Annotated in this window: 98 protein-coding genes, 1 tRNA gene, 1 other RNA gene, 1 pseudogene and 1 riboswitch (1 of these 102 cut by a window edge); of the genes and pseudogenes, 63 read left to right on the plus strand and 38 right to left on the minus strand. The window is 45.3% G+C overall.

All coding sequences use genetic code 11. The annotated features are described in order from the left end of the window. Window positions 1-20 precede the first annotated feature (20 nt). The 5 genes and pseudogenes from HMPREF0663_RS00785 to HMPREF0663_RS00805 all read left to right on the plus strand — a co-directional run bounded on the left by HMPREF0663_RS00785 (window position 21) and on the right by HMPREF0663_RS00805 (window position 6,310). Window positions 21-677, plus strand: a complete 657-nt coding sequence (locus HMPREF0663_RS00785; protein ID WP_004368122.1) for a hypothetical protein — start codon at window positions 21-23, stop codon at window positions 675-677. Beyond that, a complete protein-coding gene (locus HMPREF0663_RS00790) occupies window positions 664-1,323 on the plus strand; it encodes a glycosyltransferase family protein (protein WP_004368123.1) in 660 nt (219 codons plus the stop codon). Before HMPREF0663_RS00785 ends, HMPREF0663_RS00790 begins: the two co-directional genes overlap by 14 nt. A gap of 1 nt (window position 1,324) precedes the next feature. Further along, window positions 1,325-3,528, plus strand: a pseudogene (locus HMPREF0663_RS00795) (peptidase domain-containing ABC transporter). Window positions 3,529-3,533: 5 nt separating this feature from the next. Next, window positions 3,534-4,847 carry an HlyD family secretion protein gene (locus HMPREF0663_RS00800; protein WP_004368124.1) on the plus strand — a complete coding sequence of 438 codons (1,314 nt, stop codon included), beginning with the start codon at window positions 3,534-3,536 and terminating at the stop codon, window positions 4,845-4,847. Continuing rightward, window positions 4,844-6,310, plus strand: coding sequence for a TolC family protein (locus HMPREF0663_RS00805; protein ID WP_004368073.1), 1,467 nt, complete (start codon window positions 4,844-4,846; stop codon window positions 6,308-6,310). Before HMPREF0663_RS00800 ends, HMPREF0663_RS00805 begins: the two co-directional genes overlap by 4 nt. A gap of 169 nt (window positions 6,311-6,479) precedes the next feature. Here the strand turns inward: HMPREF0663_RS00805 and HMPREF0663_RS00810 are convergent, their stop codons facing one another. The 8 genes from HMPREF0663_RS00810 to HMPREF0663_RS00845 form a co-directional block, all read right to left on the minus strand. After that, on the minus strand, window positions 6,480-7,703 hold the full coding sequence (locus HMPREF0663_RS00810) for a site-specific integrase (RefSeq protein WP_004368125.1): 1,224 nt from the start codon (window positions 7,701-7,703) through the stop codon (window positions 6,480-6,482). Between the two features lie 343 nt (window positions 7,704-8,046). Beyond that, window positions 8,047-8,447, minus strand: a transfer-messenger RNA (tmRNA) gene (gene ssrA, locus HMPREF0663_RS11595). Window positions 8,448-8,835: 388 nt separating this feature from the next. Beyond that, window positions 8,836-8,909, minus strand: a tRNA-His gene (locus HMPREF0663_RS00820). Window positions 8,910-9,002: 93 nt separating this feature from the next. Continuing rightward, window positions 9,003-9,419, minus strand: a complete 417-nt coding sequence (gene secG / locus HMPREF0663_RS00825) for a preprotein translocase subunit SecG (protein WP_004368126.1) — start codon at window positions 9,417-9,419, stop codon at window positions 9,003-9,005. Window positions 9,420-9,427: 8 nt separating this feature from the next. Next, on the minus strand, window positions 9,428-10,168 hold the full coding sequence (locus HMPREF0663_RS00830) for a DUF8458 domain-containing protein (RefSeq protein WP_004368127.1): 741 nt from the start codon (window positions 10,166-10,168) through the stop codon (window positions 9,428-9,430). Between the two features lie 20 nt (window positions 10,169-10,188). Next, window positions 10,189-10,728 (minus strand): LptE family protein, encoded by a 540-nt coding sequence (locus HMPREF0663_RS00835; protein ID WP_050786857.1) that lies wholly within the window; start codon window positions 10,726-10,728, stop codon window positions 10,189-10,191. Window positions 10,729-10,738: 10 nt separating this feature from the next. Continuing rightward, window positions 10,739-11,980: a sigma-54 interaction domain-containing protein gene (locus tag HMPREF0663_RS00840; RefSeq protein WP_004368129.1), complete on the minus strand. Its 1,242-nt coding sequence runs from the start codon at window positions 11,978-11,980 to the stop codon at window positions 10,739-10,741. A 154-nt stretch (window positions 11,981-12,134) separates the two neighbouring features. Beyond that, a complete protein-coding gene (locus HMPREF0663_RS00845) occupies window positions 12,135-15,668 on the minus strand; it encodes a glutaminase domain-containing protein (protein ID WP_004368130.1) in 3,534 nt (1,177 codons plus the stop codon). Window positions 15,669-16,448: 780 nt separating this feature from the next. Here HMPREF0663_RS00845 and HMPREF0663_RS00855 point away from each other — a divergent pair. From HMPREF0663_RS00855 to HMPREF0663_RS00865, 3 genes are all read left to right on the plus strand, one after another. Beyond that, window positions 16,449-19,187, plus strand: coding sequence for a glutaminase family protein (locus HMPREF0663_RS00855; RefSeq protein WP_004368133.1), 2,739 nt, complete (start codon window positions 16,449-16,451; stop codon window positions 19,185-19,187). Between the two features lie 59 nt (window positions 19,188-19,246). Next, window positions 19,247-21,763, plus strand: coding sequence for a glycoside hydrolase family 31 protein (locus HMPREF0663_RS00860; protein ID WP_004368134.1), 2,517 nt, complete (start codon window positions 19,247-19,249; stop codon window positions 21,761-21,763). Window positions 21,764-21,898: 135 nt separating this feature from the next. Further along, window positions 21,899-22,705, plus strand: a complete 807-nt coding sequence (locus HMPREF0663_RS00865; RefSeq protein ID WP_004368136.1) for a TerB family tellurite resistance protein — start codon at window positions 21,899-21,901, stop codon at window positions 22,703-22,705. Between the two features lie 254 nt (window positions 22,706-22,959). Here HMPREF0663_RS00865 and HMPREF0663_RS00870 read toward each other — a convergent pair whose 3' ends face one another. The 4 genes from HMPREF0663_RS00870 to HMPREF0663_RS00890 form a co-directional block, all read right to left on the minus strand. Then, window positions 22,960-23,784, minus strand: coding sequence for a zinc ribbon domain-containing protein (locus HMPREF0663_RS00870; protein WP_004368138.1), 825 nt, complete (start codon window positions 23,782-23,784; stop codon window positions 22,960-22,962). Between the two features lie 3 nt (window positions 23,785-23,787). Next, window positions 23,788-24,576 (minus strand): Nif3-like dinuclear metal center hexameric protein, encoded by a 789-nt coding sequence (locus HMPREF0663_RS00875; RefSeq protein ID WP_004368139.1) that lies wholly within the window; start codon window positions 24,574-24,576, stop codon window positions 23,788-23,790. 524 nt (window positions 24,577-25,100) lie between these two features. After that, on the minus strand, window positions 25,101-25,847 hold the full coding sequence (locus tag HMPREF0663_RS00885; RefSeq protein ID WP_004368143.1) for an ABC transporter permease: 747 nt from the start codon (window positions 25,845-25,847) through the stop codon (window positions 25,101-25,103). Between the two features lie 15 nt (window positions 25,848-25,862). Further along, entirely contained in the window at window positions 25,863-26,495 is a 633-nt protein-coding gene (locus HMPREF0663_RS00890) for an ATP-binding cassette domain-containing protein (protein ID WP_004368145.1), read from the minus strand. Window positions 26,496-26,680: 185 nt separating this feature from the next. On the opposite strand from HMPREF0663_RS00890, the gene HMPREF0663_RS00895 reads away from it, so the two are divergent. The 3 genes from HMPREF0663_RS00895 to HMPREF0663_RS00905 all read left to right on the plus strand — a co-directional run bounded on the left by HMPREF0663_RS00895 (window position 26,681) and on the right by HMPREF0663_RS00905 (window position 29,820). Continuing rightward, window positions 26,681-27,790, plus strand: coding sequence for an agmatine deiminase family protein (locus tag HMPREF0663_RS00895; protein ID WP_016665559.1), 1,110 nt, complete (start codon window positions 26,681-26,683; stop codon window positions 27,788-27,790). A 62-nt stretch (window positions 27,791-27,852) separates the two neighbouring features. After that, window positions 27,853-28,737, plus strand: coding sequence for a carbon-nitrogen hydrolase (locus HMPREF0663_RS00900; protein ID WP_004368149.1), 885 nt, complete (start codon window positions 27,853-27,855; stop codon window positions 28,735-28,737). 99 nt (window positions 28,738-28,836) lie between these two features. Beyond that, window positions 28,837-29,820, plus strand: a complete 984-nt coding sequence (locus tag HMPREF0663_RS00905) for a YD repeat (two copies) (RefSeq protein WP_016665560.1) — start codon at window positions 28,837-28,839, stop codon at window positions 29,818-29,820. A gap of 128 nt (window positions 29,821-29,948) precedes the next feature. Here HMPREF0663_RS00905 and HMPREF0663_RS00910 read toward each other — a convergent pair whose 3' ends face one another. Genes HMPREF0663_RS00910 through rlmN form a run of 4 tightly spaced genes read right to left on the minus strand, consistent with a single transcriptional unit; the run spans window position 29,949 to window position 34,019 of the window. Beyond that, complete coding sequence (locus HMPREF0663_RS00910) at window positions 29,949-30,941, minus strand: lysylphosphatidylglycerol synthase transmembrane domain-containing protein (protein WP_004368154.1); 993 nt, start codon at window positions 30,939-30,941, stop codon at window positions 29,949-29,951. 3 nt (window positions 30,942-30,944) lie between these two features. Further along, window positions 30,945-32,048 (minus strand): PdxA family dehydrogenase, encoded by a 1,104-nt coding sequence (locus tag HMPREF0663_RS00915; protein ID WP_004368155.1) that lies wholly within the window; start codon window positions 32,046-32,048, stop codon window positions 30,945-30,947. After that, the gene (locus HMPREF0663_RS00920) at window positions 32,048-32,992 is read right to left on the minus strand and encodes a DUF4837 family protein (protein WP_231375183.1); all 945 of its coding nucleotides are present in this window, start codon (window positions 32,990-32,992) and stop codon (window positions 32,048-32,050) included. The genes HMPREF0663_RS00915 and HMPREF0663_RS00920 overlap by 1 nt, the downstream gene beginning before the upstream one ends. Beyond that, window positions 32,979-34,019, minus strand: coding sequence for a dual-specificity RNA methyltransferase RlmN (rlmN, locus tag HMPREF0663_RS00925; protein ID WP_004368157.1), 1,041 nt, complete (start codon window positions 34,017-34,019; stop codon window positions 32,979-32,981). Before rlmN ends, HMPREF0663_RS00920 begins: the two co-directional genes overlap by 14 nt. 179 nt (window positions 34,020-34,198) lie before the next feature. Here rlmN and HMPREF0663_RS00930 point away from each other — a divergent pair, with 179 nt between their 5' ends. After that, complete coding sequence (locus tag HMPREF0663_RS00930) at window positions 34,199-35,512, plus strand: SpoIID/LytB domain-containing protein (RefSeq protein ID WP_004368158.1); 1,314 nt, start codon at window positions 34,199-34,201, stop codon at window positions 35,510-35,512. Continuing rightward, window positions 35,513-36,793: an MFS transporter gene (locus HMPREF0663_RS00935; RefSeq protein ID WP_004368159.1), complete on the plus strand. Its 1,281-nt coding sequence runs from the start codon at window positions 35,513-35,515 to the stop codon at window positions 36,791-36,793. Between the two features lie 216 nt (window positions 36,794-37,009). Here the strand turns inward: HMPREF0663_RS00935 and HMPREF0663_RS00940 are convergent, their stop codons facing one another. Further along, entirely contained in the window at window positions 37,010-37,459 is a 450-nt protein-coding gene (locus tag HMPREF0663_RS00940; protein WP_016665561.1) for a type I restriction enzyme HsdR N-terminal domain-containing protein, read from the minus strand. 108 nt (window positions 37,460-37,567) lie between these two features. Here HMPREF0663_RS00940 and holA point away from each other — a divergent pair, with 108 nt between their 5' ends. From holA to HMPREF0663_RS00960, 4 genes are all read left to right on the plus strand, one after another. Then, window positions 37,568-38,596, plus strand: a complete 1,029-nt coding sequence (gene holA, locus HMPREF0663_RS00945; protein ID WP_036875769.1) for a DNA polymerase III subunit delta — start codon at window positions 37,568-37,570, stop codon at window positions 38,594-38,596. 778 nt (window positions 38,597-39,374) lie between these two features. Next, window positions 39,375-39,812 carry a helix-turn-helix domain-containing protein gene (locus tag HMPREF0663_RS00950; RefSeq protein WP_004368163.1) on the plus strand — a complete coding sequence of 146 codons (438 nt, stop codon included), beginning with the start codon at window positions 39,375-39,377 and terminating at the stop codon, window positions 39,810-39,812. 90 nt (window positions 39,813-39,902) lie between these two features. Then, window positions 39,903-40,682 (plus strand): dihydroorotate dehydrogenase electron transfer subunit, encoded by a 780-nt coding sequence (locus HMPREF0663_RS00955; RefSeq protein ID WP_004368164.1) that lies wholly within the window; start codon window positions 39,903-39,905, stop codon window positions 40,680-40,682. After that, entirely contained in the window at window positions 40,670-41,581 is a 912-nt protein-coding gene (locus tag HMPREF0663_RS00960) for a dihydroorotate dehydrogenase (protein WP_004368165.1), read from the plus strand. Before HMPREF0663_RS00955 ends, HMPREF0663_RS00960 begins: the two co-directional genes overlap by 13 nt. Window positions 41,582-41,936: 355 nt before the next feature. Here HMPREF0663_RS00960 and aroC read toward each other — a convergent pair whose 3' ends face one another. Next, window positions 41,937-43,010: a chorismate synthase gene (gene aroC / locus HMPREF0663_RS00965; protein ID WP_004368167.1), complete on the minus strand. Its 1,074-nt coding sequence runs from the start codon at window positions 43,008-43,010 to the stop codon at window positions 41,937-41,939. Window positions 43,011-43,021: 11 nt separating this feature from the next. Beyond that, the gene (locus HMPREF0663_RS00970) at window positions 43,022-43,651 is read right to left on the minus strand and encodes an FKBP-type peptidyl-prolyl cis-trans isomerase (RefSeq protein WP_004368168.1); all 630 of its coding nucleotides are present in this window, start codon (window positions 43,649-43,651) and stop codon (window positions 43,022-43,024) included. A 513-nt stretch (window positions 43,652-44,164) separates the two neighbouring features. Between HMPREF0663_RS00970 and HMPREF0663_RS00980 the strand changes: the two genes are divergently transcribed. The 11 genes from HMPREF0663_RS00980 (at window position 44,165) to HMPREF0663_RS01030 (ending at window position 57,530) form a co-directional block, all read left to right on the plus strand. After that, window positions 44,165-46,372 (plus strand): S8 family serine peptidase, encoded by a 2,208-nt coding sequence (locus HMPREF0663_RS00980; RefSeq protein ID WP_016665563.1) that lies wholly within the window; start codon window positions 44,165-44,167, stop codon window positions 46,370-46,372. A 165-nt stretch (window positions 46,373-46,537) separates the two neighbouring features. After that, entirely contained in the window at window positions 46,538-47,032 is a 495-nt protein-coding gene (gene fldA, locus HMPREF0663_RS00985) for a flavodoxin FldA (protein WP_016665564.1), read from the plus strand. A gap of 26 nt (window positions 47,033-47,058) precedes the next feature. After that, the gene (locus tag HMPREF0663_RS00990) at window positions 47,059-47,412 is read left to right on the plus strand and encodes a DUF2023 family protein (RefSeq protein ID WP_016665565.1); all 354 of its coding nucleotides are present in this window, start codon (window positions 47,059-47,061) and stop codon (window positions 47,410-47,412) included. A 634-nt stretch (window positions 47,413-48,046) separates the two neighbouring features. Next, window positions 48,047-50,122, plus strand: coding sequence for a glycoside hydrolase family 20 protein (locus HMPREF0663_RS00995; RefSeq protein ID WP_234955629.1), 2,076 nt, complete (start codon window positions 48,047-48,049; stop codon window positions 50,120-50,122). Window positions 50,123-50,434: 312 nt separating this feature from the next. Next, entirely contained in the window at window positions 50,435-51,355 is a 921-nt protein-coding gene (locus HMPREF0663_RS01000) for a M48 family metallopeptidase (RefSeq protein ID WP_004368174.1), read from the plus strand. A 188-nt stretch (window positions 51,356-51,543) separates the two neighbouring features. Next, window positions 51,544-51,993: an NfeD family protein gene (locus tag HMPREF0663_RS01005; protein WP_004368176.1), complete on the plus strand. Its 450-nt coding sequence runs from the start codon at window positions 51,544-51,546 to the stop codon at window positions 51,991-51,993. A 46-nt stretch (window positions 51,994-52,039) separates the two neighbouring features. Then, window positions 52,040-52,990 carry an SPFH domain-containing protein gene (locus HMPREF0663_RS01010; RefSeq protein ID WP_004368177.1) on the plus strand — a complete coding sequence of 317 codons (951 nt, stop codon included), beginning with the start codon at window positions 52,040-52,042 and terminating at the stop codon, window positions 52,988-52,990. 636 nt (window positions 52,991-53,626) lie between these two features. Next, window positions 53,627-54,727, plus strand: coding sequence for a UDP-N-acetyl glucosamine 2-epimerase (locus HMPREF0663_RS01015; RefSeq protein ID WP_004368179.1), 1,101 nt, complete (start codon window positions 53,627-53,629; stop codon window positions 54,725-54,727). 12 nt (window positions 54,728-54,739) lie between these two features. Beyond that, the gene (locus HMPREF0663_RS01020; protein ID WP_004368180.1) at window positions 54,740-55,540 is read left to right on the plus strand and encodes an SDR family NAD(P)-dependent oxidoreductase; all 801 of its coding nucleotides are present in this window, start codon (window positions 54,740-54,742) and stop codon (window positions 55,538-55,540) included. A 60-nt stretch (window positions 55,541-55,600) separates the two neighbouring features. Further along, a complete protein-coding gene (locus HMPREF0663_RS01025; RefSeq protein WP_016665567.1) occupies window positions 55,601-56,944 on the plus strand; it encodes an MATE family efflux transporter in 1,344 nt (447 codons plus the stop codon). Window positions 56,945-56,963: 19 nt separating this feature from the next. Then, complete coding sequence (locus HMPREF0663_RS01030; protein WP_004368182.1) at window positions 56,964-57,530, plus strand: helix-turn-helix transcriptional regulator; 567 nt, start codon at window positions 56,964-56,966, stop codon at window positions 57,528-57,530. A 697-nt stretch (window positions 57,531-58,227) separates the two neighbouring features. On the opposite strand, the gene HMPREF0663_RS01035 is transcribed toward HMPREF0663_RS01030, so the two are convergent. Then, the gene (locus tag HMPREF0663_RS01035) at window positions 58,228-58,935 is read right to left on the minus strand and encodes a hypothetical protein (RefSeq protein WP_231375184.1); all 708 of its coding nucleotides are present in this window, start codon (window positions 58,933-58,935) and stop codon (window positions 58,228-58,230) included. A 134-nt stretch (window positions 58,936-59,069) separates the two neighbouring features. On the opposite strand from HMPREF0663_RS01035, the gene HMPREF0663_RS01040 reads away from it, so the two are divergent. The 14 genes from HMPREF0663_RS01040 to HMPREF0663_RS01105 all read left to right on the plus strand — a co-directional run bounded on the left by HMPREF0663_RS01040 (window position 59,070) and on the right by HMPREF0663_RS01105 (window position 71,512). Further along, window positions 59,070-59,663: a hypothetical protein gene (locus HMPREF0663_RS01040; protein WP_004368184.1), complete on the plus strand. Its 594-nt coding sequence runs from the start codon at window positions 59,070-59,072 to the stop codon at window positions 59,661-59,663. 4 nt (window positions 59,664-59,667) lie between these two features. Beyond that, window positions 59,668-60,555 (plus strand): tetratricopeptide repeat protein, encoded by an 888-nt coding sequence (locus tag HMPREF0663_RS01045; RefSeq protein ID WP_004368185.1) that lies wholly within the window; start codon window positions 59,668-59,670, stop codon window positions 60,553-60,555. Window positions 60,556-60,837: 282 nt separating this feature from the next. Beyond that, window positions 60,838-61,668, plus strand: a complete 831-nt coding sequence (locus HMPREF0663_RS01050) for a prephenate dehydratase (RefSeq protein WP_004368186.1) — start codon at window positions 60,838-60,840, stop codon at window positions 61,666-61,668. Further along, complete coding sequence (locus HMPREF0663_RS01055; RefSeq protein WP_004368187.1) at window positions 61,655-62,830, plus strand: pyridoxal phosphate-dependent aminotransferase; 1,176 nt, start codon at window positions 61,655-61,657, stop codon at window positions 62,828-62,830. The genes HMPREF0663_RS01050 and HMPREF0663_RS01055 overlap by 14 nt, the downstream gene beginning before the upstream one ends. Window positions 62,831-63,236: 406 nt before the next feature. Beyond that, window positions 63,237-64,301, plus strand: coding sequence for a bifunctional 3-deoxy-7-phosphoheptulonate synthase/chorismate mutase type II (locus HMPREF0663_RS01060; RefSeq protein WP_016665570.1), 1,065 nt, complete (start codon window positions 63,237-63,239; stop codon window positions 64,299-64,301). A 24-nt stretch (window positions 64,302-64,325) separates the two neighbouring features. After that, entirely contained in the window at window positions 64,326-65,102 is a 777-nt protein-coding gene (locus tag HMPREF0663_RS01065; protein WP_016665571.1) for a prephenate dehydrogenase/arogenate dehydrogenase family protein, read from the plus strand. Window positions 65,103-65,156: 54 nt separating this feature from the next. Then, on the plus strand, window positions 65,157-66,110 hold the full coding sequence (locus HMPREF0663_RS01070) for an endonuclease/exonuclease/phosphatase family protein (RefSeq protein ID WP_004368190.1): 954 nt from the start codon (window positions 65,157-65,159) through the stop codon (window positions 66,108-66,110). Between the two features lie 344 nt (window positions 66,111-66,454). Then, entirely contained in the window at window positions 66,455-67,804 is a 1,350-nt protein-coding gene (gene ffh / locus HMPREF0663_RS01075) for a signal recognition particle protein (protein WP_004368193.1), read from the plus strand. A gap of 14 nt (window positions 67,805-67,818) precedes the next feature. Then, window positions 67,819-68,697, plus strand: coding sequence for a bifunctional methylenetetrahydrofolate dehydrogenase/methenyltetrahydrofolate cyclohydrolase FolD (folD, locus tag HMPREF0663_RS01080; protein ID WP_004368194.1), 879 nt, complete (start codon window positions 67,819-67,821; stop codon window positions 68,695-68,697). Next, window positions 68,698-68,877, plus strand: a complete 180-nt coding sequence (locus HMPREF0663_RS01085; protein WP_004368195.1) for a tetratricopeptide repeat protein — start codon at window positions 68,698-68,700, stop codon at window positions 68,875-68,877. Between the two features lie 8 nt (window positions 68,878-68,885). Then, entirely contained in the window at window positions 68,886-69,119 is a 234-nt protein-coding gene (locus HMPREF0663_RS01090) for a 4Fe-4S binding protein (protein WP_004368196.1), read from the plus strand. 7 nt (window positions 69,120-69,126) lie between these two features. Continuing rightward, window positions 69,127-70,209 (plus strand): 3-methyl-2-oxobutanoate dehydrogenase subunit VorB, encoded by a 1,083-nt coding sequence (locus tag HMPREF0663_RS01095; RefSeq protein WP_004368197.1) that lies wholly within the window; start codon window positions 69,127-69,129, stop codon window positions 70,207-70,209. Next, window positions 70,206-70,973 carry a thiamine pyrophosphate-dependent enzyme gene (locus HMPREF0663_RS01100; RefSeq protein WP_004368198.1) on the plus strand — a complete coding sequence of 256 codons (768 nt, stop codon included), beginning with the start codon at window positions 70,206-70,208 and terminating at the stop codon, window positions 70,971-70,973. Before HMPREF0663_RS01095 ends, HMPREF0663_RS01100 begins: the two co-directional genes overlap by 4 nt. Next, entirely contained in the window at window positions 70,970-71,512 is a 543-nt protein-coding gene (locus tag HMPREF0663_RS01105) for a 2-oxoacid:ferredoxin oxidoreductase subunit gamma family protein (RefSeq protein WP_004368199.1), read from the plus strand. Before HMPREF0663_RS01100 ends, HMPREF0663_RS01105 begins: the two co-directional genes overlap by 4 nt. A 327-nt stretch (window positions 71,513-71,839) precedes the next feature. Here HMPREF0663_RS01105 and cobC read toward each other — a convergent pair whose 3' ends face one another. Genes cobC through HMPREF0663_RS01125 form a run of 4 tightly spaced genes read right to left on the minus strand, consistent with a single transcriptional unit; the run spans window position 71,840 to window position 74,800 of the window. Then, complete coding sequence (gene cobC / locus HMPREF0663_RS01110) at window positions 71,840-72,376, minus strand: alpha-ribazole phosphatase (RefSeq protein WP_004368200.1); 537 nt, start codon at window positions 72,374-72,376, stop codon at window positions 71,840-71,842. Window positions 72,377-72,386: 10 nt separating this feature from the next. Continuing rightward, a complete protein-coding gene (locus HMPREF0663_RS01115) occupies window positions 72,387-73,229 on the minus strand; it encodes an adenosylcobinamide-GDP ribazoletransferase (protein ID WP_004368201.1) in 843 nt (280 codons plus the stop codon). A 6-nt stretch (window positions 73,230-73,235) separates the two neighbouring features. After that, window positions 73,236-74,276: a nicotinate-nucleotide--dimethylbenzimidazole phosphoribosyltransferase gene (gene cobT, locus HMPREF0663_RS01120; protein WP_004368202.1), complete on the minus strand. Its 1,041-nt coding sequence runs from the start codon at window positions 74,274-74,276 to the stop codon at window positions 73,236-73,238. Next, window positions 74,273-74,800: a bifunctional adenosylcobinamide kinase/adenosylcobinamide-phosphate guanylyltransferase gene (locus HMPREF0663_RS01125; RefSeq protein ID WP_004368203.1), complete on the minus strand. Its 528-nt coding sequence runs from the start codon at window positions 74,798-74,800 to the stop codon at window positions 74,273-74,275. Before HMPREF0663_RS01125 ends, cobT begins: the two co-directional genes overlap by 4 nt. A 207-nt stretch (window positions 74,801-75,007) precedes the next feature. Between HMPREF0663_RS01125 and HMPREF0663_RS01130 the strand changes: the two genes are divergently transcribed. The 6 genes from HMPREF0663_RS01130 to ilvC all read left to right on the plus strand — a co-directional run bounded on the left by HMPREF0663_RS01130 (window position 75,008) and on the right by ilvC (window position 82,759). Then, the gene (locus HMPREF0663_RS01130; RefSeq protein ID WP_004368204.1) at window positions 75,008-76,228 is read left to right on the plus strand and encodes an OmpA family protein; all 1,221 of its coding nucleotides are present in this window, start codon (window positions 75,008-75,010) and stop codon (window positions 76,226-76,228) included. 411 nt (window positions 76,229-76,639) lie between these two features. Then, window positions 76,640-78,442, plus strand: coding sequence for a dihydroxy-acid dehydratase (ilvD, locus tag HMPREF0663_RS01135; protein ID WP_004368205.1), 1,803 nt, complete (start codon window positions 76,640-76,642; stop codon window positions 78,440-78,442). Between the two features lie 139 nt (window positions 78,443-78,581). Continuing rightward, window positions 78,582-80,297: a biosynthetic-type acetolactate synthase large subunit gene (gene ilvB, locus HMPREF0663_RS01140; protein WP_004368206.1), complete on the plus strand. Its 1,716-nt coding sequence runs from the start codon at window positions 78,582-78,584 to the stop codon at window positions 80,295-80,297. A 3-nt stretch (window positions 80,298-80,300) separates the two neighbouring features. Next, entirely contained in the window at window positions 80,301-80,852 is a 552-nt protein-coding gene (gene ilvN / locus HMPREF0663_RS01145; RefSeq protein WP_004368207.1) for an acetolactate synthase small subunit, read from the plus strand. Next, complete coding sequence (locus HMPREF0663_RS01150; protein ID WP_004368208.1) at window positions 80,833-81,609, plus strand: acyl-[acyl-carrier-protein] thioesterase; 777 nt, start codon at window positions 80,833-80,835, stop codon at window positions 81,607-81,609. Before ilvN ends, HMPREF0663_RS01150 begins: the two co-directional genes overlap by 20 nt. Before the next feature lie 106 nt (window positions 81,610-81,715). Beyond that, the gene (gene ilvC, locus HMPREF0663_RS01155; protein WP_004368209.1) at window positions 81,716-82,759 is read left to right on the plus strand and encodes a ketol-acid reductoisomerase; all 1,044 of its coding nucleotides are present in this window, start codon (window positions 81,716-81,718) and stop codon (window positions 82,757-82,759) included. A 77-nt stretch (window positions 82,760-82,836) separates the two neighbouring features. On the opposite strand, the gene HMPREF0663_RS01160 is transcribed toward ilvC, so the two are convergent. From HMPREF0663_RS01160 to HMPREF0663_RS01175, 4 genes are all read right to left on the minus strand, one after another. Beyond that, the gene (locus HMPREF0663_RS01160; protein WP_004368210.1) at window positions 82,837-84,744 is read right to left on the minus strand and encodes a RecQ family ATP-dependent DNA helicase; all 1,908 of its coding nucleotides are present in this window, start codon (window positions 84,742-84,744) and stop codon (window positions 82,837-82,839) included. Between the two features lie 10 nt (window positions 84,745-84,754). Beyond that, window positions 84,755-86,488, minus strand: coding sequence for a single-stranded-DNA-specific exonuclease RecJ (gene recJ, locus HMPREF0663_RS01165; RefSeq protein ID WP_004368211.1), 1,734 nt, complete (start codon window positions 86,486-86,488; stop codon window positions 84,755-84,757). Between the two features lie 516 nt (window positions 86,489-87,004). Further along, window positions 87,005-88,207, minus strand: coding sequence for a C1 family peptidase (locus tag HMPREF0663_RS01170; protein ID WP_004368212.1), 1,203 nt, complete (start codon window positions 88,205-88,207; stop codon window positions 87,005-87,007). A gap of 35 nt (window positions 88,208-88,242) precedes the next feature. Next, complete coding sequence (locus HMPREF0663_RS01175; protein WP_004368213.1) at window positions 88,243-89,640, minus strand: aminopeptidase P family protein; 1,398 nt, start codon at window positions 89,638-89,640, stop codon at window positions 88,243-88,245. 89 nt (window positions 89,641-89,729) lie between these two features. Here HMPREF0663_RS01175 and HMPREF0663_RS01180 point away from each other — a divergent pair, with 89 nt between their 5' ends. Further along, window positions 89,730-90,575: a patatin-like phospholipase family protein gene (locus HMPREF0663_RS01180; protein ID WP_004368214.1), complete on the plus strand. Its 846-nt coding sequence runs from the start codon at window positions 89,730-89,732 to the stop codon at window positions 90,573-90,575. Window positions 90,576-90,681: 106 nt separating this feature from the next. Here HMPREF0663_RS01180 and HMPREF0663_RS01185 read toward each other — a convergent pair whose 3' ends face one another. Further along, the gene (locus HMPREF0663_RS01185) at window positions 90,682-91,320 is read right to left on the minus strand and encodes a DUF805 domain-containing protein (protein WP_004368215.1); all 639 of its coding nucleotides are present in this window, start codon (window positions 91,318-91,320) and stop codon (window positions 90,682-90,684) included. Window positions 91,321-91,378: 58 nt separating this feature from the next. Beyond that, window positions 91,379-92,059, minus strand: a complete 681-nt coding sequence (gene trmD, locus HMPREF0663_RS01190; protein WP_004368216.1) for a tRNA (guanosine(37)-N1)-methyltransferase TrmD — start codon at window positions 92,057-92,059, stop codon at window positions 91,379-91,381. 459 nt (window positions 92,060-92,518) lie between these two features. On the opposite strand from trmD, the gene HMPREF0663_RS01195 reads away from it, so the two are divergent. The 6 genes from HMPREF0663_RS01195 to HMPREF0663_RS12380 all read left to right on the plus strand — a co-directional run bounded on the left by HMPREF0663_RS01195 (window position 92,519) and on the right by HMPREF0663_RS12380 (window position 97,339). Continuing rightward, entirely contained in the window at window positions 92,519-93,499 is a 981-nt protein-coding gene (locus HMPREF0663_RS01195) for a hypothetical protein (RefSeq protein WP_016665574.1), read from the plus strand. Next, a complete protein-coding gene (locus HMPREF0663_RS01200) occupies window positions 93,483-94,244 on the plus strand; it encodes a hypothetical protein (RefSeq protein ID WP_004368219.1) in 762 nt (253 codons plus the stop codon). The genes HMPREF0663_RS01195 and HMPREF0663_RS01200 overlap by 17 nt, the downstream gene beginning before the upstream one ends. Before the next feature lie 239 nt (window positions 94,245-94,483). After that, a complete protein-coding gene (locus HMPREF0663_RS01205) occupies window positions 94,484-95,224 on the plus strand; it encodes a nucleoside-specific channel-forming Tsx family protein (RefSeq protein ID WP_004368220.1) in 741 nt (246 codons plus the stop codon). A 298-nt stretch (window positions 95,225-95,522) separates the two neighbouring features. Next, the gene (locus tag HMPREF0663_RS01210; RefSeq protein ID WP_244859923.1) at window positions 95,523-96,458 is read left to right on the plus strand and encodes a DUF488 domain-containing protein; all 936 of its coding nucleotides are present in this window, start codon (window positions 95,523-95,525) and stop codon (window positions 96,456-96,458) included. Window positions 96,459-96,460: 2 nt separating this feature from the next. Continuing rightward, window positions 96,461-97,111: a DUF8758 domain-containing protein gene (locus HMPREF0663_RS01215; protein ID WP_234955632.1), complete on the plus strand. Its 651-nt coding sequence runs from the start codon at window positions 96,461-96,463 to the stop codon at window positions 97,109-97,111. A 3-nt stretch (window positions 97,112-97,114) separates the two neighbouring features. Beyond that, a complete protein-coding gene (locus HMPREF0663_RS12380; RefSeq protein ID WP_508601775.1) occupies window positions 97,115-97,339 on the plus strand; it encodes a DUF8757 domain-containing protein in 225 nt (74 codons plus the stop codon). Window positions 97,340-98,065: 726 nt separating this feature from the next. Here the strand turns inward: HMPREF0663_RS12380 and ligA are convergent. Then, entirely contained in the window at window positions 98,066-100,063 is a 1,998-nt protein-coding gene (gene ligA, locus HMPREF0663_RS01220) for an NAD-dependent DNA ligase LigA (RefSeq protein ID WP_004368224.1), read from the minus strand. Between the two features lie 176 nt (window positions 100,064-100,239). On the opposite strand from ligA, the gene HMPREF0663_RS01225 reads away from it, so the two are divergent. Continuing rightward, the gene (locus HMPREF0663_RS01225; RefSeq protein WP_016665576.1) at window positions 100,240-100,905 is read left to right on the plus strand and encodes a B3/B4 domain-containing protein; all 666 of its coding nucleotides are present in this window, start codon (window positions 100,240-100,242) and stop codon (window positions 100,903-100,905) included. Window positions 100,906-100,955: 50 nt separating this feature from the next. Here HMPREF0663_RS01225 and HMPREF0663_RS01230 read toward each other — a convergent pair whose 3' ends face one another. Beyond that, on the minus strand, window positions 100,956-101,348 hold the full coding sequence (locus HMPREF0663_RS01230) for a (deoxy)nucleoside triphosphate pyrophosphohydrolase (RefSeq protein ID WP_036859670.1): 393 nt from the start codon (window positions 101,346-101,348) through the stop codon (window positions 100,956-100,958). A gap of 102 nt (window positions 101,349-101,450) precedes the next feature. On the opposite strand from HMPREF0663_RS01230, the gene coaW reads away from it, so the two are divergent. After that, window positions 101,451-102,284, plus strand: a complete 834-nt coding sequence (gene coaW, locus HMPREF0663_RS01235) for a type II pantothenate kinase (protein WP_004368227.1) — start codon at window positions 101,451-101,453, stop codon at window positions 102,282-102,284. Between the two features lie 105 nt (window positions 102,285-102,389). On the opposite strand, the gene HMPREF0663_RS01240 is transcribed toward coaW, so the two are convergent. Beyond that, a complete protein-coding gene (locus tag HMPREF0663_RS01240) occupies window positions 102,390-103,865 on the minus strand; it encodes an SLC13 family permease (RefSeq protein ID WP_004368228.1) in 1,476 nt (491 codons plus the stop codon). Between the two features lie 173 nt (window positions 103,866-104,038). Beyond that, window positions 104,039-104,229: riboswitch (cobalamin riboswitch) on the plus strand. 113 nt (window positions 104,230-104,342) lie between these two features. On the opposite strand from HMPREF0663_RS01240, the gene HMPREF0663_RS01245 reads away from it, so the two are divergent. From HMPREF0663_RS01245 to HMPREF0663_RS01255, 3 genes are read left to right on the plus strand one after another with little or no spacing between them, the layout of a single operon-like run. Continuing rightward, a complete protein-coding gene (locus tag HMPREF0663_RS01245; protein WP_004368229.1) occupies window positions 104,343-106,307 on the plus strand; it encodes a TonB-dependent receptor plug domain-containing protein in 1,965 nt (654 codons plus the stop codon). 19 nt (window positions 106,308-106,326) lie between these two features. Next, on the plus strand, window positions 106,327-107,379 hold the full coding sequence (locus HMPREF0663_RS01250; RefSeq protein WP_004368230.1) for a hypothetical protein: 1,053 nt from the start codon (window positions 106,327-106,329) through the stop codon (window positions 107,377-107,379). Window positions 107,380-107,391: 12 nt separating this feature from the next. Beyond that, window positions 107,392-108,519 carry an ABC transporter substrate-binding protein gene (locus HMPREF0663_RS01255; protein ID WP_004368231.1) on the plus strand — a complete coding sequence of 376 codons (1,128 nt, stop codon included), beginning with the start codon at window positions 107,392-107,394 and terminating at the stop codon, window positions 108,517-108,519. 527 nt (window positions 108,520-109,046) lie between these two features. Here the strand turns inward: HMPREF0663_RS01255 and HMPREF0663_RS01260 are convergent. Next, a complete protein-coding gene (locus HMPREF0663_RS01260; RefSeq protein WP_143150399.1) occupies window positions 109,047-110,306 on the minus strand; it encodes an acyloxyacyl hydrolase in 1,260 nt (419 codons plus the stop codon). Window positions 110,307-110,372: 66 nt separating this feature from the next. Further along, window positions 110,373-111,410: a phenylalanine--tRNA ligase subunit alpha gene (gene pheS, locus HMPREF0663_RS01270; protein ID WP_004368234.1), complete on the minus strand. Its 1,038-nt coding sequence runs from the start codon at window positions 111,408-111,410 to the stop codon at window positions 110,373-110,375. 289 nt (window positions 111,411-111,699) lie between these two features. Here pheS and HMPREF0663_RS01275 point away from each other — a divergent pair, with 289 nt between their 5' ends. The 3 genes from HMPREF0663_RS01275 to HMPREF0663_RS01285 are packed head-to-tail and all read left to right on the plus strand — an operon-like array spanning window position 111,700 to window position 114,341. Beyond that, on the plus strand, window positions 111,700-112,548 hold the full coding sequence (locus tag HMPREF0663_RS01275) for a DUF4348 domain-containing protein (protein WP_016665579.1): 849 nt from the start codon (window positions 111,700-111,702) through the stop codon (window positions 112,546-112,548). Between the two features lies 1 nt (window position 112,549). After that, the gene (gene murB, locus HMPREF0663_RS01280) at window positions 112,550-113,563 is read left to right on the plus strand and encodes a UDP-N-acetylmuramate dehydrogenase (RefSeq protein WP_004368238.1); all 1,014 of its coding nucleotides are present in this window, start codon (window positions 112,550-112,552) and stop codon (window positions 113,561-113,563) included. Window positions 113,564-113,579: 16 nt separating this feature from the next. Continuing rightward, complete coding sequence (locus HMPREF0663_RS01285; protein WP_004368239.1) at window positions 113,580-114,341, plus strand: MBL fold metallo-hydrolase; 762 nt, start codon at window positions 113,580-113,582, stop codon at window positions 114,339-114,341. A 201-nt stretch (window positions 114,342-114,542) separates the two neighbouring features. On the opposite strand, the gene HMPREF0663_RS12045 is transcribed toward HMPREF0663_RS01285, so the two are convergent. The 3 genes from HMPREF0663_RS12045 to HMPREF0663_RS01300 form a co-directional block, all read right to left on the minus strand. After that, the gene (locus HMPREF0663_RS12045) at window positions 114,543-114,680 is read right to left on the minus strand and encodes a hypothetical protein (RefSeq protein ID WP_004368240.1); all 138 of its coding nucleotides are present in this window, start codon (window positions 114,678-114,680) and stop codon (window positions 114,543-114,545) included. Window positions 114,681-114,900: 220 nt separating this feature from the next. Then, entirely contained in the window at window positions 114,901-115,191 is a 291-nt protein-coding gene (locus HMPREF0663_RS01295) for a hypothetical protein (protein ID WP_016665580.1), read from the minus strand. 4 nt (window positions 115,192-115,195) lie between these two features. Further along, window positions 115,196-115,343: the 3' end of a phage holin family protein gene (locus tag HMPREF0663_RS01300; RefSeq protein ID WP_004368243.1), read on the minus strand. It continues 203 nt past the right edge of the window; the window shows 148 of its 351 coding nt (coding positions 204-351); its start codon lies beyond the right edge, outside the window; its stop codon occupies window positions 115,196-115,198.

The following is a 115,343-nucleotide window of genomic DNA, read 5'->3' on the forward strand; positions in this document are numbered from 1 at the left end:
GTTCTACTTTCATATAAGAAATGAATAAAATACCGGTATATGTTCCTAATCTCAAAGAGAGGGCAGAAAGAAAAGATTCTATTTTAAATCAATTTAAAATGAAGCCTGAGTTTGTATTAACTATCGTTCCTGCTATTAAAAATAAAATAGGAGCTTGGGGATTATGGCAGACGTTTATTAAGATAGTTGAAGAAGAATATAGGAAAGGAAGTGATTTCTTTATTTTTTGTGAAGATGATCATGTTTTTACAAAAAATTATAGTAATCAATATCTGTTAGAAAATATAATAGCAGCTAATGAAAGAAATGCAGACCTGCTATGTGGAGGTGTGAGCTGGTTACATGATGCGATACAATGTACTGAGCACCTTTTTTGGATTAAAGCATTTAACGGACTCCAATTTACGGTTATTTATAAACGGTTCTATAAGAAAATTTTAGAGTCTAATCTTGATGAAGGATATGTTACGGATTTCTATTTATCAACATTTAGCGATAATAAATTTGTCATGTATCCTTTCATTTCACGGCAACGAGAATTCGGCTATTCAGACGTAACGACAACGAATAATCAAAAAGGATATGTTGATAAATTATTTCGTCACACATCAAAATCGTTGAATATCTTGAATAAGGTTAAGTTGTTTTATCAAAATATAGCCCATGAAATACAATAATATTTATATTCCAACTTATGTGATCAATCTACCCGAGCGTATAGATCGCAGAAAAAGTGTAGAAGCCGAGTTCAAAGATAAAACAGAGTTTGAATTACACATAGTGGAAGCTATCAAGCATCCCATTGGTGCAATTGGACTTTGGAAAAGCATTACAAGTATTATAAAAAAAGTTGCTCAAAAAGGTGAAGATGATGTAATTATTATTTGTGAAGATGAGCATGTTTTTACAGAGAATTATCAGAGAGATAAGTTTTTAGATCAAGTAATGAGATGTGCACAGTTTGGAACTCAGATACTTTTTGGAGGAATTGGAGGGTTCGGAAAAGCGGTCCCTATAGAGTCTGAGCTTTTTTGGATTGACTGGAACTGGTGTACTCAATTTATGGTCATCTATCAATCTGCTTTTGATAAGATTTTGAATACAAGATTCACAAAAAAGGACGTGGTAGATGAATATTTAGGCAAGATTATTCCTAACAAAGTGGTAATTCATCCCTTTATTTCTATACAAAAGGAGTTTGGGTATTCTGATATAACAAAAGGAAATGAAAGAGTAGGACAAATTGGTAAATACTTTGACGACGCAGACTTAAGGCTGAAAACTTATGAACATATTGTCAAAAAATATGATATAATGCTCTAAGATGAAATTTCCTCATTACTGTCAACTTGATGCAATGGACTGCGGTCCCTCGTGTTTGCGTATGATTGCCAAATATTATGGGAGAAGTTATACTTTGCAAACTCTTCGCGAACGATGCTTTATTACTCGTGAAGGTGTCTCTATGCTTGGTATCAGTGATGCCGCAGAATATATTGGTTTTAGGACTATCGGAGTCAGGATTTCATTTGACCAGCTTATCAAAGAAGCCAATTTACCTTGTATACTACATTGGAACCAGAACCATTTTGTCGTCTGCTACCGCATAGAATGCCATAAGAATGGCGAAGTGAGCTTATACATCGCCGATCCGGCTTCAAGAAAGCTGATATATCATAAAGAAGAGTTCTTAAGATGCTGGATATCAAAAAAAGAAAACTCTACAGATACAGGTACAGCTTTATTACTTGAACCTAGTCCGCTCTTTGATAGCATCGATGACGAAAAGCGATCATCACGCAGAGATTTTGCTTTCTTTGTGAAGTATCTCCTTCCATATAAGAGTCAGTTTGCCCAATTGATCATCGGAATGTTGGTTGGAAGTGGAATACAAATGATATTTCCATTTCTTACGCAAGCCTTAGTTGATACTGGTATTAGAGACCGTAATTTAAGTTTTATTACGCTGATCCTCATTACTCAATTGCTGCTGTTTATATCCCAGCTTGCTGTCGGTTTTATCCGTAGTTGGATTATGCTCCATATCAATTCCAGAATAGATATTGCCCTCATCTCTGATTTTCTCATGAAGCTGATGACACTTCCTCTTCATTATTTTGACACAAAGATGACGGGAGACATTATGCAGAGAATTGGAGACCATGGACGTATCAAGTCTTTTCTGATGGGTTCCTCGATTAATATTATTTTTTCTTTTTTAATTTTATCATTTTTAGTATTATTCTGGGATATTATAATTGGATGATATTAGTAATTTTCCTATTTGGAAATACTTTATATATGATCTGGATTCTTGCATTCATGAAATACAGACGCATACTGGACATCAAAAGATTTAATCAATCGGCAGGAGAACAAAGCAAGATTATCCAACTGATACAGGGCATGCAGGAGATTAAGCTTAATAACTGTGAAAAACAGAAACGATGGGAATGGGAGCGCATTCAGGTCAAACTTTTTAAAATAGGCGTTAAAGGACTGACTATCGGACAGATACAACAAACGGGCTCTGTTTTCTTTACCCAAAGTACGAGCATTATTGTATCGTTTATCGCTGCAAAGGCAGTGGTGGATGGAAATATGACTCTTGGTATGATGATGTCCCTTACATACATTATTGGACAGGTTTCTGCTCCTATTGGTGAATTTATCGGTTTCGCCCAGTCTTATCAAGATGCCAAAATTAGTTTGGAACGTTTAAATGAAATTCATAGAAAGCGTGATGAAGAATTTAATATAACTTCGAAGCTTAATTACTTACCAGAAGTGAGAGATATTTATTTTGAGAATGTTACTTTTAGCTATAGTGGAGCGGACAGGGATTATGCGCTTGAAGATGTCACTTTGACTATACCACAGCATAAGGTTACTGCTATAGTAGGTTCTAGTGGAAGCGGGAAAACGACCTTGGTCAAATTACTACAGGGCTTTTATTCTCCTAATAGAGGCAATATCAGGATCGGAAGCACCCCTTTAAAGATGATTAATCCCCACCTATGGAGAAGTAAGACAGGTTCTGTCATGCAAGAAAGTTATATATTCTCTGATACTATTGCTAAAAATATAGCAATCAGTACAGACGAAGTCAATATAGAAAGATTGAGACATGCCGTACAGGTAGCGAATATTCAGGATTTCATTAATGATCTCCCTATGGCCTATGATACAAAGATTGGAATGGAAGGTAGTGGAATTAGCCAAGGACAAAGACAAAGAATCTTGATAGCCAGAGCTGTGTATAAGGATCCAGAGTACATATTCCTCGATGAAGCTACTAATTCTCTTGACGCAAACAATGAGAAGATAATCATGGATAATCTTCAAGAATTTTATAAGGGAAGAACTGTATTTATTGTTGCGCACCGTCTCAGCACTGTTAGGAATGCCGATAATATAATCGTTTTGGAAAAAGGAAAGATTGTTGAACAGGGAACTCATGAGGAACTTACTATAAAGCATGGGGCTTACTATACTTTGGTTAAGAATCAATTAGAGCTTGGAAAATAAGGATAATGGAAGATACTGTTGATAAAAATAGTAAAATAGAACTTCGCAGTGAAGAAGTTCAAGAAATGATGGGACAAATACCATCATGGATTTTGCAATGGGGAATTACTGTTATAGCAATTGTCCTTTTTGGACTATTATTGGGTAGTTATTTCTTTAAATATCCTGATACGCTCATAGCTCCAGTTGTCATTACATCATCATCTACGCCTGTAGAACTTAATGCCTATGCTACTGGAAAACTTGAGAATCTCTTCGTTCGCGATAAACAAAATGTACAGGCGGGAGACTATTTAGCTATTATAGAAAATAATGCGAATTCGCAAGATGTTCTAATGTTAAATAAAATCTTCCAAAAATGGCAATCTAAGAATTTATCTTCATCCCTTTTATATAAAAAACTTAAAGGGTATACTTTGAGATTAGGAGATGTGCAGTTGCCATATTCTGGTTTTATGGAAGCCCTTCAATATTACATTCTCTATACCAAAACTAATTATTATCCTCAGAAATTGGCGTTAAAACAGAACCAGCTGTCTAAGCAGGTAGAATTGGATTTAAATAGAAAACACGAATATATCTTACATGCGCAACAGGCAGATATTTCTAAGAATATATATCTTCGGGATTCTGCTCTGTTTGCAAAAAAGATTAAGACAGGTGAAGAATTTGATAATTCCCGTTACACCTATTTACAGAGTCATCAAACACAGCTTAATGATATCCGTACACAGAAAGAAGTTCAAATGCAGAAATTACAGGATAGAGAAGTTATGTTAGATTTGGAGCAGCAATATAAAGAAACACATGAAAAGAGCATTTTGGAGCTGAACAGAGCTGCAGACCAACTAGGGAATGCTATCAAATTATGGCAAAAAAACTATCTAATTGTAGCTCCAATTGCTGGCTACGTGAATATGATGAGTGTTTGGAGTAAAAACCAAAATGTTACAGCAGGAGAACTCATTATGATAGTAATGCCTAAAACACCTACCGAATCAATCGGAAAGGCTAAGTTTCCTGCACTCGGAGCCGGGAGAATACAAATTAATCAGCGGGTTATTACACGACTTAATAATTATCCTGATGAAGAGTTCGGGTTTATTGAAGGGATAGTTTCCAATATTTCTGATATTCCCGATAAGGACGGTAACTATATTGTTGAAATCAAATTTCCGAATCATCTAAGGACCAATTATGGAAAGAATCTGCCACAAACAAAACAGATATTAGGCAACGCACAAATCATCATAAAAGATAAGCGATTGATAGAGAATTTTATTCAACCACTTGAGAAAATATTTAAGAATAAGATATGAGAAAGAGCATTTATATAGTCATTACGGCATCCTTTATCTGCATAGCTTGTGTGGCGCAAAATAAATATTCTCTTCAGACGATTATAAATATTGCTAAAGAACGGTCTGTCTCAATTCAGAAGGCTAAAAATGAGTTGAACGTGTATCGTTGGCAATATAGTAATTATAAAGCAGAAAGATTGCTTACATTAACCTTGACACTTACGCCATTTCAGTATAGTCGCAATATTATAAAGAGATATATTTCAGATTCTGATAGAGATGAATATCGATCTCAGAGGTCATTATATTCCTATGGCAATCTGCAATTAACTCAGAATGTGAATTTTACAGGCGGTACTCTATACGCAGTTTCTGAATTAGGCTTTTTAAGAACCTTTGGTTCTACTACTTACAATCAGTTCTCAACAGTGCCGTATCGAATAGGATATAGCCAGTCTCTCTTTGGGTATAATCGCTTTAAATGGGACAGGAAGATAGAGCCGTTGAAATATGAAACTGCTAAGCGAAAATATGCCTATGCTATAGAAACTACAACTTATGCTACAGCAAATCTCTTTTTTGATTTGTGTCTTGCAAAAGAAAATTTGGACTTAGCGCTCGATCAAGTAGAGAAATCAGATACATTGCTTATCATAGGAGAAACCTTATTTAAGCATGATGCATTATCTAAATCTAATTTGCTGGCTCTAAGACTAAATAAAATGGAACAGGAAGATGAACTGTTGAAAAATAGAAATGAATATCAAAAAAAGATGTTCCAACTATTATCTTATATTGGTATAGAAGATGACGATAGCATACAAATAGAATTACCTACTAATCGCCCTACTATAGCTATTCTGTATCGAACAGCATTGGAAGAGTGTAGGAGGAATAACCCGTCTTATTTGGAAATGAGTCAAAATATTTTATCTGCTTCAAAAGATCTTGATAAAACTAAAAAAGAGCGTTTTTTTGATACCAATATTGATGTTAGTATTGGTAGCAATCAATATTCTGATAAATTCAAAGAAGCTTATCGGAATTTGCTTCAACAAGAGGTCATATCTATAGGAATTACTATTCCCCTGATAGATTGGGGAATCAGAAATGGGAGATATAAAATAGCAAAGAGTGCGTTGGAAACAGTTAGAGCTGAAGAGAAACAAAGAATTCAAGAGCTTGAGCAAGAGATATTTGCAACTGTCAATAATTATCAAGTACAACAAAATGTTTATGATAGAGCATTGAAAGCATTTACTCTGTCTAAAACCATATATGTTGAAACACTAGAAAAATTTAAATTAGGGGCAGCTGATGTAAAAGAACTAAAAGATGCAATGACTACGATAAAGGAATCACATCGCAGATATGTAAATGCTTTATGTGAAAGTTGGTTAAGCTATATGAATATCAGACGATTAACCTTATACGATTTTGTGAAACACACAAGTCTAACCATAGTAGACTTTGACAATTAGAACTAAGCATTGTGATGGATCTAGAATTATTGCTGTCCTCCTATTTAATCTTTGAGAGTATTTGTTCGAATGCGTATTTAACTATATCACGTACTAATTGTTGGGATTGCCCTTGAGCGATAAAAAAGAAAATAGCTGCGGTCTCTTTTTGTTTGATGGTGATTGACGTTCATATAGCTTCCTCCCTCGTTTCTTCTTTTTGTAGTCTCCTAATCAGTCTGTCCATATCCTCAGAAATCTTATTGTCGGTTACTTGCGCATAGATTTGTGTGCTGGCGATAGATGCGTGTCCGATCATCTTGGCAATGCTCTCTATGGGAATGCCGGCACTCAAACTCATCGTGCCGGACGTATGCCGTGCCATGTGAAAGGTCAGGTTCTTGTTAATACCACAAACATCTGCAATCTCTTTCAGATAAGAGTTCATTCGTTGATTGCTGAGGATGGGAATCAGCCTATCATTCTTGGTCTTGCCTTCATACTTCTTGATAATCATTTTAGGAATATCGAGAAGAAGAATATGGCTTGGCGTATCGGTCTTCTGACGTGTTGTCACAATCCATTGTTTGCCATCCATGGTGATTATGTTGGCGGGAGTAAGGTTCGCCACATCAACGTAAGCCAGTCCCGTAAAGCAAGAGAACAAGAAAATGACGCGGACATTGACCAGTCGCTGTGTAGTAAATTCCTTGTGCATAATGGCATCAATTTCTTCATCAGTAAGGAAGCCACGATCCACTCGCTTGGTCTTGAAATGGATATTGAAAAATGGGTCGTGATTGAAAACTCCAGTCTTTCTACCAAATATGACGATTGTCTTGAATGTCTTTAAGGTCTTGATGGCTGTGTTGAAGCTTTGTCCAACCACAGTTTTGAGATAGACGTCGAAATCGTGAATTACGATAGGTGTCAGTTCTATGATGTTTAGATCTGTACGTGCATACTTTACTTCAAGAAATTTGGTAAAGTGCCGTTTGCAAATATCAAACTTGCGATAGTTGGCTTTAGTAACTCCACAGCCTATTTGTGCATACATATCATTATTGTACTTGGTAAACAGTGAGAGCACAGTTTCCATATCCTCGCGCTTGCCTAGATACTCAGATTTTATACGTTCAAGACTCAATTCTTCGGAAAATTCCAATCGCTGGAATATCATCTGAAGATCTGTACCAATACTCCTAAGCTGGGCGTTGGTTGCCAGAGCCTCCTTGGTTCGTCCCCATACTTTGCCCAGCGTGCTGTCCCATGTTTCGGGATCGACACTAACACCTGTTGTGCCGAGTGCCATTCTCTCTCCATTAAGATGAATACGCATCATAATTGATGCTTTTCCTTCTTTGTTCAAATAATTGCTTCGCAAATAGAAGCTTGTTCTGAAAATACTTTTCATACTTACAAGTTTTTAGTGCAAAAATAAATTGTGTTTCAGACCCGTTCATGGGTGAGTTACGCATTGTTTTTACAGTTGCAAAGTTCGACATAATTCTTTGAATAACAATGAAGTATGCAGTATCTGTACGTACTCTGTATGGTATCACTGGCTACAATTTTATAATGCTGTTTTTTTCTGTAGCCATATTGTAGCCAGTTGGGAGCATTTTGAGCGTTTCGGCGGTATCTGTATGTACTCCCAAACAGGGAGGCATATAAACGAATAATCGCCGTAACTCATTGAAGTTACGGCGATTATCTGATTTAATCAATTTCTTGTAATCTCTTGTTCAGAGTACGTAGGGTGGAGCTGGCGGGAGTCGAACCCGCGTCCAAACAGGGAAACCATATGCTTTCTACACGCTTATTTCAGCCTTTGTTTTCGTGCTACGGCAAGACCTGAACCACCAACCATAGCCTTATCCTCTTAAGATTTTACATACGCAGCGAGGCATACGCATGCTATTTCCGATTTACCTGCACCGCTTTATCAAGAAGATTCGGAACAACATCTCTTGAGCGATGTCTCGTCCTATTATCTGATAACAGGATAAAGCCAGTAATCTACTATGCTTCGATTAGGCAGCGAGAGCGTAATTGTTTTCGCCAATTAATTGTTTGCCTGCTCTGATTAAGGAGATAGCCGACGAGTCTCCGCGTGCTTACATACCATTTCATCCCGCTGTCAAATCCAAACAGCCCCGATACTTCTACGTTCCACTGAACAGCTTTGTAAGTTTCTTTACACCTGCAAATATACGTATTTATTTTAAAGTAAACAGCTTTTAGGAGATTATTTTTCATGAAAAGGCAAAATATTAATGTGGAATTATAAAATATTCTTTCCGCATTTCTAATCGTTTCCTGTGGTGGGATGGTACACACCCTATGTACGACAGGTGTATGGTTTAATCGTGATATGCTATGCATCTGGTGGAGATAGATATATAACATATGCGCATTATTTGCACACTTTAGCTTTGGTAAATGAAAGGACAGGGGAAGATATGCTCTACTCTTATAGCCCGTTAACGGATAAAAAATAAGCGGCCCCCTTTTATTTATCGGATTTCCGCTTGTTTCTTAGGAGGGGTGGGTGGTGGGGCTCGAACCCACGACATTCAGAACCACAATCTGACGCTCTAACCAACTGAACTACACCCACCATGTGATTACTTTCATGCTTGAAAGCGGGTGCAAAGATACGGGAATTATTTGTTACCTCCAAATAAATCCCGATGTTTTTGTCGTTTCCCTTTTATTTTGCAGGTGCTTCCGGTGTTTTAGGTACGGTGTTCTGTATACCATTGTCTGTGGCTGATGTTGTGTTCTGCGTGCCTGCTGTAGGAGCTGCTTTCTGTTGGGAAGCGCCGAATCCCGGTGTAGTATTCGGGTTTGTTGTCTGTGTTTCGGTGGCAGATTGCTCAAGCACGCTGCTGTCTGTGACGGCGTTAGGTACTACATGAGCACAGGCTATGCTGAGTACCACCATCGCAATGGCAAGTCCCCATGTTGCTTTTTCTACTACGTCTGTAGTCTTGCGCACTCCCATAATAGCATTCGATGAAGAAAAGTTGGACGAGAGACCACCTCCTTTAGACTCTTGTATGAGTACTATACCTATCATTAAGAGCGATGCAAGAACGATAAGAATTACGAAAAGAGTGTAAATCATTTTGTTATTTATTTGTTTTTATTATTTAAAATCAATTTTTCTAAAAATCTCATTTGGTCTGCAAAGTAAGCATTTTTTTTTGGATAATTCAAATTTAATTGCTGAATTATTTCCAGTGCTTTAGAATATCTACCTTGTTTAATGTATATTTTAGCTAAAGTTTCGGTAAAATATTCTTCGTCGTTATCCTTAATTTTATCGGGCAATTCTTCTGCCGTGGGCTCGGTTTCCGGATTATCTTTCAGGGTTATCTTTCCTCCTTCTTTGAATATGAAGTCGTCTATGAGGCTTTGCCCCTTTAGTTGTGGTGCCAATTCTATGGCTTTTCTTTCTTCTTCGCTCTCTGTTTCAAGCAAGTATGATACATAATCGAGTGCCGCATCGGCTGGGGTAGGTTTCCGATTTCCGGCTTTATTGCTGTTTTCAGTCGGTATACTATCCAAGAAATCATCAATCAGAGAAATTGTACGGTTGCCATGAATATCTTTTTTCTCATCTTCTTTCTTCTCCTTTTTTATTCTATAGTGAGCGGCTTCTACTAAATTGAAAATTACTTTACGGTCGGTAAGGTATATCGCTGCACGGCGCAACTCTTCGTCGAAACTGGTGTCATGAAGAATATAAAGGTTTTGCAATAGCAGCAATCGAGCCGTCTGATAATACGGATACAATGCGAGCAGGCTACGCAAATCGTATAGCGTTTCGTGATCCATCAAATCGGGATGTAAAATCAATTTCGTGATATCCATATCTTTTCTGTTTAAGGATATTACCAATTGGCAACCGTTGCGTTAAAAATCTGATCGGTGAGTTCTTTTACCATTTGGGTTACAAGTTCTTCTTGTACCGCATTCAGACTTAGAGTGGTTTCGTATGACTTTGTGGCTGTGAATTGTTGTTCGAAATCCTCCTTATGGTTGGTATTGTTGGTAAATCTTACGTTGACAGTCATCGATAATTCTGTTTGTGCAGAATAGCCTTCGCTTGATATGGCTTTATTTCTTTGTGTATATTGGGTAATTTCTCCCTCGATCTTCAGATCACCATTGCGTTTGACTTGTATCAGTCTGGTATGGTTTGCAAATACATCTTTCAGTTGATTATTGAAGATCGGCCCCATCGGTCCCCACACATAACTGCTTCGGATAGGAAAATCTGCTATCTGAATGGTTTTCGTTTTACTGTAATCGATACTGGCGCCATTGAATTTGTAGGATACGGAGCATGCCGAGAGCGCAATCACGGCGATTACAGCGCAAAATGTATACAGACTATTGCCGGTAAAACATTTTTTTATAGATAGTTTCATTCCCATACGATCAATTTTTCTCTAATCCATATTGCTTGATCCTACGGTACAGTGTACGATCTGAAATACCGAGTTCCTGTGCTGCTTTCTTTCTGTTACCGCCATTCCTTTCGAGCGCTTTCTCAACCATCTGACGTCCGAGATCACTTAGGTTGAGGCTTTCCATATCGTTTATTTCCTCAGCTTCTACTTCTTCTGCAGTAGGGTAACGGGAGTTGATAGCATGATGATCTTGCACGATGGATGCCGGTGAGTCTAATCGGTTGCCGCTAACGTTTACGAAACCTTGTGCACCATTGAGGCTACGCGCCTCATCCAATTGCTTTCGAAGGCCGTTCATGTCGCGCCGCAAATCACTCACATTCCCACGCAACTCATACAATATCTTATACAATATCTCTCGCTCGCTTTCGTAAGAGTGAGCGCCTCCGCCTGATATTGGGGCGAGCTGCATGCTTTCCTTGTCTTGCGGAATGAAAAGTTTCAATGTGTCTGTATCAATCAAACGGTCTTTGCTCAACACAGATATCTGCTCGGTAATATTCTTTAACTGTCTTACATTGCCCGGCCACTTGTAGTTCCGTAAGATATCTTTGGCTTCATCAGTCAGTGTAATTTTCGGTAATCTGTATTTCTCTGCTATCTGCATGGCAAACAAACGGAACAACAAAATAATATCTTCGCCACGTTCACGGAGCGGAGGAATCATGATCGGAATCGTATTCAGCCTATAATAAAGGTCTTCGCGAAATCTTCCTTCACTGATAGCCTTTTGCATATTTACGTTCGTAGCGGCAACAATGCGTACATCAGTCTTCATGATTTTCTGTCCGCCCACGCGGATATATTCGCCTGTCTCGAGCACTCGGAGCAGCCGTGCCTGTGTGGCGAGGGGCAATTCTCCCACCTCGTCGAGGAATATCGTACCTTTATTAGCGATACCGAAATAACCTTCGCTTTCGCCGATCGCACCGGTAAACGAGCCTTTCTCGTGGCCGAAAAGTTCACTGTCGATCGTTCCTTCGGGAATAGAACCGCAGTTTACCGCAAAATATTTCTCCCTCCGTCGTGGAGAATTATCGTGAATAACTCTCGGTATTATCTCTTTACCGACGCCACTTTCTCCGACAATCAGTACCGAAAGATCAGTCGGTGCCACTTGTAAAGCGATGTCGAGCGCACGATTCAATCCATCGCAATTGCCTACGATGTTGTATCGTTGTTTTATTTTCTGCAGTTCTGAAGTGTTCATTTGGTGACAAAATTACGTAATTTATTCGATATAGCTGTAATTTTGGCAGTATTTTAATATATAAAAGGTATATTTATTTGTGTATAAAATAAAAAAGAGGATGCATCTAACAACAGATACATCCTCTTGATATAAAACGGATTATTCTATCAGTTTATTTAACAACGAACTTTTTACCTTTGAAAATGTAGACACCCTTCTTTAGGTTGTTGAGGTTCTTTACGCCCTTTGCAACAATTCTACCATCTATGCTGTAAACATTTCCGGTGGTATCCTCGGCCGTTGTTCGGTCGACAATGGCGTTATCAATAGCCGTTGTGGTCTTCTTGGCAACTACCGGTGCCCAAAACATACCTACAACCGGACGAGCTTGGAACTCGTAACCTCCGGCGGTCTTCGGGTTGTAATAGTCGCGTAGAGCGAAGTGATTAGGCGTTTCGTTTACATAATTCCAGCACGGATCAACCAATTTAGCAAAGTCAGCATCATTATTGGTTAGCGTTGCTGCTATTACATTCTCGTCGAGTTTTGCACGATAACCGTATTCGGGTACGCTTCCGTCGTAACGTGCATCCATCGGCATGCCGTATTTAAAGTTAGGTATAAGAGTCAGATAGTAAGCAACTTCCGTGTTGATAACATCTGTGAAGAGACCGCTGCCTAACATTCTATCGTAAGCCAAATCGTATTTCTGGCCCCATTTGATGGCATTTCCGTCATTGAAATATCCCTGAATGTAGTGATCGTCCGTATCGGCCAAATAGTTTGCTTTCCAGTTAGCGGCAAGGTCTTTAGCCTTCTGTAGGTAGGGCGCAGCTTCGTCCTCATGCCCTGCAGCTTTGGCAATTTCACCGAATGCAGCAACGGCAAGGATGGCTTTAGCCGACAGATGTGAGTTGTTGACAATACGACTGTTGAAACTGTCGGCTGTACCTTCGAGTTTGAACACGTCTTCCTTGGCCGGAGTAACTATTTCTGCGAGATAGTCGGTAAATGATTTAAAGCGATCGTAGTTATCAGAGAAGAAAGTCTTGTCAGTAGCCCCGAGCTTTGCTGCCATACCGGCTTCGAGCACGAAGTTGGCAGTGCATTCAGTTTGGTTTGGATAGCCAATCATAGTGCCGGTAGCTTCATCTATATTCGGGAAGTTGTCAACAATAGGATAGCCTACACCGAGATCGTTAGGAACATCTGTTCTCGTCCATCCTCTTTCGTTCATCCATTTGAAGTAAGGTTTCAGTGTAGCGACAGCCAAATCGGGATTGTAGGCGAGGAACAACGGTGCCTCGGGGAATACTGCGTCGATTGTTTGAATGTCGTTTCCACTGGTGATGGCCGTTGTGTAGTTCAGTGCCTTGCCATCGGTGTTAAGGACGAGCTTGTTGCCTGCTACGACCTGACGGTATGCCAGCGCACAGAGTTCGGCATATTTGGTACCGCCGGCTGTCTTAGCATCAGTATAAACGGTGTTATCCATCGTACGTGCAGCGTTGATATTTGCATCATAATTGGCTGCATAGTCTGCCATTGCTACTGTAAGAGAGTTATATTTCGTAGACCAGAAGCCCGGCAGAATTTCGGTCTTTTCTGCAACCGGATTGCCTTCATTATCGGTTGTAGCCTTGGCTGCAACGTTCTTAACTGCTTTGCCCTCGTCATCGAAGCCGAGCATGGTGAAGCCCGAAGCCTCTGTAGACGAACCGAGGTCTTGCTTGAACAGTATCATTGGCATCTCGTCTGTGCCGCCTTCCGATTGGTAGGTCGTACCGTCTGCAACGGTAGGAACATTGCCCGTTGCCATCATGTTGTTGGAAGACAACTTATAATTGCCGAAACCGATTGTCTGGTTCTTTGCCGGATCGGCAGCTATATATAGGTAACCCCAATTTTGGCGGTCGGCTCTGTGAATTTGCTGTGCGGTGGTTCCCGTTTTTACAAAGGTAAGACCGTTTGCCGTTACAAGGTTTGTAATGTTCTTATTTGCATCGTTTCCGACAGCTATCTGCGGGGTTGCCTCGAGATAAACCTGCACGCTGTGTGCATTACCGTCGTTTGCCTTGGCGCGATAAGATACGTAATTAATAGGCGTAGATAATGCTATTTGGTCGGTAATAACCTGCGGTGATGTAAATACAACGTCGAGGTCTACCGGTCCGGCGGTAAAGTTAAAGTACGATTGCGTTGCCGTTATGTTTACAGAGTTTTGTGTTGCAACGTCTGTGGGATGGTTGTAAACATCGAGTTCGTAGATACCGAAGTCGGCATTGGAGCCCCATCTGTTGTTATGAGCATAGGCAGTCAGCACGTTATCGCCTTGGTGAAGCAGCGCAACTTGCTCGGCTGTCAGCACACGTGTAATATATTGTGTGCCGTCTGTCCATGTGTTACCAGTGTAAGGAACTATGGCATGAATGTCTGCCGGCATACCGTCCATCCATTCCTTATTACAATCGGTTCCGCCGGAATTATTTCCACGGCGAATTATCACCGTGCCGTTTGCCGCTTTTATTTTGGCGTTATCGTAAATCTCGTTGCCGTCTCCGTTCAGCCAAAGCGTAAACTCATCGTCGTGACGAAACTTAACGATGTATGTTTTCGTAGGATCCGGGGCTTTTGTTAGCGTGAAGTGTCGGCGTATAGTAATATCCGTATTGTCGCCAGACCAATCTGTGTGGCGGTAAGCCTGTCCTTCATCGCCAAATGCGCCCTTACCGTCTTGCATGTCTGCCTCGCCATCGTAATTGATAGAGGCAAATCCCGGATCTTCCGTAAGGTTTTCAAGTGAGTATTTGGCATTCCATGCACCTGCATCGGCCATGGGAACGAGTGCTATTTCGGCATCGGTCTTCTCGCCATAGATACCGCAGTCTGCAAAAGCGCCTCCCCAATCTTGATGCACGTGAACAGCCAATATGTTCTCCGAACCATCGGTTTTAATAAGGTTCTTTTGATCTTGTGTAAGCAGAACAACTTCGGCATTGTTCCAATCGGGATTATTGTCAGGGATAGACCAAACCAGTTGTCCGTTGATATAATATTCGCACGGACCGTCGTCATGCCCGCATGCTAAGTACATATTGCCTGACATTTCTTTACTTATAGTGAACTTGCGGCGCAGATAGAGGTCGGCTGTTTCGTCGACATTTGCCCATATAGTGCTGGATTTTCCTTTGTAAGTTGCGTCTGAACTGAATGGCGACTGCCTGTTTTCCCACCATGTATCGTTGTCATCATCATTGGTAAGCGCGTATCCCGCCTCGTACCATGCCTTTCCTGTGGCATCGTTAGGCGGCGTGCCCAATATGACGCCGTAGTTAGAAGGTTCCGATTTCGGGCCCTGATAGATCATTGCGTCCGCATTCCATTGGTTTTCAGGATCGTATTCCGATGCGGGCACGTAGACTTTACTCTTGTCGAACCACGACTTACCTTGCCCTAAAAAACGGTAAAATTTACCGTCTACACGAACATAACCGACAAGACTCTTGTCGCTGCCGTTGTAATGTTTGGTTGTACCACCGTTCAATGTGTTGTATGGCGACCATACTTGGAAATAAGGATCGGCCATGATTATAGGCACTGACGGTGCGCGAAGATCGCTTTTCTGTACTGGCGTGAAGACATCTGTCTGTGCAGAAACGCCTGTACATACAGCTCCTAACGCCAAGAGAGATAAAATTTTCTTCATCTTCTTTTCTGATTTAAGGGAGATTCTTTTATCGATATCATGGGGAAGGCAAGAACCTGATGAATCCTATCCGAATGATGTTGTTGATGATTAAGTGATAATTTCGTTTAGTATACGGTCTGTTCTCTTGATGTAAGTCAATTTAGATTATCTGATGCAAAGATACTATATTTTTTTTAAATACAAATTTTTTTCATCTTTTTTTCTCGCTTTTTCTAACATAAAGTTTGCGAGAAATAGAATTTCTTATTACTAAAGCCATCTGCAGAAACAGGGTGTAACGGAGTGGGGGAGGCACTTTGTATGTGCTGTTCTGCAGGCAAACGAAAACCGTTTTATGGAGATAGGGCAGAAGTTTTTCAAAAACGTCGCGAATATATGTATGGTATAATGCCGATAGAGCGGCTGCTTATCGGGCTTGGAAGTTGTATGTATTGAAGATATAAGTATGGCAACATGATAGATTGGGTGTAGGTGAATGCCGATATACGGTAAAAAGGTGCTGTATTGTTCGTCATGATAAATTTTGTAACAAGATGCAATATCGCCGGTATTGCAGTCGAATAAATTGGCGTGATATGCTCTGTAAGCATATTTTTTTTCATGAAAACGAGCGGTTTTAAATGAAAATAACTTATCTTTGCAGAAGTTAGGCTTCACCTTAGCAATATGGAAAAGGTTCCATTGCATTCGGTTCGTTCTATTTTTACCAAAGAATTGAAACTATCAAGACTTACTAACAAGTTCGCAATCTATAAATTCTAAATATTCAGACTCAACATGAAATTCAACTTGACATTTATTGCCTCCTTATGTATAGCACTGACAATGAACGCACAAACCGCAGAGTTTTTCCGTCCGTATAAGTCTGTCAGCTTGCGTTTACCGGCCGTTCCGTTAATCGTAAACGATCCTTATTTCTCGATATGGTCACCATATAACGCCTTAAATGAGGGTTCTACCAGCTATTGGTATGGCAAAGATATCGAAAAGCCCATAGAGGGATTGGTGAGAGTCGACGGGATTACGTATCGTTTCATGGGTAAGGAGAAAGAGTATATATTAGACAGAGCTATCGTACCCATGGCATGTGACGACCAATGGATGGCAAAAATCACGAATACATCGCCCGTCTCGTCGAGATGGACAGCACTGACATTCGACGATAGTGCTTGGGATACCGCCCTCGGGGCTTTTGGTAATGCAGATGAGTATAGGGCTTCGTATATCCGAACCGAATGGAGAGGCGATAATACCAATATATGGATACGGCGCAAGTTCCGCATTACAGCCGAGGAATTAAAGAAAGATCTTTACCTTATATATTCACATGACGATATTTTCGAGCTTTATCTGTGCGGTCTGAATGGACGTAAGAAGATTATAGATACCGGTTATAATTGGGGCGAAAACTTCGTCTATCACCTTACAGAGAGCGATAAAGCCCTGCTTGCCGAAGGCGAAAATATGATTGCGGCCCACTGCTTCAACCGGATGGGCGGCTCTCTGGTGGACTTCGGAATTTATGAGAACGTGAAAACACCTGTACCCGACATACGGAATGCCGTGCAGAAATCTGTCGATGTGTTGGCAACAAATACCTATTATACCTTTACTTGTGGGCCTGTAGAGCTGGATGTTGTCTTTACTGCACCTATGCTGATCGATAATCTCGACTTACTTTCTACACCGATAAATTATGTATCTTATCAGGTAAGGTCGACCGATGGAGCCAAACACCAAGTGCAGGTATATTTCTCGGCAAGTCCGCAGATTGCCGTCAACGACCGCAATGATCCCACGATATCGAGACGAATAGCCAATAATGGCGTTAGGTATTATCGAACCGGTAACCGCAACCAAACCCTGCATGGCACGGGAGATCATACCCCTATAGACTGGGGGTATCTTTATTTGCCGGAGATTAACGGCACGGCAGGAATATATTCTGTGAACGATGCAGAGCGCGCTTTTGCGGCCGAAGGCAGGCTTCCGGCTGCATCGAAGACGAATGTGGTGGCAGAAAGACAGGGGCAATACCCGCTTTTGGCATATACTCACGACTTCGGAGATGTAACCGATGCTTCTACTTTTATGATGATCGGTTACAACGAGGTGAAAGATATAGAGTTTCTTAACAGACAATATACCGGTTATTGGGCACGCAACGGCAAGACGATTTATCAGGCTTTCGAAGAAATGCGCGATAACTATAACGAGATTATGACCAAGTGCCGTGCACTGGATAAGACCATTTACGACGATGGTTTAGCTGCCGGTAACGTGAAATATGCCGAACTACTGTCGGGCTCTTACCGCCATGTGATTGCCGCACATAAGCTCTTTCAAGACAGAGATGGAGACCTGCTATTCTTCTCGCGTGAGAACAATTCCGGCGGTTTTGTCAATACTGTAGACCTGACATACCCCGAGTCTCCGCTTTTTTTGAAGTACAACCACGAGCTACAGAAAGCTATGATGACGAGCATATTTAAATATTGTGAGTCCGACCGATGGGGATTTACCTTTGCTGCACACGACCTCGGAGACTATCCGATGGCCAATAATCAGAACTATGCCATTAGGTTTCCGGAGGTAAATGGCAGTTTCGGCGGTAATATGCCTATAGAAGAATCGGGAAACCTCGTAACACTGGCTGCGACAATATCTATGCTCGAGGGAAATACAACATACGCAGAACGCTTTTGGGATACCTTGAAAAAGTGGACAGACTATTTGGCCGAGTACGGTCAGGACCCCGAAAACCAGCTTTGTACAGACGATTTTGCCGGACGTTCTACCCATAATACCAACCTTTCATTAAAGGCCATCATGGGTGTGGCGGGCTTTGCAATGATGGCAAAGATAAAAGGCGACCAAGCCACCTACGATACCTATATGGCGAAAGCAAAAAGTATGGCTGACAAATGGGAGCACGATGCCCTCGATGCCTCGGGCACTCACTATAAACGGACGCTTGATCTTGATGGAACATGGAGCCAGAAATACAATATGATATGGGATAAACTATGGAAGATAAATATTATACCTAATAACGCCATGCAGCGCGAAATCGATTATTATCTTACCATTCAGAACAAGTACGGGCTGCCTCTCGATAACCGTTCGGAATATACCAAGAGCGATTGGATTATGTGGACGGCATCGATGGCACCTGATAAGGAGACGTTTCTGAAGTTCTCCGATTTGGTTTACAAATATGTTGATGAAACCGAGTCGCGTGTACCTATCAGCGATTGGCATTATACAAAGAGCGGCAATATGGTAGGTTTTCGGGCACGTAGTGTTATAGGTGGCTATTGGATGAAGGTACTTATGGATAGCTTTGAGCCCAAGGTTCTGCCTCCTGCGGGTATCGTTAATGTGGGTTCGTCGGGTGGGGAAAGCAAAATAAAGGCATGCTATAATGCCGTCGGACAAGCTATAAATGCACCTATGAAAGGGCTCAATATCGTAGAATACGCTAATGGTGAAGTAAGAAAGGTCTTTCTAAAATAAGGTGAAGATCACAGCAATTCTTCGGACAGAACATAATTATTAACTTAAATATCAAACTCATGAAATTCAATTCAGTGTATAGGTTCGGCCTTTCTTTGGCCGCGGTGTGCTGCATTTTCACCTCTGTATCTGCACAGAAAAATGTGGCCTATCAGGATCAGAATGTTCGTATTTCCGTGATTACCGATGGAGTTGTCAGAATGGAATATGCTCCCGACGGGCAGTTTATGAATGATAATTCGTTCATAGCCGTGAACAGAAATTATCCTGCAGCTGCATTTAAAGTGCAGAATAAAGGGCGGAAAGTAGAAATAAGTACGGCACAGTTTGTACTTACATATAATAAAGGTATGGGCAAGTTTACCGCAGATAACCTGCAAATTGCCTCTCCTAAGGCAAAGAAAACGATACCGTTTGTGTGGAAGCCCGGTATGAAAGATGAGAAAAACCTAAAAGGTACCTATCGTACCCTCGACGGTTACGACGGAAATATGCACGACAATGAGCCGATGCCGATAGAAGACGGTCTGCTTTCAAGAAGCGGATGGACTTTCATAGATGACTCTGAAAGCTATATATTCGACCGTTCCGAATGGCCTTGGGTAGCCCATCGTGCCAATGAGGGTAATACTCAAGACTGGTATTTCATGGCGTATGGGCACGATTATAAGAAAGCCTTGAAAGATTTTACCGCCTTTTCGGGCAAGGTGCCTCTGCCTCCGCGCTATGCTTTCGGTTACTGGTGGTCGCGCTATTGGTCGTACTCGGATAATGAGATGCGCAATCTTGTGAGCCATTTCAGAAACTACAATGTGCCTTTGGATGTGATGGTAGTAGATATAGATTGGCATTATCGCGAGAATGGAAAGGGTGGATGGACGGGTTATACGTGGAACCGACGCCTGTTCCCCAGTCCGAAAGGTTTCTTGAAATGGCTCGATGACGAGCATCTGCAGTCTACTTTCAATCTTCATCCGGCCGATGGAATTAGGAATTTTGAGGAACATTATCCCGAAATGGCTAAGTGGATGGACGTCGATCCGGCCACAAAACAGGATATAGCTTGGCAGGCTTCCGATAAACGTTTTATGAAAGGATGGATCGAAACGCAGCTCCGACCGATGGAAAAGGATGGGGTTGACTTCTGGTGGCTGGACTGGCAACAGTGGAATAACGACCGTCTATTCCCGAAACTTAGCAATACATGGTGGCTGAATTATGTGGTTTTCACCGATATGGAGCGTACCTACGACCGCCGACCGATGCTTTATCATCGTTGGGGAGGGCTAGGCAACCACCGTTACCAGATAGGATTCTCGGGCGATGCTATCATTAGTTGGCGCTCACTTGACTATCAACCTTACTTTAACTCTACTGCCTCGAACGTGTTGTACGGCTTTTGGAGCCACGATATAGGGGGGCATTACGGCGTTTCTGCAATCGATCCCGAGCTTTATATCCGCTGGATGCAGTTCGGTGCGTTGAGTCCTATCCTTCGTACACATTCCACCAAGAATTCCGGTCTTAATAAAGAACCGTGGGAATTCGACTATCATAAGGTCGATATAATTCGAAGTATCGTGGACGAGCGTTATGCTTTGGCGCCGTACATCTATACCATGGCCCGCAAGACTTACGACGATGCCATCGCTATTTGCCGTCCTATGTACTACGATTACCCCGAAAATAATGAGGCATACGATAACAGGAACGAGTATATGTTCGGCGATCAGATGCTCGTTTATCCCATTACATCGCCGATGAAAGACGGAACTTCTAAAGAAAAAGTATGGCTGCCGGCGGGGAACGACTGGTATGAAGTTTCGTCAGGTACGCTTCTTAAAGGCGGACAAACCGTGGAGCGCAGCTTCCATCTCGACGAATATCCGCTTTATATCAAGGCAGGTTCTGTTATTCCCATGTATGGAAAGGTGAAGAATTTGCAGGGTAATGACGAGCCGGTAGTGGTTTCCGTGTACCCCGGAACTAAGGGACAGTTCTCATTGTATGAGGATAATGGCAACGATAAGAATTATGCCGATGAATATGCAACAACGGAGTTGACTGCACAGCGCAACGGAAATATGCTCACGGTAAGCATAGGTGCGCGTAAGGGTTCTTACAAGGATATGCCTTCTGCACGTCGTTTCAAAGTGAAAATTGTGGCATCTGTCGTGCCTGAAAGTATCATGATCAACGGACAGAAGGCCGATTTCGAGTATGATGGCAATAATCTGACGCTTATAATCGATGTTCCCGAAACAGATTGCAGCGTGGCCAAGAAGATAAATATTACCTATCCGCAAGATGCGCTCGATGTGGCCGACGGAACCATTGGGCGGTTCCGCCGCATACAGCAGAACTGTCTTACAGCCAAACGCGATGATGCCGAGATCATTTTCGGTGAGGAATTGGGCACCATGGAGTCTACTGGACGGGCGATTTCTTATTATCCTAATCGATTTAGAGAGTATATCGAAGCGTTCCGCAAGAACTATGCGAACCTACCGCAGATATTGAAAAACAACGGTCTTAATGACGAACGGGTAGAAAAGTTCCTAAAAGCAACCTATTAACTTTGTCTGGCTGTAAGCTGTGAGGGATGCAACTATTTGTTGCATCCCTTTATTGTTTTTAAGACATTATGTTCAAATAGTCTCGCTTTTTGTTCGTACATTTGCGTTTACATTGGTTATCAGCATAGAAAATATATGGCATCTGGAAAATGGATAGGCGGCTTTTTGGGCTTTATTACGGGCGGTCCGTTGGGCGCATTGGCAGGGTTTGCGCTCGGTTGGCTTTTCGATCAGGGAATAGATTCGGTTAATGTTGCCGACATGCAGGGGCAGGGCAAAGCCGATAGTTTTGGGCAAAGCGGCCGCTATCGGCAGCAGATGCAGGAAGGACAGCGCAATTCTTTTCTGTTCAGTCTGCTTGTCTTGGCAGCTTATATCATCAGGGCAGACGGGAAAGTCATGCATTCTGAGATGGAAATGCTAAGGAATTTTCTTCGACAGAACTTCGGAGAAGAGGCTGTGGTGCAAGGAGAAAGCATTGTACACCGTTTGTTCGAGCAGCAAAAACAGATGGGGGAGCGCCAGTACAGTATAACCATAGGCAGTGTTTGCAGGCAGATTGCAGCAAACATGGACTATTCGCAGCGCTTGCAGTTGCTCAATTTTCTTGTGATGATTGCCCAAGCCGACGGACATGTAGCTATGCAGGAAATCGAAGCATTGCGAGAAGTATGTGCGGGATTGGGACTCTCTGTTGAAGATGTAGAGTCTATGTTGAACCTGCAGAATGGCGGCAGTAGCCTTGAAGCAGCCTATAAAGTGCTCGGTATTTCGAGTAATGTTTCAGATGCAGAAGTGAAAAGTGCGTACCGAAAGATGGCGCTCAAGCACCATCCGGATCGGGTATCGGCGTTGGGAGAAGATGTGCGTAAGGCTGCTGAACGCAAGTTCCAAGAAATCAATGAGGCCAAAGAAAAGATATTTAAAGCAAGGGGATTGTGAGCTATAGCGTAGTGAGATGTGCATAATGTGTTCTTTTCGGCGTTATAGAACAATTCGTTCATATCTCGTAAGAATAACCCGCAAGAGGTCTTGCTTTCGGCAATTCATGCAGATTACTATACCTATAAGGCGGTTACACCTATGATATACGGTCGTAAGACAGCCGGTATAAACAAAATAGAGTGCCTGTGTAAGCAGGCACTCTATGGTTGTTATAAAAGACGGTTATTCCTTCGAAGGAAGAAACTCCTCCTTTATTCTTCTTCTTTCTTGGTCTTGCGTATGGCACGTTTGCGCTTGGGCTTCTCCTCAACAGCAGTATTTTCCATCTTTACACCTGCCAGCTCGGGATCGATCATGATGCGTCCGCAGTACTCGCATACGATTACTTTCTTGTGCATTTTGATATCTAACTGGCGTTGAGGTGGTATCTTGTTGAAACAGCCGCCGCATGCATCGCGCTGAACATATACAATTCCCAGCCCGTTACGGGCATTCTTGCGGATACGTTTGAAACTTGAAAGCAAACGAGGTTCTATCTTTATTTCCAGTTCTTTGGCTTTTCCTTTCAATTTATCCTCTTCCTCGCGCGTTTCCTGCATAATTTCATCAAGCTCGTTCCGCTTCTGTTCAAGGTCTCCTTGGCGGTCCTGTATCTGCTCTTGTGCCTGTTCGTAGTCGTGTTTACGTTCCTCTATTTTAATTAGAGCTTCTTTTATTTTCTTGTTGCATAGCTCTATTTCGAGTTCCTGAAACTCGATTTCTTTTGTTAGAGTATCGTATTCGCGGTTATTCTTTACCTCGTCGAGCTGCTTCTTGTAACGGTCTACGCTTATTTGTGCCTTGGTAATATCCGCTTTTTTCTGGGTAACAGCATCCTCGAACTCCCTGATATCGGTCTGAATATTCTCTACACGTGTATTCAATCCCTCTATTTCGTCTTCCAAATCTTGTACCTCGAGCGGAAGTTCACCGCGCAGTGCGCGCTTTTCGTCGATACCCGAAAGGGTGGTCTGCAGTTGGTACAGTGCTTTTAGTTTCTCTTCTACCGACAAATCTGTAAGATCTTTCTTTGCCATATTTTATAAGTAAATTATAGGATTTGTATTCGTCTTCGTGAGATAGCATCTCACATCTTTACACTTATCCTCAATGATTGATTTGAATATTTCGTTCGTAAATTGTTCGCTCTGATAATGTCCGATGACGGCAATTTGTATCTCTTGCTCGTGTCCGAAGAACTCATGATAGTGCATCTCGCCCGTTACAAAGGCATCGGCTCCGGCCTTTATGGCGTCTGCAAGCATAAAAGAGCCGGCCCCTCCGCATAGGGCAACGCGCTCGATATCGCGCCTTAGCAGTTGATTGGCCTGCACGCATTCCACATCGAAAGTACGTTTAAGCATCAGAACAAAGTCGTCTGCCGCCAATGGCCGTGCAAGATTGCCGATCACCCCCGAGCCTCCGATTACGCCGCCGGCACTCTTTGTTTCTCCAAGGAACTCCACATTGCTCAGCTGCATCTTCTCTGCAATCTTATGATTTACGCCGCCTAACGCGTTATCCATGTTTGTGTGCATGGATACGATCGTAATGTTATTCTGCAAAGCCTTTATTACCGTGCGCTGTACATAGTCGGTATCGCTGATTTGCGCGAGCTTGTGAAAGATCAAAGGATGATGAGACACGATTAGATTGCAACCCAAAGACACCGCTTCGTCTACTATCTTTTCGTCGACGTCAAGACACAATAAAGCCCCTGATACTTCCGTCTCTGTTAATCCAACCTGCAGGCCGGCATTATCGAAACCTTCCTGTAAGGGCAGAGGCGCGAATTGTTCAAGGGCGTCAACCACTTCTATAATCTTCACGCTTATATCGTTTAGAACTGCAAAGATAAGCTTTTTATTTCGGAACAGAAAGGAACAACGTTTCCGTTTAATTATTTTTAAGTATTATGTTCGGGCATGTCGTGAGGCACAGGCACAAAAAACCGGCCTGAAATTCAGACCGGTTTCCGTTATTTCTCTATTGTACTTATGCCAGTATGTTTGCTCTTCCGGCGTTGTACATACTCAAGATTTCTACGCAAAATCTTCTAAATGTTCTGTTTTTTATAAACTTTTTTGTCATTTCTCTCATAATCTTTTTACCTTTCTATGCTAAAATTACGTTATCCATGTGGGGTGCCTCTTCACACCCTTTGTGCTTAATACCTATTGTATATATTACCGATTTGAAGCGGTATAATATTGAAGACGAGTGCAAAAGTAACTACTTGTGGCATGTAAAAAAAGAGAATAACCGGAAAAAACCGGCCACACCCCTCATATTTTGACTTGTGTCAAATGGTTTGATTTGTATCAATGTTGCAGATAGAGCGCCCGTCTCGAAGTCATACACCTATGGTGTAACGGCGATAAACCCACAGTGTAACGGCCATAGACATAAGGGATGAGCAGAACATGGCTACAATGATCAGAACTTGGATTGCCGCTGCACTGACCGCACTTGTGCCGCCAAGGATCATCGTCCACATAATGACAGGCGACGAGCTTACCACAATACCCGCCGTATGGGCAATGTTCGGCAGCGCTGTTTTCTCTATGGTGCGGCGCACGATGTATCGGGTAGCCTCGGTATATGTAGCACCATTGCCCAACAGATAGTCGTAGAGTTGGGCGTGATAGGCCGTTCCTGCATGGTAAGTGGCTAAGGCTTTGCTGTTTACGGTAATCATATTGCCGATGAGTAAGCCCACAATAGGGATGAAGAAACGCCCGTCTATGGGATTTTCGATACCCAGCGAGAGGAACAATAGATAGAGTCCGGTTGTGAGAGAACCTACCGTTACGCCAGCAAAAACGGGCATCAGAAAGCGGCGAAGGTGCAGTCTTGCCTTCACGATTACGGCTGCCGAGGCGGCTGCAGCCATCAGTAAGAACCACAAAATGTTGACGAATGTGTTGTTCATTTCTATGATGTATTTCAGAAACAAGGCCGTAAGCGCCATAACGACCAGCATCTTCAAGAGTCCTTTAGCCAACTTCTGCCATATATTTATGCGGTAATAATAAAGTATGTACAGTGGCAGTACAAGCAACAGCATGCCCAAGGCAAAGCCCAATACCGTTATTTCCATCTTCGTTTCTCTATTTTATGATTGGTTTCCAAGCACGATGTGCTTATTGAAAATATCTTTTATACGTTCGTCGTTTGTCGCTATGATCATGATAGACGTGTCGTTTTTCAGTGCTGTCAGGTAGTTTTTTATCCGTTCGGCGCCATCGTCGTCCTGTTCGGATGTCGGTTCGTCGAGCAAAAACATACTGCGTATCGGCGCTGTTGCAACCGATAACAGAATGCGTTGCAGCGTGCCGCTGTCTATATCCGATAGTTTTCGGCCCCACATACTGTTGTCTACGTCCAATTGCTTCCAGTTTGCAAACAGTTTATTCTTAGAAAATTGCTGCTTTTCGTTGGCATGCAAAGCTGCAAAGGTCATAAAAAGTTCTGCCACGGTTGTGCCCTGTAGATGCAAATCTTGTGGGAGATAAGCCATCTTCTGCCTGAAATAAGCGGCCGAAAGTGGCGTTATCAGCTCGCCGTCTATGGTGGTGTATCCGCTTTCTGCCTGCTGTAATCCCATGAAAGTTCGCAGTAGTGTCGTCTTTCCGCAGCCTTTTAAGCCGCTTACACATAGGGTGTCGCCTTCTTTAACGGTAAAAGAAAGAGAATTGAAAAGCTGTTTACCGCCCATGTTCAGGCACACTTCTTTCATTTCAAGCATAGGGTTCCGTAGCAAATGTATGCTTGCAAAGGTAATAGTTTAATTTTAAATCGGTCGATAATTATACATTTTTTCATTTTCAGCGGCACGAATGTCGACTTAAATACCTATCTTTGCAATAGCAGAAGACGTTCTCTGTCTTCGGTAGGGATCAGTATTCGATGTGAAATAAAAACATTGTTCAAATGATAAACTACTCGATGAATGGCCGTAATTATATGTTTCCAGCCGAATGGTACCCCCAAAGCGGCGTGCAACTTACATGGCCTCATGCCGATACCGACTGGAAAGAATGTCTGCATGCCATCACGGCAACGTTTGTAGAAATGGCAAAGGCCATCGTAAGGTACGAGAAACTCTTGGTTGTGGCGCAGCATGTAGACGACGTAGAAGCGCTGCTTCGCCGTGAAATAAGTGCCGAATTGTTCAAGAATATCGTGTTCTGTCGGGCTGAAAACAACGATACATGGGCGCGAGACCATGCTTTTATCACTCTTGTTCCGGCCGACCATGCCTCCGTATATCAGGCTCAAAGTTGCTTGCTCGACTTCTGTTTCAATGGCTGGGGCGGCAAATTCGCGGCTCATTTGGATAATGCAATCAACCGAAACGTATATTATCAGGGAGTTCTGAAAGGAGGGTATGAAAATCATACCGACTTTGTACTCGAAGGAGGTGCCGTGGAAACCGACGGTAAAGGTACCGTATTCACTACATCCTCCTGCCTGTTGAAGGCGCCGAACCGTAATCAACCGTTGGATAAAAGGCGGATAGAAGCCAAGTTGAAGGCCGTGCTGCGTGTCCAAAGAGTTGTGTGGATAGATCATGGAAGGCTGATCGGCGACGATACGGACGGGCATATAGACACCATAGTGCGTACTTCTCCGGGCGATACATTGCTGTATGTGGGCTGCGATAACCCCAAAGACGAGCAATATACCGACTTTCAAGCCTTGGAAGAGCAGCTGCGTACCTTTCGTACCATAGAGGGCAAACCCTATCGGTTGTTGAGACTACCTATGCCCGATGCCATTTACGACGATGATAAACAGCGCTTACCGGCCACTTATGCCAACTTTGTAATCCTGAATGGTGGACTTATTTATCCCACTTACAGGCAACCTGATAACGATAGGAGGGCTGCCGAAGTGCTGCAACAGGCATTTCCGGATAGGCAACTTGTACCCATCGATGCCTGTACAGTTATCAAACAGCACGGTTCCCTGCACTGTCTGACCATGCAATATCCCCAAAACGTGATACAAGAAATTGGCTGTATGCCGGATATATTTTAGTTCTATCGCGCATACACCATCGTATTATTACAGACACATTATTATAATATTATTGCTACATCATGAGAAAAATAAAGATAGGTGTGCTGCAAATGCACAATACGGCGTCGGCGGAAGACAATCGGATGCGGTTGGCAGAGGGCATAACCGACCTTGCCAAGCGGGGTGCACAGCTCGTTGTGCTGCAAGAGTTGCACAATACGTTGTACTTCTGTCAAACGGAAACGGTCGATAACTTTAATCTCTCGGAGCCTATTCCGGGCCCTTCAACGGCCGTATTCGGCGATTTGGCGAAGACACTTGGCGTGGTTATCGTTGCTTCGCTGTTCGAAAAGCGGGCACCGGGCCTATATCATAACACGGCAGTGGTACTGGATACCGACGGCAGCATAGCCGGAAAGTACCGCAAGATGCACATTCCAGACGATCCGGCCTATTATGAGAAGTTCTATTTTACGCCCGGAGATATCGGTTTTCACCCTATTGAAACGAGCATAGGCCGACTGGGCGTGCTTGTTTGTTGGGATCAGTGGTACCCCGAGGCTGCCCGTCTGATGGCCTTAGAAGGCGCTGAACTGCTGATATATCCTACAGCTATCGGCTACGAAAGTCGAGATACGGCCGATGAACAGCAAAGACAACGCGACGCGTGGGCCATTGTACAGCGCGGACATGCCGTTGCAAACGGGCTACCCGTGGTAACTGTCAACCGTGTAGGCTTCGAACACGATCCTTCGGGGCAAACTGAAGGCATACAATTTTGGGGGAGTAGCTTCGTTGCAGGGCCCCAAGGAGAGCTGTATTACCGTGCTTCGGAGACGGAAGAGGACAGTGCCGTGGTAGAAATAGACCTTGATCATGGCGAACAGGTGCGCCGTTGGTGGCCGTTCTTTCGCGATCGACGCATAGAAGAGTACGGGGGGATTACAAAAAGATACGGCCTGTAGGTTCGTGAAAACGATATTATTCCAACTGAATATGGCATGCTTTCGGGTAACGGGAGGCGTGAGCGATTGTTTATTTTAATATTTTTAATATCTATTTTTATGATGAATAAATTCTACAAAATTAGTCTTTCTTTCTTGTTTTTGCTTTGTGCAGCAGGTGTAAAAGCTGAAAGCAAGTTGATTAAAGTTACTTCGTCGGATACGCAGATGACGTTTTCGTATCTGCCGAACGGTATGGTCGATCGTGCAATTCTAACTACCCAAGACGTTGGCCCTATGGGGAAAACCGTCTTTATCTTTACATATGAGAGCGATAGGGTGATAGAAAATGTTGTTGAAACCGTGCTTGGAGATGAAATGCACCAGCGAAGAACCTCGGTAATAAAGGACGGATTGATTACCGAAGAGACGTTGGAAACGGAGGAAGACGGTATGGATATGGTGGGTGGAGTAGTACAATATGAGAAACAAAAGACCTATCGTTACAAATATGATACCCGGCAACGCATGACAGAGGTTACAGCCATCGATAATGAGAATACCGAAGTGCATTACTCCTTTACGTGGCAAGGCGATAATATAACTAAGGTTACGATTACCGTAAACGGCAATTATGCGGGATACATCGACTACGGTTATTATGATGTAAGCGCGAATAAGCATCTTACAATGCTGTATTGTCCGGTGGTAATCGTCTGTTCGTATGGCGGAATGATACCTTACGGGCAAATTCAGGCGGGCAACTATGGAGTGCCTCCGGTAGGGTTGCTTCGCGAAATCAGTTTCCGTGTGGACAATACCTATGCCGATAAACTCGACATTGCAGCCGATGATATCAGCCTAAGTTATGAAAACGGAGCCGACGGATTGGTTAGAAATATCCGACAGATGGAGGGTGCGGAGCTGGATGTCATATCGTTGGAATGGGATGTTACGAGTGGAATTAGGCATTATGCGGAGCGTGTAATAGACGGTGAGGCTGCATATTACGACCTTGGCGGGCGCAAATTGCCGCAGCGCGGGCACAGACTGACGATTGTAAAAGGTGCCGACGGCAAAACGAAAAAGGTGTTGAACCGCTGATAAGTTGTAGGGATAGGTGAGCTATATCTACTTCTTATGCTGCTTATATGGCCTGTCTATCGCACATAGACAGGCCATGTGTCTTTGGAATATACAGCATATAATCGGAGAAAAAGCAAGAAACGGAGCTATTTCTTCTTATCCAATTTAATCATAAGCAGGCCGATGCCTGTCCATACAAGTTCTCTCAACCGCACGATGAGGGCCACAAAAATGCCGGCATTTGCCGTCATTCCCATGTTTGTTACAGACATCAAGAAGCCGCCTTCGCGCCCTCCAAGTTGCAAAGGCATAAAGAACAAGAGGTTTGCAAACAGCGTAGTGAAGGCGATAATGAGGATACATTGCAGGTAATTTGCACTGGGCATGAGCACCAGCAGTATGAAAAACACCTCTAAGGCCGAACATATACGGCAGGTCATTTCCAAGAATACGGCCGCTACGAAAGTCTTCTTGTTTTGCTTGTGCAGGGCTGCAATCTGCATGTCGATAGTGTCTAACTGCTCCCGATGGCTTTCTATGAACGGTTGTGCCCATTTCTTTAGGTAAGGTATGTGGCGCAGAATGTTCATGGCCCGCACGGCCAGTCCTTTTCGGTAGCCCGTTATGAAGAACCAAATGCCCAATATGCAGAACACGCCTACGGCAGCTATCAGCATTGCTATGGGCAGATTTACGGGCTCGGTACATATATATAGCACGCACGAAAGCAGCCAAAAGCAGAAATGAGTGAATATGTGAGTCATTACATAGAGTATGACCGACGACGATGCACGTTCGGTTCCGATCTTCGGGGCCAGCTCCATAATGCGGTAAGGCTCGCCGCCCATCAGTCCTCCGGGCGTGGCATAGTTCAGCGCAAAGCCCGATACGGTGATCTTATACAGCCACCGGAAGCTCACATGTTCCTGCTGTTTATCGTCGTTGCCTGCATTGATGATGAGATACCATGCGCCTGTATTGAACAGATATAAGAAAGCCCAAAGCACGACAACTGCTGCAAACCAATAGCCTGCATGCCGCAAACCGTTCCATACTTCGGTAAAATCGAGCTGCGTAACCATGACAGCCAGCAGCAGTATACCGAAGATGAAAAAGGCGTTCTGGTATCTCTTTTTCATGCTTTATTGCTCGGATGCCGCTGTTTGTTCGTGCTTCTTGGGGATAGAGAAGCGCACTTTTTCGCTCTCATCCCGCTTCTCATGATAGAGTTTACGTAAAGGGTTTCCCATCGGTTCGTCGTATTCGTTACGGTTACGGAAGGTGTCTATGGCAAGATAAATGGCCTGACGCAGCGGGTTTTCGTCGGTAAGTTGTTGCCTATCCGTACAGAATATGTCGTTGCAATAGGGTGCCGTGCACACGATGGGGAGCCCTGTAAGCAGGCTGATATTATCGGATGGCGACAGCGTATGCAACGGTATGGCGCCTTGATCGTGGTACATAGCCAAGATAGCATCGAAGGCATCGTAGTCTGTACTGCCGAAGAAACGCTCTGCAGGGTACGGTCCAAAAGCGTTGATACCGTTCTCTGCGAGCTTTGCAATAGCCGGTTTGATGATGTTTTCTTCCTCTGTACCGCCGGCATCGGGGTTGAGTGCAAGCACTGCAATGCGCGGGCACGAGATACGGAAGTCGCGTTTCAATGCGTTGAAAAGTATTTTGGCTTTAGTTATGATGCCTTCCTGACTGATGTTATTACTTACATCTTTCAGGGCAACACCATTGGTTACCGTGGCTATACGCATAGAATTGTTGATGTAAAGGGCGAGTCCTTTTTTACCGTCTCCTATGCATGTTTCTACATAACTGTCGGTTCCTTTGAATTTGAAGCCCTCTCCTTTGACGTTAGAATTACAGATCGGCGCCGTTACCAATACGTCGTAAGCATCGTGACGGAAATCTGTCATGGCCTTGTCGAGTGCTTTCAGCGCTGCTTCGCCCGACTCCTGTGTGGGTGTTCCCATATCTATTTTCACTTCATCATCGAAACATGGCAGCAGATTAATACGCCCGTTGCAGGCCTCTTCGGCACTGTTGATAATGCTGAAGTTGGCCTCTAAGTCGAGTGCCTTGCGGTGGTAAGCCGCCACTTTGGGCGAACCGTAGATGATAGGCGTGCACAGTTCGAGCATTTCAGGTTCGGCAAAAGCCTTGAATATCATCTCATAACCGATGCCATTCGTATCGCCATGCGTTATTGCTACGCGAATTTTCTTATCTTCCATTATTGTTTTGTTTTAATTGTATATAAAGCAGATTCGATTTGTCTTAATAGATTTCGCTTCTTGGTTTCGGGGGCGAAGACGAATGCCTCGGCAATGTATGTAGCGCCGTTGCTGCGTATAACGCGGCTGACAAACGGACCTCCCATGGCATCACCGTGCATCTCCCACAGTCCTTTTATAAGTATGCTGCCGTTAGAATGGGTTCCCGACTGCGATATATAGCACGAACGGGGCACGGTAGTCATATACATATCATCGGTTTCTCCCTTGATATTCGCCCGCATTACACTATCTCTGACGGCGATGAAGTTACGGTCTGCCGTGCCTTCCAGCCTGTAGATGCAGAGATTTTGCATACCGTTTGCGGTGTTATTCGACAGCCATATGAAGTCTTTTCCCTGCTTGGAAGCCTGCATGTAGGCAGGTATAAGCATGTTGATGCCGAAGAGTTGTCTTATTTTTTCCTCGGCCTTCGGGTTATGTTTGACTTTTAAAACTGCGATGTGTGCCCCCATTTCGAAGGCTGTCAGCTGTGTGTTCAGCCGCTCTGCATTCTTTGCAGCGAAGATTTTCAGTGCATCTGCGGTCGGTACACCGATATAAGTAATGAGCTGGGGATGGGCATAAACGTCTTTTTCCTGCCTGATTTGCGCAGACGGATAGCGCAAACTGTCTATACGAACGATAACGATATTGCGCGAAAGTCGCCATGTAGCGTTGAAACTCTGTTCGTTTATTTCGGATACATCGAACGACGGTTCGGGCTGGGGCAGCCCTTTAACTTCCTTGGATAGTACGGCAAAAAGCGTACTATCTACATCTCCTACGGCCAAGACACTATACGGATGCCCGCCGGATGCCGGCTTTAACGAAAGATTACCGCTGCATGAAGCGAGCAACAGCAAGGCTGTAATTACGCAAAACGCGGCTTTAGTTTTTTTCATCTGCATGCTTTTTGGCCGTAGAAAGTAGTCCGCACGCTGCAAAGATATCCTCTCCGCGGCTGGCTCTTATCGTGGTGAAGAGACCGTGGGCAGTGAGATAATCGCGGAAGGCCTCCATTGTTCTGTCGTCGGCCCCACGGAGCGGCACGTTCGGAATTTGGTGGAAACGGATGAGATTGATACGACAATCGAGCCCTTTCAGTAGCTTTACGATTTCTTTAGCATGCGTCTGTGTATCGTTGATGCCCCCGAAAACGATGTATTCGAATGATAATCGGCGTTGATGAGAGAAGTCATAATTGCGCAAGAGGTCTACGATTTCTCGGATAGGCATGCCACCCTCTGCCGGCATAAGGCCAGCACGCTGCTCATGAATGGGGGAATGAAGGCTGATAGCCACATGGCAATCGCTCTCTTCGAGGAACCTCTTGAGCTTGTTTCTTACACCTACGCTGCTCACAGTGATACGTTTCGGGCTCCACGCATAGGCATAATCGGCGGTTAATATATTGGTGGCACGGAGCACATTCTCTAAGTTATCCATGGGTTCTCCTTGCCCCATGAACACAATGTTGGTAAGTTTATCGCGTTCGGGTAGTGCATATATCTGGTTTAGAATGTCTGTTGCGGTGAGGTTCCCCTCATATCCTTGCTTGCCGGTTTGGCAAAATAAGCAGTTCATTTTGCAACCTACCTGCGACGAAACGCACAGTGTGGCGCGCTCTTCGTCGGGTATATAAACGGTTTCCACGTACTTTCCCTGCTCTGTAGGGAACAGATATTTGATCGTTCCGTCATTGGAATGTTGCTCGTCTATAGGAGATGCGCAGCCAACAGTATATGCCTTTTTCAGCTTTTCGCGGTTACTTTTCGAGATATTCGTCATGTCGTCGATGCTTGCAACGTGCTGCCGATAGAGCCATTTAGCCATCTGACCGCCGGTAAATGCGGGCATTTCGAGCTCTTTAGCAACGGTTTTCAGTTCGCTAAGCGTCATGCCTAATAGTGGTATCTTGCTGTTTTGCATTACTATTCTACGTATTCAAAGGGCAAAGTTAGTGAAAAAATGGCTAATAGGGCATATTTTCGGACATTTTGTATTATATTTGTACCGTAGATAGAGCATGTGTCTAACCGAAGTAGATAGTAGCTGTATCGTAATTAAAAGTACCGAATAATAAGAACTTTTGTAACTGACAAGCAAATATGAAGAACCAAAAAGAACCCGAAGTTGCGGTAGGTATCGTGAGCGGAAAGCAGATACGGTTTACATTGAACGGGCCTTATGCGGTCCAAGGCACTGAATTTACGGGTGCCCAAAGCGTGGAAATATCGGGAGAAAAGATATTGTGGAATGGCAATATGTACGATGAATTGCTGTTTGAACCGCTTGTGCCGGATGCCTCGTTTTCGCTGTCTGACGTGACTATAGGTGTGAACTTTCATTGGGAACGTAAGGAAACACAGACCTTTCTCGGTACGTTAAGGTTGATTATAGATGGCGGAAAAGTGCTCGCCATTAACCGCCTGCCGGTGGAAAAGTACTTGGAGAGTGTTATTTCGAGCGAGATGAGCGCCACCTCTTCGCTCGAACTATTGAAAGCACATGCCGTTATTTCGCGCAGTTGGCTGCTTGCACAAATGGATAAGAGCAGAAAAACAAAAGGGGAGAAACCTGCGTTTGTATGCAATGAGAACGAAATACTTAAATGGTACGACCGTGAAGATCATGACTTGTTCGATGTGTGTGCCGATGATCATTGCCAGCGCTATCAGGGCATAACCAAAGAAACGAGCCCCCATGTGGCACAGGCTGTGGGAGCGACACGCGGCAAAATACTGGCCGACAGTATGGGTGAAATTTGCGATGCACGCTTCAGTAAGTGCTGCGGAGGTGCGGTGGAAGAGTTTCAATACTGTTGGGAAGATGCGCCGAAGAGCTATCTTAAGGCTCTCGTAGATGCAGAACATGGCGAACTTCCCGACCTGACGGTTGAAGCAAATGCACAGGAATGGATTCGCAGAAGTCCCGAGGCGTTTTGCAATACAGACGATAAACGGGTGCTCTCGCAGGTGCTTAACGACTATGATCAGGAAACCTCGGACTTTTATCGGTGGCACGTAGCCTACACGCAGGAACAATTGAGCACCCTCGTAGCTAAAAAGTTAGGTATCGATTTTGGCGAAATAATCGATTTAGTTCCTATGGAAAGAGGTAAAAGCGGGCGTCTTTGTAAACTGAAGATTATAGGAACGAAGCGCACGCTTGCCATAGGAAAGGAGTTGGAAATACGGCGTGCATTGAGCGAAAACCACCTTTACAGCTCGGCTTTTGTGGTAGATAAATACGACTATAGAGACGGTATTCCGCAACAATTCGAACTGACCGGCGCCGGTTGGGGGCACGGAGTAGGCCTCTGCCAGATAGGGGCAGCCGTGATGGGAGAGAGAGGATACGGGTACGACCACATATTGTTGCACTATTATCCGGGTGCCGAAATTAAGCAAATATATAGGTAAATGAACATAAAAAAGCCTTTGGTATGGGCATCCACGCTGTTTTTTGCAGAAGGAATTCCACATGTTGTGCTCGTTACTTTGGCCGTGGTAATGTATTTGCAGCTCGGTATGTCGGACACGCAGATTGCCTTTTATACCGGTTGGCTGTGCTTGCCTTGGGTGTTGAGGCCGCTATACAGACCGTTCATAGAACTATATCAGACAAGAAGGTGGTGGGTGCTTGCCATGCAGATGTTGCTGGGATCGGCGTTAGCCGGCGTTGCTTTTACGCTTAACGGCAGTTTCTGGGTGCAAGGAACGATGTTTTTCTTCTTGCTGATGGCCTTCTCGAGTACCACATACGGTATTGCCGCGAACGATTACTGTAGGCTTGAAATGGGCGATGAAGACCGTTCGTGGTACGTAGGCATGCGGAATACATTTTATAATATAGCCATTATATTGGGGAAAGGATTGCTTGTACCTGCTGCAGGTATACTGCAAGTGCTGTTTCGCAATCAGAAAATTTATACATGGAGCCTTATCTTTTTCGGACTGGCCGGTATTTTTATCGCCTTTTGGCTTTATCACGGACTTGTTTTGCCCCGGCAAACGTTGGCGGAAAAACATAGTGCCAAGGTTATAAGAAATGGTATGCATGATGCGTGTTTTGCTTTTCGGCACAGTTATTCCGTAAAAGAACTGACGGTGTTTTTGCTGTTTTTGTTTTTTTTCTGCCTGCCCGAAGGCATGTTGTTTAAGATGTCAGACACGTTTTTGTTACGCCCGGGTTCTGCCGGAGGGCTCGGATTGTCGCCACAGGAGTATGGTTTGGCAAGCGGAACCGTGGGAGTTATCGGGCTTATAACGGGCGGTATTGTGGGTAGAATGCTCATCCGAAGAAACGGTTTGCAGCGTTGGCTTTGGCTAACGGCATGTGCTGTTACGCTGCCCAAAGCAGTTTATGTTTATTTGAGTTATGCTCTGCCCGAGAATGTATGGCTTGTTAGCGCTTGTATATATGCCGAACAGTTTGGCTGCGGCTTCGGTTATGCAGCGTTTACGGCATGTATATCGCACATGGATAGAGGTGTTGGCGGCAAATATTGTCGCGATATTTGTAAGAGTATAGGCTATTTGGGGCTGATGATATGCGGTATGATGTCGGGATATGTTAAGGATATGCTCGGTTTTCGTCGATTTTTCATCGTTATTTTGATGCTTTGTGCGGTTACTTTTGCGATGATGTGGCTGATAAAAACAGATATCGATTTCGGTAAAAAAACAGACGAAGGACGATAGGAGCATGCTTTATGGGGGATGGATATGCCATGTAACGCCGTTATATGGGCTTTGTAATATTTTTAGATGTAGCTTTTGTTTTTAATAGTCGGAGTAAATTGTGTGGTTTTAATGAGAAAATAGGGTGGAAAAGCTGATGCCCTATCGGTTGTAAGCGGTATGGTTTACGATGGTATTTTGTACTAAAAATTCATATAGAAGAATTGCCTGTTTTTGTTAAATATTTTTATAATCGGGAATGTCCGCTAAAAAATGATACTGTTGAGTATCGTAATCCATCTTACAGCAATAGTGTTGAAGCCCGTTGCTTACGATCAGATAGTCTACATGAAGTAGCATATTGTAGACCGATATCTGGTTGAAAACTTTCTGAGACAGCTGTATAGAGGGCGCTTTATATTCGATGATCATGCGTGGATGCAGGTTCTTGTCGTAGAGAACGCTATCGGCACGAAGTTGTTTTGTACCGACTTTCAGTTGTAGTTCGTTGGCCAAAAGGACAGGGGGATAACCCTTATGCTCGATGAGAAAATGAATAAAATGCTGTCGAACCCATTCTTCCGGAGTCAGGGCTACGTATTTTCTGCGCAAGACATCGAAGATGGTCGGCCGCTCCTGTGTACCTGACAATTTAATTTGGAAACTCGGTAGGTTTAATGGAATCATTTTATTATCTTTGCAATCAATTGCAAAGATAATAAAATGATAAGAGATTAGGGATATGAAGCAGATTATTTTCATCATACATTGCCTAATCGGAAATCACGAATGGTTATGACAGAAAAGAAAACTGGCGCAACTTTTGAAAATATCATGCGGGATTTGAAAGCTCGTAAGTTTTCACCTATTTATATATTAATGGGGGAAGAGGCTTATTTTATCGATAAAATCTCTGATTATATCGCCGAAAATGTGCTGCAACCCGAGGAACGTGATTTTAATCAGAATATTGTTTTCGGCTCTGATGTGAATGCTGCACAGGTCGCAGATTTGGCAAAAGGCTATCCTATGATGTCGGAGTATCGGGTGGTGATAGTGAAAGAAGCTCAGAATATCAGGGCTGCCGAACCGCTTGAAAAGTATCTTGAAAAACCGGTTATGTCGACTATTCTTGTTCTTTGTCATAAAAACGGGAGTATCGATCGCCGCAAAAAATTGGTATCGAAAGCCGAAGTTGCCGGTGTAGTTTTTGAAAGTAAGAAGAAAAGAGATTATGAATTGCCCGGATTTATAGAAGGATATCTTCTCAAACATAAGGTTGCTATCGATAATAAGTCGGCTTCTATGATTGCCGATCATATCGGTTCAGACCTTGGCAGACTAACTTCTGAACTTGATAAGCTCCAGATTTCGCTGCCGGAGAATGATAGAAGAGTGACTCCGGAAATTGTGGAAGAGCGAATTGGAGTAAGCAAAGACTTCAATGCGTTCGAACTGAGAAATGCGATAGTAAATAGAGATATTTTTAAAGCAAACCAGATTATCAATTATTTTGACAGAAATCCTAAGGCTGGTTCAATATTCGCTTTCCTCCCTTTGCTCTTTAATTATTTCCAAAATCTTATGCTCTCTTATTACGCTCCTAACCGTAACAACGAAAACTCTGTTGCACAGTTTTTAGATTTAAGATCGGTATGGGCGGTAAAAGATTATATGGTGGGAATGAGGAATTATACCGGAATGAAAACAATGCAGATAATTTCTAAGTTTAGAGAAATTGATGCCAAAAGTAAGGGAATAGATAACCCAAATACATCGTCTGGGGAGCTTATGAAAGAACTTATATTCTTTATTTTGCACTAAAATATACTGTTTTTAGTGCTGTTTTTTGCTAAATCCATCATTTTTTTAATCCTCTTTTTAGGCTATAAAAGTCCTTTATTTCGGGACTTTACCACATTTTTACCCCCTTCAAAACTCGCGTATTTTCAACAGATAGGGCAGTCGTTCGGAAATTCTTTAGAAATGAAGAAAAACACCTGTTATACCTATCGACAATTCATAATTAGGACATTTTAAATATTTCATATTGTAAATTTTAATATGTGAAATAGATAGCAGATGTACATCGTCAAATTATTGATGTGTTTTAATATGTGTATGTGTAATAATTTACACTCTTGTTTTTGCATGTTTGTAAATGTAGATATGCAGCGTGATGCTTGTAAATGCATAAAAATACTGCTCTAAATATAATATATAAAATATTGATTTCCAGTACATTAATATTATTTTCATAATGATTTTATTAATAATGAATAATTATTTTGCCTGTAAAGGCATATATGTGGCTGCTAAAGATAGATTATATGTATAATTAACTGTAAATACCCCAATATTTTATTCATTTCCTTTAAATAAAGGAATTACGATGTTTTACCACTGTACATTTACATTTACATTCTTATAATATTCTTAAATGCCACCTTTGTTTTATGTTTGTGATATTTACGTTTGCGCTTTTAATTATTTCAAAATTAAATAGTATTTATAAATGTTGCGCATGTCGTTTTTTTGTTTTACCTTTGTAAAATCGATGGAAATATGATATTTTACCTAAATATGACTACGATTTGGACGTATGAAAGATAGAATTAGACAGTTGATGATTAATCAACACATGACTCAACAGAGCTTTGCCGATATGTTAGGAATCTCTCCAGCATCTCTTAGCGGAATATTTACAGGTAGAACAAATCCGACATTAAATCATGTTGATGCCATTAAGAAGAAGTTCCCGAGTATCAATCTGGATTGGTTACTTTATGGACATGGTGCAATGTTCGCAGACGATAAGACCTTGGAGGAAACTGAAACTGTAGATTCAAATGCGGCGGAGCCTATGATCGATTTTGATACCCACTCTGCCCTTTCGTCATCTGCGCCCGATGTTCAGGCTCAAAAAATATCGAATAATGTCGAAAAAACTATTGTGAAATATCTTGACAAACCACAAAGAAAGATTACAGAGATAAGGGTTTTCTACGATGATCAGACTTGGGAGACGTTCAAGCCCTAAAAACTGTCTTCTAATTAAATAATGTATTAGGCAGATACATATTATATTATCTTTTTGTATCTTTGTAAAGTAATTTATTCACGAACAAAGATGAAGAAGTATTGTATTGACCTTTTAGTCAATTCTGTTGAGGCTTTAAGCAAGCTACATTTCCTTATACGTCTTACAGACTCAACGCCTCTTCCTGATATGTTGCCGGGACAATTCGTTGAAGTGAAGGTGGAAAATTCGCCGAAAACCTTTCTCAGGCGTCCTATTTCTATTAATTATGTGGACAAGGAGCATAATGAATTGTGGCTGCTTGTGGCTGCTATCGGCGACGGAACCCGTGCTTTATCGAGATTGCAGCGGGGAGATAAACTCAATTGTATGCTTCCTTTGGGGAATGGTTTTACCTTACCAAAGGACAAGAAAGACCGTTTTTTGCTTGTAGGAGGTGGTGTCGGCATCGCCCCGTTGCTCTTTTTAGGCAAAAAGATCAAAGAAATAGGAGGCACACCTACTTTTCTTTTAGGAGCAAGAACGGCAGAAGGACTCATCGAACTCGACCATTTTAAGGCGTTAGGCAGCCTGTATTTGACCACCGAAGACGGATCTGCCGGCGATAAAGGCTTTGTTACCGACCATTCTATCTTGCGAACAAGCCGCTTCGACCATATTGCTACCTGCGGTCCAAAGCCGATGATGACGGCTATAGCACGCTTTGCAAAGGAACAGGGCATAGATTGTGAAGTGTCGTTAGAGAATAAAATGGCCTGTGGAATAGGTGCCTGCCTGTGCTGTGTGGAAAAGACGACAGACGAAGGCAATATATGTGTGTGTAAAGAAGGCCCAGTGTTAAACATTAAGAAGTTATTATGGCAGCTCTAAATGTAAATATAAATGACATCATATTCAAGAACCCTGTCATGACTGCATCGGGCACCTTTGGCTACGGAACGGAGTATGCAGACTTCATACCCTTAGGAGGTATCGGCGGTATAGTGGTAAAGGGCACGACTTTACATGCCAGACAAGGCAACGACTACCCACGTATGACGGAGACAGATGGCGGAATGTTGAACTGTGTAGGGCTGCAGAATAAGGGTGTAGATTACTTCTGTAAACAGATTTACCCGCAAATAAAGGATATAGATACCCATATTATCGTGAATGTAAGCGGCAATTCTCCCGACGATTATGCCGAATGTGCTGCCCGTATCGATGCTTTATCGAACATACCGGCTATAGAATTAAACATTTCATGCCCCAATGTGAAAGACGGGGGCATGGCTTTCGGTGTAACATGCAGTGGAGCGGCAAGCGTTGTCAAGGCCGTAAGGCAGCGTTACCATAAAACTTTGATCGTGAAACTCTCGCCCAATGTTACGGATATAACCGAGATTGCACGTGCTTGTGAGGCCGAAGGAGCAGACAGTGTGTCGCTGATCAATACGCTTATGGGTATGGCCATCGACATAGAGAAACGCCGTTCGTTGTTGAGTATTGGTACAGGCGGACTCAGCGGACCTGCCATAAAGCCCGTGGCACTGCGCATGGTGTGGCAGGTAGCCAAGGCTGTTAAGATTCCCGTTATAGGCCTTGGAGGCATTTGCACTGCCCAAGATGCCATTGAATTTTTAATGGCTGGCGCCACTGCAATACAGATCGGAACGGCTAATTTTATCGATCCGACCACGACAATCAAGGTTCGCGACGGCATTAACGAGTGGCTGGACAAGCATGGATGCAGCTCTGTAAACGAGATAATCGGTGTGCTCGAAGCATAAATTTCCCCCGTTTAATTTATTTCACGAACAGGAATAGGCAGCACAAGTGTTGTTTATTCCTGTTTTTGTATGGATATTTTACGTCGATAAAAGGTTTATGTAATTGAAAGACAAGACAGATATAATCCTTATAGATGTCCATTCAGTACTGATGAAAGGAAAATCTGTGTTTTTTAAACAAAATTTGGGAGCTACCAATCGGTAGCCCCCAACCAACACAAAAACTAAACTAGACTTAACTAAACTAAGTTGGAATTTTCACAAACTCCTCATTGTTGTGTGCAAAGATATATATAATTTTTGACATATCGACACAAAAATATGTTAATTAACCTTACATCTTCATGAAATAAGATTACTTTATGGTTTTATTAAACAGATAATTATCTAAAATAACCATAGCGGTCATGGCTTCTACGATGGGCACCGCACGCGGGAGAACGCACGGATCGTGCCTGCCGCGCACATCTAATTTCGTCGGATTTCCTGCCGTATCTACTGTGTTTTGCTCACGTAGAAGCGTGGCAACCGGCTTGAATGCCACGCGAAAATAGATGTCCTGTCCGTTACTGATACCGCCCTGAATGCCGCCGCTATTGTTGGTTAAGGTCGATATACGGCCGTTTGTGCTTACAAATTCGTCGTTCTGCCGGCTTCCTCTTTCGCTTACACCGCTGAAACCTTTACCGTATTCGAAACCTTTCACGGCGTTAATGCTCAGCATGGCAGCGCCTATTTGGGCATGAAGTTTGCCGAATTCCGGCTCTCCCAAGCCCACAGGGCAACCACGCACCACACACGTAATAACGCCACCTATGGTGTCTCCCGCAGCTTTCACCTCTGTTATCAGCTCTTCCATGCGGTGTGCCGTTTCTGCATCGGGGCATCTTACCGCATTTGTTTCAATCTTGTTTAAGTCGTACAGGCGGTAGTCGCGGTCTAAAGCAATATCGCCCACCTGCGATGTATAGGCCCTTATGTCGATGTTCAACGGCCGCAGGGCCAGTTTAGCCAAGGCTCCTCCCACGCATCTGCTGATGGTAATGCGGGCCGATGAGCGCCCTCCACCGCGATAATCCCGCAGACCATATTTATTTAAATAGGTAAAGTCGGCATGCGAGGGGCGGAAAGCATTGCGCATATTATCGTAATCTTTCGAATGCTGGTCGGTATTGCGAACAATGAACCCGATAGGGCTGCCTGTAGATTTCCCTTCGAATACCCCGCTCAGCAGCTCCACTCGGTCGGCCTCTTTCCGGCTTGTAGTAATCTTACTCTGCCCGGGGCGACGTCGATCCAGTTCGTTCTGTATGAACTCCAAGTCGATACCGATGCCCGGAGGCATACCGTCTACCACCCCTCCGATGCCCTCTCCGTGGCTTTCGCCGAAGGTTGTAAGCGTAAAAAGATTACCGAACGTGTTTCGCATGCCCTTTGCTTTTACGATTTGTGATGATGGTTGCAGTCGCCATTATGGTGCCCGCAGCAGCCGTGGTCATGCCCATGATGGTGCTCATGCTCCCCATGTTCGTGGTCGCATCCGCCGCTGCAATCGCCGCAATGACAGCCTCCTTCGCCGCTCATGCGGTTGATCATGGCTTGTATTTCTTCGTTCGAAGCCTCTCGAGTCTCTACAATATGTCCTTTGAAATTAAGCGTTTTGCCCGCTAAGGGGTGATTCAAATCCATCTTAACGCTGTTTTCGGTAATGTCGAGCACATGCCCCATGAAGCGATTACCGTCCTCGTTCTGCAGCGGAACCATAGCATCTTTGAAGATATTCTCATGGTCGAAGTGCCCGTTTACGGTAAAAATCTCCTTATCTAAGTCGAGTACACGCTCCTTAAAGAACTCTCCGTACGCCTTTTCAGGGCCCAAGGTAAAGTCGAATTCGGCATCTTTATCCAGATCGGCCACGGCCTTTTCGAACGCTTCAAGTGCTATTCCGAAGCCGCTGATGAACTGGAAAGGCTTGTCAGATGGCGCTTCTTCAACTAAATTTGTATTACCTTCGTCTACCGTGTACAGCTTGTAAGCTACGGCGATGTACTTGTTGGGTTTGTTGTTCATTTTGTTTCGATGATATAAAATAATGTGCAAACTTACACATTTTTTTTGGATTAAGCAGACAAACAGCTCAAAAAGTGACACTCTTTGTCGTCTCTGTCGGCGGAGTTTAGCGCCGTATATATTTGTGTGCCACAGACTTGTATGTGTCATAGATTTGATGTATCTTTGCAAGCGGTATGGTTTGCCAAAGACGGGTACGACCGGCTGTGCCGACTTTTGTACCGGTTGTTATCGGCAGACATAGCATAGGGAGACCTCCCCCGGCCCCTCCGAAGGAGGGGAGTGCCTTGCGGAAAGGGGATAAGGATGATATATTGCGGCCTCCCCCAGCCCCTCCAAAGGAGGGGGATGCCTTGCGGAAGATGGGTAAATATACTACATGTAGGGGTTTTCGTGCCTTTTCGTTTGGAGCGGGGGTGCAATCTAACTGCGTTAAATACACTGTTTGTTTCTGTCAGATTGCCTGTCTGTCGCCGATAAACATAAGGTATATTAGCGTTAAAACATAGGGTTATGAAGAGAATATGTATCGTATATTTGTTGATGTTGTGCGTTATGGGTGCAATGGGGCAGCGGGCCGACTACACTAAAATGTCGGCCTTGGTACGACGTATTGTTATTGAAGAAGCCGCAAGGCAACAGAACAAGCAGGGAACGCGGGCTTCGCATGGTGCAGAGGCACCCTTGCTGACGGCGTTTGTATGCATAAACGGCGATGCCGGCGAGGTGCTTCGTGAAAACCGTTGTACCGATCTTGCGCAGTTCGGCACTATCCATATCGCCGCCATTCCCATCGACCGGCTCTCACAGATGTCGATCGACCGCCGCGTGTTGCGCATTGAAGCACGCCAAGGTATGCATGCTCTTTTGGATTCAATGGCCGTTCATATCGATGCTATACCCGTTTACGCCGGCATGGCACCGCTGTCTCAGGCTTATACAGGTAAGGGAGTGGTGATGGGCATACAGGATGTAGGTTTCGATCTTACGCATCCTAATTTCTACGATGCCGCGATGCAAAACTATCGTATCAAGCAGTTGTGGGATCAACTCTCGGCCGATACCTTGGGCAGTAGGCTTTATGTGGGGGCTGAATATAAGGGGAAAGACGCCCTGTTGGCCTATGCACATTCGCGAGACGGACTGAAACAGACGCACGGAACACAGACATTGGGCATTGCAGCGGGCAGTGGAGCGGGCACGAACTATCGCGGTATTGCTTATGAGAGCGATATCTGCTTGGTAAGCAATGCCATTTCGGCCGATAAAGAGTTTATCGATAGTGCCGATATTTATAAATATACTTATGCTACAGATGCCTTGGGATTTAAATACATCTTCGATTATGCCAAGACACACGGGCAGCCTTGCGTTATTTCATTCAGTGAAGGATCGCCACAGGACTTCCGCGGAGACGACGTATTATATTATGAAGTGTTGGACAGTTTGGTAGGACCCGGGCGCATTATCGTATCTTCGGCTGCGAATGAGAGCATACGTAAGACTTATATAATAAAAGAACGCGCGCGTAAGTCGGCGGGTACGTTTTTCGAAAACGGTCTGCCTACTACCTATTTTACCCTTAAAAGCGATGCCCGCTTTACCCTTCGCATGGTGGCGTATGGTGCGCATAACGATACGATTTCTATACCCTCGCAGGATATTTTGGCGCGTACAGACTCTCAATATGTAGATACGGTGACCTTTGGCGGGCAGCGTTTGGCGATTAATATTGCCGCCTATCGGTCTTGTTACAACCGTGGGGAAACCGTATTCGATGCAGTCCTCTCTGCTGCGGAGCCTTTGGGAGCGCGATGTCCTGTATCTTTGGAGTTGGTGGGAGAGGGGAGCGAGGTAGAATTTTACCGCGGTAACGGCACGTTGACCGTCAATAGTCTTAACCCGAACCTGTGCGATGGCGAGCCTACGCATAACATCTTTTCGCCTTCGAGCGCCGCCTGTGTCGTTTGTGTGGGCGCTTCAGCTTACCGAACCGGCTTTACTAACAGTGCCGGCGAGTATATAGATATAAACTGGGGCACGGGTGGAGCGTATGCAGGTTTCTCTTCTGTGGGCCCTACTTATGACGGACGTATCAAGCCCGACGTCGTTGCACCCGGAACGAACATAGTTTCTTCTTACAGTAGTTACTTCGTTGAGAATAATCCTACGGAGTATAAAATGAAGCTCAATATATCGTATTTCACGGTCGGAGGGCGTACATACGCATGGAATTGCGATGGCGGAACGTCGTTTTCTGCGCCTGCCGTGGGCGGTGCTATCGCCCTTTGGCTACAGGCTAAGCCCGATCTTACGCGTGAACAGATTATGGATGTTTTTGCCCATACGTGCACCCGTTACGACCGAGCGATGACTTATCCCAATAATTATTATGGGTATGGGCAGATCGATGTGTACAAAGGTCTGCTGTATATATTAGGCCTGTCGGGCGTAGAAGGCATTTCCGACCATCATCCCTCTGCTGTGCGTGTAAACGTTACGGACTCCCGAGAGGTCGTCATTACATTTGATGATGTTGCCCGATGTCCGTTTAGCGTAAACATATACGGTACTTCGGGCAGTTTGATAGGCAAAAGAACGTTTGCGGCAGGACAGTCTTCCTATGCAATGGACATGACTTCTTTGCCCGAAGGTGTTTATGTTATTCAGGTGAACGGTGGCACGCGCGGCACTACAGGCTCTGTCTTGGTAAGGTTGTGATACTGTCTGTTATTTACAAAACAACTCGGTAAAACACTAAATTGCATACTTATTTTTAGGTATTTTGCCTAAATCGTTATTTTTAGGTATTGCGGTATTTGAAAAATGTCTATATCTTTGCAACATCAAAACAAGAAAGTTATTAACATAAAAATAAAATTTAAAATGAAAACAACAGTTGTAGTGTACGGTTCTTCGACAGGAACATGTGAAAGTATAGCACAGACTATCGCGTCGAAACTCGGTGTAGAGGCAGTGGATGTTGCCAAGCTAACGGAAGATACGGTAAAGGCTAACGATAATCTTATTATCGGAACGTCTACATGGGGTGCCGGTGAATTGCAGGATGATTGGTATGATGGCATAAATACATTGAAAGCCGCAGGCCTTTCGGGTAAGACTGTAGCAATCTTCGGATGCGGGGATAGCGAGTCTTATGGCGACACTTTCTGCGGAGGAATGGCAGAACTGTACAACGCAGCCAAGGAAGCCGGCGCCAATGTAGTGGGCTCTGTGGCAACCGATGGCTATACCTATGACGATTCAGAAGCTGTTGTAGATGGTAAATTCGTAGGACTTCCTCTTGATGATGTTAACGAAGACGACAAGACGGAAGGGCGTATAGACGCTTGGTTAGAGGAAATTAAGCCGTCTCTTTAAGCAGAATAAAAACGATGCATGCAGGCATGGATACTCCTTCGGATATGAAAGTGCTCATGAATCATATCTATGAGTACAAGAAAGGAGTACGACAGATGGTTCTTTACACCTTTAATAAAAGGTACGAGGAGTTTGCTGTAACGCGCCTGCAGCATCAAAATATAAAGTATATCATTCAGCCTGTGGGCAACGATCGGTTAAACCTATTCTTCGGAAGTGCCGAATGTATCGATGCCATAAGGCTGATTGCAACCAAACCCTTGAACAAGTTAACGCCCGAAGAGGACTTTATTCTGGGCGCAATGTTAGGGTATGACATACGTGTACAGTGCGAGAGGTATTGTCAGCGTAAATGTGTGAGCTGTGAAAAAGCTCAATGAATGAAGATAAACTTTTTTAGATCTTGTTCGCTAAAATAAAGTATTCATAATGTTTTTGTATAAATTATATTAGGCTGGCTGTGAAGTCAGCCTTTTATTTTGTTGTTTCTGTCGGCGCTTTATTATGGGGAGAGAACCGCGAAAGGGTGCGTATGAAAACGGTTGCGGTTTATTGTATTGTTCGAGAAATATGTGTATATATATTTGTCCATGTCTTGGTTTATCTGTAATTTTGCAGTTGTATGGCTGTCAACCTCCGTGGTTCATCGCGTCAACCTCCGTGGTTCATGATGTCAACCTCCGTAGTTCATCTTGTCAACCTCCGTGGTTCATCGTGTCACCCTCCGTGGTTCATCTTGTCAACCTCCGTGGTTCACGTTGTCAACCTCTGTGGTTCATGTTGTCAACCTCTGTGGTTCATGTTGTCAACCTCCGTGGTTCATCTTGTCAACCTCCGTGGTTCACGATGTCAACCTCCGTGGTTCATCGCGTCAACCTCCGTGGTTCATGCTGTCAACCTCCGTGGTTCATGATGTCAACCTCTGTGGTTTAACTGTGGAAAAAGGTATGTATAAGCTGATTATGGGGTATGAGTAAGATGTTTATTTCTACTGACAATCTATTCAAACAAATCATGATGAAACAAACGTATTCATTTTTTATCGGCGTTATCTGCTGTGTGTTTTCGGGCTTTATGCCAAGTGAAATAAGTGCACAGCAACTGCTTCCTTTGCCTAATCGGCTCGTTTACCGGTCGGGAAAGTTTTGTATTGATGGGAGAACCCGTATCTATACCAACATTGAGTCGCCTAAAGACCACCTGTTTACGGAAACTGTAAACGAACTGTTAGGTGTGAATTTAGCAAGTAGCAAGGGGGAAAAGAAGAAAAATCAACTGCGCCTGTTGCTGACAGAGCCGGCTGCCGATCCGGAAAGAGTGCCTTTCGATAAACGACTTCAAAGCTATATATTAGATGTAACAAAGGAAGGTATCACCATTAAATCGCATTCCGAGGCGGGCATTTATTATGGTCTTCAAACGTTGAAAGGCCTGTTCGCGGGGCGCGAAGTGCCATTCGTGCATGTTGAAGATACCCCCCGTTTCGCCTACAGAGGTTTCATGATCGATTGTTCCCGCCATTTCTGGACGGTAGATTTCATTAAGAAGCAGATCAGAATGATGGCCCGTTTGAAGTTGAACCGCCTTCACCTGCACCTGACCGATGCGGCCGGATGGCGTATGGAGATAAAGCATTACCCCGAGCTCACACAAAAAACGGCCTATCGTACCCATTCTCATTGGGATAAATGGTGGCGCAACGGCGACCGCCGTTATTGCGAAGCTGGCACAGCCGGTGCGTATGGCGGTTATTATACGCAGGATGATTTGCGCGAGATCGTAAGATATGCGGCTCTGCACCATATCACCGTGATACCTGAAATAGATATGCCCGGCCACAGCGAGGAAGTAACGTTTGCCTTACCCCAACTGTCTTGCGACGGTAAAGCGTACTCCGACCTGTGTATCGGTACCGAAGAAACGTTTCAATTTGCAGAGAATGTGCTCAGCGAAGTGATGGATATCTTCCCTTCCGAATACATTCATATCGGCGGAGATGAGGCTGCAGCAGAGCATTGGAAAACATGTAAACGTTGTCGGCAGCGCATGCACGACAATCATTTGACCGATGTATCGCAGCTACAAGCCTATATGATGAAGCGTATCAATAGGTTTCTCAATGCTCACGGGCGCAAAATCATCGGATGGGACGAAATGATAGACGGCGGACTTCCGCAAGGTTCCGTCGTTATGGCGTGGCGCAGTATCGGCAAGGGAGTAGAGGCAATTAAAGCAGGCCACCATGTTATTATGAGTCCGATAGACTGGTGTTACCTCAATTTCTATCAGGATAACCCCTTTACCCAACCGGAAGCCATGGGCGGATATGCTCCCTTGAAGGCTACTTATGCCTTCGAACCCGTGCCGGAAGCATTGACCGATACTGCTGAAATTAGTCTTATCGACGGCGTTCAGGCCAATTTGTGGACGGAATATGTAGAACATGCCGACCACGTGGAGTACATGACTTACCCCCGACTGATGGCTATTGCCGAGATAGGATGGAACGGCGGTGCGAAAGATTATGCCGCCTTCAGAGAACGGGCACAGGCTATGGTAGACCAAATGCGTGCGGATGGTTGTCATCCTTTCGATCTCCGTCACGAGAGCGGGCCGCGCAAAGAGAGTCTTACCGGTGTATCTCATGCCGCTATGGGTAAGAAAGTAACTTATCTCTCGCCCTATTCGGCGAAGTATCCTGCGGCGGGCAACACCTCTCTTACCAATGGGAAGCATGGCGATTGGAGCTATAAAGACGGCCAATGGCAAGGCTTTATAGCCGGTAAAAAGATGGATGTGGTTATCGATATGGGGCAGGAAACGGAGCTGACCGATATATCTGCCGATTTTATGCAGTTCGCAGAACATTGGGTGTTCCAGCCTTGTGAGCTTACGATTTCGGTGTCTTCCGACGGTAAGAACTATATGCCGATCGATCATCGCCCGTCTGTCAGAGACGAAATGAAGCACAGCATCCGCACTTATCGGTGGGAAGGGCATGCCAAGGGGCGCTACATACGCTACGAAGCCAAGACCGATAAGGATGGCGGATGGCTTTTTACCGACGAGATTGTGGTAAATAAACAGTAACAGGCGCCTTTTGCAGAAATGGCGCAGGGCACGGTTTGCACTGCAGGCAAGGCAGGATATGGAGGACAGATATGGGGTATATCGCCGACAGACGTACGGTTTGAGGCGAATATACCCCATATCTGTTTCCGGTATATGTGCCGTTTGTTTTTCGCGTATCTGTTGCGGAGCTCTCCCGAAACGTTCTTTTGATGCCTCCGTATCGTGCAGGTGCGGCAGCCGGAACGCCAGTAAAAAAACGATAATTTTCTTTGTTTTCTCCGCAAGTTGCACTAACTTTGCGCGTTAGATAGTTATAAAAACGTAGTAAAAATGAAGAAATTAAAGTTTTTGTTCGTTGCGGTAGCAGCCGCTGTTCTGGTATCTTGCGGAACTACACGTACCGTTCCAATCACCGGAAGGAAACAAAATCTTCTCGTATCCGATGAACAAATACTCAGTCTGAGCAATCAGGAATACGCCAAGTACATGCAAACAGCAAAGATATCTACCGATGCTGCCAATACTGCTATGGTGAAACGTGTAGGACGCAGATTGGCCACAGCGGTTGAAAACTATTTGGTGAACAACGGTCTGGCGGCCGAAACCAAGCAGTTTGCTTGGGAGTTTAACCTTGTACAAGATAAGAGTGCCAATGCTTTTTGTATGCCCGGAGGCAAGATTGTGGTCTACGAAGGCCTGTTGCCTTATACGCAGAACGAGGCTTCGTTGGCCATAGTGCTCGGTCACGAGATAGCCCATGCGGTGGCAAAGCATAGTGCCGAGCAGATGAGCAAGCAGATAAAGAACCAGATGGGCGTACAAATTCTGGGCACGGTGCTTGGGGCTACCGTTGGCAACAACACCGCCCAAGTGGCGCAAGTGATAGCCCAAAACGGCCTGCAGTTCCGTACGTTGAAGTTCTCTCGTAGCAATGAGACCGAAGCAGACCACATGGGATTGATCTTTGCAGCCATGGCAGGCTACGATCCCCGTGTGGCTATTGCTTTTTGGCAGCGCATGTCGCAGGGCAAGAGCAACCAGAGCGATGTGTTCAGCGACCATCCTTCCGATGCCAAACGTATTGCCGCCCTGCAACGCGAGATGCCCGAAGCGCTGAAATATTATAAGGGCGGAACAGTTGCTCCGGCAGTTTCGAGTCCGTCTTCCATCAGTCTGTCTAAGCTGACGGGCGGAAGTAGAGCCGCAAATACTGCTCCCAACTCTTCCAAGAAGGGCAAGCGGCGCCGATAGGGCAAATCTTGCAAGTCTGCATGGTGCGCAGTTTACGAATGCCGCACGAATGGAACAAGATGCCCGTTTGTGCGGCATTCCGGTTTCATAAAGGCAAAAATATGCCGAATAATCGTATTTTTGTTGTAGGTATGAAAATATTTTTTTACCTTTATCCCAACATTACTAACTGTTAATAAATATCTTTTATGATCGAATACTTTACACAACATCTGTGGTTGTTTTGGACGATAATCGCCATGGGCTGTCTGATTATCGAGCTCGGTTCGGGCGACTTCTTCATTACCTGCTTTGCTATAGGCGCCGTTTGCAGTGTGTTCGCCTCCTTTATCGGTGTTCCTTTCTGGCTGCAGGCTGTTGTTTTCGCCCTGTTTTCAGTGTTGAGTATTTTATTTATCCGGCCGTCGTTGCTGAAACGTTTGCATGCTGCGGGCCGAGAACAGCCCAGCAATGCCGATGCTCTGATAGGCCGTATCGGCACCGTGATAGAACCTATAACGGCGGGAGGCAGCGGCTATGTGAAGATCGATGGCGACGAATGGCGCGCCGTTTCGGCCGAGACAACCGCCATAGAAACGGGAGAAAAGGTAAAAGTAGTGTCGCTCGAGAGCATCGTTGTTACGGTGGTAAGAGCATAACACACGGCAAACGATTTTTCTAAACACATTAAATAGTTATTATATTATGATTGCAACTTACGCCATTATCGTTCTTGTTGTCTTGGCACTCCTATTTGTCAAGATGACCGTAGTTATCATCCCCCAGTCCGAAACCAAGATTATAGAGCGGTTCGGAAAATACTATGCCACCCTTAAACCGGGCATCAATATCATCATTCCCTTTATAGACAGGGCTAAAACCATAGTAACTGTGGTGCGCGGGCGCTACCTCTACAGCAACACTATCGACCTGCGCGAACAGGTGTACGACTTTGATAAGCAGAACGTAATTACCAAAGACAACATTCAGATGCAGATCAATGCGTTGCTATATTTCCAGATCGTCGATCCGTTCAAGGCTGCCTACGAAATCAATAACCTGCCTAACGCGATTGAAAAGCTCACTCAGACAACGCTTCGTAATATCATCGGAGAGATGGAACTCGACCAAACGTTGACGTCGCGCGATACGATTAACACCAAACTTCGGTCTGTTCTCGACGACGCGACCAACAAATGGGGCATTAAAGTGAACCGTGTAGAGCTGCAAGACATTACACCCCCGAGCAGCGTATTGCAGGCCATGGAGAAACAGATGCAGGCAGAACGTAACAAACGTGCCACGATTTTGACCAGCGAAGGCGAGAAACAAGCCGTGATATTGAAGTCGGAAGGTGAGAAAACCAGTACGATCAACCGTGCCGAAGCTGCCAAACAGCAGGCCATATTGTATGCCGAAGGAGAAGCAACCGCACGTATCAGGAAGGCTGAAGCCGAGGCCATCGCCATTCAGAAGATAACCGAAGCCGTGGGACAAAGTACAAATCCCGCTAATTACCTGCTCGCCCAAAAGTACATCACCATGATGCAAGACCTTGCAAACGGCGACCAGACCAAGACCGTTTACCTGCCCTACGAGGCCACCAACCTGCTCGGAAGCCTCGGAGGTATTAAAGATTTGTTCAACATAAAGTAATAAAACCACCGCTATCTTACCGGAAAGACCGCGAAAATAAGGAAAGATAAAGGAGCTGTTTTCTGTTTCTTGCGCCTTTATCTTTCCGCTGTTCGCGGCCTTTCCGTATTGTTTAAATCGGTTTATTGCCGCCTTTGTTATTCCCTTTGGGGCACTGCCGTACCATTAAAGGCGGTCTTTTATTCATAAGGAGATGGTCTCTTTATCATAAGGAGATGGTCTTTTTACCGTAAGGAGATGGCCTTTTTATCGTAAGGAGACGGCCTTTTTATCGTAAAGAGATGGTCTCTTTATCGTAAGGAGATGGTCTTTTTACATCATGAACCACGGAGGTTGACAAGATGAAGCACGGAGGTTGACGCGATGAAGCACGGAGGTTGACGCGATGAAGCACGGAGGTTGAGGCTGTGAACCACGGAGGTTGACATTAAGGAGATGGCCTCTTGCAACGCTGCACCGTTATAGCTGTTCAATTATACCGCAATTCTTTAATTTTCAACTTAACCGCTTAATCCTGTAATATTTCTCGGAATTAAATTGTATCTTTGCAACAAATAGGTAATATCCGGCCACTTGAAAGCAATTTTTTTATGCGTTCATGAACAGATTTTGTCGTCATCATTAAAATAATATACAATGAATATCTGTATTGTTGCTGGGGCACGACCGAACTTTATTAAGGTTGCTCCGATTATGCGCGCAGTGGATAGGGCTGCAGCTGCAGGCAGACAAATAGCCTATACGTTGGTTTTTACGGGGAAAGAAAGCGATCCTACCGTAGAAGAAACGCTCTTTAAAGACCTCCGGATAAGGCATCCTGACGTATATCTTGGTGTGGATTGTGAAAATCTCAACGAGCTTACAGGGCAGGTAATGTCTAAGTTCGAGCGTTATCTTAGGCAGCATTCAGAGACGAAGGCAGTTGTTGTAGTAGACGATCTTGCATCGACTATGGCCGCTGCCATCGTTACCAAGAAGCAGGGAATAGTGCTTGCGCACATTGCGGCCGGCACCCGTAGCTTCGACATCAGTATGCCCAAGGAAATCAACCGCTTGGTGATAGACGGGCTGAGCGATATTCTTTTCACCGCCGGAATAAGCAACAACAGCATTGCCAATAGGGAAGGAGCAGAGCTGAGCAAGGTGTATATGGTGGGAAATGTGCTGATAGACAACCTTCGTTTCAACCATTCGCAGCTGACGCGCCCCGCCGTTATGGACGAAAAAGGGCTCTCTGAGCAAGGATACATCGTGTTTACACTCAACCGAAAAGCCCTTATAGCCGACAAAGACAACCTTCGAAAGATGATCGGGCGGATGGTGTCGAGCGTAAGCACCGATACTCCGATCCTTGCACCTCTGCGGAGTAGCGCCGAAAAAGCCGTGAAAGAGTGCCTGCACAACGTACAGTCGCCGTTCCTGTTCGTACCGCCTCAGAGTTATTTGGATTTCGAATATATCACCTTGCATGCCAAGGGAATTGTAACAGACAGCGGGAATGTGGCCGAAGAAGCGACTTTCAACGGCGTTCCATGCATCACCCTGAACAGCTACACCGAGCATATAGAAACCGTGAAAGTGGGAACCAACGTGCTTGTGGGCGAGGATTCGGAGAAGTTGGGCAATGCTTTGACCGATTTGGTAAGCGGCAATTGGAAACATGCAAGCATCCCCGACCGGTGGGACGGGCACAGTGCAGAGCGCATCGTACAGATACTTTCAGACTATAAATACTAAATTTACGCGCAGATGAAAAAGATTGCATTGATAACAGGTGCCACGAGCGGCATCGGCAGGGCGTGCGCCCAAAGGTTCGCCATGGGCGGTTATAACTTGATACTTACCGGCCGCAGGCAGGATAAACTCGAAGCCTTGAAGCCCGGACTCGAGGCTGAAGGGGCAATGGTAAAGCTACTTTGTTTCGACGTTCGCGACAGCGAGGCGGCTCGTTCGGCCGTAATGTCGCTGCCAAACGAATGGCACGACGTGGATGTACTTATCAACAATGCCGGCTTGGCGCTCGGTCTTGAAAAAGAATACGAGGGCAATCCCGAAGATTGGAACACCATGATCGATACCAATATCAAAGGTCTGCTCACGATGACGCGCCTCATCGTGCCCCGTATGGTAAAGCGCAACCGCGGACATGTAATCAACATAGGCAGCGTGGCCGGCGATGCCGCTTATGCCGGCGGCGGCGTATATTGCGCCACTAAGGCAGCCGTAAAAACGATAACCGATGGGCTTCGCATCGATGTAGCCCATACCTGTGTGCGCGTAACCAACATTAAACCGGGCTTGGTAGAGACTCATTTCAGCGTTACACGCTTTCATGGCGATGCCGAACGGGCCGAAAACGTGTACAAGGGCATACGCCCGTTGACGGGAGACGACATTGCCGACGTGGCTTTCTATGCTGCCTGCGCCCCCGAACATGTGCAGATAGCCGAGGTGCTTGTGCTTGCTACCCATCAAGCCAACGGCACCGTGATCGATCGTAACCCCGACAGAGTAGAAACATCGGCATCGTCTGCTGCCGACAGGCCATAGGTCTAAGCGAGACAGAGAGCAGGTCTGTCGGCAGTATGTCTTATATTTAATTCGGCGACATTGCACGCACATCAAGATAATTACACATTCCTGACCGAAGCACCCATACACCGTGTTATCGGAACAATGGCCGTACCGACGATTATCAGCATGATGATAACCAGCCTGTACAATATAGCCGACACCTTTTTCGTGGGGCAAATCGACACACAGTCTACGGCTGCAGTGGGCATAGTCTTCTCGGTTATGTTCTTTATACAGTCGTTCGGCTTCTTTTTCGGGCACGGATCAGGCAATTACATATCACGTGAACTCGGGGCAAAGCGTCATGATAACGCCGTTAAAATGGCTTCTACCGGCTTTTTCCTATCCTTCTTCATGGGCATTTTGGTCATGATAACGGGCTTAGTGTTGCTTCATCCGCTCTCTGTATTGCTGGGCAGCACGCCTACAATATTGCCCTATACGGAACGTTATCTCGGTATCGTGCTCTTGGGAGCACCCTTTCTCATGTCTTCGCTTACGCTCAACAACCAGTTTCGCTTGCAAGGAAACGCCGCCTACGGCATGTATGGTATCGTTACAGGGGCTGTCTTGAACGTTGTACTCGATCCTTTGTTCATCTTTACCTTCGGTCTTGGCGTCGTTGGAGCGGCAATTGCCACAGTTATAGGGCAGGTGGTGAGCTTTTGCATCTTATTGGTAATGACGCGAAAGGGCGAAAACATACCGATAAGTTATAGGAATTTCGCACCTACATGGCAGAGATTTAAGGAGATATTCTATGGCGGATCGCCGTCATTATCCCGTCAAGGGCTTGCATGTGTATCGACTATCATGCTTAATATAGGCGCCGGAGCCTACGGAGATGCCGCTATAGCGGCGATGTCGGTAGTGAACAGGATACTTATGTTTGTGTTCTCGATGATTGTAGGCTTAGGTCAAGGGTTCCAACCTCTATGTGGTTTCTGTTACGGAGCTCGACTTTACGACCGTATGCGTGCCGCCTTCTGGTATTGTGTAAAGGTTGGAACGGTGTTTCTTGTTGTGTTTTCCGTCGTTGGATTTGCATTTAGCGATGTTACAATAGGCATCTTCCGCGATGATACCGACGTTGTAGCGATAGGAACTGTAGCTTTAAGATGGCAATTGGTATCGTTTCCGCTCAATGCATTTGTAATGATGGGCAACATGTTGCTGCAAACGTGTCGTAAACCCGTTGGTGCCAACCTGCTTGCAGCGGCGCGGCAAGGGCTGTTCTTTATCCCCCTGATTGTGATACTTCCCCATTTCTTCGGCTTGAAAGGCGTAGAAATGTGCCAGACATGGAGCGATTTGTGTGCTTTTCTGATAACGATACCCGTTGTATTTCATGCGTTCCGCAGCATGAAAACAGATAAATAATCGATATGAACGACTGAAAATGGAAACGACTTTGTATATAAAAAACATGGTGTGCGACCGCTGTAAGATGGCCGTAGATAAGACCTTGCGCGACAAGGGGCTGCATCCGTTGTCGGTAGAGCTCGGTGTAGTGAAGGTTGCCGAGGCGATTTCGGCCGATATGCGTGAGGAATTGCGCGGAGAGCTGGAAAAGATAGGGTTCGAACTGATGGATGATAAGCGCCGTAGAACTATCGAACAAATCAAGAATGCGGTCATTCAGCTGGTGCATTATCGCGATAACGCGTCGACGGTGAACCTGTCTGATTACCTTGCAGCCCAGCTCCATAGCGACTACAGTGCGCTGAGCAAGTTGTTCAGCGAGGCAACCGGCATGACTGTAGAGCGTTATTATATCCTGCAGCGCATAGAAAGAGTGAAAGAATTGCTGTGGTACGATGAGCTTTCGCTTACGCAGATCGCCCTACAGATGAACTACTCGAGCACGGCATACCTATCGAACCAGTTTAAAAGCATTACAGGTATGACGCCTTCGCAGTTCAAAGCATTGGGCAAAAACACGCTGAAGGAGTTGGATAAGATATAGGGCTTGGGGTGGTGGATTAGGGATGAGGGAGGAGTGGGGACCTCCCCCGTCCCCTCCAAAGGAGGGGTGTGTGGGTGATGGATTAGGGATTAGGGATGAGTGGTGACCTCCCCCAGCCCCTCCGAAGGAGGGGTGTGTGGTTGATGGATTAAGGAGGAGGGAGGAGTGATTAATGGGTGTATTGTAGGGATTTGGCTTATCTAAGGTCTCTTGTGCCATTCGGTTTTTATGATACATGTATAAAATGATGTGCGAGTTAAGTTCCCGCAGTTCAATCGAAGCAACTACCTGCGGAGCATAGAAATGCCATCTAAGTCTGTTAGAAACACCATCTGAAGCAGACAGACACACCCTCTAACGGCAATACACATAACATATTATTAACCAACAGGTTATAAATTAAGCGCGAACACCACACCTCTCCCTTTAATAAGGGTAAATTGTGAGGGGCTGAAACATGATACCCTGAAGCAATCCATCCCCTCTCTGTCTCTCTTTTCCAAGGAGAGAAGTATGTTTAAACTGCGCCCTCACTCCAAACAAAAAGGCAAGAAAACTCCTACGTATAGTGTGTTTACCCCTCTTCCGCGAGGCACCCCCCTCCTTTGGAGGGGCTGGGGGAGTCGCAATATCCCATTCTTATCCGCTTTCCGCGAGGCACCCCCCTCCTTCGGAGGGGCCGGGGGAGGTCCTAACTTTACTCAAATCCCCAACTTCGAGGAACTCTATTGCTTTCGAAAGATACCTGAAAACTGAAATTAGGATTTACGTTATATTTCACTGCAGCGCCTATACGATCGCCGATGTTGTTGAGTGTATAAAGCGGATAGGGTATGCGGTGCGTGTTTACAATGCTCTTTTGTGCATAGAGATAAGCCTCCCAATGCTCGTTGAACCTATAGCCCAGCACCGCCGAAAGGCCTGCATCGCGGTAACTGTCGTGGCTCCAAGACGTGTTATTGAAATAACCTCCCACGGCAAGAGACAGCTTATTATTGAGCGGTATGGCATACATGGCCGAAATATTCTGTGCAAATCCGGCTCCATGAGGAGCATTCTTGCCGAAGAAAGCGAATACCGAAGCCCCGATATTTACGTTGAGTCCGCGGTGAAGGTTCCAATTATAAAAGCCGTTCCAATAAGAATAAGGATACATGTTGATGGGCAATACTTGTCCTTGAGCATTCATCGGCGGCAGACGGAACGTGTCTTCGGGGATGGCGGAAACACACCCTTTGATGTTTGTAACGGCCGTAGGTTGCGGATGCGTATCGGCTATGGCGGGAGCAAACAGCCGTATAGAGTCGTTAGGTGCTACCTTTTGCTTCGACGGGCGGCTCTCTTGCTGCGCCATTCCCGCAAGACAGCACAGACAGGCATATAGTATAATAATCGTTTGTTTCATTTGATGCAAAAATAGATGATCCATGCAACATATCAAAACTTTTAATACAATTTTCATTTTAATTATCAATTATTATTTTGTCCCTCACATGAATTGTCGTATTTTTGTCCGCGTAACTAAATTCGGAATGCGATATGAAAAGGGTTTTAACCATGCTTACGGCAGCTATGTTGCTTGCTGTAGCGCCGCTTTCGGCACAGAATAAGAAAACAGAAACAAAGGAGAGCTTCGGTAAGAAGGTGTCTAAATTCTGGAAAAAGACCAAGAAAGAGATGGAAGATGCAGGACATGAATTGGGTGACGCTATCGGGTTCGAAGATCGCATAGCACGAGAAGACGATCTGGTAAAGGTAGACGGCACTTATTACATGCCTATATATAAGGTAAATCTGTATAAAGGAGCCGATGCAGACGAGTATTGCGAGGCAAGCAGGAAGAAGTTCGGGGCACGTTATCCCAATGCCGATATACAGTCGGTTGTAATACCTCAGGCCGATTGGATAAGCAAAACGGTGAAGCAGAACGACAAAATAAAGGGTTATCAGCAAACTCTATATTGCTATGTATTGGCACGCGATGGCAACGATGGCTATATCTATGCCAAGTTTGTATATGCAAGATATAAGGATGTAGGCGGAACTTACAATCCTGTAAGCGGCATGTGGGGAACATGGGAGCGTACCGATGTGATACCGAATGCTACTTATACGAAACTTTTAAACAAATGATATCATGAATTTTTTTAAGGCATTATTCGGAAGTAAGGTAGAAACAAAGCAAGAAAAGAAGGAAGAAGAGAACGCTAAGAATTTCGAAGTGTTGAAATACGATGGCGTAAGAGCGTTGCAAAGCGGCCAGATTACCTACGCTATGCAGTGCTTCTCGCATGCTTTGAAGCTGCAGGAAGACTTGGAAATTCGCGATTATTATTCGCAAGCATTGATACGTAACGGCGATATGTTGCATGCCTACGGGCAGTTGCAGAAACTTGCAGAGGCGCAACCCGATAATCAACAGATATTTATTCGTATGGCCGACGTGGCCTACATGATGGAAGATTACGGCTCAATGGCCGATTCTTGCGAGAAAGCATTGCTTATCGACAAGGATAATCCGTTAGTGATGTATCTCTATGCACGTGCATGTATCGGGCAAGGAGATAGCTCCAATGCCATCGCGATGCTAACAAAAGCCATCTCGTTGAAGGCGGATTACGGCGATGCATACCTGCTTCGTGGCGAAACATACCTCGGTTTGGGCGACTTGGATAGTGCCGACACCGATGCCGAATACCTGCTGAAACATGCACAAGACAGCGAAGAAACGTACATGTTGAAGGCACGTATCGAGGAAAAACGGGCTAACTATGAGCAGTCGATCGACTTTTATAGCAAGGTGATAGAGCTAAATCCGTTCTCGGCCGTGGCATTTAAGGAACGCAGTGCTGCCAAACGTGTTGCCGGAGATGAGCAAGGAGCCGAAGAAGACATAAAGGCTGCCGAGGAAGTAGAGGCAGAGCACACCTCGTATGTCGGTACTGAAGGAAAAGAAAACAACGACTTCAACATCGAAGAAAAGATGAACAAAGCCTATAAGAATAATAATCCGTATGGCTTTTGAAATAAGAAAAATGAAATTAAAACAATAATTTTTCTTCGGAAATGTTTGTGTAAACGAAATAAAAACTATACTTTTGCACGCAATAGAAACAAAATAAAGAACAACTATGAGTAAGTCTTACACATCTTTCTATTACTTTTATTTTTACTTTGCAAGGCATTGTGAAGCGGGAAGTTGCGTGTAGATTTCAACTTAAGACCATCATAAAACCGAAAAAAGGTTTACGTAAGAGTCCCGCTTCATACACTGTGAGGCGGGGCTTTTTTGTAGAAATAAGCGCTTATGAAGAGAATTGCAATACAGGGGAACATTGGTTCTTTCCACGATATAGCCGCCCACCAGTACTTCGAGGGCGAGCAAGTACAGCTGATATGTTGTGCCACTTTCGAAGAAATATTCCGGAAAATCGAGGACGATCCCACGGTGATAGGCATGATAGCCATAGAAAATACTATCGCCGGATCGTTGTTGCATAATTACGAACTGCTGCGTTCGTCGGGCACGACCATTGTGGGTGAGCACAAACTTCATATACAGCATGCCATTTGCTGCCTGCCTGAAGACGGGTGGGACAGTATTCACGAGGTGCATTCACATCCCGTTGCGTTGATGCAGTGCCGCCGTTTTCTGGCGGAATATCCCCATTTGAAAGCCGTAGAAGCAGAAGATACCGCCGGTGCAGCGGCATATATACAGCGGTCGAATGCCCGCGGATGGGCGGCAATATGCCATGCCGACGCCGCTAAAATGTATGGAATGAAAGTACTCGAAGACCATATAGAAGACAATAAGCATAATTTTACCCGCTTTCTGGTGGTAACCGACCGGCGCAAGGCCGACTTCCTGCGCCCGCTTGAGCGTGCCGATAAGGCAAGTCTTGTATTCTCCTTGCCGCACGAAGAAGGTTCCCTGTCGAAGGTTCTCACCATACTTTCTTTCTATAACATCAACCTCACGAAGATACAGTCGTTACCGGTAATTGGACATGAGTGGGAATATTTGTTCTATGTAGACGTCACTTATACTGATTCAACGCGCTATCGACAGAGCATAGATGCGATTATACCGCTGACAAAAGAACTAAAAATCATTGGTGAATATGAGCAACGTTAAACCTGCAGAGCGTCTCTCTGCCATACAGGAATACTATTTCAGCCGGAAATTAAAGGAAGTTTCGAGGCTTAATGCTGCCGGAGAAGACATTATTTCGCTTGCCATAGGCAGTCCGGATATGCCTCCTTCGCGGCAAACAATCGATAAATTGTGCCAGACGGCACGCCAACCGAGTGCGCATGGTTACCAACCTACCGCCGGTACACGCGAACTTTGCGAGGCCATGGCGGCTTTCTACCGCCGTTGGTACGGCGTTGTACTCGATCCGAAAAGCGAAATACAGCCGCTTATCGGCAGCAAGGAAGGCATTCTTCATATTACTTTGGCCTTTGTGAACCCCAATGAAAAGGTGCTTGTTCCTAATCCCGGCTATCCTACATATACCTCCTTGAGCAAGATACTCGGCGCTCAAGTGGTGAATTACGACCTTTCTGAGGCCGATGGATGGCAACCTGACTTCGATAGATTGAGAAACGATACCGATTTAGAGGGCGTTAAACTCATGTGGACCAACTATCCGAACATGCCGACCGGCGGAAATGCAAGCATGAGAACCTACGAACGGCTGGTACGGTTCGCACGGGAACATGATATTGTTGTGGTGAACGACAATCCTTACTCTTTCATTTTGAACGACCGCCCCGTGTCTCTGTTGCAGATAGACGGTGCAAAGGACTGCTGTATAGAGCTCAATTCGATGTCGAAAAGCCATAATATGGCGGGTTGGAGAGTAGGGCTTTGTGCCTCGAATTCTACGTTCATATCGTGGATATTAAAGGTAAAGAGCAACATCGACAGCGGCACCTTTCGGGGCATTCAGCTTGCTGCAGCCGAGGCATACAATACGAATACCCCCGAATGGCACCATGAATATAACGTGCAAATCTACAAACATAGGCGCAAGATAGCCGAGCAAATCATGGCAGCTTTAGGGTGTACGTTCGATAGCCGGCAGGTCGGCATGTTTCTTTGGGGGCGCATACCCGAAAAATATACCGATGCCGAAGAGCTTACAGAGCGCGTTCTCCACGAGGCGAAGGTATTCATAACCCCGGGATTTATATTCGGTAGCAACGGAAAACGCTATGTCCGTATCAGCCTTTGTGCCAATGAAGAGAAGATGGCGCAGGCACTTTGCCGCATCAGGTCGGTGGAGTGGTGAACACAGAATGCCGTTCTATGACATTATGAACCACGGAGGTTGACACTGTGAACCACGGAGGTTGACACTGTGAACCACGGAGGTTGACGCGATGAAGTACGGAGGTTGACGCGATGAACCACGGAGGTTGACACGATGAAGCACGGAGGTTGACACGATGAACCACGGAGGTTGACACGATGAAGCACGGAGGTTGACGCGATGAAGCACGGAGGTTGACACGATGAACCACGGAGGTTGACACGATGAACCACGGAGGTTGACACGATGAACCACGGAGGTTGATGCGATGAACCACGGAAGTTGACGCCGTGAACTGCGGAAGTTTACGCACAGACGGCCCTTCTATGGCACGTAGAGTGCCTATCTATTGCAAACAGATAATACATATAAAAAGAATATAACGATGGAATTGGATTTATTACCCCTTAATCTACCGAGTGATCGCGAACGCCCTATCGTCATTGCAGGCCCCTGTTCGGCAGAGACCGAGGAGCAAGTACTTACTACAGCCCGACAGCTTAAACAGAAAGGATGCCACATGTTTCGTGCCGGAGTGTGGAAACCACGCACGAAACCCGGCGGGTTCGAAGGGAAAGGAGCGGAGGCCTTGCCGTGGTTGAAGCAGGTGAAAGACGAAACAGGCATGCTTGTTACTACCGAAGTAGCCACACCCGAACACGTGGAGTTGTGCCTGAAATATGGCTTGGATATGCTGTGGATCGGTGCCAGAACATCGGCCAATCCGTTCGCGATGCAGGCTTTAGCCGACTCTCTTAGGGGAGTCGACATACCTATATTCGTAAAAAACCCCGTTAATCCCGACCTTGAATTATGGATCGGAGCTATGGAACGTCTCAATCAGGCTGGCATTAAAAGGCTGGCAGCCATACATCGCGGCTTCTCCAGTTACGACAAGAAGATATATCGGAACCTGCCTATGTGGCAGATAGCCATAGAACTTCGTCGCCGTATACCTGCCCTTCCGATCATTTGCGATCCCAGTCATATCGGCGGACGCCGTGAACTTATCGCGCCTTTATGCCAGCAGGCGATGGATTTGGGGCTCGATGGACTGATCGTAGAGAGCCATTGTAACCCCGATAAGGCATGGAGCGACGCCAAACAACAGGTTACTCCGGATGTGCTGGATTACATTCTGAGCTTGCTTGTGGTACGGGATGAGCATACTACAACCGAGGGATTGCACCAGCTTCGCGGGCAGATAGACGAATTAGACAATCAGATTATGGAGCTTCTTGCCAAGAGATTGCGCATTTGCAGAGAGATCGGACAGTACAAAAAGGAACATAATATGACCATATTACAGTCGTCTCGTTACAACGAAATATTGGAAAAGCGGGGCGCACAAGGCAGCCTGTGCGGCCTATCCCCCCAATGTGTGGCAAGAATATTCGAGGAGATTCACGAAGAGAGCGTGCGCCAACAGCTGGAAATCGTGAACCGTTAAGTGGTTGAAGAAGCATTATATAAAATGAGGATATTGGTTTTGGGAGCGGGAAAGATGGGAAGTTTCTTTCTTGACCTGCTCAGTTTCGAGCACGAGACGGCAGTTTATGAGAAAGAACCCATGCGTATGAGGTTCACTTACAACTGCCAACGTTTCACGAAAGTAGAAGAAATAAAAGCGTTCAAACCCGAGCTTGTGATCAACGCTGTTACGGTAAAGTACACCATTCCGGCATTTAAAGAAGTGATACCTTATCTGTCCGACGAGTGTATCATCAGCGATATCAGCTCGGTGAAGACCGGTCTGAAAGACTTCTACGAACGATGTGGGCATCCTTATGTGTCCACTCATCCCATGTTTGGGCCCACTTTTGCCAACCTGCACCAACTGAGCGAAGAGAATGCCATCATCATCAACGAGGGCGACTATATGGGGCGAATTTTCTTTAAAGACCTGTATAACAAGCTCGACCTTAACATCTATGAGTATTCTTTCGAGGAACACGACAAGACGGTGGCCTATTCGTTGAGCATACCTTTTGTAAGTACGTTCGTTTTTGCTGCTGTGATGAAGCATCAGGATGCCCCGGGAACAACCTTCAAACGCCACATGCGCATAGCTAAAGGTGTGCTCAATGAAGACGATTACCTGCTTCAAGAGATATTGTTCAATCCTTATACGCACGATCAAGTATCGCAAATCAGGACAGAACTCAAGGAACTGTTGGAGATAATCGATAAGAAAGACGCCAAGGGAATGAAGGCCTATCTGGCGAAGATCAGGAAAAACGTGAAGGAATAGCGGGCACCGAATACCGATGCGGTGCCGCATAAGAACCGTAAAACACGATGTGCGATGATACTTTCTTTATTGCTTGCAAGCGTTTTTACCTTTGTGGAACTCAACTGCGAGAACCTTTTCGACTGCCTGCACGATACTTCGAAGCAAGACGAAGAGTTCATGCCCGACAGTTATCGCCACTGGACGCGTACCCGATATTGGCGAAAGTTGAACCATATAGGGCAGGAAATCCTTTCGTGCGGCGAGGATACGTCGGGCTGGTCGTTGCCGGATATGGTGGCTCTCTGTGAGGTGGAAAACGACAGCGTGATGCATGATCTTACGATGCGTTCACTGCTTCGTAAGGCCGGATACCGCTATATCATGACCTCTTCGCCCGATCTGCGGGGCATAGACGTGGCGCTGATGTATTCTCCTTTTAGCTTTTCGCTTCTCAATCATCATTCCATACGGGTGGCGCCCATGAAAGATATGCGCCCTACACGTGATATCTTGTACGCTTCGGGCGTCGTTCTGTCGGGCGATACGCTCCATGTGTTCGTGGTACATGCACCGAGCCGTGCGGGCGGAGAGGCTGCCACGCGCCCCTTCCGCATGCTTGTGGCCCGCCGATTGGGTGCTGCCGTCGACTCTATACGCCGCTTGTCGCCCCGCGCAAAGGTTATTGTAGCGGGCGATTTCAACGATTATTCCGATAGTAGGAGTATCGACTATGTTTGCAAGAGAGGACTCATAAACGTGTCGGAAGGCGCAAAAGGTTCGCATGGAGCCAAGGGTACCTACCGTTACAAGGGCGAATGGGGCAGTTTGGATCATATTCTTGCAGACGAAGACCTTGCCGACAGTCTTGTCGAGTGCCGCATACACGATGCGCCTTTCTTGCTTACAGACGACAAAACCTATGGGGGTAAGCAGCCTTTCCGTACTTATATCGGCCCGAAATACCAGCAAGGATTTAGCGATCATCTGCCCCTTGTGGCGCGTTTCCGTATCGGGCATTGCCGATAAAAAGCCATCCGTTTGGGATAAATCTTTTTCTTATATTTTATAAACGGTACATCTGCCGTGCTCAGACAAGGCATGTATCGAAACTATACATGCCGCCTGTCGCCGATAGGCGTACCGTCTGCTTTCCTTGCCTTGTATCTCCGCTTCAAACGTCTGCTTTGTGTATCTCTATCGCCTTGTATGAGCTATGATGACGTATAAACCGTTGCACACTCAAAAAAGATATGAGCATTTTTGGCAGAAACTGTTTTAAATAACATTAAATCGTGCGGTTTTAATTCTTTTTTCATTCCTATATTCCGTAAATTTGCAGATATTATTGGAAAAATAAGACACAGATATTTATGTTTGAAAACTTAAGCGACAGGCTCGAACGCTCGTTCAAAATACTCAAGGGCGAAGGTAAAATAACGGAAATCAACGTTGCCGAGACGCTGAAAGACGTGCGTCGTGCGCTGCTCGATGCCGATGTAAACTATAAAGTTGCCAAGAATTTCACCGATACAGTAAAGAAGAAAGCGCTCGGAATGAACGTTCTTACTGCGGTTAAACCGAGCCAATTGATGGTGAAGATCGTGCATGACGAGCTGGCAGAACTGATGGGTGGCGAGGCTGCCGAGCTGAAACTCTCGGGGCGTCCGGCCATTGTACTGATGTCAGGTTTGCAAGGTTCGGGTAAAACAACGTTCAGCGGAAAGCTCGCCAATATGCTTAAATCGAAGCAAAAGCGCAATCCGTTGCTCGTAGCCTGCGATGTTTATCGTCCTGCAGCTATCGATCAGCTTAAAGTGGTGGGCGAACAAGTAGGCGTACCCGTATATTCCGAACCCGACAGCAAGAACGTTATCGAGATAGCAACCCATGCCGTAAAAGAAGCAAAGGCCAAGGGTAACGACGTTGTTATTGTGGACACGGCCGGACGATTGGCAATAGATGAGGAGATGATGACCGAGATTTCCGAGCTTAAAAATGCCCTCAATCCCGACGAGACGTTGTTTGTAGTAGACTCGATGACGGGGCAAGACGCCGTAAATACGGCCAAAGAATTCAACGACAGGTTAGACTTCGACGGCGTAGTACTTACGAAACTCGACGGTGATACGCGTGGCGGTGCTGCTTTGAGTATCCGTACGGTGGTAACAAAGCCTATCAAATTCGTCGGTACAGGGGAAAAGATGGAGGCTATAGATGTGTTCCATCCCTCACGCATGGCCGATAGAATACTCGGAATGGGCGATATCGTTTCTCTTGTAGAGCGTGCCCAAGAGCAATTCGACGAGGAAGAAGCGCGGAAACTCCAAAAGAAGATACAGAAAAACAAGTTCGATTTCAACGATTTCCTGAACCAGATAGAGCAGATTAAAAAGATGGGTAACCTGAAAGATCTGGCCGGTATGATACCCGGAGTGGGCAAGGCAATCAAAGATATTGATATAGACGACGATGCTTTCAAGGGTGTTGAAGCCATTATCAGGAGCATGACACCGAAAGAACGTAGTAATCCTGAGATGCTTAACACCAGTCGCCGTCAGCGAATAGCTAAGGGCTCGGGAACGAATATTCAGGAGGTTAACAGGCTTATCAAGCAGTTCGACCAGACTCGAAAGATGATGAAAATGGTAACGGGTAACCAAATGGCGGGCATGATGAGTCGTATGAAAGGCATGAAGATGCCCGGGATGCCTAAAATGTAAGAAAGGAATAGCAAATGCAACTGATCGACGGAAAGGCTACGGCTGCTGCTATTAAGGCAGAAATAGCCGAAGAAGTAAAGCGGATTATGGCCGCCGGAGGAAAACAACCCCATCTGGTTGCCGTGCTTGTAGGGCACGACGGAGGTTCCGAAACATACGTAAAAAATAAGGTAATTGCCTGCGAGGAGTGTGGTTTTAAGTCTACCTTGATACGTTATGAGGAAGACGTGAAGGAAGAAGAGCTGCTTGCTTGCGTAGACAGACTGAACAACGATGCCGATGTGGATGGCTTTATTGTGCAGTTACCCTTGCCGAAGCATATCGACGAACAGAAGGTTATTATGGCCATAGACTACCGTAAAGACGTAGATGGTTTCCATCCTGTGAACGTAGGCCGTATGTCTATCGGTCTTCCATGTTTCATCTCGGCAACGCCGCTCGGTATCTTAACTCTGTTACAGTATTATCATATCGAAACATCGGGTAAGAAATGTGTGGTGTTGGGGCGTAGCAATATCGTTGGCAAACCTATGGCTCAACTTATGATGCAGAAGCAATATGGCGATGCTACGGTTACTGTCTGTCATAGTCGTTCGCGCGACTTGAAAGAAGAATGCCGTAAGGCTGATATCGTTATTGCAGCCATCGGGCGGCCCGACTTCGTTACTGCAGATATGGTAAAAGACGGTGCAGTGGTGATAGACGTAGGAACTACGCGTGTTGCCGATGCCACTCGTAAGAGCGGTTTCCGTCTGAATGGCGACGTAAAGTTCGATGAAGTGGCGCCAAAGTGTAGTTTTATCACCCCTGTCCCGGGCGGAGTAGGCCCCATGACCATCTGTTCGTTGATGAAGAATACGCTGGCTGCGGGAAAGAAAGAGTACTATCGATAAATGAATGCGGAAGAGTTTTACCGGCAAGGCAACCGGTATCGTAAAGAAGGAAAGTGGCAACAGGCGATGAACAGCTATTTGGAAGCCATTGCATTGAACCCGCATTCGCCTGCTGTAGAGGCGAAAGAGATGCTCGACAGCATCATGGAATTTTATTGCAAAGATATATATAATCCTTAAAGACGTAAATGAGCAAGATTAAAGGTGCCATTGTCGTCGACACAAACCGCTGCAAAGGATGTTCTCTTTGCATAGTGGCATGCCCGAAAGACGTTATAGCTTTGGCACAAAAAAAGGTAAACGTGCATGGGTATTCGTATGCAGAAGCCGCATTCCCCGATGAGTGTATCGGCTGTGCGAGTTGCGGAATAGTCTGTCCGGATGCCTGTATAACCGTGTATAAAAAGAGAATTGAGGAGTAAAAACATAATGGCAGAACAAGATGTAGTATTGATGAAAGGAAACGAGGCTATAGCAAATGCCGCGATACGCTGTGGTGCCGACGGGTATTTCGGATATCCCATTACTCCTCAGAGCGAGATTATAGAAACGTTGGCCGTGCTGAAACCTTGGGAAACAACCGGTATGGTAGTGCTTCAGGCAGAGAGTGAAGTGGCGGCAATCAATATGGTTTATGGCGGTGCAGGGGCAGGCAAGCGCGTTATGACCACCTCTTCGTCGCCGGGAATTGCACTGATGCAGGAGGGTATATCCTATATGGCGGGCGCAGAGATACCCGGTGTATTCGTGAATGTGCAGCGAGGTGGCCCGGGGTTAGGTACCATTCAGCCGAGCCAGAGCGATTATTTTCAGGCCACGCGTGGTGGAGGTAACGGCGATTACAACGTGATAGTATTGGCTCCGAACTCGGTTCAAGAGATGGCAGACTTTGTGGATTTGGCCTTCGAACTGGCTTTCAGATACCGCAATCCGGCCATGATATTGAGCGATGGCGTTATCGGTCAGATGATGGAAAAGGTGGTGTTGCCGCCTTACAAGCCGCGAAGAACAGAGGCAGAAGTCCGAAAAGAGTGCCCATGGGCATCGGTCGGCAGGACTAAAGACCGCAAACCGAACATCTTGACATCGCTTGAACTGAAGCCGGAAGTAATGGAACAGCGCAATATACATCTGCAACAGAAGTATCGGAAGATAAAAGAAACGGAGGTACGTTGCGAAATGCAACGGATGGATGGTGCGGATTACATGATCGTAGCATTCGGAAGTGCGGCCCGTATTGCCGAGAAAGCAGTCGAACTTGCCGCCGATGCCGGTCTTAAAGTGGGCTTGTTTCGTCCTATAACGTTATGGCCGTTCCCCGAAAAGCAGGTTGCAAAAGCCGCTAAAGGCAAGAAAGGCGTGCTCGTGGTGGAGATTAATGCCGGACAGATGGTGCAAGATGTGCGCTTAGCAGTGAACGGTGAGGTAAATGTAGAGCACTTCGGACGCCTCGGGGGCATAGTTCCCGATCCGGAAGAGATTGTAAATGCGTTGAAAGAGAAGTTGGTATGAGTAACGAAATAATAGCTCCTGAAAACCTCGTTTATGCCAAACCGGCACTGATGAACGATACACTGATGCACTATTGTCCGGGGTGTTCGCACGGTGAAGTGCATAAACTCGTGGCCGAGGTGATAGAAGAAATGGGCATGGAAGAGAAAACTGTGGGCGTTTGTCCCGTAGGCTGTGCCGTTTTCGCCTATCGTTATCTCGACATAGACTGGCAGGAAGCCGCCCACGGACGTGCCCCTGCGGTGGCTACTGGTATCAAAAGACTTTGGCCAGACCGTATGGTTTTCACTTATCAAGGGGACGGCGATCTTGCCTGTATAGGCACTGCAGAGTCGATACATGCACTAAATCGCGGCGAAAACATCGTGATGATATTCATTAATAACGCCATCTACGGCATGACGGGCGGACAAATGGCGCCGACAACGCTGATAGGTCAGAAAACTGCAACGTGCCCCTATGGGCGTGATCCGATACTTCACGGCTATCCGTTGAATATGACTGAGCTGGCTGCACATTTGGAAGGAACCTGTTATGTTACGCGTCAAAGCGTGGAAACCGTAGCAGCTATCCGTTCAGCCAAGCGTGCTTTACGCAAAGCATTCGATGCTTCGATGGCCGGAAAAGGCTCTTCATTGGTGGAATTCATATCAACTTGCAACAGTGGATGGAAAGTTACGCCTGTTGAAGCTAACAAATGGATGCAGGAGAACATGTTTGCGAAATACCCGAAAGGTGACTTAAAAGACACTACAAACGGATGAAAACAGAGATAATCATATCAGGTTTCGGCGGTCAAGGGGTGCTCTCGATGGGGAAAATCCTCGCCTATTCGGGGTTGATGGAAGATAAAGAGGTGACATGGATGCCGGCTTACGGCCCCGAACAGCGTGGCGGAACGGCCAATGTAACCGTGATAGTGAGCGATGAGCGCATATCTTCGCCTATTTTAAGTAAGTACGATGTGGCGATAGTACTCAATCAACCCTCGCTCGATAAGTTTGAAAGCAAGATTAAACAGGGCGGAATACTGATTTACGATAGCTTCGGAATAGTAAATCCTCCTACAAGAAAGGATATTACAGTGTACCGTATCGACGCGATGGATAGGGCTGCAGAGATGAAGAATGCCAAGGTTTTCAACATGATAGTGCTTGGAGGATTGCTCAAGGTATGCCCCGTAGTGAGTACAGACGGACTGAAGAAAGCTCTCTTCAAGTCGTTGCCAGAGCGTCATCATGCCATGATACCGCTGAATATGCAGGCGGTTGAGGAAGGTATGAGGTTGATTGAACCAATATAATAACTTGATTTTTTATAACTCTCTAATTTTGGAGGCAGGCCGCAGTGATGCGTCTTGCCTTTTTTGGTGCGCATCTTATCGGAACCAACGGAAAGATACGAAAGGGGTAGAGCGTGCATATATCTTTTCTATATACTATGTATGTTGCGGATAGACATGCCGAACGTGTGCAATAGCTTTATGGTATATTGCATACGGAATAAAAAGAAACTTCCCCGATACTAAAAGGTAAAGGGCTAAAAAGGTAAAAAAGATTATATGCAGAATAAAGGAAGTTCATCGCGACACATCATAAAAAGGGCCGAGAAAGACTATTTGTTTCGGCCGTTAAATATCGATTTCTTCGATGCCGCCATAATCGACAAGGTGCTCGAAAGCATGCTCTTCGGTAAATAAACCGCCGAAGATACCGGCGCAGATGAGCACGCCACCGTGGGCAAACACGGCAACACGTTCGTATGGTTTGCCGCGTAATTCTTCTAAAAAGCAGGAAACGCGCCGATACACCATAGGGAAACTCTCGCCATTGGTGGCTGCCAAGTGCATGTAATCATCGAACCAAGCATGGATGGCAGGATCTTTTTTCTCGATATCATCGTAAAGTTGCATTTCCCAGTCGCCCATATTTATCTCTTTGAGCCGGTTGTCGATAATAGCATTCGGATATCCGCAGAACGTAGCAAGCCTGTGTGCCCGCGATAGGGGCGAAGAATATACGGCGTCGAAAGCCGGATAGCGTTGCAATTTGGCTTTGGTAACGGCGGCCTCTTGGACGAATGTTTCGGCTACGGGCACATCGCTCCAGCCGTAACAGGTGCCTTTGGGCACGTCTACCCGTGTGTGTCTGATCAATACGACTTTCATATTCTGTGTTTTATTCTATGTATCTCAGTCCGTATTCGATGGCTACGGTTGCATAAAACGATAGTTCGAGCAGTAGGAAAACAGCACCGCAACAGTCGCCGGTGTATCCTTTTATCTTTTTCGATATATAAAGATATAAGAAATACATCACTACCCCGGGAATGAAAATGGCCTCTATGGGAATGAATATATAGCCTTCTTGCGCCAACGTTTTCAGTGGCCCGTAGGCCGAAAGTGCCCATATAATGCCAATAGGCAGGCAACCCTGCAGAAACAAACCGATACCTGCCTTAACTGTAAACCTACGATAAACGATACCGTTCTTAGCTGTATCTTCAGTACGTGCATAAGGAAGCATCTGTGTAAGCTGCGCTGTGAGCATTTTACAGAACGGATCGGCGCCCAAGACCGTAAGTGCAACCTGCACGCTGTTATTCATTTGGCAAAGAAACTCGAATAACAACAGCAGATAGAGTATAAGACCAAGCACGCCGTATGTGCCGATGCGAGAGTCTTTCATGATACCGAGAATGCGTTGTTTGTCGTTTCCGCCTCCTCCGAAACCATCGAAGAAGTCGGCAAGACCGTCTTCGTGAAGTGCTCCGGTGAGCAGTATTCTTGTGCAAATAGCTGCAAGTATAGCCGTTTGCAAAGACATAATCTGGCTTCCGAAGTAAATTACGGTAGCCATGATAATACCGGTGAGCCAGCCTGTAAGCGGCCAGAATTCGACGACTGCCTTATAGGCATTCTTGTCAGGCTGATAGAATCGCCAAAACGGCAGTCTGGTAAAAAAAATGAATGCTGCAGCTATACGGTCGCGAAGTTTGGTGTTGTCTATAGGTATTTGCATGATGTTTTAAAAATATTTGGTGATTTTCGCATTGTCGAAAGTGTTCATTTCGTTTATCATTCTTACGGCACTGTCGATGATGGGATAGGCACAAAGGGCGCCGGTTCCCTCGCCAAGGCGCATTCCGAGGTTCAATATCGGCCTTACATTCATCAGTCTGAGCATCTTGCGGTGCCCGTTTTCGTCGCCGCAATGGCAGAAAATAGCATAATGCAATATGGCAGGATACAGTTGAGATGCTGCCAGCATGCACGCTGACATGATGAACCCGTCGACCATGATGGGCAGTCTACGCTCGGCGGCCCGTAGCATTGCACCGATTGCCGCCGCCATTTCGAAACCTCCGAAGTACGGAATAGGGGAGATGTGAGGCGATGTGTTTCTATAATGAGTAACGGATTGGCGGAGTACAGATAACTTGTGTCGGACGCCGGCATCGTTTAATCCCGCTCCGGCCCCTATACATTCCGAAAGCGGAATATTGCCGAAGAGCGACATCCATATACTTGAAGGCGAGGTGTTGGCAATTCCCATCTCGCCAAGGCTGATGATGCGACAACCGTCTTTTATGCAATCGTCGACGAGAGAAGCCCCGATGTCGATGGCTTGAGCGTATTCCTTGTCGGTCATTGCAGGCTCATGAAGAAAATTCTTTGTGCCTCGTGCTATTTTTCTATCGATGATTTTGTCGGAATAGGCCGAAAGATCATGGTCTATGCCCACGTCGATAAGTTTCAATCGGAAGCCGTGCTGTCGGCAGAACATATTTACTCCACCCCCGCCGTGAGCGAAATTTATCATCTGTTGCCATGTAACTTCGCGCGGCGAAACACTTACTCTTTCACGCTCAATGCCATGATCTCCGCCGAGCAGAAGGTGATACGGGTGCCGTAGAGTGGGCGAGAGTGTCTGCTGAATGAGGCATATTTGCATGGCAATATCTTCGAGCATCCCCAACGAACCCTTGGGCTTATTCAGGTTGTCGATCTTTTCTTGGATGGAATTACGTAAACCTTGGTCAGGTTTCTCTATTGAAAATTTCCTCATTTTATCTTAACCGGTATGCCGCTAACCATCAAATAAACTTCGTTTGCCTTAGAAGCAATATATTGATTTATCCAGCCTTCGAGATCTGTAAAGCGCCGCTGTACGGCATTACTGCTTACTCCGCCGCTGCCGATCTCATTGGTTACGAAGATAAAAGTGGCATCCTGATCGGTGAATTTGTCGAATTCGGCCTTGATTTCGGCCAATGCTTCGTCTACAGAAGGCTGTTCTTGTTCCGGCATAGCGTGGTTGTAGAAGAAATTGGTGCACCAAAGGGTAACGCAATCTATAACCGCCACCTTATTATATATATAGTGACGGCTCAGATACTTTTCTTCTTCAATGTTGGTCCATTGTGGGCCTCGCCGTGCTTGATGTCGCAACACCCGCTCTTGAAACTCGTTATCGCTCACATGAGCAGTAGCTATATAGATGGGATTTGTAGATAAAGCCAATGCTAATCTTTCGGCGTATGTGCTTTTTCCGGACCGTTGACCGCCCGTAATCAATATGATATGCTTCATAATGCGAAGATACAAAAAAGATTATACCTATTGGTGAAAAAGTCTATAAAACTGTCCTTATGGTAGAAGTTTTATGTTCTTTATGCTCTAAAGCACGAAAATTTGTAAAATAATTTGTTGGTTTCGATAATTTTTTCTTATTTTGCACCCAGATAACATAAATGATATTTAAGTATTAACAAACAATAATAATAGTTTTAGAGAGACATGAAAAAATTAGTACTTATGTTTGCTGCCGCAGTTATGGCAGTTTCTGTTTCGGCACAGACTGTAACAGAAAGCAAGACTTTCGACAATTTCTACATTGGTATCAATGGCGGAGTTGCAACCAAGATGACCGGTCAAAGAGGATGGCTTAAGGGCTTAAACTCTAATGCAGGTCTTCGTATCGGCCGTTATTTCACTCCTGTTTTCGGATTGGCAGTTGAAAGTAACGCTTACTTCTCAAACAAACCTTTCGCTTCTACCGGTACAGCAGTTCGTTTTTTAAACACATCTCTGTTGGGTACAGTTAACTTGAGTAACTGGTTCGGCGGCTATAAAGGTGAACCACGTGCATTCGAAGTCAGCCTTATAGGTGGCCTCGGATGGGGACATGCGTTCGGTAATCATGGCTTCAACTATGCTTACGTAACGCATAACAATCTTGGTGCCATTACCAGTCTTGGCAAGAAAGGCGATAACCTGACATCTAAAGTAGGTTTAGATTTCGCTTTCAACCTTGGTTCAAGCAAAGCATGGCAGTTCTATGTAGAACCTTCAGTGATATGGGGATTGAATGATGCCGTTGCTGATGGTGCTGTTGCTCTCGGTCATAGTGGCGTTGCGTATAACATAAACCATGCATACGCACAGTTGAATGCAGGCTTTATTTATAAGTTCAGAAACTCTAACGGGACTCATAACTTTACTATCGCAAAAGGTCGTGACCAAGCTGAAATCGATGGACTTAATGCTCAGATCAATAGTCTTCGCAGCGATTTGAACGGCAAGGATTCAGAATTAGCAGCTAAAGACCGTCAGATTTCCGATCTTCAGGACGCTCTCGATGCATGCAACAAGAGGCCTAAGTATGTGAAACCTGTAACTGCTACCAATCTGCAGCCCACTGTTCTCTTCCGTCAGGGTAAGAGTGTAATTGATCCGGCACAGTATGCTCCGATCGAACTTATTGCTCACTATATGAGAAATCATAAGGATGCAAAGGTAGAAATCAAGGGTTATGCTTCTCCTGAAGGCTCTAAGGAAATCAATCAGAGACTCTCTGAAGAACGTGCACAAGCCGTTAAAAACGCTCTTGTAAAGAAGTATAAGATTGCTGCCAGCCGTCTTACGACCAAGGGCATGGGCGCAACAGACAAGCTCTTCGAGCAGGTTGAGTTCAATCGTGTTGCTACATTCAACGACAGTTCTAAGACTGAAAAATAAACATTCTGATTGAATGATTAATATAAATCCTCGGTGCTTCTCGTACCGAGGATTTTTTTATTATCTCCGTAAGAACTTTTTGTCCTTCTTACATGTTAGGTCTATGGGGAGTAGAAGTATGGCATAGATTTAACAGACATAAGCTCCATTTTTCTTGTATCGATATTCTGTGATATGTGATAAAAGAAAATCGTTTTTCTTACAGTAAGATATTTCTTCCAAATTATAGATTACTCTTCATAATACAACTGTAAGTAAAACGAGATGTTCTTGTGTTAGATTGATATTATTTTTGCCGATTTGCTTGTTAATTCAAAGATTGTAAGAAAAATAAGTATAAAATTATTGCCTGTTACATAAAATCTGATTAACTTTGCATTAGTAACAGTAGCGTATATACAAAAATAAGATATGAAACATAAATTGAGGAGTGCCGTCTGCACAGAGGGCAGAAGAATGGCAGGAGCGCGTGCCTTATGGGTGGCAACAGGTATGAAACAAGAGCAATTCGGTAAACCTATTATTGCCATAGTCAATTCTTTTACTCAATTTGTACCGGGACATACGCATCTTCATGAGGTAGGACAGATCGTAAAAAAGGAAATAGAAGCCATTGGATGTTATGCTGCTGAGTTTAATACAATAGCCATCGACGACGGTATTGCGATGGGGCATGATGGAATGCTTTATTCGTTACCGTCGAGAGATATTATTGCCGACTCCGTTGAGTATATGGTGAATGCCCATAAAGCAGATGCTATGATCTGTATTTCCAACTGCGATAAGATTACTCCGGGAATGCTCATGGCAGCTATGCGGCTCAATATACCTACGATATTCTGCTCGGGCGGCCCGATGGAAGCTGGCAGATGGAATGGAGAGAATGCCGATTTGATAACAGCAATGGTAAAAGGTGCCGATGCTTCTGTGAGCGAAGAAGATATACGAAAGATAGAGAATAGTGCCTGTCCCGGGTGCGGTTGTTGCTCCGGAATGTTCACTGCAAATTCGATGAACTCACTTACAGAGGCAATAGGGCTTGCATTACCCGGCAATGGAACCATTCTTGCCACACATAAAAATCGCATTCGGTTGTTTAAGGATGCCGCCCGTAAGATTGTAGAAAATGCATTGAAATATTATGAAGAAGGCGATGAGAGCGTTCTTCCGCGTAGTATAGCTACGCGAAATGCCTTTCTTAATGCCATGACCTTGGATATCGCCATGGGCGGAAGTACCAATACGGTGCTTCATTTGTTAGCTGTAGCGCAAGAAGGAGAGGTTGATTTCACGATGAGCGATATCGATGTGCTCAGTCGTAAGGTACCTTGTCTTTGCAAATTGTCACCGAATACCCAGAAATATTCGGTGCAGGAGTGTAATCGCGCCGGTGGTATATTCGGAATACTGAATGAACTTGCTAAAGGCAGACTTATAGATAAGAATGTGAAGCGCGTAGATGGACTGACACTCGGAGAGGCACTTACGAAGTATGATATTACGGGGGAAACTATCGAACCGGAGGCTATTCGCATTTATCACAGTGCTCCCGGCTACAAATTTTCTACTGTTATGGGCAGTCAGGATGCTCAATGGGAGAGTCTTGATACCGATCGTAACGACGGATGTATCCGCGATTTGGAACACGCTTATACCAAAGATGGCGGCTTGGCTGTGCTGTTCGGCAATATTGCCCAAAACGGCTGTGTGGTAAAAACGGCAGGAGTCGATGAAAAATTGTGGCATTTCAGCGGTCCTGCAGTAGTGTTCGATTCGCAGGATGATGCATGTGAAGGAATTTTGAGCGGCAAGGTGAAAAGAGGTGACTGTGTAGTAATAACCCATGAGGGGCCAAAGGGAGGCCCGGGAATGCAGGAGATGCTTTACCCTACCTCTTATATCAAGAGCATGCATATGGGCAAAGAGTGTGCCTTGATTACCGACGGTAGATTTTCCGGAGGTACCAGCGGACTGAGCATCGGGCATATTTCTCCCGAAGCAGCAGCAGGTGGCAACATTGGTAAAATAATGGATGGAGACATTATTGAGATAGATATTCCCAGTAGAAGTATTAATGTAAAACTGTCTGAAGTTGAGCTCTCGGCGCGTGAGCAACGACCTCTAAAACGCCATAGAACGGTAAGCAAGGCTCTTAGAGCCTATGCACAGAGTGTAAGTTCGGCAGATAAGGGAGGCGTCAGGATTATTGATTAAATCAATGTTTTAGTTGATTATGGCTGCAAACCGTGGGAATATATGGGTGAACAAGTGTAAATATGAATTAAAACAATGGAGCCCCGGCACTAAAGCACTGTGTATCTTTTTTATGTAAGAGTTGAGGGGAAGGAAGTTTATGAGCAAGGAAATGATTACTGGATCGGAAGCACTCATGCGTTCGCTTGAGGCAGAAGGTGTAAAAACAATATTCGGTTACCCGGGTGGAGCCATTATGCCGGTCTTCGATTCTATTTATACATATACGAGAGGAGAAACAAAGAAGTTTGACCACATACTTGTGCGTCACGAGCAGGCGGCAGCTCATGCGGCCGAAGGTTATGCAAGAGTAAGTGGCAAGGTGGGCGTGTGTATCGTTACCAGCGGTCCGGGAGCAACGAATACGCTAACGGGTGTTGCCGATGCCATGATGGATTCTACGCCCATTGTAGTGATTGCAGGACAGGTAGCTGTTGGGGCTCTTGGCTCTGATGCCTTTCAGGAAGTCGATCTTGTGGGCGTTTCGCAGCCGATATGTAAGTGGAGTTACCAAATTCAGCGGCCCGAAGATGTGGCGTGGGCAGTGAGCAGAGCATTCTATATTGCTCGGAGTGGTCGCCCCGGACCGGTGGTTCTCGACTTTCCGAAGAATGCTCAAATTCATAAATGCGAATGGAAACCGGTGCGTGTGGAGCATGTGCGTTCGTATATTCCGTATCCTATATTAAATACAGATGCCATAAAAGAGGCAGCTGAAATTATCAATGGTGCTGAACGTCCGTTTGCTCTTATTGGACAAGGTGTAGAACTTGGCGGTGCTCAAAACGAACTTGTTGAGTTTCTTGAAAAAGCTGATATCCCTGCAGCACGTACGCTTATGGGATTGTCGGCATTATCTACCGGGCATCCACTCAATATGGGTATTTTGGGAATGCATGGCAACTATGGACCGAACAAGCAAACACAAGCCTGCGATGTGCTTATTGCTATTGGCATGAGATTTAGCGATAGGGTTACCGGATTGCCCTCTACTTATGCCAAACAGGCCAAGATAATCCATTTAGATATTGATAAGGTTGAGATTGATAAGAACATCAGAACCGACGTTGCTGTAGTGGCAGATTGTAAACAATCGCTACCTTTGATTACAAGATTGCTCAAGAAAAGTATGCATAGGGAGTGGATAGAAAGTTTCAAACCATATGATAATGAAGAAAATGTGAGAGTTATTCGGCCTGCCATACATCCTACAAAAGGCCCGTTGCTTATGGGGGAAGTTGTAAATGCCGTAGCCGAAGCTACGCAGGGCGATGCTGTATTGGTAAATGATGTAGGGCAGAACCAGATGTTCTCTTGTCGTTATTTTAAGTTTAACAAACAGCGTTCCATCGTTACAAGCGGCGGATTAGGCACAATGGGTTTCGGTTTACCGGCAGCAGTTGGTGCCACTTTCGGTGCTCCGGACCGCACCATCTGTCTTTTCACCGGTGATGGTGGACTACAAATGAGCATTCAGGAGTTCGGTACGATTATGGAACAGCAGGCGCCGGTGAAGATGATACTTCTGAATAACAATTATTTAGGCAATGTAAGGCAGTGGCAGGATATGTTTTGGAACCGTCGTCAATCGTTTACAAAAATGCTAAATCCTCGTTACGAAGATATCTGTAAAGGGTATGCCATACCGTATGATGTGGCCGTAGATCGTGAAGAATTACAGATGAAAATAGGAAAGATGCTTGCTACCGATGGCCCTTATCTGCTGGAATGTGCAGTAAAAGAAGAAGACAACGTGCTTCCGATGACTCCTCCCGGGCACAGTGTAGACGAAATGCTGCTTGAAATAAATATTTAAGAAATGGAAAAGAGGTTTTATACATTATTGGTCTATTCTGAGAATGTGGCAGGTATTTTAAATCAGATCACGGCCGTATTCACCCGTAGACAGATGAATATAGAAAGCTTAAATGTATCGGCATCGAGTATAAAAGGCATTCATAAATATACGATCACCGTATGGTGTGCTCCTGAAGAGATAATTAAGATAACGAAACAGATAGAGAAAAAGATTGATGTTGTAAAGGCAGATTACTATATGGATGATGAAATATTCATTCATGAGGTAGGACTTTACAAGATTTCTACTCCGATATTGCTCAATAATCCGGAGGTTTCGCGCACGATACGTAAGCATGATGCCCGCATGATGGAGGTCAATCCCACTTATAGTACCGTGCTTTTGGCCGGATTAACGGAAGATGTAACCGACTTATATCGCTGTTTGGATTCTTTCGGATGCCTGCTCCAATATACACGTTCGGGGCGCATTGCGGTGACACGGAGTTTTGAAGAGCCGATCAGCGAATATTTAAACGAACAAAACCAGCGCAATGAATCAGTTGTTGAGTAAGGTAGGAAGATACGAATTTTTGGCAGAACCCTTTCATTGTGATATCACCTATCGCCTGTTTATCGGCCATTTAGGTAATCACATGCTAAATGCAGCGGACTTTCACTCTAATGATCGCGGGTATGGAATGAGCTATTTGAACCCTATCCATAAAACGTGGGTACTGTCGCGTTTAGCTATAGAGATGGAAGAGATCCCCATGGCTTACGACAAGTTCTTTGTAGAAACATGGATAGAAGATGCTATGAAGTATTTTACCGGTAGAAACTTCTCTATTCTGGGGACTGACGAACGAGTTTATGGATACGGTAGAAGCGTATGGGCAATGATAGATACCGAAACAAGGCAGCCTACTGACATTCTCTCTGTACGCGATGGATTGATAAAAGAATATATCGAAACAGAGAAAGACTGTCCTATTCGGAAGTCTTCGAGGGTGAAAATAAACGAAAACACACCCTTGATAAGAACGATAAGTACCGGCTATAGTGACGTAGACATCAACGGGCACATCAACAGTGTGAAATATATCGAGCATATACTTGATTTGTGGGACATCGACTGGTATCGAGAGTATCGGCCGCAGCGTTTTGAAATAGCTTATGTGGCTGAAGCTCATTGTGGTGACAGATTATGTTTCTACCGCGAGCAGGAGCAGCAAAATGAATATAACATTCGCATTACAAAACTCGTGCAGGATGAGGAGAAAGAAGAAGTAGAAGTTTGCAGAAGCAAGATTAAATTCATAAGGAATTGAAATTCGAGAGAAGATTTTACTTATAATATCGAATATTTATCTTGTTGATAGAATGGCTTGAAAATGATAACCGCGGCAAACTGTTTGTCGCATAAAAATAAATGATATGGCAGAATTAAATTTCGGTGGCGTAATAGAAACAGTAGTCACAAGTAAAGAATTTTCGTTGGAAAAGGCTCGTGAAGTTCTGAAACACGAGACGATTGCAGTAATCGGATATGGTATACAAGGGCCGGGACAGGCGTGTAACTTGCGCGATAACGGCTTCAATGTAATTGTAGGACAGCGCGAGGGCAAAACCTATGACAAGGCTATAGCCGACGGCTGGGTGCCGGGAAAGACTCTTTTTTCTATAGAAGAAGCTGCAGAGAAAGGGACAATTGTCTGCATGTTGCTTTCCGATGCGGGGCAGATAGCCGTGTGGCCCAAGATAAAGAAGCATCTTACAGCAGGCAAATCTCTTTATTACTCCCATGGTTTTGCCATCAATTGGAACGATCGTACGGGCGTTGTTCCGCCGAATGATATTGATGTTATAATGGTTGCACCGAAAGGTTCGGGCACTTCTTTACGCACAATGTTTAAAGAAGGACGTGGTCTGAATTGCTCTTATGCCGTTTATCAGGATGCCAGCGGCAAGGCAGAAGAAAAGACTATCGCATTTGGTATAGGCATCGGTGCCGGTTATTTATTCAAGACAACTTTCCAAAGAGAGGCTACATCTGACTTAACCGGTGAGCGTGGCTCTCTTATGGGGGCTATCGAAGGCTTGTTCGAGGCTCAATATGACGTGTTGCGTGAGCATGGACACTCTCCGTCGGAGGCATTTAACGAAACTGTAGAGGAACTTACGCAGAGTTTGATGCCGTTGTTTGGCGAGAAAGGAATGGATTGGATGTATGCTAACTGCTCTACCACAGCCCAACGGGGGGCACTTGATTGGGCACCACGCTTCCGCGATGCCATAAAACCAGTGATGGAATGGCTCTATCTTTCTGTAAAGACAGGGAATGAAGCGCAGGTTTCCATCGATTCTAATTCGAAGGTCGACTACCGCGAAGGATTGAATAAAGAGCTTGAGGCTATGCGTAATAAGGAGATGTGGCGTGCCGGAGAAACCGTTCGCAAACTTCGTCCGGAGAATAATTAAATAGCCTTTAAGATAATCGCAAACGGAATGTATCGGTAAAAAACGGTGCATTCCGTTTCTTTTTTATGCATGATATTTTAGTTTTCCATTAAGAGAAAACTGCCTTCCATTGTTATTTCTTCTTCGCTAATGAGTTCTGCCAATGCGCCGTGCAGTTGGCGTTCGGGGATGTTAAGTTGATGCAGTTCTGTGATATGATGTTTCTTTCCATCGTGAAGGAATGCCGTGATAATGGCTTTTGCAGGTTCTATTCGGTCTTCTGACAGTTGGTTCGTGTAGTGCTCGAGGCACACATCGCATAGCATACAATCTCTGGATTTCTCTTCTCCGAAGTATCGTATGAGTTGCCGGCTGCGGCATACATCATCGTTTTCTGCATAATGTATCATCGATTGAATGCGCAACACATATTGTTCTTTCCGCATTTCGTACACCTCTTTCGGTATGATAATTCTGTTCATCTCCTCGCGCCGTTGAGTATAGGTGATATAAGGAGTCTTGCGTTGTGGTATGAAATGGAGTATTCGGCGTTGGCTTAATCCTTTTAATAGCAGGTAAACTTGCTGTTGATTAAGCCCTGTTTGTTGCGCAATAAGTCCTTCGTCTATATATACATAGTCGGTGAAGAGCCCGCCGTAGTTTCTTAGAAGTGCGGTAATCACGAGTTCTTCGTGGGCTGTTGTACTCTCCAATTTGTATAATTCGTCTCTGTTAAGCATGAACATCAGCCTTGCACTCGCGTCCGGATCTGTTTCGTAATCTAAATAGCCTGCGCGTTCGAGTATTTTAAGTGCAGAGTCTGTCTGAATTGGAAAGTGCTTGTAAGTTCGACAGAACTTATCTATATCGAAGCTAAATATATGGCCTGATCCGCTTCCCAAGCCTACCTGATAAAAATAGGCAAGGTGTTCGTAAATCTGCTTTATAAATTCTTTCTCCGGAAAAGTATCGGTTATACGCTTATGGAGCTTCCTTTGGTCGCTGTTGTTATATAGTAAAACGGCGTAAGACCTATTGCCATCTCGGCCTGCACGGCCTGCTTCTTGGAAATAGGCCTCCAAAGAATCGGGGCAATCGAAGTGCACTACGAGTCTTACTTCGGGCTTGTCGATGCCCATTCCGAAAGCATTAGTGGCAACAATCACACGTATTCGATCTTGTTGCCAGTCTTTTTGTCGCTCATCTTTTTGTGAATATTCCAGACCGGCATGATAGAACGTGGACGGAATTTGGTGCTTGTTAAGCATTTCGGAAATCTCTTTAGAGCGTTTACGGCTTCTGACGTAAACGATAGCACTGCCTTGTACCGAACTTAATATGTGTATGAGCTCGCCGTATTTGTCGGTTGTATTTCTTACAACGTATGCGAGGTTTTTGCGTTCGAAGCTCATCCGAAACACGTTCCTATGCTCGAAATTCAATTTATCCTGAATGTCTTCGACCACTTGAGGGGTTGCTGTTGCCGTAAGTGCAAGTATCGGAACATGGGGAAGGAGCCTTCTTATATCGGCTACATGCAGATAGGAAGGGCGGAAATCGTATCCCCATTGACTGATGCAGTGGGCCTCGTCTACGGTTATGAAGCTCACCTTCATGCGCCGTAGCTTATTTTGGAACAAATCGGAACCTATCCTTTCCGGAGATACATAGAGCAATTTGATACCCCCGAATATACAGTTTTCGAGTGCTACAACGATCTCTTTACGCGACATACCCGCATGGATGGCAGTGGCGCTGATACCTTTATCGCGCAGATGTTGCACCTGATCTTTCATCAAGGCAATCAAGGGAGTAATCACAATGCACACGCCTTCTTTGGCAAGAGCAGGTACTTGGAAGGTGATAGACTTACCTCCACCAGTGGGCATAAGCCCGAGTGTGTCGTGTCCGGAGCCTATACTTTCAATGATTTCACGCTGAATACCTCGGAAATCACGATACCCCCAATATTGTTGCAATATCGACAAGTAGCAATCTTGCGCCATCTTTCCTCCTTTATTCCGCGTCTTCGTCTTCGGTAGGGCGTATGTCTTCTATCTGAAGTTGTACGGCATTGCGCTTAAAGATGTTATTCTCGATGGTATAGGCAATATCGAAACTGCGTTTAGATTTAATGTATCGTGCCGATGCACTTTGCCCGAAAGCAATGCCATTGACAACATTACTCGATTTAGAATCTACGAGTTCCAGTTTTATATGTTCTTGTATTCTCCCTACCACCTTGCTCGTACCATAGTCGTAAACGTCGGTCGTGCAGAATATGGGTTTGGTATTGCACGGTCCGAACGGCGAAAATTTCTTTAATTCATTATGCAGTCGTTTGGTTATATCCTTAAAATCGATCTGCGCATCGATATTTAGATTTGCTTCAATCTGTTCGGGTTGGATGTGTTCTTCTACGTACCTTTGGAACCGTTTTCTAAATTCGGGAACGTCGTTCCATCGCAGCGTGAGGCCCGTTGCATAGGTATGTCCTCCGAAGTTGATCAATATATCTCTGCAGCTCTTAATGGCTGCATACAAATCAAAGCCCGTTACGCTGCGCGCAGAACCCGTGGCAAAGTCGCCGTCACGTGTGAGTACCACTGTCGGACGGAAGTATATTTCGGTCAATCTTGATGCTACAATGCCGATAACTCCCTTTTTCCAGTTCTCATCATATAGCACAATAGACGAGTGATGCTTCTGACTTTCGAGCTTGGCCACTATCTGATTTGCCTCTTCTGTCATCTGCTTGTCTATATCCTTGCGTTGTTCGTTGTATTCATTAATATGCTTTGCTTGTGTCAGTGCACTCGAGAAATCTTTCTCTACCAACAGGTCAACGCTTTCTTTCCCATTCTCCATGCGGCCGGAAGCATTGATACGCGGCCCGATTTTGAAGACGATATCGCTCATGGATATATCGCGTCCGTTGAGTCCGCATATATCAATGATGGCTTTCAGGCCTATGCTTGGGTTCTGATTGAGTTGTTTCAGTCCGTGAAAAGCCAGTATGCGGTTCTCGTCTGTTACCGGAACAATATCGGCAGCAATACTTACTGCACAGAAATCGAGTAGGGGAATGAGCCTTGAAAACGGTATTCCGTTATTCTTCGCAAATGCCTGCATCAGCTTGAAACCTACCCCGCAACCGCAGAGATGCTTAAAAGGATAGCTGTCGTCGGGGCGTTTCGGGTTTAATATTGCCACGGCACAGGGCATCACTTCATCGGGAACATGATGATCGCAGATAATGAAATCTATGCCAAGGCTTTTGGCATAAGCAATTTCTTCGATTGCCTTAATGCCGCAATCGAGAATAACAATTAATTTTACTCCTGTATCCTTCGCATAATCTATTCCCTTTTTGCTCACTCCATACCCCTCATCATAGCGGTCCGGAATGTAGTAATCGACGTTCGAATAGAACTGTTGAAGGAACTTATACACTAATGCTACGGCCGTACAACCGTCAACATCGTAGTCTCCATACACCAGTATACGCTCCTTACGCCCCATGGCATCATTCAATCTGTCTACGGCAATATCCATATCTTTCATTAGAAATGGATTGATAAGGTCTGCCAGTTGTGGACGGAAGAAACGCTTGGCAGCCGATTCGGTAGTGATACCTCGCCGAATTAAAAGCAATGCCAATATCTGATTGATGTTCAGTTTTTCGCCAAGTTCTTTAGCTGCCTGTTCTTCTTGTGGTGTAGGTGGTTCGTAATTCCATTTGAAATGCATTTATATAGTTTTTATTTTCTTATTATTATGAAACCGCAATAAAGGGCGGAAATACGGAACGAATATCGTACATAAAATGTTCCGCGTGTAAAGTTACAAATAAAAAACAACAAATCTATTCTATTTGTTGTAATTTTTTAAATTGCTCTTTTAACGCAAAAAGATATAGCTTTTAATTGTCATAGAGGTATGTTCTAACAATGATAAAGGGTATCTTTTTCGTATATACTTGGTAGTATTTTTGTTATGAGGACATTAAACTTTTTGCTGTCAGAGGCTGGTTTTCATAGATTTTCCTATCGCTTCGTGAATGATAAAGACATGGGCGGGTGAAGTTTTTCTCGATAAAAAGCGTAGTTGTGCGTATCGTATTGTGGTTTCGAGAGAACCGTTTAAATGCATAAGGAGCAAAAAGTATTGATGTAATGACTATCGTATAACCGCAAAAACTCGTCTTTCCGACTTGCCATTCAATACTTTTTGCTCCTTATTTTCTTTCTCTTGAAAATGAGAATTTTAGATACCTATCTTCTTGCGAATGTCTTTCGGAACGGCATTCTTATTGACGATAAAGTCCATAGTCTTATAGGCGATGAATGCTTTTGTCATATACCAAATGCCTTTATAGTCGCCTGTTTCGCCCCAAGAGTTCTTTACCATGTAATATTCTCTGCCGTTCTGATCCTTGGCGATGCCATAGATTTGCATGCCATGATCGTCGGTTGTCTCCCAATTGTCGTATGCCTCTTGTCGCATCTTTTGCGTAGGAACGATTTCAGGAACACTGATTCCCAGCGAATCTAATTTGCTTTTCTTCGATACTTTCGACATTTTAAGCCAACGATCGGCATCGGTTCCTGTAAGATCGCGTGCCTTTTTCAGGTCGTATGCTATACCGAGACCACTTCTTGTGAACCCTTCTTCAGAGACATCTCCGCCCCATGCGACGGTATAACCGTTCATAATAGCGTTATCAATGATCTTACAAAGATCATCAATAGGTACATTCCAGCTTAACGGCCAGCGCCAATTGTCCTGCACTTCTACGGCAAATGCTGTCCAAAACGGATGGTGTGTGTAGCTTGTGAAGCTCACATAATCCTTCATATCGAGCCCTAAACTCGCAGCAAACGATTTCGGTGTGTAAGTTTTACCTTCGTAGGTAAAGCTTTCGGGGCACTTCCCGAGATACGCGTCAAGTATGCCTTGGAGGCCAGTCTTCCATGCCGGAGTGAGTTTGGTCTGCTTTCCTTTGGCAATAGCCTCGACGTATGGCGTCAGCACAGCGAAGAATTCGTTGAAGTTGGCAAGCGAATCACCGTATAAAGTTCCCGGGAGTGGCATTGCTGTTTCGGGCACCATGCCATAATGTTCCCAACAATAAATGGGATCGTATGCACTGCCTCCCTGTGCAAAACTTACGTCACCGTGCATACGGATGGCCATCGTGGCACGATCCATATAAGTTTTATTGGCAACAAACATTTCGGATAAGTCGTAAGTCTTGCCGCTCTTCTTGAGTATTTCACTCTCTAAGAAGCTCAGTGTAGAGTATGCCCAACACGTTCCGCTGCGGTTCTGATCCTTGATACTTGTTATAGGATTTTGCTTTACTACCGTGAATATCGGTTTATTGTCTTTCTTTTCTTCTTTCTTGTCTTGTGCGCCTACGCTCGCTGCAAACACTGCAAGAAGCGCGAAAATTACGATTTTTCTCATAAAATCAAATATGTTATTCTTTGTTTAAATCATTATTAATTCTTACTCATAAACTCTTCTATCTCTGCCGGATGGTATGGAATGCGGTCTTTGCCTATAAACCTACAGCCGTCTTTTGTAATGAGCAAGTCGTCTTCAATACGTATGCCGCCGAAATCTTTATAGGTTTCAAGAAGGTCGAAATTAATAAATTCCTTGCAATGTCCACTCGCTTTCCAGTCGTCTATGAGTGCGGGAATGAAGTAAATCCCCGGCTCATCCGTCACTACGAAGCCTTCTTGCAGGCGTCGTCCTAACCGCAGAGCGTTGGTGCCGAACTGATCTGACGGCTGTATTTCCTCATCGTAACCCACATAACGTTGGTCAAGGGCCTCCATATCGTGTACATCCATGCCCATCATATGACCGAGTCCGTGGGGCAAGAACATAGCATGCGCACCCGCTTTCACGGCCTCTTCCGTGTCACCTTTCATCAGTCCGAGTTCTTTAAGCCTATCTGTCATCAGCCTACAAACGGACATGTGTACGTCGTACCACTTAATTCCGGGCTTGGCAATTTGCAATGCGTGGTCATGACAAGCCTCTACTATGCTGTATATCTCAAGTTGTCGTTGTGAGAATTTGCCGTTTACAGGATAGGTTCTTGTATTGTCTGAGCAATAATTATTGATGGTTTCAGCGCCTGCATCGCACAAAGCAAGGCGACCGGATTGCAAAACAGCCATCGTAGGATTGCCATGCATGATCTCTCCATGTTGCGAAAAGATGGTCGGGAAGCTAACCATAGCGCCGTAAGAATTAGCTATGCCGTCGATTTGCCCGCCGATGAATTTCTCCGTAACGCCCGGCTTAGTGAGCCGCATAGCCGTGGTATGCATCTTGTGACCGATTACTGCGGCACGTTCCAGTTCTTCTATTTCCTGCTGTTCCTTGCATGAACGCATCTTGATAACCGCCATAATCAGTTCCATAGAGGCCGACTCTTTCTGCTGAACGGGATGGATACCCAACAAATCCAGTATTTGTAACTTGATGTCATAGCGATAGGGAGGCAGAAAATGTATCTTCCGATGCTGGCGTAGTGCCTCGTTGCAGATGGTCTTCAGTGTTTTCATCGGTTCCGAATGGGCCACACCGACCTGCTCTGCAAGGTCTTTTACGCTGTCGACCGAGCCATACCACACGATATCTTCTATATCAATATCGTTACCGACAAGCGTTTCAGTATCGTTATCCACATCGATAACGCCCACAAGACCGTCTCTGTTTTGCCCGAAATAATATAGGAATGAGGAGTCTTGACGGAAAGGATAATAACCGTTGTTTGGGAAATTGCAAGGCGATTCGTTATTTCCAAACAATATGATAAGGCCGTTTTTCACGAGCTTCTTCAGCTCCGAACGGCGACGGATATAGGTTTCTTTGTCAAACATAGCCGTATATATTTATTTAAATTATTATTCGCAAAGTTAATAAAATTACTTGGAAATGTGTAACTTTGTCGTGAATTTAAACAGTTTTTATGCTAATTGACAGGAATACGGGATTGGTATTAGAGGGCGGAGGCATGCGTGGCGTGTTCACAAGTGGCGTGCTCGACGGCTTTATGAAGCACGATTTGTATTTTCCATACGTGGTGGCTGTGTCGGCCGGAGCCTGCAACGGCATGTCGTACATCAGCCGTCAACCGCGCAGGGCACGGCTGTCTAACATCGATTTCTTGGCCCGTTACGACTATATAGGTCTGCGTCATTTGGTTACACAAGGGTGTATATTCGACCAGAAACTGTTATATGACAAGTTCCCAAACGAGTTTATTCCTTTCGATTTCGATACTTTCTTCCGCTATTCCGATAACTTCGAAATGGTAACGACCAATTGTCTTACTGGCCGTACCATGTACCTTACAGAGAGCGAAAACAAGCAAAGAGCGCTCGATATTGTACGGGCTTCGAGCAGTCTGCCCTATGTAAGCAAGACCGTTTTTGTAGATGGAATACCCATGCTCGATGGGGGTATTGTGGATTCTATACCCGTGTTGCGGGCACAGGAACGTGGGTATAAGAAGAATGTACTTGTGCTTACGCGCAACAAAGGGTATCGGAGTATGGATAAAGACCGCAAGATACCTTATTTTATTTATAAGAATTACCCTCGTTTGCGGGTGGCTTTAAGCCGACGCATTGCCGCTTATAACGAACAACTCGAACTGGTCGATCGCCTTGAAGAGCGCGGAGAAATCGTTTGTATACGTCCGCAACGGCCGATGGAGGTAGGACGTATCGAGAAAGATACTGCGAAACTTGAGCGGCTTTACGAGGAAGGATTTGCATTAGGAGAGGCCTTTTGCAAGCAATTAGGTAAGTAATATCGCGTATAAAACAGTAAGACTGACGACACACATTATTTATATAGGTGTGCCTCCAGTCTTGTTTTTATAGTTTTTGCAGTAGCTTTACTGCAAACAGAAAGGCCTAAATCTCTTGATCGTTAGTCGGTTCTTCTGCGTTATCTTTCACTTCTTCGGCCGGTTCGTTTGCCGGTTCTTCTACTTCTGCAGCCGTTGTTTCGGGCGCAGTTGCAACCTCTTCTTCTTCTTTTGCCAATACATATTTGGGCGATTCGCCATATTTATTGGGCTCAGGTTTGCTGTCTAAGCAGCAGAAAATGAGTATTGCGACGAACGTAACAAGGTTTACAAGCCCGATAAGTATCAATCCGGGATCGGTAAATACCTTCATTGCGGCTTGCGGATTGGCATTAACGGAAGCCAAAGTGTCTGTAAGACCGCTGAAATACATATAGAGTGTGGAGGCAAAAGTGGCTGCCCAGCTTACGATTACCCACCATTTACTCTTGCCGGTATCTTGAAGTCGGCGCACTGTAACGCCATAAACGTAGAACCAACATGCAGCAGTAATGAGAGAGGCCAGTACATCCGGCAGAAACGCAGAAAGCGCCTTGCTGATTAAGAAGACGCAGATGAGGAACGAAAGCATGGTCCACCAGTACTCTGAACGGCGCGAACGTCCGTTGAAATCGGTCAGTCTACTTGCAACAAGTTGGTTTGCTTCGGTAAATCCTAATTGGGGTTTTGCGATTAATTTTTCCATAATATATAAATTAATTAGTAAATGTTTTACTCATGTTTCGTCGATTTTCGGCTCTTGTTCATTTCTTTTTCAGCAGATCGGGGCGCAGCCTTTTGGTACGTTCATAGCTCTGTTCCATCTCCCAATCCTTTATCTTGGCCTCGTTTCCGCTAAGCAGAATGTCGGGAACCCGCCAACCTTTATAGTCTGCAGGGCGTGTGTAGATGGGCGCAGACAGCATGTTGTCTTGGAAAGAATCGCTAAGTGCGCTCTGTTCATCGCTGATAACGCCCGGCAAAAGGCGCACTATAGCATCGGCCATTGCTGCGGCTGCCAGCTCTCCACCCGTAAGAACGAAGTCTCCGATAGATATTTCACGTGTGATAAGATGGTCTCTTATGCGTTGGTCTATGCCTTTGTAATGCCCGCAAAGGAAGATCAGATTGCCTTTCATCGACAGTTCGTTGGCCATACTTTGGTCGAATTGCTCCCCATCGGGTGTGGTAAAAATCACTTCATCGTAATCTCTTTCGGCTTTAAGTGCCGCAATGCAGCGGTCTATAGGTTCGCACTGCATCACCATTCCGGCAAATCCACCGTAGGGATAATCGTCTACTCGTCGCCATTTATCGAGCGTATAATCGCGCAAGTTGTGCAGACAAATCTCTGCAAGTCCTTTCTTTTGAGCGCGTGCGAGGATAGATTCGTTGACGAACCCTGCAAGCATATCAGGCAAAACCGTAATAATATCTATTCTCATTTGGTTACAAAAATACAAAATAAAGGTTGATGTTTGTCGATTAAATATTTAAAGAATGTGAAATACTATGAAATGCTATTAGGAACAGGTTGTGTCTATCATTCTGCAAAAAAGTATATTTCATGTTATCAATGCTTGAGCCTGTCTTGAATATAAGGTATAAAGTTGGGACATAGTTAGGTAATATGTGTTGTGTGCAATGATGATGCACTTCGTGTGAAAAGTATGTGCACAAATTGTGCAAGCAACATGTACATGTTGTGCAGGTTACATGCACCACTGACAAGAATAGGGAATGAAAGAGAGAAATGTGTGGAGATAAATCGTTTTATGGTAGAATTATCTGTCTTATTGTTATAAAATTTTGTCGACATTATGCATTGAAATGCTTGTTGGTTTGTGGATAAAACATTATTTTTGTACACAGATACCATTATTAAATAAATAAGTGCAAGCTTTGTGAAAACATATATAAGGTTGATTTTAGGTCTGTTCATGGTGCTGATAGTGGCTGGTTGTCAGGGATGCAGGGGCGGTGCACAGCAGGAACGAGGGGCAGGTGCGAATAAAGACTCTATCGTACAACAGCTGGATGTAGATGATATGGCGGCTGACAGTATGGTGCAAATCAGGCGTATGATGCCTTTGGTTGAGGCTCAAAAAAAGAAACTGCTTGCCCAAGTTGTGCTTGCCGATACGCTTGCAGACAGTTCTAAACTCGTTTCCATACGCATTGTTGCGCCGCAGAAGTATTTGTGCATATTCGATGTTTATTTTAAAGAGTATGTAGAAAACTACATCCTTATCTGCGATTCTGTGGCGCATTTGACCGATGGAATGTACGTAGGCTATAACCGAATGGGAAAAGTAAGTTATGAAGAGGGCCAAGAATACATGATCGCAAAATGCACTTTCTTACCGAAGAACGAATTTTCGATACGTGCAGAATATCGTCTCAGTCAGGGAAATTGCAACAAGCCGGAGGCTTACGAGTATATGATGTGGTGCACGATGCGCTATCATGTGAACGATACAGGTAAGATACGTTTACTTCAAATGCAGAAAGGAACGCAGGGAAAGGCAGATCAATACAGGCGTTTCGATGCGTTTTGGATGCAACGGATAGAGGAAGTAAAGCGCGTACCTATATCCGATGAGGCACTTTTCGATAAATGGTATGCCGCTACCAAAGAGTCTGATGGCTATGTATCTGAAATGTTTAGCGATGATGTAGCCAGACTCTATCTACGTAATCCGCGTGCTTTTTTGCAGTGGGCTTACCTACATCCGCATGCTGAAACTATGTTTTCTTTCTTGGCTTTTAGTAATTATATTGACCCGAAAACACGGGTTGAAGCCGATATTAATCGTATTAAAGACGCCAAGGTGCAGAGTGCGCTGCAGAAAATTATATTACCTTATTATGAAAGAATGGGTTAGTTGGGCTGTATTGTCTGCCTTATTGTTGTTCGTTTCATGCCGACCGAAAGAGACGTCTATCACGCGTGCTGATGTTGCAGGGGTGTGGCAAGCAGCTGACGGTACCACTCTGTTGCTCGATTTTTCGGAACTTTACGTCCTTACTCAAATGGATAAGTATGGTACTATCGGGGGAACATGGGATGTAAATACTGATAGCACCGGTGAGAAAAGGGTAGTGTGCAGGGCTTTTCGGGCACATGTATCGCAGGCATATGTGCGTCGTTTCCACGTTATAATGAAAAATAACACGCCTTACCGGTTGCGTTATGCGGGCAAAGAGTTCGAGAAGTGCTTTGCAATAGATATACATAGGATAAGTGAAGCGCGTTTATATCAGTTTTATTTATTCGATGCCGGATTCGCAATGATGCGATACGATACGGCTCATGATGTTGATGAGGAGCCCGAAATGTGTGTAGTATTGACGATATTGAACCGTAACGGTGCAGTTTTAGAGAATGTTAAACTGAACGCGATTGATGAGACGCCGCGTTTGGACAGTATTCGTGGAACGAATGTGTATATTTCTTATCCCGATAATAACGAAGAATTTGTGTGGGGACTTTGGGATTATTCGCGTAACTTAAAGTTGCATTATGTGCTCTCAACGCGTATTCGAGGTGTAACATTTATTCGTGAAATCGATAAAAATGGCAACTTGCAAACTAAACGAATTGTAAACGAAATAGAAATGCCATTATAATAAAGCGTTATTATTTAATAGATGTAAGGAAGACAGATGGTATATCTGTTGAGCATAGATGGCCTATCTGTGGCAGACAGGGATATGAAATGCTGTCAGTAAAGTGTATAATCCAGAATGGCGAGCAGTGCGTGCGTTCTTAATAAAGTTGGTGATTTGTGGTAGAACATGGCCCGTAAATCTTAACAATTTCGTACCTTTGCACTTGTAATAACCAATTACTACAAGTTTAATTTTTTATGAAAACAAAACTCATTCTTACTTTTCTTACGGCCGTGAGCATGTCGGTAAGTGCACAAAACATTCAGTTGCATTACGATTTAGGCCATTCCTTGAACAGCGATCTTACCAACAGACCGTCGGTAACAACCACATTCGAGATGTTTAAACCCGACAAATGGGGCAATACTTATACCTTTACAGACATTGATTATCAACGAGACGGCGTGGCAGGAGCTTATTGGGAGATTGCCAGAGAGTTCAATTTATCGCGGAATAAGCAATGGGCAGCGCACATAGAATATAATGGCGGGCTCTCTTCTGATGAGGACAATTGGAACGCAACGCGCTTTCAGCATGCCGTACTTGCCGGAGGTGCGTGGAATTGGCATAGCGCCGACTTCTCGAAAACCTTCTCCGTGCAGGCGATGTACAAATATTATTTCAAGAACAGGCACTACAACGCACGCCCCTTTAGCGGCTTTCAGCTCACCGAGGTGTGGGGTGTAACGTTCGCAAACAAGCTGTGTACCTTCAGCGGGTTTTGCGATTTGTGGTACGATCCTAACGTTAATGGTAAGCTGATCGTTATCAGCGAGCCGCAATTTTGGTTCAACTTAAACGTGTTGAAGGGCATGCAAGGGGTAAATCTCAGCCTTGGTTCCGAGGTTGAACTGTCTAACAACTTCGTTTGGAACAACCGTGGAGAGCACAATCGCTTCTATGCTATCCCCACTGTTGCGGCTAAGTGGACGTTCTAAACAGCCGTTCTATTACGGAGAGTTAAAGGAGGTGGCGCAATAAAAGGCCATCTCCTTATCGTAAAAAGACCGTCTCCTTATCGTAAAGAGACCGTCTCCTTACCGTAAAAAGGCCACCTCGGATTGTAATTTATCTCTTCCACCGCACGGCTCAATAGACAACAATGTAAACTTAAGCCAATATAATGACGGTAAAATTGCTATGGTTTGCATAGCCCCTGCTATAAAATGCCATTATAGATATATATTCTATAAAAAATACCGACATCGTTGGCTTTATTAAGAATAATTTGTAACTTTGCCCAAGAATATGCAAGTTATGTATTATAGAAGGAAAGTTATTTTGGCATTGCTTGAAACACTCGGTAAGGATGTTTCTGCAAAGAGTATGCAGAAATATCTATTCCTTTTTACGCGAAGGCAGGTTGGCGAGAAAGCCTTTGATTTTGTTCCCTATAAATACGGTTGTTTCTCTTTTCAGGCCAATCAGGATTTAGTGGCTTTATCCAAGCAGGGATATTTGGATATAGAGAAAATAGAAAGGAAAGACAGCCTGTATCATCCTTTACATGAAACTCATTTTATCAGGGATTTGGATTTGTTTGATGCTCAGGCTATTTGTAAAGTTTGTAAATTATACAGCAATATGACTCAAAATGAGTTGATAGCCTATACATATCGAACAAACCCATTTACGGCAATCAACAGTACAATAGCCCAACACTTGCTGACACAGAAAGAAATGGAAAAAGTCAGGGAGTGTAGGGAACGGTACAAACGCAGTTCGTCAGTATTGATGACCATTGGCTATGAAGGATTTACCCTTGAAAAATACTTGAAGCAACTCATATGCAATGATATTAGGGTTTTATGCGATGTCAGGAAGAATGCGTTCAGCATGAAATATGGTTTTTCCAAGGCAATCCTACAAAAAGCCTGTGAAGGCGTGGGAATCAAATACATACATATACCTGCGTTAGGCATAGAGTCTGAAAATAGGAAAGCACTAAATACTCAAGAGGACTACGACCGTCTGTTTGAAGCATATGAGCAAACCTCACTAAAACAGAATTGGGATGCATTATTATATGTGCGTTCTGTTTTAGACAAGGAAAAAAGAGTCTGTCTCACCTGTTTTGAGAAAGATCCAAGACAATGTCATCGTACACGAGTGGCAAAGGCCTTGATGGGATTGTCGAATGCAGCCTATGATTTCCAAGAGATTTTACTATGATTATGCGGATATTGGTATCTGTAATGACTTATCCTTCTTTATCGGAAAAACATCTCGAAACGGTATGTACGGCAGGGTTTCGTGAAGATGGCTCATGGATAAGAATATTTCCTATTCCCTACAGGGTGATTTATGCGGATAATGATGCGCCTCGTTATCACAAATGGCAGTGGATAGAGGTAGATGTGGAGAAAAGGATTCAAGACAGCAGACCGGAAAGTTACCATATCTATAATATTGATACTCTTAAAACCGACACGAATATCCTTGGCAAAAAAGGCAAAGGGATAGATTGGAACTTAAGGCTTCAATGGGTTCTGAAAAACAAGACCATATTCACGAATATGAGTGAACTTCTTGACTTGACGGCACAGAACAAAATCTCTTTAGCCGTATTGAAACCTACACGCGTGAACCGTGTGGTATGTTGCGATTTGAGAAAGAAAGACGAAGGCAAGAGTATGGAAAAGTATGCTGACAAATTGTCAAAACTCAAAGCAAAATGCCAAGCAGAAATGCTTCAAATGAACATCTTTGAAGATAAACAGGATATAAAGGATTCTTTTCAATTTGCAGAGAAGATACCTTATAAATTCAGTTACGAATTTGTTACGGAAGATGGAATAAAGCGTACCCTTATGATTGAGGATTAGGAAATTGGAGCTTTATATAGGAACTGCATTCGGCAAGATAAAAGTGAAGAAAGTGCTGTTCGGAAGGTTATCGAGAAATATGAAAATATGGCGAAAAGAGATATTTATCTATTTTTAGGTACTTCATACGAGTGGCATAAAAGGAAAGCTCCCGACCCTTATTTAATTATTGGAGTCTTTGCACCTCCTAAAAACAGACAATTGGATTTAGGCCTATTCCCTGTTTAAAAAAAGTTAGTAACTGTTTGCACTAAAATTAAGGCCAACAATTATTGAACTAAAACTCTCAGGTGCACCGCAAGGCGGCATGTTTTTGATAGATATTCACCCTTTTATACCTTTTTGCATAAAAATGCTTGTAATTCGGTAACAAAGTGTTATCTTTGCAACCAGAATTACAAGCGTTCTTTGTTAATGCAGAAACTTGCGACTAAAAGCAATTCGCTCGTTTCCAAATCGTTACCTATTTAGTTTATGCAACGATTTAACTGCTTTGTTTCCAATTAGATACATTTTAAGAATTATCTCCTTACAGTAAGGAGGCTATCTCCAGCTCGTCAACCTCCGTGGTTCACGATGTCAACCTCCGTGGTTCATCGTGTCAACCTCCGTGGTTCACAGTGTCAACCTCCGTGGTTCACGATGTCAACCTCCGTGGTTCATCTTGTCAACCTCCGTGGTTCATGATGTCAACCTCCGTGGTTCATCTTGTCAACCTCCGTGGTTCACAGTGTCAACCTCCGTGGTTCACAGTGTCAACCTCCGTGGTTCATGGTGTCAACCTCCGTGGTTCTTGCCGTAAAGAAGCCGTTTCCTTACAAATTACAAGTCGGCTTTTACGCGGTTAAAGGAGTTGAAGAGCGGCGTTATATTGCACGAACAGAAATGATAGTCGGCAATACATACGGCTTTAACTCTTTTAATCTCTTCAATTCCTTTAGTCTCTTAAAATAACTATTCTATCATTTTAAGGAAATCGTCTTCGCTGATGATGGGCACTCCGAGGCGTTCCGCTTTCTCTAATTTAGACGGTCCCATGTTGTCGCCCGCAAGAACAAAGCTCGTTTTACCCGATATGCTTCCCACGTTCTTGCCGCCGTTTTGCTCGATAAGTGCCTTGTATTCGTCGCGACTGTGGTGCGTAAACACGCCGCTGATTACGATGCTTTTACCGGTAAGTTTATCGGATGAGCCTGCTTGTTGTTCTTCCGAGAGCGCCATTTGCAGCCCGTAATTGCGCAAACGTGCCACGATTTCTTTGTTTATGGGGTTGCTGAAGTAAGCGATAACGCTCTTGGCAATAACCTCGCCCACACCTTCTACCTCTGTCAGGTCTTGCAGCGAAGCCTCCATCAGGGCATCTATATTCTTGAAATGTCGCGCTATAAGCCGCGCAGAGGTCTCTCCTACAAAGCGTATCCCTAAGGCAAAGACCACACGTTCGAAAGGTACTTGCTTAGAAGATGCTATGCCTCGCACGATTTTAAGTGCCGACTTCTCGCGGTTTCCGGCTCCATTGATGTCTTGAACGGTAATGTTGTAAAGGTCGGCAGCGTTGTGTATCAGTCCTCTGCGGTAGTAATCGTCTACCGTTTCGGGGCCTATAGAGTCGATGTTCATGGCTTTTCGGGCTATGAAGTGCTCTATGCGTCCCTTGATTTGGGGCGGACAAGCCGTGTCGTTCGGGCAATAATAGGCCGCTTCGCCCTCGTAACGTGCCAGCGGGGTGCCGCATTCGGGGCAATGAGTAATAAAGGATATCGGCTTTGCATCGGCCGGCCGTTTGTCTAAGGCCACGCCTACAATCTTGGGAATTATCTCTCCTCCTTTCTCTACATATACGTAGTCGCCCACGTGGAGGTCGAAACTTTTAATGAAATCTGCATTGTTCAGCGTTGCTCTTTTTACGGTTGTGCCCGCGAGTTTTACCGGTTCCATGTTGGCAACCGGTGTAACTGCGCCCGTTCTTCCTACCTGATAAGTTACTTCAACGAGCTTTGTACAGGCTCGTTCTGCCTTGAATTTATACGCAATAGCCCAACGTGGGCTCTTTGCAGTGTAGCCCAAAGCCCGCTGTTGGCGCAGTGAATTTACTTTAAGCACTATGCCGTCTGTGGCTATGGGCAGGTTTTTGCGCTCCGTGTCCCAATGTTTGATGAAGTCGTAGATTTGCTGTAACGATTTTACTTTGCGCATTCCCGCGCTGATTTTGAACCCCCAATGCTTGGCTTTCATCATGTTTTCGTAATGTCCGTCGGTAGGGAGTTGCTCTCCGAGCATATAATAAAGGTAGGAATCGAGATGGCGCGACGCCACAAGACGCGAGTTCAGGCTCTTCAAGGTGCCGCTTGCAGCGTTGCGAGGATTAGCGAACAACGGCTCTTCGTTGGCCTCGCGTTCGGCATTGAGCTGCTCGAAAACTTTCCAAGGCATCAGTATTTCGCCGCGCATCTCGAACTCGTGCGGGTAATCGTTGCCCGAGAGAACGAGCGGAATGGCACGTATTGTCTTCACATTTTCGGTAACATCGTCGCCGTGAATGCCGTCGCCGCGGGTGACGCCCTGCACGAGTTGTCCGTCTACATACGTCAGGGAAATAGACAGCCCGTCGTATTTAAGTTCGCAACACACCTCGAATTCCTCGCCCATAAGTCCACGCGCCACCTGTTCGAACCACTCCTCAACGTCTTGTTCGTTATAGGTGTTGGCCAAAGACAGCATGGGATATTTGTGTGCAACCTGCTTGAATTCGCTGTTCAGGTCGGAACCGACGCGCTTGGTCGGCGAGTTCGGATCGTCCATTTTGGGGTACTTGGCTTCCAAGTCCTGCAATTCGTGCATCATAAAGTCGAAGGCTTGGTCGCTTATTGTCGGTGCATTCAGCACGTAGTATTTATAGTTATGCTCGTGAAGCTGTTGCCTCAGTTCCGAAATACGTTGTTTCTCGTCCATAAAAAATAAGTGTGTGTGTAAAGAATACCGTACGCAAAAATAGGCAATTCTTTCTGAACGTGCAAATTATTTGCATGCTTTATGGGCGACAGATGTACGGTGTAAAGGCGGAAAACAGTACTTCTGTTTTTGATATATGGATAATATTTTGTACGTTTGCAGGCAAAACAAGGAATATGCAGATTATTGTTTCGAGCGAAATAGAACGCGTTTGCCCATCTTTTGTGGGGGCTTGCGTAGAGGCAGACGTAGTGAATACGCCCTTTTCGGAAGGGCTGTGGGGCGAGATAAAGGCAATGGAAACGCACTTCAGGCGCACGCTTACCACCGAAACATTGAAAGATATCGGCGGTATAGCTGCCACACGGCGGGTGTATAAGGCCTGCGGAAAGGATCCGTCGCGCTATCGTCCGGCGTCCGAAGCACTCATCCGTCGGATGCTTCAGGGCAAAGAACTGTATCAAATCAATACGCTTGTCGACCTTATCAATCTCGCCAGCATTGCCTATGGGTACAGCATAGGCGGCTTCGATGCCGATAAATTCGCGGGTGATACGCTGACATTGGGCATCGGAAAGGAAGGAGAACCCTACGAAGGCATAGGGCGCGGCATGATCAACATAGCCGGATTGCCGGTTTATCGCGATGCACAAGGTGGGGTGGGAACGCCCACGAGCGATAACGAACGTACCAAAATAGAGTTGCAGACCGCTCGCCTTGCGGTGCTCATCAACGGGTACGACGGTAACGAAACGAACGTGAGGGCCAACGCCGAGTTCATTTTAAGTTTGTTGCGCAAATACTGCAACAGCACCGAAGGCCGTTACCATATATACAAATAGGTGTAAATTCGCTGCTTGTTTGCAACAGGAAATACGCACAAGCGGTGTTTTTACAGCACTTTCTCTATCAGCATACGGTCGGCATCCGTCCATTTCAAGGTGCCTAGTTCTCCTTTTACGAGCCATTTATAGTTCAGGTGTTCAAGCAATTTGAATGCTTCGTCGCCACCTTTACATAGGTATGCCGTAAGTGTAACCGTGAAGTCGGGGTATTCATAGTCTACGCTACCGAGCTTGCGCCCCACGAATATGTCCCAATCCATTTCCTCCTTAATCTCACGCACAAGGGCTTCATGGTCGCTCTCTCCGTCTTTTACTTTCCCTCCGGGGAACTCCCATCGCTCCGAGATGTAATCGTAATGCGACCTACAACGCTGCATACAGAGGTATTTCCCGTCTTTTATCATCACTGCAGCTACTACTTTAGAATGCTTTTTTGCCATAATTCCGGTAATTGTATTTGTGGCTAATTTACGAAAATATGTTGAATATTCCTCCTGCAATAGCCGTTTTTTTGTAAATTTGTACCCAAAACGATTGAATACATGGGAATTGTAATAGGAATAGATGTAGGTATCAGCACCACCAAAATAGTAGGTATCAACGAAGAGAGGGGCGTTATGTCGCCCATACGTATCAAGGCAACCGATCCTGTAACCTCTCTTTACGGTGCTTTCGGCAAGTATTTGTACGACAATAACATAAGTCTGGCCGACGTAGAGCAGGTAATGATTACCGGTGTAGGTTCGGCCTATATCGATTCGCCCATATACGGACTGCCTACAAAGAAGGCGGAAGAGTTTATTGCAGATGGGCTCGGGGCGCGTTATGAAACCGAACTCGACCGCATGATCGTGGTAAGTATGGGCACCGGAACCAGTCTTGTGCAGTGCTGTGGCGACGATATACGCCATATTGGTGGTGTAGGTATCGGCGGCGGAACGCTTATGGGGCTCTCGCGCATTATGCTGAAATCGGACGATATCAAGCAGGTTGCCACGCTTGCCATGCAGGGAGAAATCAAGAATGTGGATGTTCTGATTGGCGATATCAGTCCGAATGCGTTGCCCGGACTGCCCAAGAATGCCACCGCGAGCCTATTCGGAAATGCGAAAACCAATGCCACTCGCGAAGATATAGCATTGGGTATCATCACCACGGTATTGCAAACAATAGGCAGTTGTACTATACTTTCATCTCTTGGCAGCGGTATCAAGGAGTACGTTCTGATAGGAAATCTTACGCTGTTACCGCAGTGCAAGGATGTTTTTCATGCTATGGAAAAGCTTTATCATGTACATTTCATCATCCCGAAGTATAGCGAATTTTGCACTGCAATAGGTGCCGCGCTGTATTATATCGATAAAAAACGAGGGTAAGAAATTGCGAATAGCAGCCTCCCCCCGCCCCTCGGGAGGAGGAAGGGGCTGCCTCTCCCGCTTTTGGAGAGGCAGAGGGAGGTTCTCATTTATAGCTTCTGTGCATTATCCCAAGAAGTGGCTTTCGCCAACAAAGAATAACACAACGTAGCCGATAATCATACTTATGACGCCTACAGTAAGGCCCGCTTTAAGCATATCGTTCTGTTTAATGAGACCGGTAGAGTAGGCTATGGCATTCGGAGGTGTGGAAATGGGCAGACACATGGCCGATGAAGCAGCCAAAGCAATGCCTATCAAGATGGTTGAAGTGCCGCCGATGGCATTGAGACTGTTACCCATACCTGTGCAAACTACGGCAAGTATCGGTACCAGCAGTGCCGCTGTAGCCGTATTGGAGATAAAGTTGCTGAGGAAATAGCATATAAATCCCGATATGATAAGTATGGCAATCGGCGACCAAGAGCCGAACGGAATGCTCTCGATAGCACGGTCTGCCAGTCCTGAACCGTTCATTCCCAAGCCCAAGGCAAAACCTCCGGCCACCATCCAGATAACACTCCAGTTGATTGCCTGCAGGTCTTTCGCCGTAATAACGCCCGTTATGGCAAAGATACCCATCGGGATCATGGCAACCGTATTAGAGTCTATGCCAGTGATTTTGCTTGGGATAAGCCACAGAAGTATAGTAAGTATGAAAGTTCCGCTTACCACCCACATGCGCCATCCGTGGTGAATTTCGCCTTCGATCTCGAGGTGTATCGTCTTTTGAGTGAACGGGAAAAACCTTAGAATGAGCCTCCACGAGATGAAAAGCAATAATATAACGAGCGGAAACATAAAAGCCATCCACTCTCCGAAGTCTATTCCCATGTTCAATCCTGCCGGATCGTTGAGCGCTTGCAGGGCAATTGCGTTGGGTGGAGTGCCTATCGGTGTGGCCATACCGCCAAGGTTAGCCGCGATAGGAATACTCATTGTAAGTGCCGTGCGGCCCTTTCCGTTGGCCGGAAGTGCCGCAAAAACGGGGGTAAGAAAGGTAAGCATCATGGCTGCTGTGGCGGTATTGCTTACAAACATGGAGAATATGCCGGTGATAAGCAGGAAACCAAGGAGCACGTTTTCGCTCTTTTGGCCGAACGGACGTATCAAATTCTTGGCCAACAACACATCTAATCCCGACTTAGTTGCCGCGATTGCAAGGATAAAACCGCCTAAAAATAGCATGATAACCGGATTGGCAAAGGTTGCCATAATGTCCTTACTGCTTAATAATTTGCCGAATATATCGTCCTCGTCTCCCTTGAAAAACGAGATACTATTATTGGAGACCGTGAGACACATCACCGTGATAATGGCCAAAGAAGTGGCCCATGCCGGTATCGCCTCGGTAAGCCATGTAAGCGTGGCGAATACAAAAATGGCGATAATTCGTTGTTGTACAACTGTCAGACCATCGATATCGAACACACTGGTAGGCAGGTTCCATACGATAGCTGTTACGATGATGATGCACACAAGCTCGATAAGTTTCTTCATTTCGAAATGGTTAGTCAATACATTTCCTCTTTCTTCAGTCATAGTATTCAATGTATGTTAAAAGTTATTAGTTAATAGATCAATGCTGGCAAAGGTAAATTAAAAATGAATAACGGGCAAAAAGTTTTGACATTTTTTTGGGTAAAAGGATGCATCTCGATAGAATATGTGAAATAAAACCTCGTTTTTTGCCATACATTGTTGCTAAAAAGTATTATCTTTGCATAGACAATCGGTTCATAAACGCAATTGATTAAAAAGGGAAACAGGTGAAACTCCTGTACAGTCCCGCTGCTGTAAGCGATCCTTTTCTATGAATATGAACACGTAGCCACTGGCAATTTGTCGGGAAGGCGTTCATGTTTGGGTTGCAAGTCAGAAGACCTGCCGTTGTTTTTTGGTGTGCTTGGCTGTTTCGAGGAAGGCGGCGAAGTCTTAATTCTAAATGGTTTATGGGCAGACGTCGGTGTCTGTCTCGTTCGTGAAATGCGGGTACGATTATTATATCCGGTGCTGTTGATGGCGGTGTTTCCCCTTTCGGGGGCGGCACAAGCCCTGCATGAGACCGATACGGCGGGCACTCGTGCGACCGTGCTCGATAATGTAGAGGTGGTGGCACGCAATGTTCCGAGCAACATGTTGTCGGGGAGTCCGGTGCAGGCAATGACTCATGCTGACATGCAGCGCATGGGTGTGACCGATATAAGCGATGCCTTGAAGCATTTCGCGGGCATTCAAGTGCGAGATTATGGCGGTGTAGGTGGGTTGAAGACCGTGAGTATCCGCGGTTTGGGTGCCCAACATACGGGCGTGAGCTACGATGGAGTGCAGATAGGCGATGCGCAATCCGGCCAAGTAGATATCTCTCGTTTCACGTTGGATAACGTTTCGTTGCTCTATCTCACCATAGGTCAGCAAGACGATATATTCCTCAGCGCCCGACAGTATGCCTCTGCAGGAACGATCAACATAGAAACCATGCGGCCTGAATGGGATGGAAAGGCGAGTGAGACGAACGCTCACTTGAAGACAGGCAGTTATGGTATGGTAAATCCGTCGCTTCTCTATGCCCGACGTTTGGGGAAGAAGCTCGCGTTGAGTGCCTATCTAAGCTACTTACATGCCGATGGTGCGTACAAATTCCATATGATGAACGGCAATAAGAGTATCGACGAGAAGCGGAACAACAGCGATATAGCTACGTGGCGTGGTGAGTTTAACCTCGCTTGGCATATCACCGATCGCCAGCGTTTGGCGATGAAAGCCTATTTGTTCGACTCTAAACGAGGACTGCCGGGCGGTGTTATCTACGACAACACGTACTCCGCAGAGCGTCTGACCGACCGTAATTACTTCGTACAGATGGCTTATGAGAACGATATCTCGGCCAAACTGAAGCTGAAAACGGCCGTCAAATACAATTACTCATGGCAAAGAGACTTCGATATCCCTGCAAGCGGACCGACAGAAGACCGCTTCCGACAGAACGAGGTCTATGCTACGACCACGGTAATGGCGCAGCCTGTCAGACACGTAAGCGTGTCGTTAGCAGAAGACTTCCAGCATAATTACCTGTCGACTACGCTTTCCAATTGTCCTTATCCCACGCGTAACAGTTCTTTCACCGCACTTGCAGCCCGTTATAAGCTGCAGAATTTCACGGCTACGGCTTCGCTTCTTTATACCCACATCTGCGAAACAGTTAAGACAGGCGATGCAAGTAAGGGCTTTCATCGGCTAAGTCCGGCGTTCAGCATGCTGTGGCAACCGTTCAAAGAGAACCTTCGGTTACGGCTGTCTTATAAAGATATTTTCCGCACGCCCACGCTCAACGACCTTTATTATCTGCTGATAGGCAACACGAACCTGCGCCCCGAGAAGACCAGACAGTGGAATATCGGGGCTACATGGAACCGTAGACTGTCGACAACCATCAGTTATGTGGCGCTTACGGTAGACGGGTATCTCGGCAATGTTACCGATAAAATAGTAGCTGTTCCTACCATGTTTATCTGGAAGATGATGAATGTAGGAACGGTGCATACCCTTGGCGTAGACGTTACGGCGAGCACCAATCTGCAATGGACGGCCGATTGGAGCACGAACATCGTATTTACATATAATTATATGCGTGCGGAAGACAAGACTACACCCAACGGATCTACCTACAATCACCAAATTGCATACACGCCGAAGAATGCAGGTAGCGCCGCCGTGATGCTGCGCTGTCCGCAGGAAATAGACCTTTCGTATAACTTATTATACACGGGAACGCGCTATACAACGGGCTATAACAGCCGCGATCATCATATGCCTGCGTTCCTCGACCACAGCATCTCTGTGGGCAAGATGTTCAGGATAGGGCGCACGGAACTGACGGTTCGGGCATCTGCGCTGAACCTTTACGGCCGGAATTACGAAATCATACGCTTCTATCCCATGCCCGGTCGCAATTACAGAGTGTCTATACATTATAAATTTTAATTCTAAATAATAATAACAGATGAAACAGAAACTATTTAAACTCGCACTGCTTTTCACGGCAGTTTTGGCCTTTTCGGCTTGTAGCAACGATGATAATTCGCCGATAATAGAGCCGCCTTATTACGGTTACCACTATGCCTATGTGGTGAATAACGGCAATTGGAACAAGAACGACGGCACTGTAGCTTCATTAGACAGTGTGAACAAGACTTGGACAGTGAACGACCTCTACAAGCAGGCCAACGGTTCGGGCATCGGAGATGCACAGGATTTGGTGCTTGTAGACGGCAAAATCTTCGTTACGAGCACCACCTCATCGAAGATAGAAGTGCTCGATAAAGACGGTAAACTGCTCTCGAGAGTCGCTATGCCTAATAAATCGCCCCGCTATATCGCCCAATACGGCGGCAATGTGTACTTTACGGCTTACAGCGGTTATGTGTATAAGATGAACGTAAACAGCTATCAGCTTACCGACAGCGTACAGGTAGGCGACCATCCCGAGGCATTGGCCGTTGCCGCCGGCAAGATTTATGTGGCCATCTCGGGCTATGGAAAAGGCAAATCGCTGGCAGTCGTAGACATTAAAACCTTCAAAAAGACCAAAGAGATAGAGACTGCACTCAACCCATATAACCAGATGATTGCAACTGCAGACGGCAGCAAGGTTTACTTTGTGGCATGCCTTGACCACTCAGACCATCTGTTGCAGTGCGTCGATACCAAGACCGATGCCGTGAAGACGGTAGAACATGCTTCGTCGATTGCGCAGGATAAGAACGTTAACAGCCTTGTTTGTATCTATGCACCCTATGGTAAGAACGGGAACGTACCGGCCAAGAAGTATTTCCGTTTCAATATGGAAAACAACTCGACAACCGAAATTAAAGGCCTTGCAGACGTGCCCAATCCCGGACAGGTGAGCGTAGATTGGAAGACAGGCAATATCTATGTGGTAAACAACGACTATAGCGGACCGTGCCAATTGTATGTGTTCGACAGCACCGGCAAGCAGCTCCGTAAGCTCACTTCGGGCGCCGGAACGATGCAAGTGGTGTTTGCTAAGGAATAAATTTGTATCGATATGATGAAAAAGATCATATTGTTTTTCGTTATATCGGCGGCAGTATCGCTTTCTTCTTGTACCGGCAACGGCAGCGTTGCAGGCAGGGTAGGGGGCGATACCGTTTCGTTTAAGTACGCTCGGCATATCACCGTAGTGAAATACAAAGGCTACTCGGTGGTTTCGCTGGTTGATCCTTGGAAGCAAGGAAAGGTGTTGCACGCCTATGTGTTGGTGCCCCGAGAGGCGCCGTTGCCCCCGTCTTTGCCCGAAGGAACCGTGGTGCGCACGCCTTTAACGCGCAGTGTGGTGTTCACGACTGCCCACTGCCAGCTGCTCGAATACCTCGGCAAGGCGTGGCAAATCAAAGGTGTGGCCGACCTGAAATATATACTTATCCCCGATATACAGCGGCGGGTGCGACAGAAGAAGATAGCGGATTGCGGCGAAAGCATGTCGCCCGTCATCGAAAGAATCATCGACTTGAAGCCCGACGGCATCATCCTATCGCCATTCGAGAATAGCGGTGGTTACGGTAGATTGGAAAACATCGGCGTTCCCCTTATAGAAGCGGCCGATTACATGGAAACTTCGGCACTCGGGAGAGCCGAGTGGATGAGGTTTTACGGCATGCTCTACGGCTGCGAAACGAGGGCCGATTCGCTCTTCCGAGTGGTAGACAGCACTTATACGGCACTGAAGCGGGCGGCCGACAAGTTGCCTGTAGGGCGCTCGATACTTACGGAACGCAAGACCGGAAGCGTGTGGTATTGCCCTGCGGGCGGCAGTACGATAGGGCAGATGATACGGGATGCGAACGGAAGGTATGCCTTTTCGCACGACCGCCGCAGCGGAAGTCTGGCGTTATCTTTCGAGCTGGTGCTCGATAAAGCGGGCGACTGTGATGTGTGGGCATTCAAGTTTAATGGCGAAAAGCCTATGAGTAAGGCCGATCTGTTGGCCGAATTTCGGGGATATAACGAGCTCCGTGCCTTCAAGACGGGTAATATATACCAGTGCAATGCCTCGAAGAGGCCTTATTTCGAGGAGGTTCCGTTCCGTCCGGATTACCTTCTGCGCGACATGATCCTGCTGCTTCATCCCGATAGAAAGCAGTTCGGCAGTCTTAGGTATTACGAACGTTACTGACAGGGGGTATATCTAAGGCGGCTACACTCCCTGTTTAATGCCATTAGACAGGGGGTGTGCGGGTGGTGGATGAGTGATTAGTGAGGAGTGAGGACCTCCCCCGTCCCCTCCGAAGGAGGGGTGTGTGGGTGATGGAGGAGGGATTAGTGAGGAGTGAGGACCTCCCCCGTCCCCTCCAAAGGAGGGGTGTGTGGGTGATGGATGAGTGATTAGTGAGGAGTGAGGACCTCCCCCGGCCCCTCCGAAGGAGGGGTGTGCGGGTGATGGATGAGTGATTAGTGAGGAGTGAGGATTGGTTGTTATTTATAAGGAGATGGTCTTTTTACCGTAAGGAGACGGTCTTTGTACTGTGAATTTGGTTTGTTTAAATTTCTTCATGATGGTATTCGTATCTCCGACTCCCTATTTTTGAGGGTTGTGGAGGATTTGAACAAGCTAAATTCCTGTAAATTTTGTTTCTTGTTTCTCATGGGTATATCTTCTCTCTTTCGGAGGGGTAGAGGTGGGGTTTGTGTTAGATACGCATTTTATTCGAACCTGAAAGGATATACGATAACCACTTCCGTGAAGTCTGCTTTTGTAAGATGGGCCTTTACGTTGGCACCGATGGTCAGTCCGTGCAAGGCAGGTATGGTGTAATGAATGCCTATGCGTTCGTAGTAAGGCTTTTCTATGATTTCGGCATTCTGCCCCATGTGTCGGTACAGATACCATCCCAATGCCATTGCCATAGACCAGTTATGATAATAAACCTGATGCTTTGCGGCTATTCCGACCGACCACGAACTGTGCTTCGTGCGGTATCCGTCGGCCTTGTCCAGCGCCTCTACCCGCGCCGCATACGAACCGTAGAACAAGTCGATGCCCATACCGCTTGCCCATCTTCGGGCATAACGGCGCATTATATCGACTTGTACTGAATACGCTTTGTAGAAATGAAAGCGACCGGTGCGGTAGTCAGCCGAGTCGGGTGGTGTGCCGTATTGCGTTTTCAGCCAGTCCTCGTTCAGCACTTTGCCCCCTATACCGAGTGCAACCGCGGCATACCAGTAGGGAATAAACGACTTCTGTGAGGCATGTTTGGCGAAACGTTCGCCGTATTCTGCCGTTGGAAAGTACTCGATGCCTACGGTCGGGCCCCAAATGTTTGCCCCCTTGTTGGGACGGTTCAGCGATCCGTTGCTGTGATGGTAGTAGTCTATGCCTGCTCGCAGCCCCCAACGGCCGGACAAACGGTAATGGGCATGGATGCCGGCCCCGAAGTATATGAGGAACCGACTGCCAATCAGTTCGTTGTCTACGTTGTTGTAAGGATCGTACTTCTTATGTGCATAGCTCATACCAGCCGCGAGCGTGTAGTCTGCCGACCATCTGTGTCGGCGCAAGAAGGTGCGGTTGAAAGCGGCATACAGACTGACGATGTTTCCTAAACGCGAGTCGTAATCTACCGTTTTTGCCTGTCCTAAGGGGAAATCAGGCCCTCTGTGCATGGTTACATTGTTGATGCTGTAGCGCAATCCGAGGCTGATAACGGGATAATCGTAGTCTTCTGCAAAGGCATCGCTGTCTGTCGGAAGAGTATGGAAGTTCAGTTGAGCGGCGATAGAGAAAGATTGTTTCTTTTGTTGATACATCCTCTGGTACATATCCATGCTGATGATGCGGCCCGCATGGGTGTCTGCCGAGAAGCCGATACGCCGGACAGAGTCGCGGCAGACGGCCGATGCGGGCATTGCACTGCCCGTACACAGCAGGCACAGAGATAGTATTTTCGGGATGTTTCGCATGCAAATAGCGGTGATAAAAACGCACGAGGGCAGCATGTTTTATGCTGCCCTCGTGCGGAAAACGGGTTAGTTAGCGGCTTCGAATTCCTTGAGGAAGCGCATATCATTCTCTGAGAACATGCGCAAGTCGCTCACTCTGTATTTCAAATTCGTTATGCGTTCTACGCCCATACCGAAGGCATAGCCCGTGTACACCTTGCTGTCGATGCCGCAAGCCTCTAATACATTCGGATCTACCATGCCGCATCCAAGTATCTCAACCCAACCGGTGTGCTTGCAAAAACCGCACCCCTCGCCGCCGCAGATGAAGCATGAAATATCCATCTCTGCACTGGGTTCCGTAAATGGAAAGTAGCTCGGACGCAGACGTATCTTCGTTTCGGCGCCGAACATCTCGCGTGCAAAGGTGAGAAGCACCTGCTTCAGGTCGGTAAACGATACGTTCTTGTCGATGTAGAGGCCCTCTACCTGATGGAAAAAGCAATGGGCACGCGCCGATATGGCCTCGTTGCGATAGACGCGGCCCGGGCATATAATGCGGATGGGCGGTTGGTGCGTTTCCATATAATGGGCCTGATCGCCCGACGTATGCGAGCGCAGAAGCACGTTCTTCGTAACATCATTGGCGCTTTGTTCGATAAAGAACGTGTCTTGCATATCGCGTGCAGGATGATCGGCAGCAAAGTTCAGCTTCGTAAAAACGTGCAAATCGTCGTCTATTTCAGGCCCGTCAGCCAGCGTAAATCCCATTCTTCGGAAGATATCTATAATCTCGTTCTTCACTATAGTGAGCGGATGACGCGTGCCGAGCGGTATGGGATAAGCCGTGCGGGTAAGGTCTATGTCGTCTTTTTGGCTTTCTACGGTTTCTGTTTGTTGCTTCAATTCATTGATCTTGTTGATGGCAAGTTGCTTAAGCTCGTTGATTTTCACGCCTACCATCTTCTTCTGATCGGCCGCCACGTTGCGGAAATCGGCCATAAGCGCATTGATTTCGCCCTTTTTACTAAGGTATTTCAGCCTTAATTGCTCTATTTCGTCTGCATTGGAAGCCGTAAGCGTGCTTACTTCTTTGAGCAGAGATTCTATCTTTTCTAATAACATAACGTGTTTGAAATTTCGAATTTACCTGCAAAGATAGTGCAAATAAGAGACAATACAAAATAAAACGATGTTTTTATTCCGTACGTTTGTCTGCGTTGTGCGGTACTTCTATCGGTCTTGCATGGCATGCCTGCAGGGGGTACAGGGTACATGTATCTGCAGCATCTGTATTTTATGTGTTCTGCAGATGTAAAAAGTTATCCGAAAATTTTGGTACTTTATCGAAATAATGTTGTAATTTTGCAAAGAAAATACGGGGCCCTTATCGAGGGCAGAAAATAAGAGTATGATGAGAAAAGGACTTTTCTTCGTTTTGTTGTTGGCGGCTATTGCTGCCATAAGTTTTTCTACATCCGGCTGTACCGATAAGAAACCGGCGGCCGACACCTTGTCTGTAGACACGACGGCAACCGATACTACCGCCGTCGACACGATGGAAAATCTCATTTCGGAAACACCTATGCCAAAGGCAGCCGATGAACTTTTCGACGATTTCATATTCAACTTCGCAGCCAATAAGAAGCTCCAGATGCAACGTATCTTATTTCCATTGAAGGTAACACAGGGAAAGAGCACGAGTACCATTCAGAAGAAGCAGTGGAAAAGGGAATATTTTTTTATGCATCAGGACTTTTATACGCTTATTTTCGATAACGTGAAGCAGATGAATGTGGTGAAAGATACGACGATAGACCATGTGATTATCGAAAAGATTTACTTCGATCAAAAAAACGTGAAGCAGTATCTGTTCGACCGAATTAACGGGCGATGGATGCTTACCTCTATCAATTATAAGCCGATGTTCCAGAACCTGAATGCCTCGTTCCTGAAGTTTTACCACCATTTTGTTACCGACTCGGCGTTTCAGGTGCAAAGCATAAACAATCCGCTTACATTTATCGGTCCCGATCCCGATGACGATTTCAGCACGATGACAGGCTCTGTTGCACCGGAACAGTGGTCGTCTTTTGCTCCCGAACTGCCCAAAGGGCTGATATACAATATACTTTACGGGCAGAAATACACCGAGAGCAATATGAAAATATTCGTTATCAGAGGCATTGCCAACGGGCTTGAAACGGAGCTTACCTTTAAGCGTATGGGCGGAAAATGGAAGCTGGTAAAATTGCGTACATAAGATGAAAGACGTACGGAATTACGATCTGTTGCGCCACAACACGTTCGGTATCGCTGCCAAATGCAGCAGGTTTGTGGAATTTTCAACGGTAGAAGAGTTACAAGATGTGCTCCGCAGGCTTACCGATGACGATATGCCGCTGCTCTTGTTGGGCGGCGGAAGTAATTTGTTGCTTACGGGCGATTATCACGGCACGGTGCTCCATTCTGCCATTATGGGGCACGAGGCAGTCGAAAAGGGCGATGACGTCATGCTTAAATGCGGTTCGGGCGAGACGTGGGACGATATTGTAGCACTCTGTGTTGCCCGAGGTTGGTACGGTACAGAGAACCTCTCGTTCATTCCGGGAGAGGTTGGAGCGTCGGCAGTTCAGAATATTGGCGCCTATGGAGCCGAGGTTAAAGACATTATAACATCTGTTGAAGCCGTGGAGATAGCAACTCAACGGCCGGTAAGCTTTACCAACGCGCAGTGCGAATATGCCTACCGGCAGAGCAAATTCAAGGGTGAATGGCGCGACAAATATGTGATTACCTATGTTACTTATCGGTTGTCTAAGACTTTCAAGCCCCGTCTTGACTACGGAAACATACGCTCTTGCCTTGCTGAACAGCAAATTGCCAGTCCTACACCGCAGCAGTTGCGCGATACGATCATACGTATACGGCGCGAAAAACTGCCCGATCCTGCCCTTGAGGGCAATGCCGGCAGTTTCTTTATGAACCCTATCGTAGGTAAAGACAAGTTCGACGAGATTGCCGGACATTATCCCGAAGTGCCTCATTATACGGTAGATGCAGAGCATGAGAAGATACCTGCCGGCTGGATGATAGACAAATGTGGCTGGAAAGGGCGCTCCTTAGGAGCTGCAGGTGTGCACGATAAGCAGGCTCTTGTGCTCGTAAACCGTGGCGGGGCCACGGGTGAAGACATCGTAAAGCTCTGCCATAAGATACAAAAGGATGTATACGACCGCTTCGGCATAGCAATTCATCCCGAAGTAAACATTAAATAGACTCAACTTAGGGGATATGAAATTTACATTTCTCGGTACGGGTACGTCGGGCGGTGTGCCCTCTTTGGGCTGCGCGTGTGCAGTATGCAGGAGCACCGATAGGCACGACAAGCGACTGCGTTCGGCGGCACTGATCGAAACGGATACCACACGTATTTTAATCGATAGCGGGCCCGATATACGACAGCAGCTCATGCCGTTGCCGTTTAAAAAGATAGACGGTGTGCTGCTTACCCATATTCATTACGACCATGTGGCAGGTATCGACGATTTGCGCCCGTTTTGCGTGTTCGGCGACATTAATATTTATGCCGACGAAAGCACGGTAAAAGCGTTGAAACAAACCATGCCTTATTGCTTTACAGAGAAACTTTACCCGGGTGTTCCGTTGCTCCGACTTCATCAGATAGTACCTCATCTTAGACGAAAGATTGGAGATATAGAATTTACTCCGGTACAAGTGATGCACGATCGGTTGCCTATATTGGGCTATCGTTTTGGGAATTTCGCCTATATCACCGATATGAAGACCATCGAGGCTACGGAATATAAATATTTGCGCGGGGTAAATACACTTGTTGTAAACGCGCTGCGATGGGAGAAACCCCACCACTCGCACATGCTGGTAGACGAGGCTGTGGAGTTTTCGCGTAGGGTAGGGGCGCGACAAACCTATTTCATACACATGAATCATCAGATAGGTTTCCACGATGAAGCCAACCGCCGATTGCCCGAGGGCTTCTGTTTAGCGTACGACGGGTTACAGATAAATGTGTGAATTTGCAGCCTCTATATTGCACAATATCAATGAATTGTGCCTAAAAATAGTTGGTTTCGGTTAAATAAAGTTATATACTATTGAATTATATCCAAAAACCTTGCAATCATAAATATTATTTGTAATTTTGCAATGTGTTTTTCATAGTATTAGATTTAAGGTTAACAAGGTTGGAGTACAGCGGTACTCCTTTTTTATTGGTTATAAGTCTATGCCTCGTAATGTTTTTATATTGATGTCGTAAGGGCGGAAAGAACGAGCGCTGTTTCTTATTTCCGTATCTGTAATTACGGTGATAAAGCACAGCTTGGTATGCTGATTTTGTTCGATAGGTCTCATTTCTTTATAGGATATACGGTATTCCTGTCCGGTATAAGTATAACGGTAATGTTTGTATATCCGGTAATTTTTCTGCAGTATCACGGCATAAGAACTCTTCGAAAGATAAAACCTATTCTTTTAAGAATGGGGAAGGGGCAAGCGTAGAGACAAGAAAAAAGAAAGATACCCGTAGGATATCTTTCTTTTGTAATTTGATTGAAAGGGTGACAAAAGTGCTTTAACGCCGCCTTCTGCCGAACAGACGGTCGATGTTGAACCTGCGGTAAAGCTTCCAACCCAGCAATGCACCGTCGATAACGCTTGCCCCTGTGGACAGCAGGCCCGCAATGCGTTTGGAAGGTGTTGCCCCCCAAATGTCGTCGGATTTGCGGAACAGATCGCTCCAAAGGCTTTTTATCTGCTCTTCATCTTTCTGAATGTCGCTTCGTAATGTATCTTTTCGCATCCTTAATTCTTCGAGCGAGTTGACTGTATATGGGGTGTGCGATGACGAATGGTCGTTTATCATTTTTTTATTTATCCAATAAAATACTTGCAAGGAACTTGACTACCGGCCGTTCCAACCACTGTTTGTGGAAAAGAATGAACAGTATAAGTAGCGCGAAATAGCAACCTGCCACGATTGCGAATGCCAATGATGTGCCTACGGAGGGAGCTAAA

The sequence above is a fragment of the Hoylesella oralis ATCC 33269 genome (genome assembly GCF_000185145.2).
In the GTDB taxonomy this organism is placed as follows: domain Bacteria; phylum Bacteroidota; class Bacteroidia; order Bacteroidales; family Bacteroidaceae; genus Prevotella; species Prevotella phocaeensis.

What these genes read in the sequence shown, in the direction of transcription:
- ilvN (WP_004368207.1), top strand. Translation starts at nt 80,301, where the DNA reads ATGGAAAAGAGGTTTTATACATTATTGGTCTATTCTGAGAATGTGGCA.
- HMPREF0663_RS01000 (WP_004368174.1), top strand. Translation starts at nt 50,435, where the DNA reads ATGAAGAAATTAAAGTTTTTGTTCGTTGCGGTAGCAGCCGCTGTTCTG.
- HMPREF0663_RS00915 (WP_004368155.1), bottom strand. Translation starts at nt 32,048, where the DNA reads ATGGAAGATAAGAAAATTCGCGTAGCAATAACGCATGGCGATACGAAT.
- HMPREF0663_RS00940 (WP_016665561.1), bottom strand. Translation starts at nt 37,459, where the DNA reads ATGATTCCATTAAACCTACCGAGTTTCCAAATTAAATTGTCAGGTACA.
- HMPREF0663_RS00840 (WP_004368129.1), bottom strand. Translation starts at nt 11,980, where the DNA reads ATGAACACTTCAGAACTGCAGAAAATAAAACAACGATACAACATCGTA.
- HMPREF0663_RS01215 (WP_234955632.1), top strand. Translation starts at nt 96,461, where the DNA reads ATGCGGATATTGGTATCTGTAATGACTTATCCTTCTTTATCGGAAAAA.
- HMPREF0663_RS00970 (WP_004368168.1), bottom strand. Translation starts at nt 43,651, where the DNA reads ATGAACAACAAACCCAACAAGTACATCGCCGTAGCTTACAAGCTGTAC.
- HMPREF0663_RS01130 (WP_004368204.1), top strand. Translation starts at nt 75,008, where the DNA reads ATGAAAAAATTAGTACTTATGTTTGCTGCCGCAGTTATGGCAGTTTCT.
- fldA (WP_016665564.1), top strand. Translation starts at nt 46,538, where the DNA reads ATGAAAACAACAGTTGTAGTGTACGGTTCTTCGACAGGAACATGTGAA.
- HMPREF0663_RS01185 (WP_004368215.1), bottom strand. Translation starts at nt 91,320, where the DNA reads ATGGAAAAATTAATCGCAAAACCCCAATTAGGATTTACCGAAGCAAAC.
- HMPREF0663_RS00800 (WP_004368124.1), top strand. Translation starts at nt 3,534, where the DNA reads ATGGAAGATACTGTTGATAAAAATAGTAAAATAGAACTTCGCAGTGAA.
- HMPREF0663_RS00990 (WP_016665565.1), top strand. Translation starts at nt 47,059, where the DNA reads ATGGATACTCCTTCGGATATGAAAGTGCTCATGAATCATATCTATGAG.
- HMPREF0663_RS01085 (WP_004368195.1), top strand. Translation starts at nt 68,698, where the DNA reads ATGAATGCGGAAGAGTTTTACCGGCAAGGCAACCGGTATCGTAAAGAA.
- HMPREF0663_RS00885 (WP_004368143.1), bottom strand. Translation starts at nt 25,847, where the DNA reads ATGGAAATAACGGTATTGGGCTTTGCCTTGGGCATGCTGTTGCTTGTA.
- HMPREF0663_RS00860 (WP_004368134.1), top strand. Translation starts at nt 19,247, where the DNA reads ATGAAATTCAATTCAGTGTATAGGTTCGGCCTTTCTTTGGCCGCGGTG.
- HMPREF0663_RS00835 (WP_050786857.1), bottom strand. Translation starts at nt 10,728, where the DNA reads ATGAAACTATCTATAAAAAAATGTTTTACCGGCAATAGTCTGTATACA.
- HMPREF0663_RS00920 (WP_231375183.1), bottom strand. Translation starts at nt 32,992, where the DNA reads ATGAAAAAAACTAAAGCCGCGTTTTGCGTAATTACAGCCTTGCTGTTG.
- HMPREF0663_RS01095 (WP_004368197.1), top strand. Translation starts at nt 69,127, where the DNA reads ATGGCAGAACAAGATGTAGTATTGATGAAAGGAAACGAGGCTATAGCA.
- HMPREF0663_RS01285 (WP_004368239.1), top strand. Translation starts at nt 113,580, where the DNA reads ATGAAATTTACATTTCTCGGTACGGGTACGTCGGGCGGTGTGCCCTCT.
- HMPREF0663_RS01070 (WP_004368190.1), top strand. Translation starts at nt 65,157, where the DNA reads ATGATACTTTCTTTATTGCTTGCAAGCGTTTTTACCTTTGTGGAACTC.
- HMPREF0663_RS00870 (WP_004368138.1), bottom strand. Translation starts at nt 23,784, where the DNA reads ATGGCAAAGAAAGATCTTACAGATTTGTCGGTAGAAGAGAAACTAAAA.
- HMPREF0663_RS01275 (WP_016665579.1), top strand. Translation starts at nt 111,700, where the DNA reads ATGAGAAAAGGACTTTTCTTCGTTTTGTTGTTGGCGGCTATTGCTGCC.
- HMPREF0663_RS01010 (WP_004368177.1), top strand. Translation starts at nt 52,040, where the DNA reads ATGATTGCAACTTACGCCATTATCGTTCTTGTTGTCTTGGCACTCCTA.
- ilvD (WP_004368205.1), top strand. Translation starts at nt 76,640, where the DNA reads ATGAAACATAAATTGAGGAGTGCCGTCTGCACAGAGGGCAGAAGAATG.
- HMPREF0663_RS01240 (WP_004368228.1), bottom strand. Translation starts at nt 103,865, where the DNA reads ATGACTGAAGAAAGAGGAAATGTATTGACTAACCATTTCGAAATGAAG.
- HMPREF0663_RS00865 (WP_004368136.1), top strand. Translation starts at nt 21,899, where the DNA reads ATGGCATCTGGAAAATGGATAGGCGGCTTTTTGGGCTTTATTACGGGC.
- HMPREF0663_RS01260 (WP_143150399.1), bottom strand. Translation starts at nt 110,306, where the DNA reads ATGCGAAACATCCCGAAAATACTATCTCTGTGCCTGCTGTGTACGGGC.
- HMPREF0663_RS01040 (WP_004368184.1), top strand. Translation starts at nt 59,070, where the DNA reads ATGAAAAGGGTTTTAACCATGCTTACGGCAGCTATGTTGCTTGCTGTA.
- HMPREF0663_RS00790 (WP_004368123.1), top strand. Translation starts at nt 664, where the DNA reads ATGAAATACAATAATATTTATATTCCAACTTATGTGATCAATCTACCC.
- HMPREF0663_RS00845 (WP_004368130.1), bottom strand. Translation starts at nt 15,668, where the DNA reads ATGAAGAAAATTTTATCTCTCTTGGCGTTAGGAGCTGTATGTACAGGC.
- HMPREF0663_RS00830 (WP_004368127.1), bottom strand. Translation starts at nt 10,168, where the DNA reads ATGGATATCACGAAATTGATTTTACATCCCGATTTGATGGATCACGAA.
- HMPREF0663_RS00895 (WP_016665559.1), top strand. Translation starts at nt 26,681, where the DNA reads ATGATAAACTACTCGATGAATGGCCGTAATTATATGTTTCCAGCCGAA.
- cobT (WP_004368202.1), bottom strand. Translation starts at nt 74,276, where the DNA reads ATGAGGAAATTTTCAATAGAGAAACCTGACCAAGGTTTACGTAATTCC.
- rlmN (WP_004368157.1), bottom strand. Translation starts at nt 34,019, where the DNA reads ATGCAAAACAGCAAGATACCACTATTAGGCATGACGCTTAGCGAACTG.
- HMPREF0663_RS01055 (WP_004368187.1), top strand. Translation starts at nt 61,655, where the DNA reads ATGAGCAACGTTAAACCTGCAGAGCGTCTCTCTGCCATACAGGAATAC.
- HMPREF0663_RS01125 (WP_004368203.1), bottom strand. Translation starts at nt 74,800, where the DNA reads ATGAAGCATATCATATTGATTACGGGCGGTCAACGGTCCGGAAAAAGC.
- HMPREF0663_RS01250 (WP_004368230.1), top strand. Translation starts at nt 106,327, where the DNA reads ATGAAACAGAAACTATTTAAACTCGCACTGCTTTTCACGGCAGTTTTG.
- HMPREF0663_RS01060 (WP_016665570.1), top strand. Translation starts at nt 63,237, where the DNA reads ATGGAATTGGATTTATTACCCCTTAATCTACCGAGTGATCGCGAACGC.
- murB (WP_004368238.1), top strand. Translation starts at nt 112,550, where the DNA reads ATGAAAGACGTACGGAATTACGATCTGTTGCGCCACAACACGTTCGGT.
- HMPREF0663_RS00855 (WP_004368133.1), top strand. Translation starts at nt 16,449, where the DNA reads ATGAAATTCAACTTGACATTTATTGCCTCCTTATGTATAGCACTGACA.
- HMPREF0663_RS00810 (WP_004368125.1), bottom strand. Translation starts at nt 7,703, where the DNA reads ATGAAAAGTATTTTCAGAACAAGCTTCTATTTGCGAAGCAATTATTTG.
- HMPREF0663_RS01150 (WP_004368208.1), top strand. Translation starts at nt 80,833, where the DNA reads ATGAATCAGTTGTTGAGTAAGGTAGGAAGATACGAATTTTTGGCAGAA.
- HMPREF0663_RS12045 (WP_004368240.1), bottom strand. Translation starts at nt 114,680, where the DNA reads ATGAGACCTATCGAACAAAATCAGCATACCAAGCTGTGCTTTATCACC.
- ffh (WP_004368193.1), top strand. Translation starts at nt 66,455, where the DNA reads ATGTTTGAAAACTTAAGCGACAGGCTCGAACGCTCGTTCAAAATACTC.
- trmD (WP_004368216.1), bottom strand. Translation starts at nt 92,059, where the DNA reads ATGAGAATAGATATTATTACGGTTTTGCCTGATATGCTTGCAGGGTTC.
- ligA (WP_004368224.1), bottom strand. Translation starts at nt 100,063, where the DNA reads ATGGACGAGAAACAACGTATTTCGGAACTGAGGCAACAGCTTCACGAG.
- cobC (WP_004368200.1), bottom strand. Translation starts at nt 72,376, where the DNA reads ATGAAAGTCGTATTGATCAGACACACACGGGTAGACGTGCCCAAAGGC.
- HMPREF0663_RS01205 (WP_004368220.1), top strand. Translation starts at nt 94,484, where the DNA reads ATGAAAACAAAACTCATTCTTACTTTTCTTACGGCCGTGAGCATGTCG.
- folD (WP_004368194.1), top strand. Translation starts at nt 67,819, where the DNA reads ATGCAACTGATCGACGGAAAGGCTACGGCTGCTGCTATTAAGGCAGAA.
- ilvC (WP_004368209.1), top strand. Translation starts at nt 81,716, where the DNA reads ATGGCAGAATTAAATTTCGGTGGCGTAATAGAAACAGTAGTCACAAGT.
- HMPREF0663_RS01005 (WP_004368176.1), top strand. Translation starts at nt 51,544, where the DNA reads ATGATCGAATACTTTACACAACATCTGTGGTTGTTTTGGACGATAATC.
- HMPREF0663_RS00900 (WP_004368149.1), top strand. Translation starts at nt 27,853, where the DNA reads ATGAGAAAAATAAAGATAGGTGTGCTGCAAATGCACAATACGGCGTCG.
- ilvB (WP_004368206.1), top strand. Translation starts at nt 78,582, where the DNA reads ATGAGCAAGGAAATGATTACTGGATCGGAAGCACTCATGCGTTCGCTT.
- HMPREF0663_RS00930 (WP_004368158.1), top strand. Translation starts at nt 34,199, where the DNA reads ATGAAGAACCAAAAAGAACCCGAAGTTGCGGTAGGTATCGTGAGCGGA.
- HMPREF0663_RS01105 (WP_004368199.1), top strand. Translation starts at nt 70,970, where the DNA reads ATGAAAACAGAGATAATCATATCAGGTTTCGGCGGTCAAGGGGTGCTC.
- HMPREF0663_RS01090 (WP_004368196.1), top strand. Translation starts at nt 68,886, where the DNA reads ATGAGCAAGATTAAAGGTGCCATTGTCGTCGACACAAACCGCTGCAAA.
- HMPREF0663_RS01160 (WP_004368210.1), bottom strand. Translation starts at nt 84,744, where the DNA reads ATGGCGCAAGATTGCTACTTGTCGATATTGCAACAATATTGGGGGTAT.
- pheS (WP_004368234.1), bottom strand. Translation starts at nt 111,410, where the DNA reads ATGTTATTAGAAAAGATAGAATCTCTGCTCAAAGAAGTAAGCACGCTT.
- coaW (WP_004368227.1), top strand. Translation starts at nt 101,451, where the DNA reads ATGGGAATTGTAATAGGAATAGATGTAGGTATCAGCACCACCAAAATA.
- HMPREF0663_RS01170 (WP_004368212.1), bottom strand. Translation starts at nt 88,207, where the DNA reads ATGAGAAAAATCGTAATTTTCGCGCTTCTTGCAGTGTTTGCAGCGAGC.
- HMPREF0663_RS00805 (WP_004368073.1), top strand. Translation starts at nt 4,844, where the DNA reads ATGAGAAAGAGCATTTATATAGTCATTACGGCATCCTTTATCTGCATA.
- HMPREF0663_RS00960 (WP_004368165.1), top strand. Translation starts at nt 40,670, where the DNA reads ATGGCAGCTCTAAATGTAAATATAAATGACATCATATTCAAGAACCCT.
- HMPREF0663_RS01045 (WP_004368185.1), top strand. Translation starts at nt 59,668, where the DNA reads ATGAATTTTTTTAAGGCATTATTCGGAAGTAAGGTAGAAACAAAGCAA.
- HMPREF0663_RS01115 (WP_004368201.1), bottom strand. Translation starts at nt 73,229, where the DNA reads ATGCAAATACCTATAGACAACACCAAACTTCGCGACCGTATAGCTGCA.
- secG (WP_004368126.1), bottom strand. Translation starts at nt 9,419, where the DNA reads ATGATTTACACTCTTTTCGTAATTCTTATCGTTCTTGCATCGCTCTTA.
- aroC (WP_004368167.1), bottom strand. Translation starts at nt 43,010, where the DNA reads ATGCGAAACACGTTCGGTAATCTTTTTACGCTTACAACCTTCGGCGAA.
- HMPREF0663_RS00905 (WP_016665560.1), top strand. Translation starts at nt 28,837, where the DNA reads ATGATGAATAAATTCTACAAAATTAGTCTTTCTTTCTTGTTTTTGCTT.
- HMPREF0663_RS01230 (WP_036859670.1), bottom strand. Translation starts at nt 101,348, where the DNA reads ATGGCAAAAAAGCATTCTAAAGTAGTAGCTGCAGTGATGATAAAAGAC.
- HMPREF0663_RS00950 (WP_004368163.1), top strand. Translation starts at nt 39,375, where the DNA reads ATGAAAGATAGAATTAGACAGTTGATGATTAATCAACACATGACTCAA.
- HMPREF0663_RS00785 (WP_004368122.1), top strand. Translation starts at nt 21, where the DNA reads ATGAATAAAATACCGGTATATGTTCCTAATCTCAAAGAGAGGGCAGAA.
- HMPREF0663_RS01255 (WP_004368231.1), top strand. Translation starts at nt 107,392, where the DNA reads ATGATGAAAAAGATCATATTGTTTTTCGTTATATCGGCGGCAGTATCG.
- HMPREF0663_RS01035 (WP_231375184.1), bottom strand. Translation starts at nt 58,935, where the DNA reads ATGAAACAAACGATTATTATACTATATGCCTGTCTGTGCTGTCTTGCG.
- holA (WP_036875769.1), top strand. Translation starts at nt 37,568, where the DNA reads ATGACAGAAAAGAAAACTGGCGCAACTTTTGAAAATATCATGCGGGAT.
- HMPREF0663_RS00935 (WP_004368159.1), top strand. Translation starts at nt 35,513, where the DNA reads ATGAACATAAAAAAGCCTTTGGTATGGGCATCCACGCTGTTTTTTGCA.
- HMPREF0663_RS01200 (WP_004368219.1), top strand. Translation starts at nt 93,483, where the DNA reads ATGAAAGAATGGGTTAGTTGGGCTGTATTGTCTGCCTTATTGTTGTTC.
- HMPREF0663_RS01015 (WP_004368179.1), top strand. Translation starts at nt 53,627, where the DNA reads ATGAATATCTGTATTGTTGCTGGGGCACGACCGAACTTTATTAAGGTT.
- HMPREF0663_RS00995 (WP_234955629.1), top strand. Translation starts at nt 48,047, where the DNA reads ATGATGAAACAAACGTATTCATTTTTTATCGGCGTTATCTGCTGTGTG.
- HMPREF0663_RS01065 (WP_016665571.1), top strand. Translation starts at nt 64,326, where the DNA reads ATGAGGATATTGGTTTTGGGAGCGGGAAAGATGGGAAGTTTCTTTCTT.
- HMPREF0663_RS00910 (WP_004368154.1), bottom strand. Translation starts at nt 30,941, where the DNA reads ATGAAAAAGAGATACCAGAACGCCTTTTTCATCTTCGGTATACTGCTG.
- HMPREF0663_RS01225 (WP_016665576.1), top strand. Translation starts at nt 100,240, where the DNA reads ATGCAGATTATTGTTTCGAGCGAAATAGAACGCGTTTGCCCATCTTTT.
- recJ (WP_004368211.1), bottom strand. Translation starts at nt 86,488, where the DNA reads ATGCATTTCAAATGGAATTACGAACCACCTACACCACAAGAAGAACAG.
- HMPREF0663_RS01100 (WP_004368198.1), top strand. Translation starts at nt 70,206, where the DNA reads ATGAGTAACGAAATAATAGCTCCTGAAAACCTCGTTTATGCCAAACCG.
- HMPREF0663_RS00890 (WP_004368145.1), bottom strand. Translation starts at nt 26,495, where the DNA reads ATGCTTGAAATGAAAGAAGTGTGCCTGAACATGGGCGGTAAACAGCTT.
- HMPREF0663_RS01050 (WP_004368186.1), top strand. Translation starts at nt 60,838, where the DNA reads ATGAAGAGAATTGCAATACAGGGGAACATTGGTTCTTTCCACGATATA.
- HMPREF0663_RS00955 (WP_004368164.1), top strand. Translation starts at nt 39,903, where the DNA reads ATGAAGAAGTATTGTATTGACCTTTTAGTCAATTCTGTTGAGGCTTTA.
- HMPREF0663_RS00980 (WP_016665563.1), top strand. Translation starts at nt 44,165, where the DNA reads ATGAAGAGAATATGTATCGTATATTTGTTGATGTTGTGCGTTATGGGT.
- HMPREF0663_RS01295 (WP_016665580.1), bottom strand. Translation starts at nt 115,191, where the DNA reads ATGATAAACGACCATTCGTCATCGCACACCCCATATACAGTCAACTCG.
- HMPREF0663_RS01180 (WP_004368214.1), top strand. Translation starts at nt 89,730, where the DNA reads ATGCTAATTGACAGGAATACGGGATTGGTATTAGAGGGCGGAGGCATG.
- HMPREF0663_RS01020 (WP_004368180.1), top strand. Translation starts at nt 54,740, where the DNA reads ATGAAAAAGATTGCATTGATAACAGGTGCCACGAGCGGCATCGGCAGG.
- HMPREF0663_RS01245 (WP_004368229.1), top strand. Translation starts at nt 104,343, where the DNA reads ATGGCGGTGTTTCCCCTTTCGGGGGCGGCACAAGCCCTGCATGAGACC.
- HMPREF0663_RS01030 (WP_004368182.1), top strand. Translation starts at nt 56,964, where the DNA reads ATGGAAACGACTTTGTATATAAAAAACATGGTGTGCGACCGCTGTAAG.
- HMPREF0663_RS01175 (WP_004368213.1), bottom strand. Translation starts at nt 89,640, where the DNA reads ATGTTTGACAAAGAAACCTATATCCGTCGCCGTTCGGAGCTGAAGAAG.